The organism is Rheinheimera sp. EpRS3 (assembly GCF_001513785.1).
GTDB lineage: Bacteria > Pseudomonadota > Gammaproteobacteria > Enterobacterales > Alteromonadaceae > Alishewanella.
The window spans coordinates 57,672-173,014 of sequence record NZ_LNQS01000008.1; the positions used below are offsets into that span (position 1 = coordinate 57,672).

Annotated in this window: 113 protein-coding genes, 1 tRNA gene, 1 other RNA gene and 1 pseudogene (2 of these 116 cut by a window edge); 37 read left to right on the top strand and 79 right to left on the bottom strand. The window is 48.5% G+C overall.

Annotated elements, in window-relative coordinates; all coding sequences use genetic code 11:
• On the bottom strand, positions 1-996 hold the 5' portion of the coding sequence (gene fabB / locus AR688_RS08920) for a beta-ketoacyl-ACP synthase I (RefSeq protein ID WP_068234056.1). The gene continues 219 nt to the left of window position 1, outside the view; only the first 996 of its 1,215 coding nucleotides appear in the window; the start codon lies at positions 994-996; its stop codon lies beyond the left edge, outside the window.
• A gap of 226 nt (positions 997-1,222) precedes the next feature.
• On the opposite strand from fabB, the gene mnmC reads away from it, so the two are divergent.
• Positions 1,223-3,058, top strand: coding sequence for a bifunctional tRNA (5-methylaminomethyl-2-thiouridine)(34)-methyltransferase MnmD/FAD-dependent 5-carboxymethylaminomethyl-2-thiouridine(34) oxidoreductase MnmC (gene mnmC / locus AR688_RS08925; RefSeq protein ID WP_231732024.1), 1,836 nt, complete (start codon positions 1,223-1,225; stop codon positions 3,056-3,058).
• 48 nt (positions 3,059-3,106) lie between these two features.
• A complete protein-coding gene (locus tag AR688_RS08930) occupies positions 3,107-3,433 on the top strand; it encodes a hypothetical protein (RefSeq protein ID WP_068232252.1) in 327 nt (108 codons plus the stop codon).
• A gap of 19 nt (positions 3,434-3,452) precedes the next feature.
• Here the strand turns inward: AR688_RS08930 and AR688_RS08935 are convergent, their stop codons facing one another.
• Complete coding sequence (locus tag AR688_RS08935) at positions 3,453-4,322, bottom strand: flagellar protein MotY (RefSeq protein ID WP_068232254.1); 870 nt, start codon at positions 4,320-4,322, stop codon at positions 3,453-3,455.
• Between the two features lie 133 nt (positions 4,323-4,455).
• Here AR688_RS08935 and rnt point away from each other — a divergent pair, with 133 nt between their 5' ends.
• Positions 4,456-5,124, top strand: a complete 669-nt coding sequence (rnt, locus tag AR688_RS08940; RefSeq protein ID WP_068234058.1) for a ribonuclease T — start codon at positions 4,456-4,458, stop codon at positions 5,122-5,124.
• An 85-nt stretch (positions 5,125-5,209) separates the two neighbouring features.
• Here rnt and AR688_RS08945 read toward each other — a convergent pair whose 3' ends face one another.
• The gene (locus AR688_RS08945; protein ID WP_068232257.1) at positions 5,210-5,551 is read right to left on the bottom strand and encodes a Grx4 family monothiol glutaredoxin; all 342 of its coding nucleotides are present in this window, start codon (positions 5,549-5,551) and stop codon (positions 5,210-5,212) included.
• 239 nt (positions 5,552-5,790) lie between these two features.
• On the opposite strand from AR688_RS08945, the gene sodB reads away from it, so the two are divergent.
• From sodB to AR688_RS08965, 4 genes are all read left to right on the top strand, one after another.
• Complete coding sequence (gene sodB / locus AR688_RS08950; RefSeq protein ID WP_068232260.1) at positions 5,791-6,375, top strand: superoxide dismutase [Fe]; 585 nt, start codon at positions 5,791-5,793, stop codon at positions 6,373-6,375.
• Between the two features lie 228 nt (positions 6,376-6,603).
• On the top strand, positions 6,604-8,526 hold the full coding sequence (locus AR688_RS08955; protein WP_068232262.1) for a PrkA family serine protein kinase: 1,923 nt from the start codon (positions 6,604-6,606) through the stop codon (positions 8,524-8,526).
• Positions 8,527-8,543: 17 nt separating this feature from the next.
• Entirely contained in the window at positions 8,544-9,812 is a 1,269-nt protein-coding gene (locus tag AR688_RS08960; protein WP_068232265.1) for a YeaH/YhbH family protein, read from the top strand.
• Positions 9,813-9,841: 29 nt separating this feature from the next.
• Entirely contained in the window at positions 9,842-11,368 is a 1,527-nt protein-coding gene (locus AR688_RS08965) for a SpoVR family protein (RefSeq protein ID WP_068232268.1), read from the top strand.
• A 3-nt stretch (positions 11,369-11,371) separates the two neighbouring features.
• Here the strand turns inward: AR688_RS08965 and AR688_RS08970 are convergent, their stop codons facing one another.
• Both AR688_RS08970 and AR688_RS08975 read right to left on the bottom strand, forming a co-directional pair.
• Positions 11,372-12,337: a sensor domain-containing diguanylate cyclase gene (locus tag AR688_RS08970; RefSeq protein WP_068232271.1), complete on the bottom strand. Its 966-nt coding sequence runs from the start codon at positions 12,335-12,337 to the stop codon at positions 11,372-11,374.
• A 2-nt stretch (positions 12,338-12,339) separates the two neighbouring features.
• Positions 12,340-13,356, bottom strand: a complete 1,017-nt coding sequence (locus AR688_RS08975) for a response regulator (RefSeq protein WP_068232274.1) — start codon at positions 13,354-13,356, stop codon at positions 12,340-12,342.
• A gap of 129 nt (positions 13,357-13,485) precedes the next feature.
• Between AR688_RS08975 and tpx the strand changes: the two genes are divergently transcribed.
• A complete protein-coding gene (gene tpx, locus AR688_RS08980; protein WP_068232277.1) occupies positions 13,486-14,106 on the top strand; it encodes a thiol peroxidase in 621 nt (206 codons plus the stop codon).
• 185 nt (positions 14,107-14,291) lie between these two features.
• On the top strand, positions 14,292-14,759 hold the full coding sequence (locus tag AR688_RS08985) for an Hsp20 family protein (protein ID WP_068232280.1): 468 nt from the start codon (positions 14,292-14,294) through the stop codon (positions 14,757-14,759).
• Positions 14,760-14,822: 63 nt separating this feature from the next.
• Here the strand turns inward: AR688_RS08985 and adk are convergent, their stop codons facing one another.
• From adk to AR688_RS09045, 12 genes are all read right to left on the bottom strand, one after another.
• Positions 14,823-15,467 (bottom strand): adenylate kinase, encoded by a 645-nt coding sequence (gene adk, locus AR688_RS08990; protein ID WP_068232283.1) that lies wholly within the window; start codon positions 15,465-15,467, stop codon positions 14,823-14,825.
• Between the two features lie 239 nt (positions 15,468-15,706).
• Complete coding sequence (locus AR688_RS08995; RefSeq protein ID WP_068232286.1) at positions 15,707-17,638, bottom strand: methyl-accepting chemotaxis protein; 1,932 nt, start codon at positions 17,636-17,638, stop codon at positions 15,707-15,709.
• A 141-nt stretch (positions 17,639-17,779) separates the two neighbouring features.
• Positions 17,780-19,714: a molecular chaperone HtpG gene (gene htpG / locus AR688_RS09000; RefSeq protein ID WP_068232289.1), complete on the bottom strand. Its 1,935-nt coding sequence runs from the start codon at positions 19,712-19,714 to the stop codon at positions 17,780-17,782.
• A 116-nt stretch (positions 19,715-19,830) separates the two neighbouring features.
• A complete protein-coding gene (recR, locus tag AR688_RS09005) occupies positions 19,831-20,433 on the bottom strand; it encodes a recombination mediator RecR (RefSeq protein ID WP_068232293.1) in 603 nt (200 codons plus the stop codon).
• Positions 20,433-20,759 carry a YbaB/EbfC family nucleoid-associated protein gene (locus AR688_RS09010; RefSeq protein ID WP_068232296.1) on the bottom strand — a complete coding sequence of 109 codons (327 nt, stop codon included), beginning with the start codon at positions 20,757-20,759 and terminating at the stop codon, positions 20,433-20,435. The genes recR and AR688_RS09010 overlap by 1 nt, the downstream gene beginning before the upstream one ends.
• A 127-nt stretch (positions 20,760-20,886) precedes the next feature.
• Positions 20,887-22,998 (bottom strand): DNA polymerase III subunit gamma/tau, encoded by a 2,112-nt coding sequence (gene dnaX, locus AR688_RS09015; protein WP_068232299.1) that lies wholly within the window; start codon positions 22,996-22,998, stop codon positions 20,887-20,889.
• Positions 22,999-23,046: 48 nt separating this feature from the next.
• Entirely contained in the window at positions 23,047-23,595 is a 549-nt protein-coding gene (gene apt / locus AR688_RS09020; protein ID WP_068232301.1) for an adenine phosphoribosyltransferase, read from the bottom strand.
• Positions 23,596-23,829: 234 nt separating this feature from the next.
• The gene (locus tag AR688_RS09025) at positions 23,830-24,594 is read right to left on the bottom strand and encodes an HvfC family RiPP maturation protein (RefSeq protein ID WP_068232303.1); all 765 of its coding nucleotides are present in this window, start codon (positions 24,592-24,594) and stop codon (positions 23,830-23,832) included.
• A 3-nt stretch (positions 24,595-24,597) separates the two neighbouring features.
• Positions 24,598-25,443 carry an HvfB family MNIO-type RiPP peptide maturase gene (locus AR688_RS09030; RefSeq protein ID WP_156420294.1) on the bottom strand — a complete coding sequence of 282 codons (846 nt, stop codon included), beginning with the start codon at positions 25,441-25,443 and terminating at the stop codon, positions 24,598-24,600.
• Positions 25,444-25,531: 88 nt separating this feature from the next.
• A complete protein-coding gene (locus AR688_RS09035; protein WP_068232309.1) occupies positions 25,532-25,936 on the bottom strand; it encodes an HvfA family oxazolone/thioamide-modified RiPP metallophore in 405 nt (134 codons plus the stop codon).
• 436 nt (positions 25,937-26,372) lie between these two features.
• Positions 26,373-29,312: a TonB-dependent receptor domain-containing protein gene (locus AR688_RS09040; protein ID WP_068232313.1), complete on the bottom strand. Its 2,940-nt coding sequence runs from the start codon at positions 29,310-29,312 to the stop codon at positions 26,373-26,375.
• 374 nt (positions 29,313-29,686) lie between these two features.
• Positions 29,687-32,671, bottom strand: a complete 2,985-nt coding sequence (locus tag AR688_RS09045; protein WP_068232316.1) for a TonB-dependent receptor domain-containing protein — start codon at positions 32,669-32,671, stop codon at positions 29,687-29,689.
• Between the two features lie 497 nt (positions 32,672-33,168).
• Here AR688_RS09045 and dinG point away from each other — a divergent pair, with 497 nt between their 5' ends.
• Genes dinG through AR688_RS09065 form a run of 4 tightly spaced genes read left to right on the top strand, consistent with a single transcriptional unit; the run spans position 33,169 to position 37,501 of the window.
• Positions 33,169-35,208, top strand: coding sequence for an ATP-dependent DNA helicase DinG (gene dinG / locus AR688_RS09050; RefSeq protein WP_068232319.1), 2,040 nt, complete (start codon positions 33,169-33,171; stop codon positions 35,206-35,208).
• A gap of 12 nt (positions 35,209-35,220) precedes the next feature.
• A complete protein-coding gene (locus tag AR688_RS09055) occupies positions 35,221-36,003 on the top strand; it encodes a sulfite exporter TauE/SafE family protein (protein WP_068232322.1) in 783 nt (260 codons plus the stop codon).
• Positions 36,004-36,540: a primosomal replication protein PriC gene (priC, locus tag AR688_RS09060; RefSeq protein ID WP_068232325.1), complete on the top strand. Its 537-nt coding sequence runs from the start codon at positions 36,004-36,006 to the stop codon at positions 36,538-36,540.
• A 4-nt stretch (positions 36,541-36,544) separates the two neighbouring features.
• On the top strand, positions 36,545-37,501 hold the full coding sequence (locus AR688_RS09065) for a histone deacetylase family protein (protein ID WP_231732026.1): 957 nt from the start codon (positions 36,545-36,547) through the stop codon (positions 37,499-37,501).
• Here the strand turns inward: AR688_RS09065 and AR688_RS09070 are convergent.
• Entirely contained in the window at positions 37,472-38,569 is a 1,098-nt protein-coding gene (locus AR688_RS09070) for a tryptophan 2,3-dioxygenase family protein (protein WP_068232328.1), read from the bottom strand. The two genes, AR688_RS09065 and AR688_RS09070, sit on opposite strands and share 30 nt — an antisense overlap.
• A 127-nt stretch (positions 38,570-38,696) precedes the next feature.
• On the opposite strand from AR688_RS09070, the gene AR688_RS09075 reads away from it, so the two are divergent.
• Entirely contained in the window at positions 38,697-38,957 is a 261-nt protein-coding gene (locus tag AR688_RS09075) for a late competence development ComFB family protein (protein WP_068232331.1), read from the top strand.
• Positions 38,954-39,079 (top strand): annotated as a pseudogene (locus AR688_RS20605) (DUF2496 domain-containing protein); the annotation flags it as partial. The gene AR688_RS09075 and the pseudogene AR688_RS20605, both read left to right, overlap by 4 nt.
• A 29-nt stretch (positions 39,080-39,108) precedes the next feature.
• Here AR688_RS20605 and ffs read toward each other — a convergent pair.
• Together ffs and AR688_RS09085 are read right to left on the bottom strand one after the other, a co-directional pair.
• Positions 39,109-39,205: signal recognition particle sRNA small type (gene ffs / locus AR688_RS09080), an RNA gene on the bottom strand.
• A gap of 88 nt (positions 39,206-39,293) precedes the next feature.
• Positions 39,294-40,196: a DUF3014 domain-containing protein gene (locus tag AR688_RS09085; RefSeq protein WP_197412186.1), complete on the bottom strand. Its 903-nt coding sequence runs from the start codon at positions 40,194-40,196 to the stop codon at positions 39,294-39,296.
• 66 nt (positions 40,197-40,262) lie between these two features.
• Between AR688_RS09085 and AR688_RS09090 the strand changes: the two genes are divergently transcribed.
• The gene (locus AR688_RS09090) at positions 40,263-41,411 is read left to right on the top strand and encodes a patatin-like phospholipase family protein (protein WP_068234068.1); all 1,149 of its coding nucleotides are present in this window, start codon (positions 40,263-40,265) and stop codon (positions 41,409-41,411) included.
• Between the two features lie 131 nt (positions 41,412-41,542).
• The gene (locus tag AR688_RS09095; protein WP_068232335.1) at positions 41,543-42,445 is read left to right on the top strand and encodes a GGDEF domain-containing protein; all 903 of its coding nucleotides are present in this window, start codon (positions 41,543-41,545) and stop codon (positions 42,443-42,445) included.
• A 16-nt stretch (positions 42,446-42,461) separates the two neighbouring features.
• Here AR688_RS09095 and tilS read toward each other — a convergent pair whose 3' ends face one another.
• The 18 genes from tilS to rpsB all read right to left on the bottom strand — a co-directional run bounded on the left by tilS (position 42,462) and on the right by rpsB (position 62,911).
• Positions 42,462-43,778, bottom strand: a complete 1,317-nt coding sequence (gene tilS / locus AR688_RS09100; protein ID WP_068232338.1) for a tRNA lysidine(34) synthetase TilS — start codon at positions 43,776-43,778, stop codon at positions 42,462-42,464.
• Positions 43,779-43,868: 90 nt separating this feature from the next.
• A complete protein-coding gene (accA, locus tag AR688_RS09105; protein ID WP_068232341.1) occupies positions 43,869-44,825 on the bottom strand; it encodes an acetyl-CoA carboxylase carboxyl transferase subunit alpha in 957 nt (318 codons plus the stop codon).
• A gap of 17 nt (positions 44,826-44,842) precedes the next feature.
• On the bottom strand, positions 44,843-48,313 hold the full coding sequence (gene dnaE / locus AR688_RS09110) for a DNA polymerase III subunit alpha (protein ID WP_068232344.1): 3,471 nt from the start codon (positions 48,311-48,313) through the stop codon (positions 44,843-44,845).
• Complete coding sequence (rnhB, locus tag AR688_RS09115; protein WP_068232347.1) at positions 48,310-48,906, bottom strand: ribonuclease HII; 597 nt, start codon at positions 48,904-48,906, stop codon at positions 48,310-48,312. Before rnhB ends, dnaE begins: the two co-directional genes overlap by 4 nt.
• On the bottom strand, positions 48,906-50,051 hold the full coding sequence (gene lpxB / locus AR688_RS09120) for a lipid-A-disaccharide synthase (protein ID WP_068232350.1): 1,146 nt from the start codon (positions 50,049-50,051) through the stop codon (positions 48,906-48,908). The genes rnhB and lpxB overlap by 1 nt, the downstream gene beginning before the upstream one ends.
• On the bottom strand, positions 50,051-50,842 hold the full coding sequence (gene lpxA / locus AR688_RS09125; protein WP_197412188.1) for an acyl-ACP--UDP-N-acetylglucosamine O-acyltransferase: 792 nt from the start codon (positions 50,840-50,842) through the stop codon (positions 50,051-50,053). The genes lpxB and lpxA overlap by 1 nt, the downstream gene beginning before the upstream one ends.
• Complete coding sequence (fabZ, locus tag AR688_RS09130) at positions 50,823-51,275, bottom strand: 3-hydroxyacyl-ACP dehydratase FabZ (protein ID WP_068232357.1); 453 nt, start codon at positions 51,273-51,275, stop codon at positions 50,823-50,825. Before fabZ ends, lpxA begins: the two co-directional genes overlap by 20 nt.
• 14 nt (positions 51,276-51,289) lie before the next feature.
• Entirely contained in the window at positions 51,290-52,342 is a 1,053-nt protein-coding gene (lpxD, locus tag AR688_RS09135; RefSeq protein WP_068232360.1) for a UDP-3-O-(3-hydroxymyristoyl)glucosamine N-acyltransferase, read from the bottom strand.
• On the bottom strand, positions 52,342-52,860 hold the full coding sequence (locus AR688_RS09140) for an OmpH family outer membrane protein (RefSeq protein ID WP_068232364.1): 519 nt from the start codon (positions 52,858-52,860) through the stop codon (positions 52,342-52,344). Before AR688_RS09140 ends, lpxD begins: the two co-directional genes overlap by 1 nt.
• A gap of 23 nt (positions 52,861-52,883) precedes the next feature.
• The gene (bamA, locus tag AR688_RS09145) at positions 52,884-55,373 is read right to left on the bottom strand and encodes an outer membrane protein assembly factor BamA (protein WP_068232366.1); all 2,490 of its coding nucleotides are present in this window, start codon (positions 55,371-55,373) and stop codon (positions 52,884-52,886) included.
• Positions 55,374-55,399: 26 nt separating this feature from the next.
• On the bottom strand, positions 55,400-56,755 hold the full coding sequence (rseP, locus tag AR688_RS09150) for a sigma E protease regulator RseP (RefSeq protein WP_068232369.1): 1,356 nt from the start codon (positions 56,753-56,755) through the stop codon (positions 55,400-55,402).
• A complete protein-coding gene (gene ispC / locus AR688_RS09155; protein ID WP_068232372.1) occupies positions 56,755-57,948 on the bottom strand; it encodes a 1-deoxy-D-xylulose-5-phosphate reductoisomerase in 1,194 nt (397 codons plus the stop codon). Before ispC ends, rseP begins: the two co-directional genes overlap by 1 nt.
• Positions 57,948-58,811 carry a phosphatidate cytidylyltransferase gene (locus AR688_RS09160; RefSeq protein ID WP_068232375.1) on the bottom strand — a complete coding sequence of 288 codons (864 nt, stop codon included), beginning with the start codon at positions 58,809-58,811 and terminating at the stop codon, positions 57,948-57,950. Before AR688_RS09160 ends, ispC begins: the two co-directional genes overlap by 1 nt.
• Before the next feature lie 5 nt (positions 58,812-58,816).
• A complete protein-coding gene (gene uppS / locus AR688_RS09165) occupies positions 58,817-59,629 on the bottom strand; it encodes a polyprenyl diphosphate synthase (RefSeq protein ID WP_442966001.1) in 813 nt (270 codons plus the stop codon).
• A 94-nt stretch (positions 59,630-59,723) separates the two neighbouring features.
• Positions 59,724-60,281, bottom strand: coding sequence for a ribosome recycling factor (frr, locus tag AR688_RS09170; protein WP_068232381.1), 558 nt, complete (start codon positions 60,279-60,281; stop codon positions 59,724-59,726).
• A gap of 59 nt (positions 60,282-60,340) precedes the next feature.
• On the bottom strand, positions 60,341-61,081 hold the full coding sequence (gene pyrH / locus AR688_RS09175) for a UMP kinase (protein WP_068232385.1): 741 nt from the start codon (positions 61,079-61,081) through the stop codon (positions 60,341-60,343).
• 119 nt (positions 61,082-61,200) lie between these two features.
• Positions 61,201-62,073, bottom strand: coding sequence for a translation elongation factor Ts (gene tsf / locus AR688_RS09180; RefSeq protein WP_068232388.1), 873 nt, complete (start codon positions 62,071-62,073; stop codon positions 61,201-61,203).
• A gap of 106 nt (positions 62,074-62,179) precedes the next feature.
• Positions 62,180-62,911, bottom strand: a complete 732-nt coding sequence (gene rpsB / locus AR688_RS09185) for a 30S ribosomal protein S2 (RefSeq protein ID WP_068232391.1) — start codon at positions 62,909-62,911, stop codon at positions 62,180-62,182.
• 309 nt (positions 62,912-63,220) lie between these two features.
• On the opposite strand from rpsB, the gene map reads away from it, so the two are divergent.
• The 3 genes from map to dapD are packed head-to-tail and all read left to right on the top strand — an operon-like array spanning position 63,221 to position 67,493.
• Entirely contained in the window at positions 63,221-64,009 is a 789-nt protein-coding gene (gene map / locus AR688_RS09190; protein WP_068232394.1) for a type I methionyl aminopeptidase, read from the top strand.
• A gap of 26 nt (positions 64,010-64,035) precedes the next feature.
• A complete protein-coding gene (glnD, locus tag AR688_RS09195) occupies positions 64,036-66,660 on the top strand; it encodes a bifunctional uridylyltransferase/uridylyl-removing protein GlnD (RefSeq protein WP_068232396.1) in 2,625 nt (874 codons plus the stop codon).
• Positions 66,661-66,668: 8 nt separating this feature from the next.
• Positions 66,669-67,493 carry a 2,3,4,5-tetrahydropyridine-2,6-dicarboxylate N-succinyltransferase gene (dapD, locus tag AR688_RS09200; protein WP_068232399.1) on the top strand — a complete coding sequence of 275 codons (825 nt, stop codon included), beginning with the start codon at positions 66,669-66,671 and terminating at the stop codon, positions 67,491-67,493.
• A gap of 63 nt (positions 67,494-67,556) precedes the next feature.
• Here dapD and AR688_RS09205 read toward each other — a convergent pair whose 3' ends face one another.
• Positions 67,557-67,751 carry a hypothetical protein gene (locus AR688_RS09205; protein ID WP_068232402.1) on the bottom strand — a complete coding sequence of 65 codons (195 nt, stop codon included), beginning with the start codon at positions 67,749-67,751 and terminating at the stop codon, positions 67,557-67,559.
• 210 nt (positions 67,752-67,961) lie between these two features.
• On the opposite strand from AR688_RS09205, the gene cysZ reads away from it, so the two are divergent.
• Complete coding sequence (gene cysZ, locus AR688_RS09210) at positions 67,962-68,723, top strand: sulfate transporter CysZ (protein WP_068232405.1); 762 nt, start codon at positions 67,962-67,964, stop codon at positions 68,721-68,723.
• A gap of 10 nt (positions 68,724-68,733) precedes the next feature.
• On the opposite strand, the gene AR688_RS09215 is transcribed toward cysZ, so the two are convergent.
• From AR688_RS09215 to AR688_RS09225, 3 genes are read right to left on the bottom strand one after another with little or no spacing between them, the layout of a single operon-like run.
• A complete protein-coding gene (locus AR688_RS09215; protein ID WP_068232408.1) occupies positions 68,734-69,183 on the bottom strand; it encodes a flavodoxin in 450 nt (149 codons plus the stop codon).
• Complete coding sequence (gene truC / locus AR688_RS09220; RefSeq protein ID WP_068232411.1) at positions 69,171-69,977, bottom strand: tRNA pseudouridine(65) synthase TruC; 807 nt, start codon at positions 69,975-69,977, stop codon at positions 69,171-69,173. Before truC ends, AR688_RS09215 begins: the two co-directional genes overlap by 13 nt.
• The gene (locus AR688_RS09225; protein WP_231732027.1) at positions 69,974-70,327 is read right to left on the bottom strand and encodes a YqcC family protein; all 354 of its coding nucleotides are present in this window, start codon (positions 70,325-70,327) and stop codon (positions 69,974-69,976) included. Before AR688_RS09225 ends, truC begins: the two co-directional genes overlap by 4 nt.
• A 76-nt stretch (positions 70,328-70,403) precedes the next feature.
• On the opposite strand from AR688_RS09225, the gene AR688_RS09230 reads away from it, so the two are divergent.
• Positions 70,404-70,703: a DUF3301 domain-containing protein gene (locus AR688_RS09230; protein ID WP_068232414.1), complete on the top strand. Its 300-nt coding sequence runs from the start codon at positions 70,404-70,406 to the stop codon at positions 70,701-70,703.
• Here AR688_RS09230 and AR688_RS09235 read toward each other — a convergent pair.
• Both AR688_RS09235 and AR688_RS09240 read right to left on the bottom strand, forming a co-directional pair.
• The gene (locus tag AR688_RS09235) at positions 70,700-71,023 is read right to left on the bottom strand and encodes a DUF962 domain-containing protein (RefSeq protein ID WP_068232416.1); all 324 of its coding nucleotides are present in this window, start codon (positions 71,021-71,023) and stop codon (positions 70,700-70,702) included. The two genes, AR688_RS09230 and AR688_RS09235, sit on opposite strands and share 4 nt — an antisense overlap.
• 20 nt (positions 71,024-71,043) lie before the next feature.
• Positions 71,044-71,694: a GCN5 family acetyltransferase gene (locus tag AR688_RS09240; protein WP_068232420.1), complete on the bottom strand. Its 651-nt coding sequence runs from the start codon at positions 71,692-71,694 to the stop codon at positions 71,044-71,046.
• Between the two features lie 167 nt (positions 71,695-71,861).
• Between AR688_RS09240 and AR688_RS09245 the strand changes: the two genes are divergently transcribed.
• Complete coding sequence (locus tag AR688_RS09245) at positions 71,862-72,089, top strand: DUF2789 domain-containing protein (RefSeq protein WP_068232423.1); 228 nt, start codon at positions 71,862-71,864, stop codon at positions 72,087-72,089.
• 99 nt (positions 72,090-72,188) lie between these two features.
• Here the strand turns inward: AR688_RS09245 and eno are convergent, their stop codons facing one another.
• Positions 72,189-73,481, bottom strand: a complete 1,293-nt coding sequence (gene eno, locus AR688_RS09250; RefSeq protein WP_068232426.1) for a phosphopyruvate hydratase — start codon at positions 73,479-73,481, stop codon at positions 72,189-72,191.
• Positions 73,482-73,541: 60 nt separating this feature from the next.
• The gene (locus tag AR688_RS09255) at positions 73,542-75,179 is read right to left on the bottom strand and encodes a CTP synthase (RefSeq protein ID WP_068232429.1); all 1,638 of its coding nucleotides are present in this window, start codon (positions 75,177-75,179) and stop codon (positions 73,542-73,544) included.
• Between the two features lie 177 nt (positions 75,180-75,356).
• Between AR688_RS09255 and AR688_RS20175 the strand changes: the two genes are divergently transcribed.
• Both AR688_RS20175 and AR688_RS09260 read left to right on the top strand, forming a co-directional pair.
• The gene (locus AR688_RS20175; RefSeq protein WP_156420264.1) at positions 75,357-75,530 is read left to right on the top strand and encodes a hypothetical protein; all 174 of its coding nucleotides are present in this window, start codon (positions 75,357-75,359) and stop codon (positions 75,528-75,530) included.
• 109 nt (positions 75,531-75,639) lie between these two features.
• Positions 75,640-76,011, top strand: a complete 372-nt coding sequence (locus tag AR688_RS09260; protein WP_068232433.1) for an HPF/RaiA family ribosome-associated protein — start codon at positions 75,640-75,642, stop codon at positions 76,009-76,011.
• A gap of 40 nt (positions 76,012-76,051) precedes the next feature.
• On the opposite strand, the gene mazG is transcribed toward AR688_RS09260, so the two are convergent.
• From mazG to rlmD, 3 genes are read right to left on the bottom strand one after another with little or no spacing between them, the layout of a single operon-like run.
• Complete coding sequence (gene mazG, locus AR688_RS09265) at positions 76,052-76,837, bottom strand: nucleoside triphosphate pyrophosphohydrolase (RefSeq protein WP_082694727.1); 786 nt, start codon at positions 76,835-76,837, stop codon at positions 76,052-76,054.
• A 30-nt stretch (positions 76,838-76,867) separates the two neighbouring features.
• On the bottom strand, positions 76,868-79,060 hold the full coding sequence (gene relA, locus AR688_RS09270) for a GTP diphosphokinase (RefSeq protein ID WP_068232437.1): 2,193 nt from the start codon (positions 79,058-79,060) through the stop codon (positions 76,868-76,870).
• A gap of 20 nt (positions 79,061-79,080) precedes the next feature.
• Positions 79,081-80,403, bottom strand: a complete 1,323-nt coding sequence (gene rlmD / locus AR688_RS09275; RefSeq protein WP_068232440.1) for a 23S rRNA (uracil(1939)-C(5))-methyltransferase RlmD — start codon at positions 80,401-80,403, stop codon at positions 79,081-79,083.
• An 81-nt stretch (positions 80,404-80,484) separates the two neighbouring features.
• Between rlmD and barA the strand changes: the two genes are divergently transcribed.
• Positions 80,485-83,196, top strand: a complete 2,712-nt coding sequence (gene barA, locus AR688_RS09280; protein WP_068232443.1) for a two-component sensor histidine kinase BarA — start codon at positions 80,485-80,487, stop codon at positions 83,194-83,196.
• A 4-nt stretch (positions 83,197-83,200) separates the two neighbouring features.
• On the opposite strand, the gene acpS is transcribed toward barA, so the two are convergent.
• From acpS to rpoE, 11 genes are all read right to left on the bottom strand, one after another.
• Complete coding sequence (acpS, locus tag AR688_RS09285) at positions 83,201-83,596, bottom strand: holo-ACP synthase (protein WP_068232448.1); 396 nt, start codon at positions 83,594-83,596, stop codon at positions 83,201-83,203.
• Positions 83,597-84,331 carry a pyridoxine 5'-phosphate synthase gene (gene pdxJ / locus AR688_RS09290; protein WP_068232450.1) on the bottom strand — a complete coding sequence of 245 codons (735 nt, stop codon included), beginning with the start codon at positions 84,329-84,331 and terminating at the stop codon, positions 83,597-83,599. It lies immediately after the preceding gene.
• A 28-nt stretch (positions 84,332-84,359) separates the two neighbouring features.
• A complete protein-coding gene (gene recO / locus AR688_RS09295; protein ID WP_068232453.1) occupies positions 84,360-85,043 on the bottom strand; it encodes a DNA repair protein RecO in 684 nt (227 codons plus the stop codon).
• 6 nt (positions 85,044-85,049) lie between these two features.
• A complete protein-coding gene (gene era / locus AR688_RS09300; protein WP_068232456.1) occupies positions 85,050-85,958 on the bottom strand; it encodes a GTPase Era in 909 nt (302 codons plus the stop codon).
• Positions 85,948-86,622, bottom strand: a complete 675-nt coding sequence (gene rnc / locus AR688_RS09305; RefSeq protein ID WP_068232459.1) for a ribonuclease III — start codon at positions 86,620-86,622, stop codon at positions 85,948-85,950. Before rnc ends, era begins: the two co-directional genes overlap by 11 nt.
• 28 nt (positions 86,623-86,650) lie before the next feature.
• Positions 86,651-87,574 carry a signal peptidase I gene (lepB, locus tag AR688_RS09310; RefSeq protein WP_068232462.1) on the bottom strand — a complete coding sequence of 308 codons (924 nt, stop codon included), beginning with the start codon at positions 87,572-87,574 and terminating at the stop codon, positions 86,651-86,653.
• A gap of 13 nt (positions 87,575-87,587) precedes the next feature.
• On the bottom strand, positions 87,588-89,387 hold the full coding sequence (gene lepA / locus AR688_RS09315) for a translation elongation factor 4 (RefSeq protein WP_068234076.1): 1,800 nt from the start codon (positions 89,385-89,387) through the stop codon (positions 87,588-87,590).
• Positions 89,388-89,587: 200 nt separating this feature from the next.
• A complete protein-coding gene (locus AR688_RS09320; RefSeq protein WP_197412189.1) occupies positions 89,588-90,043 on the bottom strand; it encodes a SoxR reducing system RseC family protein in 456 nt (151 codons plus the stop codon).
• A complete protein-coding gene (locus tag AR688_RS09325; RefSeq protein ID WP_082694728.1) occupies positions 90,043-90,972 on the bottom strand; it encodes a MucB/RseB C-terminal domain-containing protein in 930 nt (309 codons plus the stop codon). The genes AR688_RS09320 and AR688_RS09325 overlap by 1 nt, the downstream gene beginning before the upstream one ends.
• The gene (locus AR688_RS09330) at positions 90,969-91,598 is read right to left on the bottom strand and encodes a sigma-E factor negative regulatory protein (protein ID WP_068232471.1); all 630 of its coding nucleotides are present in this window, start codon (positions 91,596-91,598) and stop codon (positions 90,969-90,971) included. Before AR688_RS09330 ends, AR688_RS09325 begins: the two co-directional genes overlap by 4 nt.
• Positions 91,599-91,639: 41 nt before the next feature.
• Positions 91,640-92,215, bottom strand: coding sequence for an RNA polymerase sigma factor RpoE (rpoE, locus tag AR688_RS09335; protein WP_068232476.1), 576 nt, complete (start codon positions 92,213-92,215; stop codon positions 91,640-91,642).
• 148 nt (positions 92,216-92,363) lie between these two features.
• On the opposite strand from rpoE, the gene nadB reads away from it, so the two are divergent.
• Positions 92,364-93,974, top strand: coding sequence for an L-aspartate oxidase (nadB, locus tag AR688_RS09340; protein WP_068232479.1), 1,611 nt, complete (start codon positions 92,364-92,366; stop codon positions 93,972-93,974).
• Between the two features lie 6 nt (positions 93,975-93,980).
• On the opposite strand, the gene AR688_RS09345 is transcribed toward nadB, so the two are convergent.
• Complete coding sequence (locus AR688_RS09345; protein ID WP_156420265.1) at positions 93,981-94,409, bottom strand: protein YgfX; 429 nt, start codon at positions 94,407-94,409, stop codon at positions 93,981-93,983.
• Positions 94,396-94,647, bottom strand: coding sequence for an FAD assembly factor SdhE (locus AR688_RS09350; protein ID WP_068232485.1), 252 nt, complete (start codon positions 94,645-94,647; stop codon positions 94,396-94,398). The genes AR688_RS09345 and AR688_RS09350 overlap by 14 nt, the downstream gene beginning before the upstream one ends.
• 151 nt (positions 94,648-94,798) lie before the next feature.
• On the opposite strand from AR688_RS09350, the gene ygfZ reads away from it, so the two are divergent.
• The 6 genes from ygfZ (at position 94,799) to dbpA (ending at position 100,867) form a co-directional block, all read left to right on the top strand.
• A complete protein-coding gene (ygfZ, locus tag AR688_RS09355) occupies positions 94,799-95,767 on the top strand; it encodes a tRNA-modifying protein YgfZ (RefSeq protein ID WP_068232489.1) in 969 nt (322 codons plus the stop codon).
• A gap of 10 nt (positions 95,768-95,777) precedes the next feature.
• Positions 95,778-96,263 carry an FKBP-type peptidyl-prolyl cis-trans isomerase gene (locus AR688_RS09360; RefSeq protein ID WP_068232493.1) on the top strand — a complete coding sequence of 162 codons (486 nt, stop codon included), beginning with the start codon at positions 95,778-95,780 and terminating at the stop codon, positions 96,261-96,263.
• Between the two features lie 248 nt (positions 96,264-96,511).
• On the top strand, positions 96,512-97,462 hold the full coding sequence (locus tag AR688_RS09365) for a M23 family metallopeptidase (protein ID WP_068232496.1): 951 nt from the start codon (positions 96,512-96,514) through the stop codon (positions 97,460-97,462).
• A gap of 8 nt (positions 97,463-97,470) precedes the next feature.
• Positions 97,471-97,800 (top strand): bactofilin family protein, encoded by a 330-nt coding sequence (locus tag AR688_RS09370; protein ID WP_068232499.1) that lies wholly within the window; start codon positions 97,471-97,473, stop codon positions 97,798-97,800.
• Positions 97,801-97,895: 95 nt separating this feature from the next.
• Positions 97,896-99,215 carry an amidohydrolase gene (locus tag AR688_RS09375; protein WP_068232502.1) on the top strand — a complete coding sequence of 440 codons (1,320 nt, stop codon included), beginning with the start codon at positions 97,896-97,898 and terminating at the stop codon, positions 99,213-99,215.
• Between the two features lie 269 nt (positions 99,216-99,484).
• Positions 99,485-100,867, top strand: a complete 1,383-nt coding sequence (gene dbpA / locus AR688_RS09380) for an ATP-dependent RNA helicase DbpA (protein ID WP_068232505.1) — start codon at positions 99,485-99,487, stop codon at positions 100,865-100,867.
• 106 nt (positions 100,868-100,973) lie between these two features.
• On the opposite strand, the gene arfB is transcribed toward dbpA, so the two are convergent.
• Positions 100,974-101,393: an alternative ribosome rescue aminoacyl-tRNA hydrolase ArfB gene (arfB, locus tag AR688_RS09385; RefSeq protein ID WP_068232508.1), complete on the bottom strand. Its 420-nt coding sequence runs from the start codon at positions 101,391-101,393 to the stop codon at positions 100,974-100,976.
• 197 nt (positions 101,394-101,590) lie between these two features.
• Here arfB and AR688_RS09390 point away from each other — a divergent pair, with 197 nt between their 5' ends.
• Together AR688_RS09390 and AR688_RS09395 are read left to right on the top strand one after the other, a co-directional pair.
• Positions 101,591-103,501, top strand: a complete 1,911-nt coding sequence (locus AR688_RS09390; RefSeq protein ID WP_068232511.1) for a propionyl-CoA synthetase — start codon at positions 101,591-101,593, stop codon at positions 103,499-103,501.
• A 136-nt stretch (positions 103,502-103,637) separates the two neighbouring features.
• Entirely contained in the window at positions 103,638-104,684 is a 1,047-nt protein-coding gene (locus AR688_RS09395; protein WP_068232514.1) for a DUF5924 family protein, read from the top strand.
• Here AR688_RS09395 and AR688_RS09400 read toward each other — a convergent pair.
• Positions 104,635-104,898, bottom strand: a complete 264-nt coding sequence (locus AR688_RS09400) for a hypothetical protein (protein ID WP_156420266.1) — start codon at positions 104,896-104,898, stop codon at positions 104,635-104,637. The genes AR688_RS09395 and AR688_RS09400 overlap by 50 nt on opposite strands.
• A gap of 257 nt (positions 104,899-105,155) precedes the next feature.
• Here AR688_RS09400 and AR688_RS09405 point away from each other — a divergent pair.
• Positions 105,156-105,229, top strand: a tRNA-Gly gene (locus tag AR688_RS09405).
• A 30-nt stretch (positions 105,230-105,259) separates the two neighbouring features.
• Here the strand turns inward: AR688_RS09405 and AR688_RS09410 are convergent.
• The 14 genes from AR688_RS09410 to AR688_RS09470 form a co-directional block, all read right to left on the bottom strand.
• Positions 105,260-106,204 (bottom strand): hypothetical protein, encoded by a 945-nt coding sequence (locus AR688_RS09410; RefSeq protein ID WP_068232520.1) that lies wholly within the window; start codon positions 106,202-106,204, stop codon positions 105,260-105,262.
• Positions 106,204-106,551, bottom strand: coding sequence for a PadR family transcriptional regulator (locus AR688_RS09415; protein ID WP_068232523.1), 348 nt, complete (start codon positions 106,549-106,551; stop codon positions 106,204-106,206). Before AR688_RS09415 ends, AR688_RS09410 begins: the two co-directional genes overlap by 1 nt.
• Before the next feature lie 191 nt (positions 106,552-106,742).
• On the bottom strand, positions 106,743-107,819 hold the full coding sequence (locus AR688_RS09420) for an AI-2E family transporter (protein WP_068232525.1): 1,077 nt from the start codon (positions 107,817-107,819) through the stop codon (positions 106,743-106,745).
• 9 nt (positions 107,820-107,828) lie between these two features.
• A complete protein-coding gene (locus AR688_RS09425; RefSeq protein ID WP_068232529.1) occupies positions 107,829-108,080 on the bottom strand; it encodes a hypothetical protein in 252 nt (83 codons plus the stop codon).
• Positions 108,070-108,588: a hypothetical protein gene (locus tag AR688_RS09430; RefSeq protein ID WP_068232532.1), complete on the bottom strand. Its 519-nt coding sequence runs from the start codon at positions 108,586-108,588 to the stop codon at positions 108,070-108,072. Before AR688_RS09430 ends, AR688_RS09425 begins: the two co-directional genes overlap by 11 nt.
• Positions 108,589-108,597: 9 nt before the next feature.
• A complete protein-coding gene (locus AR688_RS09435; protein WP_068232534.1) occupies positions 108,598-108,921 on the bottom strand; it encodes a hypothetical protein in 324 nt (107 codons plus the stop codon).
• Positions 108,922-109,227: 306 nt separating this feature from the next.
• Entirely contained in the window at positions 109,228-109,953 is a 726-nt protein-coding gene (locus AR688_RS09440; protein ID WP_068232537.1) for a hypothetical protein, read from the bottom strand.
• 150 nt (positions 109,954-110,103) lie between these two features.
• Positions 110,104-110,388 (bottom strand): hypothetical protein, encoded by a 285-nt coding sequence (locus AR688_RS09445; RefSeq protein WP_068232540.1) that lies wholly within the window; start codon positions 110,386-110,388, stop codon positions 110,104-110,106.
• A gap of 86 nt (positions 110,389-110,474) precedes the next feature.
• Positions 110,475-110,831 (bottom strand): hypothetical protein, encoded by a 357-nt coding sequence (locus tag AR688_RS09450; protein WP_156420267.1) that lies wholly within the window; start codon positions 110,829-110,831, stop codon positions 110,475-110,477.
• Positions 110,832-111,011: 180 nt separating this feature from the next.
• Positions 111,012-111,566 carry a CbrC family protein gene (locus tag AR688_RS09455; protein ID WP_068232543.1) on the bottom strand — a complete coding sequence of 185 codons (555 nt, stop codon included), beginning with the start codon at positions 111,564-111,566 and terminating at the stop codon, positions 111,012-111,014.
• A 114-nt stretch (positions 111,567-111,680) separates the two neighbouring features.
• Positions 111,681-111,851, bottom strand: a complete 171-nt coding sequence (locus AR688_RS20335) for a hypothetical protein (protein WP_197412190.1) — start codon at positions 111,849-111,851, stop codon at positions 111,681-111,683.
• A 112-nt stretch (positions 111,852-111,963) separates the two neighbouring features.
• On the bottom strand, positions 111,964-112,209 hold the full coding sequence (locus AR688_RS09460) for a hypothetical protein (protein WP_068232544.1): 246 nt from the start codon (positions 112,207-112,209) through the stop codon (positions 111,964-111,966).
• Between the two features lie 126 nt (positions 112,210-112,335).
• Entirely contained in the window at positions 112,336-112,680 is a 345-nt protein-coding gene (locus tag AR688_RS09465) for a hypothetical protein (RefSeq protein WP_156420268.1), read from the bottom strand.
• 90 nt (positions 112,681-112,770) lie between these two features.
• Entirely contained in the window at positions 112,771-113,073 is a 303-nt protein-coding gene (locus AR688_RS09470) for a hypothetical protein (RefSeq protein WP_156420269.1), read from the bottom strand.
• A 138-nt stretch (positions 113,074-113,211) separates the two neighbouring features.
• Here AR688_RS09470 and AR688_RS09475 point away from each other — a divergent pair, with 138 nt between their 5' ends.
• Entirely contained in the window at positions 113,212-114,366 is a 1,155-nt protein-coding gene (locus AR688_RS09475) for an IS110 family transposase (protein WP_068232552.1), read from the top strand.
• A 740-nt stretch (positions 114,367-115,106) separates the two neighbouring features.
• Here AR688_RS09475 and AR688_RS09485 read toward each other — a convergent pair.
• On the bottom strand, positions 115,107-115,343 hold the 3' portion of the coding sequence (locus tag AR688_RS09485; protein ID WP_197412191.1) for a DUF4279 domain-containing protein. It continues 204 nt past the right edge of the window; the window shows 237 of its 441 coding nt (coding positions 205-441); its start codon lies beyond the right edge, outside the window; its stop codon occupies positions 115,107-115,109.

The following is a 115,343-nucleotide window of genomic DNA, read 5'->3' on the forward strand; positions in this document are numbered from 1 at the left end:
CGCATGGCCAGTCATGGCTTTGGTTGCACTGATAGCCGGTGATTTACCGGCAAAGACTTCCTGAATAGCGCCCAGCTCTTTTACATCACCTACCGGTGTGCTGGTACCATGAGTATTAACGTAATCTACCTGGGCGGTAACATTTTGCATTGCCATTTGCATACAACGCACAGCACCTTCACCACTTGGCGCTACCATGTCATAGCCATCAGACGTTGCGCCATAACCTGTTACTTCAGCATAAATAGTGGCACCACGGGCTAAGGCATGCTCCAGCTCTTCAACCACAACCATACCGCCGCCGCCGCTGATAACAAAACCATCGCGGTTTGCATCATAAGTACGTGATGCCAGCTCGGGAGATTCGTTGTATTTGGTAGATAATGCGCCCATCGCATCAAATTCCATTGCCAGCGTCCAATGCACTTCCTCACCACCACCGGCAAATACCACGTCCTGCTTACCCAGCTGGATCAGCTCTACTGCATGGCCGATACAGTGCGCACTGGTAGCACATGCCGAACTAATAGAGTAGTTCACACCTTTAATTTTAAACGGCGTGGCTAAACAAGCTGAACAAGTACTGGACATGGTTTTTGGCACCGCATAAGGGCCAACCCGCTTTACACCTTTTTCACGCAGAATATCAGCCGCTTCTACCTGCACTTTAGATGACGCACCACCAGAGCCTGCTACTAAACCAATACGCGGGCTGGAAATTTGCTCTTCGGTAAAACCGGCATCTGCAATGGCTTCTTGCATAGCAATATAAGCATAGGCTGCTGCATCACCCATAAAGCGCATGGCTTTACGGTCAATCAGCTCGCTGGGTTCCAGTTTGATATTACCCCATACCTGTGAGCGCAGGCCCAGCTCAGCAAATTCTTCTGATCGGGTAATGCCTGAACGCCCGGCCTGTAACGAGGCCAATACTTCGTCTTTGTTATTACCAATACTGGACACAATACCAATACCTGTGATTACCGCTCTTTTCATGCTTTCTCCATCGACCAGCCAGTTGCCGGCAAGGTTAAAATAATACTGTTCGCTATTGTACGGACTTTGTTCTGCAAAGTGGTCAGCTTTCAGCGCACACTTGTACTCTGTTTTCAATTTTGCGATAGCTTAGGGTAAACTACAAGCCGAATATTGTGGTGGACCTGCCTTACTTATGTCTCAGCTTACGCATGCAAAAATACATTTTAATGAACAAGGTACGCCCGTGGCGTCAGATTTTGATGACGTCTATTTTTCCAATGACGGTGGCATGGCCGAAACCGATTATGTATTTTTGCAGCAAAATGGTTTACCCCAGCGCTGGCATACGCATCCAGCACCCGCTTTTCATATTATTGAAACCGGTTTTGGCACCGGCGCTAACTTTCTGCTGAGCTGGTTACGCTTTAGGCAATACCGCCAGCAGTTTCCAGACGCAGCCTGCCAGCGCCTGTATTTCAGTAGTTTTGAAAAATTCCCGTTAAGCCATGCCGATCTCACTCAGGCGCTAGCGGTACATACCGAGCTTCAACAGCAGTGCCAGCAATTGCTGCAAGCTTATCCGTTGTGTGTTGGCGGTTGTCACCGGCTTAGCTTTGATAACGGTAGCGTAATACTGGATTTATGGTTTGGTGACGTAAATGCCCTGCTGCCAGAGCTTAATGCCACAACAGATGCCATTTACCTTGATGGTTTTGCCCCCAGCAAAAACCCGGATATGTGGCAGGATCAGCTGTTTACCGGCCTGGCCCGGCTAAGTGGCAATGGCAGCACCGTATCGACCTTTACCTCTGCTGGTCTGGTAAAGCGTGGTTTGCAGCAGGCTGGTTTTACGGTGAGTAAAATTAAAGGCTTTGGCCGCAAGCGTGAAATGCTCACGGCCATAATGGCAACGGATACCGCGATACCTACCCCGTTAGCAACACCTACACCGTTAAATGATGAAGTCACCATTATAGGCGGCGGTATAGCATCGCTTTGCACAGCTTTGGCACTGGCTCAGCGCGGTGTGGCCGTGCACCTTATTTGCGAAGATGACATGGTGGCACGCCAGGCATCACAAAACCGCCAGGGCGCTGTATATCCCAACCTGCATGCCAACCTCACCGATGACAGCCAGTTGCACGCTCAGGCCTTTTTATTTGCCCGGCGCTTTTATCAGCACTGGCAACAACAAGGGTTAGATTTTGCCATGGACTGGTGTGGCTTACTGCATCTGGCCAGCAATACGCTGCTACAACAGCGCCAGCAAAAGCTGATGGATAAAGCGCTGTGGCCAACTGAGCTGGTGCAGGCGGTCAATGCCAGCGAAGCCTCTGCCATTGCCGGGCTTAAGCTGCCCCACAGCGGCATTTATATACCACTGGCTGGCTGGTTAAGCCCGCAACAGTTCTGCCTGCAGGCACTGCAATATTTACAGCAGCAAAAGTTATTCCGCTTTAGCCCTGATTGTAAAGTACGGGCAATAAGGCAAAACAATAACGGATGGCACTTAGATACCGCAACCGGAGAATGTCAGGCCGCAATTTTAGTGCTGGCCTGTGGCAGCAAATTGGCAGAATTTGCTCCAACGGCGCAACTGCCGCTGAATAAAATCCGCGGCCAGGTCAGTTATGTGCAAGCCAGCGCTATGGCGCCACTTAAAACGGTACTGTGCCATAAAGGCTATATCACGCCACAATGGCAAAACCTGCACAGCGTTGGTGCTACTTTTGATCGTAACGCAACAGAAGCCTTTATCAGCGAGCAGGATAACAGCGAGAACGTAGAATTGGTGCGCCAGCAACTGCAGAAACCAGCCTGGTTTGCTGAAGCTGAAGTAACAGACGCAACAGCAGCATTTCGGGCCACTTTGCCAGATCACTTACCCCTGGTTGGCCCGCAGGCTAATCAGCAAAACCTGTACCTGATAGGAGCCATGGGCGCCAGAGGTATTATGCTGTCGCCATTGCTGGCCGAACTATTGGCCTGCCAGATTTGTGCTGAGCCGCTGCCGTTAACGCAACAGCTGTGTAAACGGCTGGCAGCTAGCCGTTTTCAAGTTGCTGGGCAAAGGCAATAAAAGTTTGCTAAGGTAGCGCAGAATAATAAATAAAAGTAAGGACAAAACATGCGTCTAGCCGTTTTATTATGTCTGGCGTTATTAAGTTACGGGCAAAGTGTTGCCGCTAAAGATTTTTACCAGATCCCGCTGCCAGAAGATGCCCGTGAATTTGCCCGGCTGGATAATAAATTGCCAGCGGTGCTCAGTTACTTTAGCCAGCAAAGCGAAACCACACTGCGCGATTTTTATATCCAGCAACTGGGGCAGCCTAATTCAACTCAAACCCTGTATGGCCGCGAACATTTATATTTTACCCTCAATGGTAACCAGGTACGTATTCTGATCTCAAGCCGTGACAACTGGCGTCAGGTTGATGTCATGGTGCAAAACTAAGCCGGTTAAGGCTTATTGGTTAGGGCTTAGTTAACTGCAACACTACCCTGCGGTTTTGTTTACGCTCCAGCGCAGTATCGTTTGGCGCTACGTGGCGCCGTTCACCAAAACCTTCTACCTGAACTTTATCCTCACTTAGCCCGGCTGCAACAAAAAAGCTTTTTACTTTTTCCGCCCGCTTTACCGACAATTGCTCGTTCATCCAGCGCCCGCCATAACTGTCGGTGTAACCCTGAATTTCAACATAGTCGATATCCTGATCATATTTCAGGTATTCAGCTATCTGCGCCAGCCTGCGCTCAGACTCACGGGTTAACTGGTCGCCACCGCTTTCATAGCTCAGCACAGTAAAGGCAATATCATCAAAGCCATACGGCAATAACCGCGACACACACTGATTAAACTGATGATAATTTACCGGAAACTGCACCGGGTTCATCGCCGCCACCACTTTGTCGTAAGGGCTGTACCAGTCGCTGAAGTAAAACGTCGGGCTAAAGCCCTGTTCCAGCTCAGTCAGTAAGGTCCAGGCCGTTTTTTTCGGCAGATCGCCATTATATTGCTTTAATAACTTCATGCTGGCCACCGCTTTAGCAGGGGTGCCCGGACGCCAGGCTGGCGGTACTGACAGCACTTCAGCTAAGCCATAGTTATCGGGCAGCCGTAGCATTTGTAATTCAAAATCTAAGTTCAGCCCTTTACTGGCCACACTGCGAAATACCGCCTGGCCAAACTGCGGAATTTCATGCTGCAGCTGACACTCCAACGGGGTGTTTTTACTTAATTGCCAGACTGATTGCTCAATACTGGCAGAATATTGACGCAACTGTGGCTGTGCCAACACACTGGCACTGCACAACAAGCTGCTGATCACTAATAAAGTTCGCATTTTCTGGCTTTCCACCACTGTCGGTAAGCAATTTATGGCAATTCTGTTTTATGTTAAGCAAACACTATGCCGCAACAAGACGCTGGAGCAATTCTTTGGCATAATAGCCGCTGATTGGCAAACTGGCGATGTTATGACACAACCAAGATCACAGCTGGCACAGCGCTTCCGCGGTTACTACCCTGTAGTTATCGACGTAGAAACCGCTGGCTTTAATGCAAAAACAGATGCTTTACTGGAAATAGCCGCCACCTTGCTGGATATGGATGACGACGGCAATTTAGTGCCGCTGCAAACACTGCACTTTCATGTTGAGCCATTTGAAGGCGCAAATCTGGATGCCAGCTCACTGGCATTTAACGGTATCGATCCATTTAACCCACTACGCGGCGCAGTGCCAGAGCGCGAAGCCATTACGGAAATATGTAAAGCGGTGCGCAAAGCGCAAAAAGACGCTGACTGTCAGCGCAGCGTTATCGTGGCGCACAATGCCGCTTTTGATCAGGGCTTTTTTAACGCCGCAGTGGAACGGCTTAACTTTAAACGTTCGCCCTTTCATGCCTTTGTATCATTCGACACCACCAGTTTGTCAGCATTAGCGCTGGGGCAAACTGTCCTTGCCAAAGCCTGCCAGGCTGCAGGTATTGAATTTGATAATAAAGAAGCGCACAGCGCCTTGTACGACACTGAACGCACTGCTGAGCTGTTTTGTTATATTGTTAATAGCTGGAAACAACTGGGCGGCTGGCCACTGGCACAGGCTGCAGAAGCAGCCAGTGAAGATGCCACTGAACAAGTGTGAAACTCAGGCAGCATAGACTCGCAGTCTTAGCCGTCAAAATATAAAGGCCGCAACAAGCGGCCTTTATATTTACCACAGCAAGAGTTTACTCTGCGGCGGTATCGGTTTTGTATTTAGCGGCAGTTTCTTTGATCAACGGCTGCAGTTCACCACGCTGAAACATTTCCAGCACGATATCACAACCACCAACCAGTTCACCGTCTACCCACAACTGCGGAAAAGTAGGCCAGTTGGCATATTTGGGCAATTCAGCACGGATATCCGGGTTTTGCAAAATATCTACAAAAGCAAACTGCTCACCACAGGCAATCAGCGCCTGTGAAGCCTGAGCCGAAAAACCACAGCTTGGGAATTTAGGCGAGCCTTTCATAAATAACAGGATCGGATTCTCAGCAATTTGCTGCTTAATTTTATCTAACGTTTCCATTAACACCTCACACCATAAGCATTTTCAGATTGGCAGACATTTTACGCTGTTCTGTTGTAACTGGCACTTGAGATCTGAGAAAAAATCCCCACCTCTGTTGCTACAACCTTAAGCGCTGATTATCACAGCCGACTACACTGGATCAGCCAATAATCAATACTGTAAAACTTGAGTATTTTAGTCAGGTTTTGTAGTCTACGCCATGCAGACATCATAAACAACGCCAACGGAGAACGACAATGGCCTTTGAATTACCAGCATTACCTTATGCAAAAGACGCTTTAGCGCCACACATTTCCGCAGAAACTCTGGAATACCATTACGGCAAACACCACAATACTTATGTGGTAAAACTGAATGGTTTGATTGAAGGCACGCCTTTTGCCGGTAAATCTCTGGAAGATATCGTTCGTACCTCTGAAGGTGGCATTTTCAATAACGCTGCTCAGGTATGGAACCACACTTTCTACTGGCACTGTTTATCACCAAACGGTGGTGGCGAGCCAACAGGTGCGTTAGCCGACGCTATCAATGCTAAATGGGGCTCTTTTGCTGCATTTAAAACCGCCTTTAACGACAAAGCCGTGAACAACTTTGGTTCAAGCTGGACCTGGTTAGTGAAAAAAGCTGACGGCAGCCTGGATATCGTTAACACCAGCAACGCCGCTACGCCATTAACAGATACCAGCGTAACGCCGGTAATGACTGTAGATTTATGGGAACACGCCTACTACATAGACTACCGTAATGCCCGCCCAACTTATCTGGATGCATTCTGGGCACTGGTTAACTGGAAATTTGCCAGCGAAAACTTTGCCAAGTAATACTTAGCTGTATTAAACGAACCCGGCTTATGCCGGGTTTTTTGTCCGCCCAGCTTTACACTTTCATGTAATAAACCAACTAAACCAGTTTGCGCTCAGCAACTATAGCCTGAAGAAATTTATAGATTTTTCTGTCAATTAGTCAGGCGGGAATCCGCTTTACTGTCTAACCTTAAGATAACAGCTTGGCTGCCACCCTTTTCCGATGTTTAAAAGCTGGAGGTGCATATGAGTATTTTCGAGCACTATAAATCACGCTACGAAGCTGCGAAAGAAGAAGAATATAGCATCCAGGAATTCCTGGCATTATGCAAAAACGACAAAAGCTGTTACGCCAGTGCAGCAGAGCGTTTATTGCTGGCTATAGGTAAACCCGAATTAACCGATACCGCGCAAGACCCACAGTTAAGCAGGCTGTTCTCCAACCGGGTAATAGCACGCTATCCGGCATTTTCTGAGTTTTACGGTATGGAAGATGCTATCGAACAAATTGTGTCTTACCTGAAGCACTCGGCGCAGGGGCTGGAAGAGCGCAAACAAATTCTGTATTTACTTGGCCCGGTGGGCGGCGGTAAATCGTCACTGGCTGAAAAGCTGAAACATTTAATGCAGCAAATTCCGATTTATTACTTAAAAGGCTCACCGGTGTATGACCATCCGTTGTGTCTGTTCGACGTTAACGAAGATGGCAATATTTTGCAGCAGGAATACGGTATCCCGAAACGCTACCTGCGCAATATTATGTCGCCCTGGGCCAGCAAACGGCTGCATGAGTATAACGGCGATATCAGCCAGTTTAAGGTAGTGAAAAAATACCCATCTATATTGGATCAGCTCGCTATTGCCAAAACCGAGCCCGGCGATGAAAACAATCAGGATATTGCCTCGCTGGTAGGTAAAGTGGATATCCGCCAGTTGGAACACTTCGCCCAAAATGACCCCGATGCTTACAGTTACTCCGGCGCGCTTTGCCGCGCTAATCAGGGCCTGATGGAATTTGTTGAGATGTTCAAAGCACCAATTAAGGTACTACACCCTTTACTGACGGCAACGCAGGAAGGTAACTATAATGGCACCGAGGGTTTAGCGGCTTTGCCATTTGACGGTATTATACTGGCGCACAGCAATGAATCTGAGTGGCAAACCTTTCGCAATAACAAGAACAATGAAGCCTTTCTTGATCGGGTTTATATTGTAAAAGTACCTTATTGCCTGCGGGTTAGCGAAGAGAAGCGGATCTACCAGAAGCTACTGGAACACAGCGAGCTGAATACGGCACCTTGTGCACCGGGCACCTTAAGCTCACTGGCACAGTTTGCCGTATTATCCCGCTTGAAAACTCCCGATAACTCCAGCATTTATTCCAAAATGCGCGTTTACGACGGTGAAAGCTTAAAAGACACCGATCCTAAGGCAAAATCGTATCAGGAGTACCGCGACTACGCCGGCGTCGATGAAGGCATGACAGGCTTATCAACCCGTTTTGCTTTTAAAATTTTATCGCGGGTATTTAACTTCGACAGCACAGAAGTAGCCGCCAACCCGGTACACCTGTTCTATGTGCTGGAACAGCAGATAGAACGTGAGCAATTCCCTGCCGATGTAGCAGAGCGGTATCTGGAGCATTTAAAAGGTTATTTGATCCCCAAATATATTGAGTTTATCGGTAAAGAAATTCAAACCGCATATTTAGAATCCTATTCCGAATACGGGCAGAATATCTTTGATCGCTACGTGATTTATGCTGATTTCTGGATCCAGGATCAGGAATACCGTGATCCGGAAACCGGCCAGTTATTCGACCGCTCAGCCCTGAACGCCGAGCTGGAAAAGATTGAGAAGCCTGCCGGCATCAGTAACCCGAAAGATTTCCGCAATGAAATAGTTAACTTTGTGCTTAGAGCCAAAGCGAAAAACAATGGCAAAAACCCAACCTGGACCAGCTACGAGAAGCTGCGCACTGTGATAGAGAAGAAAATGTTCTCCAGCACAGAAGAGTTGTTGCCGGTTATTTCGTTTAACGCCAAAACCTCAACCGATGATCAGAAAAAACACGACGATTTTGTCAACCGGATGATGGAAAAAGGCTATACCCGTAAGCAGGTAAGGTTGCTGTCAGAGTGGTATCTGCGCGTACGTAAATCGCAGTAACGTAAGCCGGAGGTAGTATGGCGCACTTTATAGACAGGCGGCTCAATGGTAAGAATAAAAGCGCGGTAAACCGCCAGCGCTTTATTCGCCGCTACAAGCAACAAATTAAAAAAGCCGTGTCGGATGCTATCAGCAAGCGCAGCGTTACTGATATTAGCAGCGGTGAAAGTGTCACTATACCCAGCAAAGACATTACTGAGCCGTTTTTTCATCAGGGTAAAGGCGGCCGCAGGCAAATAGTGCATCCGGGCAATGATCAATTCAGCCCGGGCGATCGCATTAAGCGGCCACAAGGCGGTGCAGGCTCTGGCAGTGGTACCGGCGATCCGGCCAATGACGGTGAAGGCACTGATGATTTTGTATTTTCTATCTCCAAAGATGAATATCTGGATCTGCTGTTTGAAGATTTAGAGCTGCCCAATCTGAGAAAAAACCAGTTAGATAAACTGGTGCAGTATAAAAATGTCCGGGCCGGTTACCGCTCTGAAGGTGTGCCAAGCAACATTGATATAGTACGCTCGTTACGCGGTTCTCTGGCACGGCGTGTTGCCATGACAGCCGATAAAAAAGCCCGGCTGCGTGAACTGGAGCAGCAACTTAGCGCCCTGGAGCGCGAACCGGTGCCGGATCAGCAGTTACTGCGCAGCATTATTGACGACATTGACACACTAAAGCAGCGTATTGCTGCCGTGCCTTTTATCGACAGCTTTGATTTACGCTTTCGTAATTTTCAAAAACGGCCAGAGCCAACCAGCAAAGCAGTAATGTTTTGCCTGATGGATGTGTCAGGCTCTATGGACCAGGCCACCAAAGATATGGCGAAGCGGTTTTATATTCTGCTGTATTTGTTTTTAAGCCGCAGCTACAAAAATGTCGAGGTGGTTTATATCCGCCACCATACACAAGCCAAAGAAGTGGACGAACAGGAATTCTTTTATTCACAGGAAACCGGCGGCACTATCGTATCCAGCGCAGTAAAGCTGATGCACGACATAGTGCAGGAGCGTTACAACCCGGTGGAATGGAATATATATGCCGCTCAGGCATCCGATGGCGACAACTGGACTGACGACAGCGCTCCCTGCGCAGAGCTGCTGGCTAACAAGCTACTGCCACTGCTGCGCTACTATGCGTATATTGAAATTACGCCCAGAGCTCACCAGAGCCTGTGGCAGGAATATGAAAAGCTGCTGCCGGTGCATGACAACTTCGCCATTCAGCATATTAAAGAAGTCAGTGATATTTACCCGGTGTTTCGCGAGCTGTTTAAAAAGCAAGCCGCCTAAGCGCAATTGACTTTGCAGTGAGGTTTTTTATGGCCAAAGCAAAAACGAAAATAAACCCTTGTTTACCAGATGGCCCGGACTGGACCTTCGATCTGCTGGACGCCTATCATCAGGAAATTGCCCGCGTTGCAGCGCACTATAAGCTGGATACCTACCCCAATCAGATTGAAGTGATTACTGCAGAACAAATGATGGATGCATACTCCAGTGTTGGTATGCCGCTGGGTTACCATCACTGGTCTTATGGCAAGAAATTTATCCAGACAGAGCAAAACTATAAGCGCGGCTACATGGGCCTTGCCTATGAAATTGTTATCAACTCCAACCCCTGTATTGCCTATCTGATGGAAGAAAACACTATTACCATGCAGGCACTGGTCATGGCGCATGCCAGTTACGGCCATAATTCTTTTTTTAAAAATAATTACCTGTTTAAAACCTGGACCGACGCCGGCTCTATTATCGATTACCTGGTGTTTGCCAAAAACTATATCAGCCAGTGTGAGGAAAAGTACGGCATCAGCGATGTAGAAGATATGCTCGACTCCTGCCATGCGTTAATGAACTATGGTGTAGACCGTTATAAAAGGCCGCAACAAATCTCCCTGGATGAAGAACAAAAACGCCAGCATGAGCGCGAAACCTATCTGCAGTCTCAGGTAAATGATTTATGGCGCACTATACCGGTAAAAGCTGCCAGTACAACGCAGCACAAAAGCCGCTTTCCGTCAGAGCCGCAGGAGAATATCCTGTATTTTATTGAGAAAAACGCTCCCTTACTAAAACCCTGGCAGCGGGAGATTGTGCGGATAGTACGTAAAATTTCGCAGTATTTTTATCCGCAAAAACAAACGCAAGTAATGAATGAAGGCTGGGCTACATTCTGGCATTACACTATTTTGCAGCACCTGTATGATGAAGGTAAAGTCAGTGATCGCTTTATGCTGGAGGTTTTGCACAGCCACACCAATGTGGTGGCGCAGCCGGAATACAACAGCAAATATTACTCCGGCATTAACCCTTATGCGCTGGGTTTTGCCATGTTTACTGATATCCGCCGCATTTGTGAGGCGCCCACAGCCGAAGATAAAGAATGGTTTCCGGATATTGCTGGCAGTAACTGGCTGGAAACACTGCACTTTGCTATGCAGAACTTTAAAGATGAGAGCTTTATCAGCCAATATCTGTCACCTAAGGTGATCCGCGATTTTCACTTGTTTGCGATTGTCGATGATGACGAAGAAGGCAGTTTAGAGGTGGCTGCTATTCATAATGCGGAGGGCTATCAGCGTATACGGCAAATGTTGTCGCAACAATATAACCTGAGCCAGATAGAACCGAACATCCAGGTACATAATGTAGATTTAAACGGCGATCGCTCACTGACGTTACATTACGTACCGCAAAGCCGCATTCCGTTGGCGGGCACTATGCCGCATGTGTTAAAACACTTGCACCGGTTATGGGGTTTTACCGTTTATCTGGAACAACAAAACGTTGATGGCAGCACAGAGCTACTGCACAGTTGCCCTGAACCTGCGCTGCTTGGCGGTTAAGTGTTAGTCTAACGGGCTATAGCAGGTAACCCTGTTGCGCCCGCCCGCCTTAGACCGGTACAGTGCTTTATCTGCCGCTTCCAGCCATTGCCGGTAATTTGTCATGTCTTTGTTGTGCTCAGCCAAACCGATGCTAAGCGTTACTTTTAATATCTGGCTGTTGTATTTAATTGATAACTGCTCAACTGATTTACGCAATCTTTCGGCCAGATGAGCCGCCTGTTCCAGATTGGTCTCTACTAACAAAATGGCATATTCTTCGCCGCCATAGCGGCCGGCTATATCAGTAGCCCTGAGATTTTTGCGCACTGCATCAGCAATGTGCTGGATCACTAAGTCACCGGCAGAGTGGCCGTAGGTATCATTAACCCGTTTAAAATGATCAATGTCGCACATCAGCAAAGTGCTTTGATGCGGATAACGTTGCAACCGTTTGTATTCCTGGTTCAGGCTTTCTTCCCAGTGACCACGGTTAAACAGCTGGGTAAGGTAATCGGTTTTTGACAGTTGCTGTAAACGGCCATTCATCGACTCTAACTCGATGCGGCTTACAGCCACATCGGTAACATCATAAATGATAAAACACAGGTGGGTTACCTGGCCGCGGGTGTCTGACAGCGGAAAAATAGTACAGTTCTGATACATATATTCAGCACTACCGGTAATGGGCCGGTAATTACGGAATTTAAAAATATAGGGCCGCTGCTCCCAAATCGTAAAAGCACGGTTTTTCAACAAGATCACCGGATCACATTTACGCCGTAGCCAGTCTTCGTCAATTTCAGAGAATAAGTCAAACAAGTAACTGTCACGCACCTGGCGTGGCGTTAAACCACTATGGTTTTCCATAAAACCATTCCACACCTGAATACGATAGTCGCAATTTAGCACGACAAGCCCGACATCAACTGTCTGGAACATATCCATCAGCCAATGGATCTCAGATACCTCAATCGATGTTTCTGACATCACTACTCCTCCAGCAAGAAAGCAACTTTATAATTCAGGGTTTTCAGGCTGTCCTCCGTAAAAAGTAATAATAAATCGCAACTGATATTATAGTTTTCAATACCATAACTTACTTCTATTGCCAGAGTTTTACGCCAGCGCTTGGCATTAGCTCTGATTAATTCGCTAACCGGTGCATGCTGCCCCAGCACTACCGGATGGCCCTGGCTGAAACTCATATCAATTTGTTCTGCCAATCCTTTGAGCACAGCGCCAATTAAAATATTGGCAATATCCATCAACAGTTCCAGCTCAACTTTTACCGTCAGCGCGCCGTGGTAATTCATTAACCGGGCAATATCTTTGAAGCTGGAGTCATTCAGTATCAGCAGTGCCTCTCCCGACACACCGCCGCCGATAAACCCCTGACATACAGCAGAAGTTGAAGACTCCTGCTCTACCGACGCCAGAGCCATATGCAGTTCACTGACTTCAATTAAATTTACATTCGGGATCGGTAATTTCACAAACACATTTAACAGTCGCGCCAGCAAATTACCTGCTTGCCCAATTGCCACGTTAGTTAATTCCTGCAATACGTCGCGCATCTCTGCGCCAAGCTCTGCAGTAACCGGGCCCGCCTTTTTGCTAATGGTGCTTGCAGCTGTTGCGGTATGAGCAATAGCATGTTGCTGCATAAGCTGCTGTATTTTTGCAGCATCTACCGGTTTGCGGATAAAGTCGAGCGCACCCAGGCTTTTTACCCGTTCAAATGCTTCAGGCTGCACATCACCGGATACCACTACGACTTTGACAGCTAACTGGCGCTTTTTCAGCTCGGCCAACACTTCGTAGCCATCCATTACCGGCATGTTTAAATCAAGGAAAAACCAGTCAATATTGTGCTGCTGTAAAGTATCCAGGGCTTCAGCGCCATGGCCGGCAAAAAATAAGTTCGCTTGCCACTCTTGTGGTAGTATTCTGGCTAATTGTTTACGAGCCAGATTAGAGTCGTCACAAATTAATACCGCAGTGGTCATCGGCTTCTCACTTCGTACAGGCTTCATTTCAGTCTAGACTGAAATACTCGGTTCGTGCATCAGGCACGGAAAATATGTTGTGTTCCAGCTGATTACTATTACGCCAACTATCTTAACAGGAGCTATATCATGTCTGCATTATCTTTTACCAGCCGAAAATTTGTTATGGCAGGCTGTTTACTCAGTTTAAGCACTCTGGCTGGTGCGGTAGATCTGCAGGAAAGACTGCCAGAACGCCTGAGTAAAGTTAAAGCCGGTGAACAACAGATTGTCTTGCTGGGCAAGAAAGTGGAAGTAGGAAAAAAAGCTCCCGCATTTAAAGTGGTGGACGCCGGTTTTAAACAAACAGAATTAAAAGACTTTAAAGGCAAAACTGTGCTGATAAGCGTAGTGCCCAGTGTAGATACCGGCATCTGCTCACTGCAAACTAAACGCTTTAATACAGAAGTGGCCAAATTGCCTGAGGATGTTGTGCTGTTAACTATCAGTACCGACCTGCCCTTTGCGCAAAAACGTTATTGCCAACAAGAGCAAATTGACAAACTGGTAGTACTGTCTGATGCGGTATGGCGGGATTTTGGCAGCAATTATGGTTTGCTGATTAAAGACATGGGTTTGCTAACACGCACCGTGCTGATTATCGACAATGAAGGCAAGCTGGTATACCTGCAAATGGTTGATGAACTGGCAAAAGAACCAGACTATGACGCGGCATTAAATGCCCTGCAACAAGTATTAAGCCAAAGCTGACAACCACCTTTGGGCCGGGATTAAAAAATGTCCGGCCCAAAACTTGAAATTTTACTGACCGACCTTATTTACAGGTCAGGTGGCCGGATACGGCACCTGAGAACAACCAGCCGCTGTGCTGGTTAAGTTAACGCCCGTTCAACCGAAGGGCAATACAACACCTGTTTGCTAATGAGGAATTGGTTATGACAAATATTGATTTAACTCCGTTTTACCGCTCATTTATTGGTTTTGATCACCTGGCTAATTTGATGGATGCCGCTGCCCGCAATGAAAAGCAGCCCGCTTATCCGCCTTACAATATCGAAGTGACCGGCGAAGATCAGTACCGTATTACCATGGCAGTTGCCGGCTTTGATGAGCAGGAACTGAGCATAGAAACTGAACACAATACCTTGCTGGTAAAAGGCCAAAAAGCCGGTAAGGACGATGGTCGCCGTTTTGTGCATCAGGGCATAGCAGAGCGTAACTTTGAGCGCAAATTTCAGTTATCTGACTATATCAAAGTTACTGGCGCGCATATGGCCAATGGCCTGCTGCATATAGAGCTTGTGCGTGAAGTACCTGAAGCCTTAAAACCACGCAAAATCAGCATTGGTGGCAGCACTGCTCAAACGCCGACGCAATTACTCAATGCCGAAAAAGTTGCTTAACTGCAGCCTTGCTACTGGCACAAAAAAGCCCTGATTAATCAGGGCTTTTTGCTATCAACTGTACTAACTTAGCAAGCTGGCCAGTTCACTGGTAACGGCCTCAACGGCTTTAGTACCATCAATATGATGATAACGGGTGTTACCCGCATCAGCCTCAGCGCGGTAATAACCAACCAAAGGTTCTGTTTGCTCATGGTAAATAGCCAGGCGCTTACGCACAGTTTCTTCTATGTCATCCGCCCGGATCACCAGCTCTTCACCGGTAGCATCGTCTTTACCTTCTACTTTCGGCGGGTTGTAGCGAATATGGTAAACACGCCCTGATGCCGGATGCACACGACGGCCACTCATACGTTCAACAATGACTTCGTCCGGAACATCAAATTCAATTACATGATCAATCACAATGCCTTTTTCTTTCATGGCATCAGCTTGCGGAATAGTACGCGGGAAGCCATCCAGCAGAAAACCTTTGCTGCAATCCGGCTCGGCGATACGCTCTTTAACTAAACCGATGATGATATCGTCTGATACCAGTTGGCCCGCGTCCATCACCTGCTTGGCGGCTAAACCCAGTTCAGTACCAGCCTTAATAGCAGAGCGCAGCATATCACCGGTAGAAATTTGCGGAATGCCATATTTACTCATTAAAAACTGAGCCTGAGTTCCTTTTCCGGCACCAGGGGCACCCAACAAAATTATGCGCATAGCAACACCCTCATGTTTTGGGATTGATCCATTAATAATAAAGGCTGGATCTTTACATAATGTGCAGCCTGAAACAAGAAATTTGTCTTGCCATGCCAACTGGTCTGGCTATTTCATTGGCTTTTAGTCGTACAGCTGTGTAAAGACAGCTTTATCTGCATTTTTTCTGCTCAAACTACAGAAAACAGCAGTTTTTCCGACAGATAAACCCCGGTTATATCGACTAAAGTTGTAATGCGTTATACCCGGAACTGCGCAACTAAGCCTTTTAGTTGCTCGGCCAAACCGGCCAGTGACTCGCTGGCCTGCGTTGATTGCGTAACATTATCCGCCGTTTGGTAGGCTACATCGCTTATCCGGTGCAAATTCTTATTCAGATCGCGTGACACTGTAGTTTGCTGCTCGGTTGCACTGGCAATTTGTTGCGCAGTGTCATTAATCAGTGATACCGCGCTACTGATGCAGGTTAACGCCTCGCCAGCCTTACCTGCCTGCTCGGCAGTTTTGCGGGTTGCCTGCTCGCTTTTGTTAGTGGCCTGAACAGCATTATCAGTACCGCGCTGCAGTTTCTCAATCATTTGCTGTATTTCAGTGGTTGAATCTTTGGTGCGGCTGGCCAGCGTGCGTACTTCATCTGCGACTACAGCAAACCCGCGGCCTGTTTCACCTGCCCGCGCCGCTTCGATGGCAGCATTTAGCGCTAGCAGGTTTGTTTGCTCGGCTATGCTTTCAATCACCTGTAAAATACTGCCTATACGATCGCTGTCTTGTTTCAGATGGTTAATAATATCTGCCGCCCGGCTTACCTCTTGTGATAACAAAGACAAATCCTGCACAGTTTGGCTAACTACCTGCTGCCCCTGCTGCGTTTCTTTTTCTGCCGCATCAGCGGCGCCGGCGGCTTGTTGCGTATTGCGCGAGACTTCCTCCAATGAGGCGGTCATCTGATTCATTGCCACTGCAGAGCTGCTAATTTCGGTATTTTGCAACTCTATGCCACGCTGAGTTTGTTCATTAATTTGCGATAACTCAGTGGCCGCAGCCGCAACCTGATCTGAGTAATCACGAATTTGTAGCAACATAGTGCGCAAATTCTGCTGCATCAGGTTTATCGATGCCAGTAAGCTTGAGCTGTCACCGGCTTTTAATTGTACATCTGCGGTAAGGTCGCCATTGGCAACCTTATGCACAATATTGGCGGTGTAATCGGGCTCACCGCCAAGGGTACGGGTAATACTACGCACCAGGCTGATGCATACCACTACAGCAATAATCAGTACCACTGACGAAATAAGCACCAGCGTCCAGAGCATTTCCTGTACTTCGCTCAGAGCTTCCTGCTCACGGCTTTCCAGTACCAGGCCCCAGCCCAGCATCGGAATATAGCTGTAACTGCCGATCACAGCGACTCCTGCCGCATTGCTATATTGGCCAACATTGCTTTGTTTTTGCCGTATAGCATCAGCAGCTACAGTTTGCAGGGCCTGCTCAGTATCACGGATTGAGGCTGCAGGTGTAATAGCCTTGCCCTCAGCGTCCAGCAGATAAATCTCGGTATAATCGTTACGGCTCAATTCATTCACTTTGCTAAACACCGTGCTTAGCTGCACCGCGCCACGCATTACCGCGACAATCTGATTATTATGCCGCACAGGAATAGCAATGGTGCTAATACGGTTACCCGTGGCCCGCGATACTATCGGTTGCGAGAAAGCATCGTCTCCACTAACTGCTTGTTTAAACCAGTCACGGTCTGCCACATTAAAATCATTTGCTTCAGTGCTGTTAAGCAGCCGGGCCTGGCCGTTGGCAAAGCTTACGCCAGCCATACCTCTGCCGGCGGGCGATACCAGAAAGATAGTATCGTAATAACCTTGTGCCTGCGCCAACTGCAGCATTAGTGCACTGATCTCATCCAGTTGTAACTCTTTGCTCTGTGGCAGGTTGGCCAGATAACGCATTTCGTCCTGGCGCACTAATAGCCAGTCTGTAAAAGCCTCAGCGTTAAGCTCGCTGGTGGTCTGTAAGGTATTCACCACGGCACGGGTTTGCGAGTTACGGTATTCAACAAATACCAGGCTGGTTAACACCAGAATAGACACTAACAGTAAGCTGACCATAATTGTGGTAAGCCGACTACCAAAACCCATATTACGCCAGAAATTAAACATTCTCTGCTCCTTGCCGGTAACGGTAAGCTATTGAAAGTATAGAAGCAGATTAAAATATAGATAGGATAAAAGCGGAAGAAACTATGTTTGTTGATAAGCACCTTTGCCGCAGCCCTGTGGCCGCAGCAAAGGTATTGGCTGTTACTTCGCTAAAGACAATAACAGGGTGTTGAGCCGGGCAACAAAAGTTGCAGGATCTTTTAAATTACCGCGTTCGGCCAGCAGCGCCTGATCCAGCAACACTTCAGCCCACTGTTTAAAACGGTCTTCATCTTGCTCATCAGCAATACGCTTAACCAGTTGGTGCTCAGGGTTAAGCTCAAAAATCGGCTTAACTTCCGGCACTTTCTGCCCCACTGACTCCATTAACTTGATCATCTGCGTGCTCATGTCAAACTCGTCAGTTACCACGCAGGCCGGGCTTTGGGTTAAACGATGGCTAACTTTGACATCTTTAACCTGCTCACCCAGTGCTGTTTTAAAGCGGCCAATCACATCCGCAAAAGCTTTTTCGGTTTCTTGCTGTGCCTGTTTGGTTTCGTCATCATCCAGTTTAGATAAATCCAGACCGCCTTTAGCAACTGAACGCAGCTTTTTACCGCCAAACTCTGTCAGGTGCTGCACCAACCACTCGTCGATACGATCAGATAGCAGTAACACTTCCAGGCCTTTTTTACGCAATACTTCTAAGTGCGGGCTGTGCTTAGCGGCAGCAAAGCTGTCAGCGACGATATAATAAATCTCATCCTGGCCTTCTTTCATCCGGCTAACATAATCCGCCAGCGCCACATTTTGTTCGCTGCCTTCATTATGAGTAGATGCAAAACGCAACAGGGCCGCAATTTGCTCTTTGTTCGCCATATCCTCAGCCGGGCCTTCTTTTAGCACCTGACCGAACTCAGCCCAGAATGCCTGATATTGCTCAGTATCTTTACTCAGCTTTTCCAGCATTTTCAGTGCACGGCTGCTACAGCCTTTACGTAATGCCTGTGTCACTTTGGTATCTTGCAGAATTTCACGCGATACGTTCAGCGGTAAATCACTGGAATCCAGCACACCTTTGATAAAACGCAGGTAGCTTGGCATAAACTGTTCGGCGTCATCCATAATAAATACGCGCTGTACATACAGTTTCAGGCCATGGCGCGCGTCGCGGTTCCACATGTCAAAAGGTGCTTTCTTCGGCAGGTACAATAAACTGGTGTAGTTATTGTTACCTTCTACCTTGTTGTGGCTCCAGCTTAACGGCTCGCTCCAGTCATGCGAAATATGCTTGTAAAACTCCTGATACTCTTCATCTTTAATATCTGATTTGTCGCGTGTCCACAACGCTGTAGCTTTGTTTACAGCCTGCCAGTGGCCCGGCACAGCAGCAATTTTCTCGCCCTCTGCACCATCACGCTCTGGCTGTTCTTCCTGCCATAATTCAACCGGAATACTAATATGATCAGAATATTTGGTAACGATACTCTCAACTTTCCAGCGAGTTAAAAACTCATCTTCACCTTCACGCAGGTGCAACACAATATCAGTACCGCGTGTTTCTTTGCTGATGGGCGTAATGCTGTAATCGCCCTCGCCGGCCGATTCCCATTCAATAGCATCGTTAGCTGCTGCACCGGCCTTACGGGTGCGCACGGTAACTTTATCCGCCACAATAAAAGCAGAATAAAAACCTACACCAAACTGGCCGATTAACTTGGAATCTTTGCCCTGATCGCCGGACAACTGTGAGAAAAACTCTTTCGTACCCGATTTAGCAATAGTGCCCAGATGGCTTATCACTTCTTCCTCGGTCATACCAATGCCATTATCGCTGACAGTTAAGGTACGGGCTTTTTCGTCCAGGCTGATGCGTACACGCAATTCACCGTCATCGCCGTACAGGCTGCCATCTGACAGGGCCAGAAAACGCAGTTTATCCGCTGCGTCAGAGGCGTTTGACACCAGCTCACGCAGGAAAATTTCCTTATTGGAATACAGTGAATGGATCATCAGCTGCAATAGCTGTTTCACTTCTGCCTGAAAGCCGTGGGTTTGCTTTTGGCCGGTTGAAGTGGCTGTGGTATCACTCATTGTGGTTATCCTCGAACATCAAATTTTGACAGTTATAACGCAGGCTGCACCGGCAGCCAGACACTGACAACTAATATGGGGAGAATTAACCGGATTTCAAGCAGGGTTATAGCAGATTAAAATACTTTACGGCCACTAAAAGCATGTGACAGCGTAGTACCGTCAACAAATTCCAGCTCACCGCCAACCGGAATACCCTGAGCAATGCGTGATACATTTACCTGATGTTTGTGGCAAAGCTCAGCAATATAAAACGCTGTAGCGTCGCCTTCAACCGTAGGGTTGGTAGCCAGAATAAGTTCGGTAACGCCGCCGCTGGCTAACAGTGTACTCAGTTTATCCAGGCCCAGATCCTGCGGCCCGATACCATCCAAAGGTGATAAATAGCCCTGTAACACAAAATAGCGGCCTTTAAACTGGCCGGTTTGTTCTATTGCCAGTTGGTCAGCCGCAGAGCCAACCACACAAATAATACCATCGAGCGCCCGGGCCGGATCGGTACAGATGTGACATAACGCGGTTTCACAAAAAGTGCGGCATTGCTGACAATGCCCGACCTTCATCATGGCAGCACCCAGCGCCGCACCCAGCTGTAAACCGCCTTCACGGTTACGTTCCAGCAAGGAAAATGCCATGCGCTGCGCCGATTTTGGCCCAACTCCGGGCAAAATGCGCAGTGCATCAATCAGTTGCTGTACCAGCGGGGTATAACGGCTCATCAGAATGGCATTTTCATACCAGGTGGCAACTGTAAGCCGCCGGTTACTGAAGCCATTTTTTCTTTGCTGGTTTCATCAACGCGGCGCACGGCATCGTTAATTGCAGCGGCAATTAAGTCTTCCAGCATATCTTTGTCATCCTGCATCAGGCTGTCGTCAATACTGACACGGCGCACATTGTGATTGCCCAGCATGGTTACTTTAACCAGACCGGCACCGGCTTCACCGGTTACTTCCATTGCCGCAACTTCAGCCTGCATTTTCTGCATTTTTTCCTGCATGGCTTGCGCCTGCTTCATGATGTTGCCCATACCGCCTTTAAACATAATGTTGTACCTGCTGTAAAATTAAGTTGAGTTAGCAGTGTAACGGACACTGACCTTTACCGGCGACAAGATAATAACTTCGCCGTCGAATTACAAGTTGTGCGCGGTTGGCGCACCGGTAAAACCGCTAATTGACCAATATAGTATCGGGTAGCAACTGGGCGTCAAACAGCTGTTGCAGTTGTTGTACCTTGTCATCTTCATGCAGCAGGCGGCTAACGTAACCAAAGCGCTCCTGCACAATTTTTTGCTGTATGGCTAACGGACTGGCTGCCACTTCTGCCTGGTAGCTGATGTCAATTTCCAGCGGCTGATTAAAACTGTGCTGCAGCACCTGTTGTAGCTTGATACGAAACCCCGGACTATCCAAATGCTGCTGGCTTTGCGCCACTGTTAAAGTAAGCTTTTCGCCATCTAACTGCATGGCAGCATTAAGCAAAAACAGCCGGCTTAAGCCACCAGTATCCAGCGTTTCAACCCGCGCGGCCCAGGCATCTACCTGAGCAGCAAAACGAACCGAGAAATTCTGCTCGTTGATACTACCATCAAAGCTTTCCAGTGTTGGCAAAGCTGTTGTTACGTCCGGCAGTTGGCTGCCTTGTGGCGCATCCTGTTCATACTGTTGCCATAACGCATCTGTCGCGGCTGCATCATACTGTGGCATATCAGCATCGTCGGGCTCGTCATAGCGGTTGTTATCAGCCGGTGGAAAAACGGCCTGGGTTATAGCTGCAGAGGGCTGCTCAGGCACCAATGTTATTACCGGGGGGCGGGCTTTTGCAGGCTCAGGCTGCTGAGCAGTTGCGGTTTTACCCTCTGCATCAGCCGTTTTTTGCAATGGCGCCTGCTGGCGCTCAGACTTTTTTGCTTCAGGCGCTGCGGTTACTGTCACCCCACGGCGTGCCATAATGCGTGCCGTAACCGGATCAATACCCGGCGTAGCAGCAACTGCAGTTTGCGGTGCCGGTACAGTTTGCGGTGTAGGCGCAGCTGCTTGCGTTTGTGCTACTGGCGCTGCAGACGACGTTGCAGAGTAGCTGTCAGTGTCTTCTACTGTTTCAACCCTGGGCTGCGACTGAACCTTTGGCGTAGGTTCTGCCGGTGTTACAACCGGCATTACAGCAGCAGCTTTGACCGGCGCGGTGCTTTTGCTTTGTGTCTCTGGTACAAATGCCATAGCCCGCAGCAGCGCCATTTCCAATCCGGTTAACGCATCAGGCGCATAGGGCAGCTCTTTTTTACCGCTGATCAGCAGTTGATAATATAGCTGCACCTGTGCAGGAGCCAGCGTGTCTGCTAACTGCTGGACAAAAGGTTGCTGTGACGAAAAACTGGCCGCGCTCTGGCTGAATTGAGTCAGTGCCGTAAGATGCAGTATGGACAACATATCGTCCAATACCTGACTGAAATTGCTCTGCTGCTGCACCAACGCTGCCAATTGTATTTGCAACTGCGCGGCGTCCTGCGCCAGAATTGCCTGTAATAACTGTTGCGCCCAGCTTTGATCCAGAAAGCCCAGCATAGTACGTACAGTATCAAGGGTTATATTGGCGTTACTTTGCGCAATTGCCTGATCCGTAAGACTTAACGAGTCACGCAAACTGCCTTTGGCGGCACGGGCAAGCAGTGTTAATGCGGTTTGCTCAAAAGGGATTTGTTCTTCACCCAGCACAAACGCCAGATGCTGCTCAATTTGCAGTGGGCTTAATGCCAGTAAATTAAACTGCAGACAACGCGATAAGACAGTAACCGGCAATTTTTGCGGATCAGTGGTGGCCAGTAAGAATTTAACATGTGGTGGCGGCTCTTCCAGCGTTTTTAGCAGTGCATTAAAGCTGTGTTTTGACAGCATATGCACTTCATCTATCAGATAGACTTTAAAACGGCCACGGCTGGGTGCATATTGCACGTTGTCGAGTAAATCGCGGGTATCTTCTACTTTGGTACGTGATGCGGCATCTATTTCCAGCAAATCAACAAAGTTGCCGGCATCGATTTCCAGACATGCAGAGCACTGGCCACAGGGCGTAGCAGTAATACCCTGTTCACAGTTCAAACTTTTAGCAAAAATACGCGCTATGGTGGTTTTACCGACACCGCGGGTGCCGGTAAACAAATAAGCATGATGCAGCCGGTTGTTGTTCAGGGCATTACCCAGTGCGCTTTTAACATGCTCCTGCCCGACTAGCTGGGCAAAATGTTGTGGGCGCCACTTGCGTGCTAATACCTGATAACTCATAACGGCTGCTGATGTCTTGTGATAATTGGGATCTTTGACAGACTAAACTTATTCGCCACTATACTCAACCAGACTAAGGATATTTAATCCGGCTTGCTGCAGGCGTTTAACACCGCCAAGTTCGGGCAGTGCAATAACAAAAGCCGCATCATCGACAATACCACCAAGCTGGCGTACCAACTTAGCGGTGGCATCAATAGTACCGCCGGTAGCCAGCAAATCGTCAACCAGTAGTACTTTATCACCCGCAGCTATAGCATCCGCGTGCAGTTCTAAGGCATCTTCACCGTATTCCAGCTGATAACTTTGCGAAATGCGCTGACGTGGCAGTTTGCCTGGTTTACGTACCGGCACAAAAGAAATACCCATGGCATAAGCCAGCGGCGCACCGAAAATAAAACCACGAGATTCAGTACCAACAATTTTGGTAATGCCTTTATCAGCATAAAAATAACAAAAAGCGTCGATGACTTTTTTGAAACTCGGGCCATCCTGCATCAGGCTGGTTACATCGCGAAATACTATGCCCGGCTTTGGATAATCAACAACTGTTTTAATAACCTGTTTTAATTCAAGCTCTAATGCCTGTTTGTCCATCTCAGAAAACCTTTTATTAAGCGCCCCTGCCGGGACAAAAAAGCCGCCCTCAGGCGGCCTTCAACTATGCTGGTGCATTATGCCAGAATCTGAAACCAACGCACTATTGGTGCCAAACACAGTAAGGACACAAACACTGCAACCAGAGCAAGAAACTGCCACAGGTTAAACGACTCTTTAAACTTTTCGTCTGCCATTGCACTACTCTTCTGTAATCAGCGAATTTAAGGGCGGTTATGGTAATGAATTTTGCTCTGCTTGAAAAGACACCAGCACACCTTTTGCGGCAAAGTCCTGTAATAAAGCTGTGGCTCCCTGCATTAACTGCTGCGCACTGAGCTGTGGCAGGAGCGGCAGTAGTTGCTGCACTACAGCTGCCAAAGTACTACCGGCAGATTGCTGCAACATTTGCAGTAAAGCCGCAGTAAGCTGATTAATAAGCACAAACTTCACGTCATCTGCAGCATTACGGTACAACAAATAATACTGTACTTCGCTTGGCGCCTCGGGCTGATAAGCAGTACTGATTTCATGTACCTTGTAAGGGTAAGCCAACACCATTGCAAGTGATGACAAATACAGCGGCGCGTGTGTGATTTGTTCAGTGCGCAGCGGCGTTTCCGCCTGTGATAACTGCTTTGTTGCCAGATAAAGTTCGGCCCACTCATAGTGCGCCAGTTCCAGCATAAACACCGGATCGTACTCAGTAGTAACGTAATCTTGTTGCAAGTAATGCAGAAAATGTTCAGCAATATGCAGAAAATAAGGGCTGGAGCACTGATACTGAACAAAAAATTGCCTTACCAGCACCTGCCAGTCAGCATCTTTATATAGCGATTTCAGTACAGGAAATGCACTGGCGATAAAACCTTCCACATTATTAAAAAACAGCTCGCGGTATATCGCCATGCGTCTGTCTTCAATATCCGCCGGAGCACTCTGATGCTCAGGATCTTTAATATGGGCGATAAAAGCCTGCTGAATTTGCTGGAATTGCATCTATCAGGCCCTTAACTGCAGAGTATCTGCCAAGGCGAGCTGTTGTAACGCTTTAATTTTTTGCAGTTCTTCACTTAACACACTAAGCTGCGGAATATTAAAATCACGCTCCAGCAATGTAGGTTTAACACCATGACACTGATATGCCTGTTGCAGCAATTGCCAAACGGGGTCTATCACTGCAGCGCCATGAGTATCTACCAGCAAATCTTCCGCCTCTTTAAAATGGCCGGCTATATGGTAATAAGCTATACGCTCAGACGGCATAGCGCGTAAAAAATCACTGGCGCTATAGCCATGATTAACCGAATTAACATAAATGTTGTTTACATCCAGCAGTAACTGGCAATCAGCTTCCTGTAACACTGCCCGGGTAAAATCTGCCTCCGACATCTGCTGGCCGGGTGCAGCATAATAAGATACGTTTTCCAGAATTAGCGGCTGCTCCAGAATATCCTGCACCTGCCGCACTCGCCGCGCCACATAACTCACAGCTTCATCAGTAAAGGGAATAGGCATCAAATCGTACAAGTGGCCATTACCTGAGCAATAACTCAGGTGCTCACTGTACAGGTTGATATTGTGTTGGCGTAAAAACTGCTTTACCTGCTTCACAAATAGCACGTCAAGAGGTTCAGGGCTGCCAATAGACAATGATAAGCCATGACAGATAAAACGATGCTGCTCAGTTAACTGCTGAAACTTCTTCTGCAGCTTGCCACCAAACGGGATCCAGTTTTCTGGTGCTACCTCAAAAAAATCTATCTCTGGTGGCTTGGCTGTTATCAGCTCATCCAGCATCTCACGCCGAAGGCCAAGCCCTGTCCCCGATACGGGCTGCTGTGTCATTGTGTGCATATACCAGGCTCCTGAAAACAAAGGCCTGCACTATCAATACAACGAAGTAGTACAACTATGCAGGCCTTAACGGGCGTAATTAAACACTACCGCCGCATTTACCTTCGCCACATTTCCCCTCACCACACTTGCCTTCTTTGGCCTTGTCTTTTGCCTCTTTAGCTTTATCAGCACCATATTTTCCTTCACCGCACTTGCCTTCGCCACATTTTCCCTCTTTGGCTTTATCGGCTTTGTCCTTCATTTTATCTTCGCCGCATTTCCCTTCGCCACACTTGCCCTCTTTGTCTTTGGCTTTTTCAGCTTTATCTTCACCACACTTGCCTTCGCCGCATTTACCCTCTGCAGCAACCATTTCATAGCCAGACGCCAGCTCCATAGCCGTAAACGGGTTAGCATTTGCAGTAGTAGCTACCGTAGCCAGTGAGCCAAAAACTAAAGCACCTACAGCCATAGCGACGTTCGATTGTTTCATTGTTTTCATATTTGCACCTGTTGTGGTTGAGAGTTACTAAAGTGTAGACCTTTGCTAGCGTAAAATTATTTCATTGCCGGGCAAAATACAGTCATTAATAATTTACTGATAATCTGATTGTAGCCTGAAAGGCTAGATAGCCGAGTACCAACCTACTGAACTGATAAATACTTTTCTTTTTTACCGGAACTTAAGTTTGCTCCTTCGATAATAAGGACAACTAAACTGCCGCCATCCCCCCTCAATCAATACAGGGTCTAATTAATAAATGCTAAAGACATTTAGAATTATACAGCCAAGGTTGGAAGTGTAGCTAATGTGCATAAAAAAGGCCTACAGGGTTTATTCTGTAGGCCTTTAAACTTTGGCTTTTTATCGGTTAACTGATCCGAAAACCCTTACCTCACCGACATTAGACTTATGCCACTTTTTGCACGAAGCATGATTAGAACTTCATTCGAATACCTGCGTACATGCGACGACCAATTGGGTCATACACACTGGCGTTAGTTTCAGTACCTGTGCTATTACCAGGTAAACCGGTAATGATTGGAGCGGGTTCTTTATCAAATGCGTTTTGCATGCCAACGTACAGCTCATAGTTATCTGCAGGCTTATAAGATACGTTGATATCATGGTAAGTTGTAGCACCAACACCAACAGATTCAGGTGCTAGATCATAACCAGATAAAAACTGATCATCCAAGTATGAATGACCGATAAATGTCGTGTTCCAGGCAATGCTGAAATCACCAATATCATAGCCTAATGTCAAGTAAAACTTATCTTCAGCTGCACCTACTTCACCAGCAAACACATCTTTATCAGAACCAGGCAACGGGATGGTATAACCGTCTAGCAGGCGTGTATATGCTAAGCGTGCATTGAAACGACCAACTAAATCTAAGTCTTCCAGATTTTTACCATAGGTTACTACGAAATCCACACCTTCAGTAGCAAAACCACCGCTGTTACTTACACCAGAGTCGATGAACTCAAGTGAGCCGGCACTATTAGCACCCTGAGCTGTTGGGCGGCGAGTGATAAAATCACATAGTGAAGCGTCACCGCCACCGTAGCACTGATCCAAAATAAACTGACGTGGTGTAGCTACAATGGCATCTTCAATTTCAATATCGAAGTAATCAACATTAAAATCAAAATCACTTAAAAAACCTTCAGGTGAGAAGGTAAAACCGAAAGTCCAAGATTTACCCTTTTCAGCATCCAAGTTAGGGTTACCGCGGTTAAAGCCACTAATTCCCTGTAAATCCGGTTGAGTCTGTGTAAATGATCCATTGGCATCTATGTTTGCCTGTACTCCTGGTGCAGCACGACAAGCATCAGCCACTGCTCCAGTAGAGGCATTGGTTACACCTAAACAAGGATCAGTCAGCCCTGTAGGGAAATCCTGTGTTGGTGGCGAGAACAACTCATCTACATTAGGCGCACGCACTGATTGCGCACGTATAGCACGGAAACGTAATTCAGGAATCGGCGCCCAGTCCAGCGCGACATTCCAGCTGGTCGTGTTGCCAACTGTAGAGTAGTCGGAAAAGCGCACAGCACCGCGAAGGTTTAACTGGTCAGCCATAAACATATCAGCTAACAGCGGCACATTTACTTCGGTATAAAATTCAGTAACGTCAAATTCACCTTCAGTACGTGGAATCGCATTACCCGCATTTAAACCTGCCTGCTGTAATGGGTCAAACTCGCTGCGAGAAAACTCTTCACGATATTCACCACCAAAACCAAGCCCCACCATACCGGCTGGCAATTCAAATACCTCGCCAGAAATATTAAAGCCAGCATATTTTTGAGAAGCAAAAGTAGCCAGTAACCCTGGAGCAGCAATATAGGTTACCGCTTCATCTGACAGGGTACCTGCGCCATAAACATTAGCTGGTACGCAGCCTTGTGCACGAGCTGTTGCATCACGACACATCAAGCCGCCCTGTCCATCAGGAATAACCTCTAAAGCACTACGAAAGTTAAGCACGTTTACTTGACCACTGGAAACCTGAGCTTCCTTTGTCTGGCCGTATCCGACATAAGCATCGGTATACCAACCATCAGCAATCTCCCCCTCAACACCCGCAACGATACGGAAAGTATCGCGGTCTGCGACGTTTCCACGGTTAGCAACATCAGACAATCGGCGAGAGAAGAAGATATCACGTAAGCCATCACCGTCTTCATCAGCAGCTGCATCAACAATTGCTTGAGGGATGAGAGGATTCACTACCACATTACGAATATACGAGCCAGGATTATTTGGATCGGCAGTAAACGATTCAAATTCAATTGGCATCTGGCCGCCACTATTCTGATATAGAGCCTCAGTATCAAATGGAAATGGCTCTAATTCTGTGATAGTTTGGCTTGATGCATAAGTACCCTCCATAAAAGAAGTCCACCCATCAGTAAACTCATAACTAGCACGACCACTTAAGAGATACCGCTCTGTTGGCACAGCGATAGTACGTACGCCGTTACGGTTGAAGCCATCGGTTGAAGCCCAAGGCCGAATAGTACCGTCTTCGTCGAACGTAAATTGACTGTCCCCAGCAAAGAAACGGCCGGCTGGTGCATAACTTGACAGCAGCGGTACTGCGTTAAACATATCTTCCGGCGCCCCAGTGAAGAAAGCCCCCTCTGAAGCTATATCATTTGCTGAACGTTCACGATCTTTGGAAAAAACGGCTCCCTGATCGGTGTAAGCTGCATGCAACATAACATTGCCTTTACCGTTGGCAGAAGTCACGCCAGTGGTAAACTGAATTTGAGTCTCTTCAGAATCACCTTCACCACTTTCGCCGTACTGCATGTCGAATTCGATACCTTCAAATTCTTTTTTCAGGATAATGTTCACAACACCAGCAACAGCATCTGAACCGTAAACAGCTGATGCACCACCAGTCATGATTTCAATACGTTCAATAAACTGTGCCGGAATAGTGTTTAAGTCAACAGCCATTGAGCCAGGAACACCTGTTACATAACGCCGACCATTTACCAGCACTAAAGTACGCGCCGTACCTAAGTTACGTAAATCTACTGTTGAAACACCTGCGCCTGCTGTCGAAAAGTTAGAGTTCGTACGGCTGATAGCTGGAGCACCAAAAGCGGGGTTCTTTAATAATAAATCTTGAATGTTAGCAACACTTGATGTATCGATATCACTCGCATCAATTACCTGAACCGGTGAAAACCCTTGTAAGTCAGTTGAGCGTAAACGCGAACCTGTAACCTCAATACGCTCAACCTTTGCTACTTCTTCTTCTTCCGCAGCGGTTACCGATGCAGTGAAAGCAGAAGCTGAAGCAGCACCAAATGCGATAGCTAAGCGTACAGCTTTGCTTATTTTATTATTTGTATACATGTATTTCTCCCTGGATCACTATTTAGTGATTCTATTTTTTAACAGTTTCCAACCTTCTGCGGCGCTTTACACTCCGCTTATCTCGGATAACCTCCGATCTGACGCGACTCGATAATAAACGTAGTTTTTTACCTGGGTCAACACATTTACGGAACTTTTCTGGAAACTTATGAGTGAATTTACATAACCGTGCGATTGTGGTTGCATAAAACTGCAGTTGGTAGATAGGTTAATCCGTTCTTTTACTGAGCAGGAACAAATAATTTGTGCCATATTTGAATTTATTTCTTATTATTTGTATATAGATAATTTAAGCGTTGCAATAAAAAAACGGCTGGATAAACCAGCCGTTTTAGGATTTGTATGTCAGACTTTTAGAACTTTAAGCTAACACTCGCTCTGTATGTACGACCTAACATATCGTAGTATCCTGGAAAGGTATTACCACTGTTAACCGACGTTGACGCTGCTTCACCACCAACAACAGGTGCATCTCGATCTAGCAGGTTATCAACACCCAAACTAACAGTTAAACTGTCTGTTACATGATAGTTGGTAAACAGATCGAAATAGCTGTACGAGCCAATCTGACGGAACGGTGCGAACGTAGCCGATTGGAATGCCGTTTCACGCTCGATTGAGCCTAAGTAACGCCATAGCAGGGATACAGATAAATCTTCGTAGTTCCAAGTAGTACGTTGTGTAGCACGTAGTTCATGCTGTGGATCACAGTTCGGGCCATAGAAACCATTACAATCAATAACTTCTGACACAGGCGTACTTAACTGGTCGGCTTTCAGATATTTGTTTACGTTACCGCTAAAATCTAACGAGCCAAAGCTGTCTAAATCAAAACCGAAGTTAAACGCGACTTCCACACCACTGGTACGCAGATAAGACAGGTTAGTGGTGTACGCTTGAACACCAGAGCCAGAGATAGTTAAACCACCACCGATACGGTTTATTTGCGCGCACTGAGCCGTGTTACCCAGCACATAACAGCCATCCAGAATTTCCTGTGGTGTGTTTTCACCGATATAACCACTGACGTCGATATCATAGTAATCTACAGAAAACTGTACACGTTTTACGGTATCAAACTGTGGCGTCCAAACAAAACCAGCAGTTAACGTTTCCGCAGTTTCAGCATCTGGCAACGCATTCGGGTTAGAGCCCGACAATACGTTAATCTGGCCCGCAGCGATATCATCTACCGCACCTACCTGTGCATCAGTCATACCTGTTGCAACACAACGGGCACGTAAAGTTGCATCAATATTAGCGGCATTTGCCACAGAACATGGGTCCAGATTAGCATTCTCCAGAGCTGAAGTCAGAGGTGCATACAGTTCACCTACGTTTGGCGCACGTGTGGCTTTTTGTTTCATTACCCGGACCAGCAATTCGTCGACTGGGCGCCAGGCCAGACCTAACTTCCAGCTACCGTTTTCGCCAACAGTATCATAATTTGCATGACGGTAACCAAACTCCAACTCTACAATATCAGCAAAAGCTACATTCTCGATCAGAGGTAGCTTACCTTCACCGAATACCTCATTAACTTTGAACGAACCGCCTACAGGTAAAGAGTTCCCCCCCGCGCCACCTAAACAGCTTGCAGGAGCCAGTTTTAAGCATTCGTCGGGGTTAAAGAATGCAATTTCTTCCCGGTATTCATAACCAAAGCTCATCGCCAGTGATGACTCAGCAAATGGCGACACCACTGAATCAAACGGGCCATCAATAATGGCAGAGAATACGCGCTGCTGGTATTCAGTGGTAGCAAACGCTGTCGCTGAAGCATAAGCAGCCATCTCTGGAGTAATGGTACCAAAACCACCAAACACATTTAGTGGCACACACCCCGCACCACCGGTTAAACATTCAGTTTCAGACACGGCGTTTAGTGCATTGGCGATGTTAGCGATATTAGTATAACCGGCATTGGTATTGACCCGGTTAGTTTCGCCATGTTGAACCGACACATCATACGCCCAGCTGTCATTAAGAAAGCCCTCAACACCAGCGACTAACTGGAACTGATCGGTATTAAAAGACGTTGAACGCGGGCCTAACTCAGGTGTACGACGGGAAACAGCCAATAATAATGAGTCAGCCGCATCAACAACACCATTGCTGTTAACATCGCGCCATGTTTCCAGACCTGGACCATTCAATGCGCCAATATTGGCATTAGAACTAGTAAGAAGTGCATTCTGAGCCTGAGCAGATAAAAACGGGTTAGCCATTGGCACCCAGAAGGTAGAACCGAAAATGCCTGAGGGGGCGACCTGCTGGCTCACAGAAGTATTGGTAAAGTTAAAGGTACCGTATACAGAATGCTCGTCATTAAGATCATAGTGCGCCATAGCGGTTGCACTATAACGCTTAGCGGGAGTCTGGTAGTAGTTAAATGGGTTAAAGTTATAATCACTACAACGATCACCTAAAACCAGGGTACCATCATCACGGAACTGACCAGCGGCAGCAGGAACACCTACCACACCTACGCGTGTTGGAATACCGGTAGGGCTGCCACCACCTGGTGCTACAACGTTAGGTGTACTGCCACCACATAATGGGTCTGCTGGCGGAACCGGAGCAACACCGTCTACAAAGTTTTGATAGTTAGCGCCGCTCGCCGTGGCAATGCCATAGTTACCCAATGAACGCTGACCGAGTAATAATGGATCACGATCTAACCAGCTAAATGAAACAACGGCGTTACCGCGATCATTGTCAAAATTGCCACCCAGAGTTAACGCCATGTTCTTCGTCTGAGCATCTGCATCCGCGGTGCGCGAATGTGACATATCTAACTCAACGCCTTCAAAATTCCTTTTTAAAATAACGTTGATAGCGCCAGAAATTGCGTCTGAACCATAAACCGCGGAAGCACCGCCGGTTACGATATCGATACGATCGATTAGTGCTGTCGGTATTGTTGAAGTATCAACACTACCCGCAGTGTTAAAAGGCACCATCCGTTTGCCGTTCATCAGAACTAAGTTACGGTTAGAGCCTAATCCACGTAAGTTAACCGTAGCAGCACCACCCGTACCGTTGTTTACGTTGCTGTTATCACCTGGCAAAGAGGCTGGCATATTACGGAAAATACGCTCTATCTCAGGCTGTTGTTGCTGTTCAATTTCAAGCTCGCCAACCGTTGCTATCGGGCTTGTTGAAACAGCGTTAGCACTTCTGATACGACTACCAGTAATTTGAATCTTTTCCACTTGTTGTTCTGCTGCAACGTCCTCTTGTGCATTTACAGCAGCAGAGTGCATGGCAAGCGAGGACGCAGCACCAAAAGCGATGGCCAAGCGCACGGCTTTAGCTATTTTATTATTTGTATACATGTTTTCTCCCTGGATCACTGTTTTCATTTCAGCAATTTTATTTAAACCAACAACCACTTATCGCCAAAAGCCCCCCACTAAACACACCCAGAGGGCCTTTCGTCGCACATTGATAATAGGCTGAGAATTTCAGCAGGGTCAACAGCTTTTACGGAACAATTTGTAATTTAAATTGTCATCCTCTGCCGTAAAAATGGCCAGGTGGCATTTTTCTTCGAAGTTTGCCGTTGTCAACCCTTCAAGCATCGAAATTCAAATTAATATAGTCAATAGCTTAGGTAAAATATGCTTTGTCAGGCGATAGCAATGGGTTATCAAAAACCGGGGTTAATAAAATAGCGCATGTAAACTTTTAAATACAGTTACCAATAATATTTACCGAGCTTTCCTCACAAGTGCCTGAACTAATTTCTTTAGGTTTCGTGAGACGCGAATGCTTTGCCTGTAAAGCGCATTACGTATACAATCAAACAACTGTATATAAATACACATCGAACATGTTAAGTGACCAGCTAAAAAGCCAAATCCGCGCTATACATACGCGCATTAAAACCACCCTGCCTAATTACCAACCCAGGCAGGGACAAAACCAGTTGGTAGCAGAAATGGCAAAAATTGTCTCTGGCACTTACCATCGCCGGGAGCGTATTGGTTTAATTGAGGCTGGCACCGGTACCGGTAAATCGCTGGCTTATATGCTGGCGGTTATTCCTTATGCGTTGGCGCAAAAGAAAAAAGTGGTTATTGCCACGGCAACAGTGGCGCTGCAGGAGCAATTGGTAAATAAAGACCTGCCGTTTTTTCAACAACACAGCAAGCTGTTATTTGAATTTAGTCTGGTAAAAGGCCGCCAGCGTTATGCTTGTATTGAGCGGGTGCGCCAGCAGCAAAAGCATCCTGAGTTATTTGCCACCGTTAACGATGCAACTTTTGACTGGCAAAAATTGCTGGATAACTGGCAGCAGCGTAAATGGCTGGGTGACAGGGATACGCTGACGACACCGTTAACTGAAGACCTGTGGCAGCGTATTGTTGCTGATCCGCTGCATTGCAGTAAAACAGACCGCCGCCATATGAACTGCCCGTTTCACCTTGCCCGAGCCGAGGTAAGTAATGCCGATGTGCTGGTGGTAAACCATGCCTTACTTCTGGCAGATTTATCCAGTGGTAACAGTATATTACCGCCGCCGGAAGAAACGCTTTATGTGATAGACGAGGCGCATCACTTGCCCGACAGCGCGCGGGAATTTTTTGCCGCTCAGGCCCAGCTTACTCACAATAGCGTTTGGCTGGAAAAGGCGGCTAAAACTATTCAACAGCTGATTACCCTACTACCCGCTACCTTGATGAAAGAGTTATTACGCTTCGATGATAGCTGCAATGAACTCAACAGCTTACTAAAACCGATAGAGCGCTGTGTGGCAGAATTTAAGCCACGTTGGTTTGGCGAGAAAACGGAGTTTCGTTTTACCGATGCCGCACTGCCTAAGCTGTTTCAGCAGCAAGCCGAGCAACTGTCACAGGTTAGCCAGAAGGCACTGACGCAACTGGAAAAAATTCAGCAGCATTTGCAGGAAAACGTCTCTGAACAGCAGTTACCGCTTAAGCAAAGCATGGGTCTGCTGCAAGAGTTAGGCTATTTGCGCCAGAAAATTGAGCAACAACAAGCACTGTGGCAATTGTATGCTTCAGAGCAGGAAAAAAACGTTTACCAGGCGCGCTGGGTTGAGCTACAAAATCAGAGCCAATATGTTGTTGGCCATGCCTGTCCACTTGGCGTTGCAAATAAGCTGGAGCAGCTGCTATTTACCGATGCCTTTGCGGTGATCCTCTGCTCTGCAACGCTTACTGCGTTAAATTCATTCCAGTACATCAAGTATGATTTAGGCCTGACACAATTTGAAGGTGTGCAAACATTGCAGGTAGCATCGCCTTTTGCCTACGCGGAAAAAGGCCGGATTGTTATTCCGAAAATGCAAACAGAGCCCACAGAGCAGGCTTATACCGATGAGCTGGCAACACTGCTGCCTGCTTACTTGCCAGATGGTCAGGCCAGCCTGGTGCTGTTTGCTTCATACTGGCAAATGCAGCAAGTCGCTGAGGCTCTGCGTAAAAAGAAATTTTCACTATTAGTGCAAGGTGAAGCTTCACGCCAGGCGTTACTGCAGTTGCATGGTGAAAACTGCAAACATAACCGCACCAGTATTTTATTTGGCACCCAGAGCTTTTCTGAAGGGCTGGATTTACCCGGTAAATTGCTTACCAATCTGGTGATTACCAAACTGCCCTTTGCTGTGCCTACCTCACCTCTGGAAGAAGCCTTAGCTGAGGCGATTACAAAAAAAGGCGGAAATGCATTTTTGCAACTGACTATTCCGGCTACCTCAAAGAAACTGGTGCAAGCCTGTGGTAGACTGCTGCGCCAGGAACAAGACGAAGGCCGGATAGTGATCCTTGACCGGCGTCTGGTAACTAAAGCCTACGGCAGCGCAATGTTAAATGCCTTGCCGCCGTTTCGTCGTCAAATTGAGTATTAACAGGAACCTGCCTTGTTCGCTGAATTAGCTTTAGAACCTTCTGTATTGTTGATTCTCTGCGCTGTTGCATTCAGTGCCGGTTTTATTGACGCTATTGCCGGCGGTGGCGGCTTACTGACTGTACCGGCACTGCTTACCGCAGGCCTGCCGCCACATGTGGTACTGGGTACCAATAAGCTGGCTTCAACATTTGGCTCTTTTACTGCATCACTTACCTATTACCGTAAAAAGCTGTTTAATCCGTTGTATTGGCAGCGCAGTTTACTCTACACCGCTATTGGTGCGGTATTGGGCACGCTGGTTGTAGACATGATTAGCAAAGAAGCGCTGGAAAAAATACTGCCACTGCTTATTTTGCTGGCGGCTATTTATACCCTGTTTAACCGTATGCAACCTGATGATGCTTTAAAGCTGCCGCCGCAAAACGCTAAGTTATTCTGGCAACAACGGGCTCAGGGCATGACTCTGGGTTTTTATGACGGTATTGCCGGCCCTGGCGCAGGGGCATTCTGGATGGTGTCTACTATGGCGCTGTACAAAATCAACCTGCTGCTGACTTGCGGCGTAGCACGCACGATGAATTTTGTCAGCAATGGTTTTTCTCTGGTGGCTTTTATTGCTTTGGGCCATGTCAATTTTACCCTTGGCATCGCTATGGGTCTGTGTTTAATGCTTGGCGCCTGGCTGGGTGCGCATTCAGCCATTAAATTTGGCAGCCGCTTTATCCGCCCGGTATTTATTTGCGTGGTTATTACTATTGCTTTGCGCCTGGCCTGGCAGGCCTGGGGTAATTAAATGGACTTACTGGCCACCTTAAGCCACCAGTTGCAACAACTGTGGCAACAGGCAGAGCAGATTGATCTGCAACAGGTGGCAGGCAAGCCACAAAACTGGTTTGACAGTGCCCTGTTCAGTTGCCGCTCGCCGCACCTGACAGACTACGTTGGCGAAGCACAGCGTAACTTGCGTCATTTACAGGACAGCAACCTTAGCAGCATGGCGAAGCAACGCCTGGTACAACGGTTAAGCGAGCAAACCTCAGCGCTAACCAGAGCTTTTCGCAATGTTGATACCCGGCGCAAGCCCACCAGTAAAGGCAAATTAAAAGCGGTGGTGCAACAAATAAGCGCCAGCAGCCAGCAGTTATACCAGCAACTTAGCGATACCCAGGAGTTTGAGCGCCGCTTGCAGGATATGATTAGCCTGGCCAACCGGGAAAACTCAGCCGAAGCCATACAGCGTACACTGGCTTTACATGCCCGTTTAGGCCGCTGTCGCAAAGCGTTATCCGATATTGAACGGCAAATTCAGGACTTGGAACGGCGGAACTGAACTGATGGTAATCGCTAAACCAATGCTAAGTGCGCTACCTGCCATGCTGTATCACCCTTGTTACAGTGAACTTAACCTGCCTGACAGGCACCGTTATCCCATTACAAAATACCGCACCTTGTATCAGCGCCTGTTGGATATAGGGCTGCGCGAGAGCGCCTTTACCCGATCAGTCCCTGTCACTGTAGAACAACTGGCCGAGGTACATTGTCGCACCTATATTCAAAGTCTGGCTGATGGCACTATTGATGCCAAAGCCATGCGCCGTATTGGTTTCCCATGGTCAGAACAGCTTTTTCAGCGTTCGTTATATTCATTAGGCGGCACGTTGCAAACGGCTCAGGCAGCCCTTAACAGTGGTATAGCGCTGCATTTAAGCGGTGGCTATCACCATGCTTTTTATGCCGAAGGCTCAGGATTTTGTTTATTTAACGATCTGGTGGTCGCCGCTAAGGCCATGCTAACACAGGGGCTGGATAAAATTCTGCTGCTGGATCTGGATGTGCATCAGGGTGACGGCAGTGCCCTGATGCTAGCCGACGAGCCGCGTATTATCAGTTGCTCTGTGCATTGTGAAAAAAACTTCCCTGCCCGTAAACAGCATTCCGATTGGGATATAGGGCTGGCTAAAGATTGCTCTGACACCGACTATTTAGAAGCCGTGCAGCAAAGCCTGCAAACCTTGCTTAACTGGCACCGGCCAGATTTGGTGATTTTTGACGCCGGTGTGGATATTCATCAACAGGATGAGCTGGGGCTATTAAATATTTCTACCAGGGCTTTATATCAACGTGATTTATTGGTGCTGCAAAGCTGTGTGGACCAGGGTATACCTGTTGCCGCCGTTATCGGCGGTGGTTACCAGCGCAATATAGATACGCTGGTACAGCTACACCTGCAGCTGTTTAAAGCCGCTTTTACGCTACATGGCTCAGACTTCGCCGGCAAAATAAAAACCTAAACGCCGTTTTACCTGAGGTGGTAACACTGGCAGGTCGGTTTTAGGCAGCAGGAAAGTTGCCATATTAAACAAGTCAGTAAAGATTCGGTTTTTCTCTGTTGTACGCTTCAAATAATCATGCCCGGACGAGCCGCCGGTGCCAATTTTGGTACCTAACATGCGCTGTACCATCATGGCATGTTTGTAGCGCCATATTGTCAGCAGTTCATCTATTTCGGTTAAGCAGGTCAGCAACTGAAATGGCAGGTTAAAAACCGGCTCTTCCTGATACAGGCTGATAAATAATGCCGATAACATAGCGCGTTGACTTAAACGGAAGGTACCGGATTGCTGTAATTGCAGATACTTGTCTTTATCCAGCAAGGCGGCAAATTTTTCCGCAGTGCGGGCAATTTCAGCCAGTTGCAATTCGCGCTCGTGTTCGGCAATTTGTGCAATTGACTGCACAGTTGCTTTATCTTCTGCCAGCATCGTGTCTGTTGCCTGCTGATACATTTGCCAGAAACTGAAGTTTTCCAGCTCAAGAAACGGCATACGCTCCAGCCACTTTTCTATGCGCTCAAACAGGCTGGGATCGTGTTCAAGCTGCTGCAGGAAAGTACGATCTTTTTCATTTAACCGGCTGTAAAACGAGTTTTTATCAAAATCGATACGAAAATCGCTTTTCAGGCCCAGGCCAATTTCCAGCATTTTAAACTGGATACTCTGGAAACCGGATGCCGGTACCAGGTAATCACGAAACGACATAAAATCCTGCGGCGTCATAGTTTCAATGACACCAATCTGCTGGTTAAGCAACTGCTGAATGGTGATTACCCGCTTTAACTTATGCACTATGCCGGTAAGCTGCTCATCTTTAACTTCTTCACCGGCAAACACATCCATTACAGCTTTAAGCTCATGTAAAATTTGCTTAAACCACAGCTCATATACCTGATGCACAATAATAAACAGCGTTTCATCATGGGCTTCATTGGCGTATTTGGCACTTTCCGGTGCCTGTGCTGTCAGTATTTTGTCCAGTTGCAGGTAGTCGCCGTAGTAGCAGGGAGTGGTATTTTTTTGCATTGCAGTTCTTCTGTCATGATTCTACCGCGCATTGTAGCAGCGAAGTGAGCTAACTCAATCTTTCAGTGGTCTTTTACCGTAAAGCTGATTATGCTTTGAGCTGACTGTAAACAAGATTGAGGCAAGTATGAAACTGGACGACGATATCCATAATTATTATGAAAAACTGACACTGGATCATATTGTTGAGTTAGGGCTCGACCAGCAGAAAGATGCTGAGTATCTGGCCGATTTATGCTGTATTTCGTTAAACCTGCTGCCGCCCCGCTATATTAGATACGAAGTCGACATGGCGTTTTATCTGCCACAAAGCGAGCGTTTTGAAATGCGGATGAAAGTAAAAGAGGCCGTTGCCAGGGCCCGGCAGTTTCTGGACAATAATGCGTGAGTACTGAGCTGGCTCAGGCACCGGTGCATGTGCAACTGGCGGTAGATTTAATTCTGCTGCTGGAGCAACATCAGATAGATGCCAATACTGCACTTCTGGCATTAGAGATAGTGAAAAAAGATTTTGAACAGAAGCGGGATTTGGGTGGCAACCCCACCAGCCACATCCCGGCACATACGTCATAAACTGTGGCTGCTTCCTTCCGGACCTGACCAGGTTCGCTTACTAGTATTGCGAGAGGACCAATGGGGCTACCATTGAACTGCTGAATCCTCAACAGGCGCGCATTATGCGCAAAAGCAGGCGTTGTTGCAAGCCTGCTTTTGGCAAAATTGGCTACTGCAGCAATTGTTTGTAGCGCTGCAATACCGCTTTAAAGCGTTGCTGGTTGTCCGGCCCCAAACGGATCATTTGCTTTTGCGCTGCAGGCAGTTGCTCTATCGCCGGATCGGCAAACACATACACCACAGAAGGCCGCTCCAGGGCCAACGGGTAACTTACCTCCGGTGTCGCCAGCATCACATCAATAGCCGCTATCAGTTTATTTTTAAATAACTCATCCGGGTAACCCAGCTCAGCATAGGCTTGCTGCAATAACGGCTCGTACCGGTTAAATAAGGCCAGTATCTGCTCGGCAGGCACGCTTTCAATCAATTCAATGTATGGCCGGTAACGGGCAAAACTGCTTTCATCCAGTTGCATGGCGTCACCTTCAGCCAAAGCAAATTTTTGCTCTAGCGGTTGTAACAGCGAATGGCCGGCTGCTAACTGCCCTTGCGCAGTATTGTCGGTTTGCACAACAAAATTACGCAGCATCTCTTCGGTAACGAAAAGGCCCGCCAGGCCGGAGCGCCAGTTTAATGCCAGTAAGCGCTGCTTTACCTCAACATCTGATTCATCCAGGGTAGGCAACACAGGTTCAGGCTCTGACACAGGCGCACTAACTTCGGGTTCAGTTAGCTGCTCTTGCAATGGCGTGGTAGTGTCAGGTTCTGCTGTATCCTGCTCTGGTTCTGCTTCAGACTGCGGTGCGACAGGTTCAGTGGTAACAGGCGGTAATAAATTAATAGCCGGTTCCTGCTCTTCATCTTTAGCCAGCAACAACCATAAGGCCAGCAGTACCACTATGACGATAGCGGCGATGCCTGCGTAATATAACTGCTGATTATTGTTCGGTTTTTGTTCTGCCATAACAACCTCGGTAGCATTCTGATGGTGTAACGCGATTAAGCGTTGCATTCTTTAACGATTCCAGCAATATACTAAGCAATGAGCCTGTTGTCTGGAAAAAGTTCAACTTCTGTTATGTCTGAACACGATGTAAAAGCCGAAAAAAAGACGGCATTGTTATTAACCGGCGGCGGCGCCCGTGCGGCTTATCAGGTCGGGGTGCTAAAAGCGATAGCACAACAATTCCCCCGTAGCAGTAAATTGCCTTTTCAGATTATCAGTGGCACATCAGCCGGGGCAATTAATGGTGCCGCCATGGCTTGCTATGCATCCTGTTTTCATCTTGGCGTGAAAAAGCTGGAGTGGATTTGGCGTAACTTTCATACCGATCAGGTGTATTACTCTGACTATCCACGCGTATTCCGGCAGATACTACGCGGTATTTTCAGCGCATTTCAGGCCGACTATGCCAATAAAACCGCGGTCAGCTTGTTTGACAATAAACCACTGCGGCAAATGCTGCTCAAAGTGCTGGATCTAAAACGGATTGACCGCAATATTATGGGCGGTTATCTGTCCAGTGTGTCAGTTACGGCTTCATGCTACAACAACGGCGACTCAATCACGTTTTTCCAATCTGATCAGGCACAGGAATGGCGCCGGGCTAAGCGTTGTGGCCAGCGCACCTTGCTTGGTGTGCATCATCTGATGGCATCTGCGGCTATTCCGCTGGTATTTCCTTCGGTGCGTATTCATCAGCAGTATTTTGGCGATGGTTCGGTAAATCAGCTCGCGCCGCTTAGTGCCCCTATTCATCTGGGCGCAGATAAAATACTGATTATCGGCGTGGCCGATCCGCGTAAAAATGAACACAACCAGCGGATGATGCATCATCCGGGGCTGGCTACCATTGCCGGGCATTTGCTTGATACTGTGTTTACTGACAGTTTAAACTCGGATCTTGAACGTATGCAGCGGGTTAATAACACTATTCAGACCATGCAGCAGCACGGTATAAAAACGGATCTTAAGCCGGTGCAAAGCCTGTTTATCAACCCGAGCCAGAACTTTGGCCAGATTGCCAGTGAACATTTTTTATCTCTGCCTATGGCAGTCCGTACCATCCTGAGAATGACCGGTATTCGCCAGCACTCAGATTCCAGCCTGGCCAGCTATTTACTGTTTGAACAGCGTTATACCCGCCGGTTAATTGAGTTGGGCTATGAAGATGCAACAGCCCAAATGGACACTATTTTGCAGTTTCTGGCCGATGATAAGCGCTAACTAGCTGTCAAAGCCTTGGCATTCAAACTGTGGCCCGGCTTACCAACTTTGCTATCATACTGATAATTATTACTATAATATTTCTGGCCTGTTATTTGCTTTATTAGAAAAAAGCAATAACGGATACGCCAATGGAATACCTGTTAGTACACGAGGTCGCGCTAAGTAACGCCCCCAGCTATACAGCTATGACCAAACTGCAGCACTGGCCAGAGCTGGCGGAATGCGCTGAACAAAGCCTGATCAGCCAGTTGCAAACCACACTGGATATTCAGCAGCAGCTGAATATTATTTCTATGGCAGTAGGCAAAGTTTTGCCGGTGGCGGCCCTGAAATTAAAAACTGCAGTGGGTGAGTTTGAAGCCATCGGTTCAAGACCGGCTGATACTGAGCATCGCAGTGTGTTGGTGCTAAACCAACAATGCCTGGCCGAGCTGATTTACCAGAGCGAGCATGCTTTTACCCCGATGATTCAACGCGAACTGTTACTGCTCGAAAGTGAATGGCTGTTTGCTCTGCGCAATGCACTGGTTGTCTGCCGGTTGCAGCAAATGGCACTGAAAGACACCTTAACGGGTCTTGGCAACCGCCGTTTTTTTGACGATAGTTTTGATAAAGCCATACAACTGGCGAAACGCCATGACGAACGCTGCGCCTTACTGTTACTGGATTTAGACAACTTTAAACAGGTTAATGATATTGCAGGCCACAGCGCTGGAGATGACGTATTGCTGGCGGTTGCCGATTGTCTGCGGGATACATTGCGCGTAACGGATAGTTTATTCCGCTTTGGTGGAGATGAGTTTGCCGTAATTTTATCTGCTCAGGACGCAGACTGCGCTGAGCTAGTTGCCCGAAGGTTACTGCGGGCAATCAATCAGCATCATTTGTGTAAGCAATATGAGGTAAGTGCCAGCGCTGGTTTAGCCTTGCTAAAAGCTCCGGAGCAAAGCAGTAAACAATTATTTGCTGCTGCCGACGCTGCACTCTATTCTGCCAAAGAGGCCGGTAAAAGCACGGTAAGGGTAGCCTGAATAAGCCTGGCTTAAATTAACTATGTTGCTGCCAGCTTAACCAGCACTTTGCCTGCTCAGGCAAAGTGCTGCTAGCAAAACCCGCCACGGCAACCAACTCACCATCAACCAACAGTAGCGGTACCTGCAATCGCTGCCACGGCGGCACCTGCCACAACTTAAACCACTGTTTTAATGGCTTACTCATTGCACTGCCTGCTGGTTTAAACCGCAAGCTTAACTGGCCAAATACAATTTGTGCTGACGTCGCTGCCAGCGGCAAAGCATCAGCCTGTGGCTGTGACTGGGCAGAGAAATACAAACTGTTGCCACAAGGCAGTTGCAGTTTTGTTTCGCCTTGCCAGCTGAAGCTTTGCACTGGTACCGTTACCTGTGCATCAGTCAACAAGTACAGCCTGTTTGCATAGCGGCGCAGCTGATAGTCAGCACACACCAACACCGGCGTTGCATCATTACGGGCAGCAATAACCTGCTGCTTTAACGTAGTAAGCCACTGAGTTGACGGATTTAAGCCATAACTACTTAGCCAGCGGCGGATCACTAAATCCTGTTGTAGCGGTAGCAGTTTTGTCAGCTCTGCCAGCAGCAAGGTATTATTACGCACACAACTTTCTTGCGCCTGTTCGGTGTAATAATCAGCCAGTTGTTGTAAATCGGCCAGATGTTGCATACTGCGCCGCGTGGTAGCAATAAACTGTGGCCAGCGCTCTAGCAGTGCAGGTGTAATATGCTGGCGGATAAAGTTACGTTCAAACCGGGTATCGTCGTTACTGTCATCATTTACCCAGTTCAACTGCTGCTGTGCAGCATAAGCAGCAAGTTCGACACGGCTGAAAGGCAATAAAGGCCGACGTAGCATCCCAGGGGCAAAACTGCGCTGCGCGGCAATACCACTTAGCCCTGCGGCACCCGAGCCACGCTTTAAGGCTAACAGCAAGCTTTCCAATTGATCATCACCATGATGTGCCGTCAGCAGCAGATGCTTATCTGAGCGGATAAATTCTGCCAGTGCCTGATAGCGGGCCTTGCGGGCTTTTAATTCAAGGTTGTCATGGCCGCTTAGCGCCACGCTACGCTGCGTAAATGCTATACCCCGCTCACTGCACTGCCCGGCACAGAAGTCGCCCCACTGCGCTGCATAAGCACTAATGCCATGATTAACATACACAGCCTGTAATAAAAATGGTTGTAACAACTGAGCCTTAGCCAATAAGTCGAGCAACACCATCGAATCCAGCCCGCCACTTAACGCCAGCACAACATGGCTGTCAGCTTGCAGCGCTAACGTCTGCAATAAATAGCGAGGGCTCAGCTCAGGGGTTAGTTCGGGCATCGGGTGTTTTACCGGGTTATCAAGGCGCTAAGGCTAACACAAAATAAAAAGCCAGTGCAGAGGCACTGGCTTATCGGTAGCAATTACTGTTTAGCAGTAACCATAAGACATCAGACGCTTGTAGCGTACGTCCAGTAGCTCTTTGCTGCTCATTTTCTGCAATTTTTGTAAATCACGCAGTAAAGCCTGTTTTAACGTTTGCGCCATCTGCTCCGGTGCTCGATGTGCGCCACCCAGGGGTTCAGGCAATACTTCGTCAATCAGTTTCAGCTCTTTAATCCGCTCAGCGGTAATGCCCATGGCTTCAGCAGCCAGTGGCGCCTTTTCCGCACTTTTCCACAAAATTGAGGCACAGCCTTCCGGCGAAATAACCGAGTAAGTGCTGTACTGCAGCATATTCACTTTATCGCCCACACCAATCGCCAAAGCGCCACCGGAGCCGCCTTCACCGATCACGGTGCAGATCACCGGTACTTTCAGGCCCGCCATTACTTTTAAGTTGCGGGCGATAGCTTCAGATTGGCCACGCTCTTCGGCACCAATACCCGGGTAAGCACCCGGTGTATCGATAAAAGTAACAATAGGCAGGTTAAAACGCTCAGCCATTTCCATTAAACGCAGCGCTTTACGATAACCCTCCGGGCGTGGCATACCAAAGTTACGCTTAATTTTCTCGCGTGTATCACGGCCTTTTTGATGGCCTATAATCATCACCGGTATATCGCCCAGGCGCGCAGTACCGCCAATAATAGCCTGATCGTTGGCAAAGGTACGATCACCGGCTAAATCATCAAAGTCGGTAAACACATGCTGAATATAATCCAGCGTGTAAGGCCTAAGCGGATGACGCGCCAGCTGCGCGACCTGCCATGCACCCAACTCAGAAAAGATCTTTTTCGTCAGCCCCTGGCTTTTTTCTTTTAGTTTGTTGATCTCTTCTTCTAAACCCAAATCGTAGTCGCCACTGCGGCTGACGTTACGTAATTCGTCTATTTTTGCTTCAAGTTCAGCAATAGGTTGCTCAAACTCTAAATAATTCAGCATCATCGACTGTCACTACCTAATTAATTAAATTCCAGTTCTATTGTTGCCAATTGCTTTAACTGGTGCAACAAAGCATCGGCTGGCGTTACCCACCATTGTGTCCCTAGCTGTAACATCACCTCGCCTTCCTGGCGCTGATAGCGGAGTTTAACCGGCACCGTACCTGCTTTAAATTCACCCAGTACCTGCTGCAATCTTTGCAGGTAATTGTGGTCTATTTGTGCCGATTGTACAGTGATATTCAACGATCTCAGAGATTTTTCCCTTACCTGAGTAATCTCGCTGACATCGCGGCCGGTCATTGTAAGGCCACCGTTAAAATCATCAAAGCTGACCTGTCCCGTTATTACCAGGATCCGGTCTTTTTGTAGCTGTTGTTCGAAGTTTTCCAGTAAATCCGGGAAAAATCGTACATCAAGCCGCGCAGACTTATCATCCAGTGTGACAATAGCCCAGCGCCGGCCTTTTTTATTAATCATCACCCGCACTGATACCACCAGGCCGGCAACAGTGGTACTTTGATCTTTCTTCGTTGGCTGCAGTTCCACTAACCGGCAATTAATATAACGCGGAATTTCTTCCAGATAACGGTTTATCGGGTGGCCGGTTAAATATAAGCCTAAAGTTTCACGCTCGCCTTCCAACCAGACTTCATCTGCCCAGGGCTCTACCTGTTTAAATGCTGCCGCAGCGTGCTCTGGTTCAGGGCTTAACAAACCGAATAAATCATCCTGCCCTACAGCCTGCGCTTTAGCGTGCTGCTCGGCAGCTTTCATGGCTTCTTCCAGCGTGGCCGACAGCGCAGCGCGGTGCGGGCCTAAACGGTCCATAGCGCCGGATAAAATCAGTTTCTCTATCACGCGCCGGTTTAGCTTTTTTAAATCGACTTTGGCGCAAAAATCAAATAAGTCGCTAAAGCTACCGTGTTTATTCCGCGCTTCAAGAATAGCTTCTATCGGTCCTTCGCCTACACCTTTAATAGCACCAATACCGTAAACAATATGTCCTTGCTCATTAACAGTAAACTTATACACCCCGGCGTTAACATCGGGCGGAATAAGCTTCAGCTTCATGCGCTCGCATTCATCCACCAGCGTCACAATTTTGTCGGTGTTGTCCATATCGGCCGACATTACCGCAGCCATAAACTCGGCCGGATAATGCGCCTTCATCCATAGCGTTTGGTATGACACCAGTGCATAGGCGGCTGAGTGTGATTTATTAAAGCCATAGCCGGCAAATTTTTCTACCAGATCGAAAATCTTAATCGCCAGGTCCGGGTCAATGCCATTTTTTGCCGCGCCTTCCTGGAAAGTATCGCGTTGTTTGGCCATCTCTTCGGGCTTTTTCTTACCCATAGCCCGGCGTAATAAGTCGGCACCGCCAAGCGAGTATCCCGACAGCACCTGGGCTATCTGCATTACCTGTTCCTGATAGAGGATAATGCCGTATGTCGGCTCAAGAATTGGTTTTAATGAATCATGCTGCCAGGTCGCATCCGGATAAGAGATAGCTTCACGGCCACGCTTACGGTCGATAAAGTTATCTACCATGCCCGACTGCAACGGCCCGGGCCGGAACAATGCTACCAGAGCTATCATATCTTCAAAGCAGTCTGGTTGCAGGCGGCGGATCAAGTCTTTCATGCCGCGCGATTCGAGCTGGAATACTGCCGTGGTATCGGCTTTTTGCAGTAAGTCGAAGCTTCTTTTGTCTACCAGCGGAATGCTGTTGATATCGATGCTGTCGCGGCCTTCTTTTTTCAGCCGCGTGTTGGCCATATTCACTGCCCACTGCAAAATGGTCAGGGTGCGCAGGCCTAAGAAGTCGAATTTTACCAAACCGGCATATTCAACGTCGTTTTTATCAAACTGGGTAACCGGGTTGTTACCTTCATCGTCGCAGTACAGCGGGGAGAAATCGGTAATTTTGGTTGGTGCTATTACCACACCGCCAGCGTGTTTACCGGCGTTACGGGTTACACCTTCAAGCTGGCGCGCCATATCAATCAGATCTTTTACTTCCTGATCCTGAGCGTACAGCTCTGGCAGACGCGGCTCTTCTTTAAACGCCTGTTCCAGCGTCATGCCAGGCGTGGGCGGAATAAGCTTGGATATGCGGTCAACAAAGCCGTACGGGTGGCCCAGCACCCGGCCAACGTCGCGTATTACTGCTTTGGCTGCCATGGTACCGAAGGTAATAATTTGCGATACCGCTTCACGGCCATACATATCGGCTACGTGGTCGATAACTTCGTCGCGCCTGTCCATGCAGAAATCGACGTCAAAATCTGGCATCGAGACCCGCTCGGGATTTAAAAAACGCTCGAACAGCAGATCAAATTCCAGCGGATCTAAATCAGTAATTTTAAGCGCATAAGCCACTAATGAACCAGCACCAGAGCCCCGCCCCGGTCCTACCGGAATATCATTATCTTTACTCCACTGGATAAACTCCATTACCACCAGGAAGTAACCGGGAAAACCCATCTGGTTAATAACGTCCAGCTCTATTTGCAACCGCTCATCATACTCGACACGTTTTTGTGCCCGCTCACTGGTATCGGGAAACAGTTGCAGTAAACGCTCTTCCAGGCCTTCGCGCGATTTCATTACCAGAAAATCAGCATCTGTCATGCCCCCGGTAGGGAACGCCGGCAGAAAATATTCCCCCAGCCGGATAGTGACATTACAACGTTTGGCTATCTCAACGGAGTTTTGCAGTGCTTCTGGCAAATCGGCAAACAGCTGTTGCATTTCCTGTTCAGATTTAAGGTATTGCTGTTCAGAATACAATTTAGGCCGGCGCTTGTCGTCCAGCGTAAAGCCATCGTGAATAGCAACCCGGATCTCGTGGGCCGGAAAGTCTTCCGGTTGTAAAAACACCACTTCATTGGTAGCAACCAGCGGTAAATCGTGTTGCTCAGCCAGGGTTACTGCTTTTTGAATATACAGCTCTTCATCCGGCCGCCCGGTACGGGTGATTTCCAGATAAAAGCGCTGCGGAAAATATTGCTGATAAAACTGCAGTAACTGGGTCAGGCTTTGGCCGTTTTCTTTTAACAGCGCTTTACCAACCAGGCCATCTTTAGCGCCGGATAAAATAATCACGCCTTGGGCAAATTCGCCCAGCCAGTCATGTTCTATTTGCGGTTTGCCATCAACATGGCCACGCAGGTAGGCTTTGGAAATAAGCTGGCTAAGGTTCTGATAACCGGTATTATCTGCCGCCAGCAGTAGCATACGGCTGCTCTCGCCACCAAATAAAGGATGCTGAACCCAGCAATCAACGCCGATGATAGGTTTAATACCGGCTTCATGGGCTGTACTGTAAAACCGCACCAGGCCGCAAAAATTCATTTGATCAGTTAATGCCAGCGCAGGCATTGCCAGTTTTTGTGCCGCTTTAACGATAGGCTTAACTTTGGCGACACCGTCGATCATTGAAAAATCGCTGTGCACGCGCAGATGGATAAAAGCAGGAGAACTCATACCCCCTGTTGCTCCAGCATCTGCCGCACCGGCTTAAAGCTGCGACGGTGCTCACTTAACACACCATGCACGCCTATTGCGGCCAGATGAGCTGCTGTGGGATAGCCTTTGTGGGCAGCAAAGCCATAATCCGGGTAAGCCTGATGTAAAGCATGCATTTCGGTATCACGTGCCACTTTGGCCAAAATAGAAGCTGCACTGATTTCCGGCACCAGCAAATCGCCTTTAACGATAGCCGTAGCGGGCAAGCCAAAATCTGTGGTGCGGTTGCCATCTACCAGCACCCATTCTGGTTTAATACTCAGCGCAGCCACCGCACGGCGCATTGCCAGCATAGTAGCGTGCAGAATATTCAGCTGATCAATTTCAGCAGGCTCTGCCCGGCCAAGCGCCCAGCACAGAGCATTTTGCTTGATGAGCTCAGCCAGTTCCCTGCGACGCTTTTCAGACAATTTTTTTGAATCAGTAAGCCCGGCAATGGGTTTATTCGGGTCTAGGATAACTGCTGCCGTTACCACAGCGCCAATTAGCGGGCCGCGGCCAACTTCATCCACACCGCAAATCAGCTGTACGTCAGGTCGTTGGTACAACATTATTTGCTTACCTGTAAAATTGCTTCTGCCGCTTTGGTACTGGCATTACATTTAATGCTTTGATGAATAACCCGGTACTGCTGCAATAAGGTAGCCCGCTCTGAACTTAGCAAAGGTACCATCGCATTTACCAGAGCTTGCGGCGTCACCTGATGCTGCAATAATTCCGTAACCATGCCATGCCCAGCCAGCAAATTTGGCAAACTAAAATGCGCCAGTTTTACCAGCCGTTTGCCAATTTGATAAGTAAGCCAGTTAGCCCGGTACGACACCACCATCAGGCACTTGGCTAACATGGCTTCAAGTGTGGCGGTACCTGAGGTAATAAAAGTTGCATCAGACGCTAACAATACCTGACGAGCCTGGCCGGTAAATTCGGTGATTTCCAGCTCTGGCGCTATCTGCTGTTTAATCGCATTAAACTGTGCGGCCTTTGCCGACGTCACCATATTGGTAACGAACTGTATATCGGGGAACTGTTGTTGTAGCAGTACTGCGGCCTGCAGAAAATCACCCGCCAGCAGTTTAATTTCGTTGGTACGGCTGCCAGGCATAATCGCCAGTACCAGCTTATCCGGCTGTAGGCCCAATTCGGCTTTTGCTGCGGCCTTATCCACGTCCAACGGCATCGTATCGGCCATAGTGTGGCCAACAAAAGTACAGGGCACCTGATATTTATCGTAAAAAGCTTTTTCAAATGGCAGCAGCGATAACACCATATTGGTGGCGGCAGCAATTTTAAAAATTCGTTTATGCCGCCAGGCCCAAACCGACGGGCTAACGTAATGCACAGTTTTAATACCAGCCTGTTTCAGCTTTAGCTCTACCGGCAAATTAAAATCCGGCGCATCGATACCAACAAACACATCGGGTTTATCAGCCAGCAAAGCAGTAAGAATTTCGCGTTTAACCTGCAGTAAACGTGGTAAACGTCCGAGCACCTCAACAATGCCCATTACCGCCAGTTCTTCCATATCAAACAGGGCGTTAAAACCCAGCGCCTGCATACGCGGCCCGCCAATGCCGTAAAACACCGCATTCGGGTGCATAGCTTTAAGTGCAACGATCAGATCAGCACCTAAAATATCGCCGGAGTGTTCTCCGGCGATAATGGCTATTTTTAATGCTCTGTCAGCAATCGCCATCAGCGCACTATGCCTCTGCTGGCGTTAGCGATAAAGTCGGTAAAGAGTTTCAACTCCGGCACTTCTGCGGCTTTATCCTGCAGTGCTGCCAGAGCCTCTGCTACTGTCTGGCCTTTGCGGTACACTTCTTTGTATGCCCGGCGTATTTCCAGCAATGCTTCGCTGCTGTAGCCACGCCGCTTTAAACCTTCAGTATTAATACCGCCAGGCACGCAAGGTGCGCCATGCACCATTAGGTATGGCGGTACATCTTTTAATACAATCGAGCCACCGCCGCAGAAACTGTGCGCACCAATGTGCACAAACTGATGCACGCCGGTCATACCGCCTAAAATAGCCCAGTCGCCTACATGCACATGGCCGGCGGCCTGAGCACCGCTGGCAAAAATAGTATGGTTACCAATGACGCAGTCGTGGGCAATATGCGTGGTATTCATAAACAGGTTATGGTTACCAATAATGGTTTTCCCCTGGTCCTGCACCGTACCGCGGTGTACAGAGCAACCTTCGCGAAATACGTTATAATCGCCAACAATCAGCTCTGTGGCTTCACCTTTATATTTTTTGTCCTGACAAGCTTCACCAATACTGGCAAACTGAAAAAAGTGATTACCTTTACCAATAGTACTGGTGCCTTTAATCGCCACATGCGATTCGAGTACACAGTCATCTCCCAGCACAACGTTATGGCCAACATAACAAAACGGGCCCACTTTAACGTTATTACCAAGCTTAGCGCTGGCTTCAATTACAGCAGTTGGATGGATCACGTTATAACTCTCTTCTGGCACACATCAGCTCAGCCGAGCAGACAATCTGGCCTTCAACTTTAGCTTCGCCGTAAAACTTCCACATGTTGCGGCGTTCTTTTAAAAACTTTACTTCCAGTATCATGGTATCACCCGGCAGTACCGGCTTTTTAAAACGCGCGTCGTCAATTGCAGCAAACAGATAAAGTTCATTCTCTGAGCGCTCGGTAACGGTTTTAAAACCCAGAATACCGGTGGCCTGAGCCAGCGCCTCGAGGATCAACACACCAGGAAAAATAGGCATTCCCGGAAAATGCCCGGTAAAAATAGGTTCATTAATAGTGACGTTTTTAAGCGCCGTCAGGCTTTCGCCCGGCGTAAAATCCAGTACACGATCAATAAGTAAAAACGGGTAACGATGTGGCAGTAATGCCATAATTTCCTGAATTTGCAGGCAATTAAGTTGGTTAGCCAAAGCTATTCCTCTGTCTAGTGGTCAGCATCCTGTGCTTTTTGCACATTCGCAAGCTGGTGTTCCAGTTGCTTTACCCGCTGATAAAGTTGATCTATTTGCCGCAGCTTGACGGTGTTTTTCCGCCATTCAGCATTCGTTGTTGCCGGAATACCTGAAGTATATACGCCTTTCTCAATGATAGGCTTCATTACCATTGCCATACCGGAAATATGGGCACCGTCACATATCTCAATATGCCCGTTAAGCACTGCCGCCCCACCAATAATGCAATAGCGGCCAATTTTGGTGCTACCGGCAACTACGGTACAACCGGCGATTGCCGTATGATCGCCAATGCGGACATTGTGTGCAATCTGGCACTGGTTATCTATAATTACGTTGTTGCCGATAACGGTATCTTCAATCGCACCGCGGTCGATAGTGGTATTTGCGCCTATTTCACAATCGTCGCCAATGGTAACCGTACCAGTTTGCGGTATCTTAACCCAATTACCACGTTCGTTAGCAAAACCAAAACCATCTGCGCCAATTACAGCACCACTATGCACTATACAACGTTTGCCGATATTGACCCGATGATAAACAGTAACGTTAGCCCAAAGCCGGCTACCTTCACCAATAACTGCTTGTTCACCGATAAAACAGCCTGCACCAATTTGTGCACCATTACCAACAACAGCTCCGGCGGTAATAATGGCATTAGCACCAACAGATACCCCGGCCCCTAAAGTCACACTGGCATCGATTACTGCTGTCGGGTGAACACCCTTTGCAGCGGCGGGTGTTGAATCCAGTAATTGGGCAACACGGGCAAAAGCAACATAAGGGTCTTTTACTACCAGAGCATTTACGCCTGGTGCAAGAAAAGGAGCATCATCTGCAGTGATAAGCACAGCAGAGGCAGACGTTTCGGTTAAGAATTTGCGGTATTTGCTGTTAGACAGGAAGCTAATCTGGCCGCTGCCAGCATTTTCCAGCGTTGCAATTGAAACGATGCTGCAAGCAGCATCGCCAATTAGCTGAGCATCTACCTGCTCAGCCAGTTCAGTTAAGGTATAACCTGCCATTATTTTGCTTTACTTGCCTGAGCAATAACAGCTTCAGAGATGTCGTATTCTGGCTTGGCATACACTGCTGCGCCGGAATTCAGCACCATATCAAACTTTTCGCGCTCTGCTACCACATCTATAGCCGCTTTAATCAGCGCCAGTACTTTATTGCGCTCTTCAGCCTGACGGTTGCGGATTTCTTCATCCAGTGGGCGGGCTAATTGCTCGTACTGTTGACGCTGGCTGGTTAACGCAGTTTTCAACTCGTCTTGCTGCTTTTCGCTCATGGTTGGACCATCGCGGCGCAGCTTTTCAATATTGAAGTTAATGTCTTTTTCCAGCTTCCCTACCGTTTCAATACGCTGGGAAAACTCATTTTTAATCGTTTCCTGCATAGCAGCTGACTGAGGAATTTGTGCAGCTACAGCCTGTACATCAACAAAAGCAATTTTCATTTCTTTTGCTGCAACATTACCTGCCAGTACCAAACCAGCAAGCAGTAACACGGCAGATTTTACAATTTTACGGTTAAACATCTTATATTCCCTATTATTCTAATCTAGAAAGTTGTACCAATATTGAAACTAAAGTTTTCTTGTAAGTCACCATCATATTTCTTGATGATTTTTGCCAAACTGAACGTTAACGGTCCCATTGGCGAAATCCACTGTAAAGATACACCAGCTGTCGCCCGAATCAAACTGGCATCTGAGTAATCTATCAGTTCTGGTTGTTCTTGGCTGGTAACTAACCTTGTCAAACCAACATAGCGATTAATATCAAACTCCGTATCCCAGACATTACCGGCATCAACAAATATACTGGTACGCACTGAATTACGATAGTCATCACTTAAAAACGGCGTCGGGGTAATCAGTTCCAACGTCGCTACTGCCATAGCGTTACCACCAATGGAGCGCTGTGACACCTGATAACGGTCACTCTCTGGGCCGCTTGGGAACCCACCTGAGCCAGCATTAGGGTCTGGTAATCCCGGTACACTTTGGGCGTAACGGAAGATAGCGTGCGGACCTATGATACGGCTTTCGAAACCGCGCATATTATCACCGCCAGCATAGAAATTCTCAGTAAAGGGTAAGGTATAGTCATAACCGTTTTTCGAGCCATAACCATTGCCATAGCCTGTTTCCAGCTTGCTGAGGAATGACCAGGCATGATCGTTACTCAGCGGAATATAATTACGCGCTTCGAACATCACTTTGTAGTACGTCAGATCTGAATTAGGCGTGGTCACCCTTAGCGTTGCGCCCAAATAGTGGCCCGCTGTAGGGAATAAACCGCGGTTAAGCGTACTTCTTACCCAACCGGCCGATAACTCATAGTTGGTAAACTGGTAACCACCATCCGGATTCTGCGCATCTAACAATACACCGCGGAAATGGCGCAGCTGATCATACTCATTAATAGAGTTAATCTTGTTTACCACATAGTTAGCGCCAAAGTTTAACCGGTTATACTCGTTTAACGGGTAACCGATATTAGCGCCAAACCCATAACGCTGCTGGTTATACGCTTCAAGGTTAGACGAGGCACTGCTGTAATCGGTATCAGAGTAAAACACCTGCCCACCCAGGCTAACACCATCCAGTGTGAAATAAGGGTTGGTATAGGTTGTGCTAATTGATTTCTGGTATTTATTGGTGCTTAAGCTGATACCGGCACTGTTACCACTGCCGAAGAAGTTTTCTTGCTGCACGCCAATCTGAAATGACATGCCCATATAGTTGCCATAAGAGATACCGGCATTAAAGCTACCTGATGGCTGCTCTTTAATGGTAAAACCTACATCAACCTGATCATCAATACCCGCTACCGGTGCAGTAGCAAACTCAACAGATTCGATGTATGGCAAACGCTGAATGCGTTGTTTGGACAGTTCCAGTGAGTCATTGGATAGCCAGGCTCCTTCCATCTGCCGCAGTTCACGGCGTAATACTTCATCTTTGGTATTACTGTTGCCTGACATATTAATACGGCGCACATAAACACGCTTGCCAGGGTCGACACTAATAGTTAATTCAACTTCTTTGGTGTCTTCATTGATATCCGGAATAGTGCGGACTTTTGAATTAGCATAACCAAAACGCGCCAGTAGTTTGGCAATACTCTCTTCGGTGTAAGTGACCAGTGCACCGTTATACAACTGGCCATCTTTTAACGGCAGGATCTGACGGATAAATTCATCCTGACCAATTAAATCGCCGACAAACTTCACACCACTGATAGTATATTTTTCACCTTCGGTGATATTCAGTGTCACGTAAACAGATTCTTTATCCGGGCTAACGGAAACCTGCGAAGAGTCAATGTTAAAGCGCAGATAACCGCGGTCAAGATAGTAGCTGTTAATCTTTTCTATATCGCCTTGCAGAGTTTGTTTCTGGTAACGATCTGAAGACAAAAAGCGCCACCAGGGTAAATCCTGCTTCGATTCGATATTGCTCAGTAATTCTTCATCAGAGAACAGTTTATTACCCACCACGTTGATCTGGCGGACAGAGGCCGGGTCACCTTCATCAAACTTAATCTTCAGATTGACCCGGTTACGTGGCAAATAAGTCACTTCAATTTCAACGCTGGCCTGATATTTACCTACACCGTGATAAAACTCAGTAAGACCATTCTCGATATTTTTCAGAATAGTTTTATCCAGCGGCTCACCAACTTCAATACGGTTACCTGCAAGGCTCTCATTCAGTTGGTCTTCTTTGATGTCTTTATTGCCATCAAACTCTATCGCGTTAATGGTTGGGCGTTCGCGCAAACGATAAATTACCGTATTACCATCACGCAGCACCTGAATATCATCGAAATGTCCTGCGCTGTAAAGCGTGCGGATACTGCGTGACAAATTATACTCTGTCACGGTATCACCAACGTTAAAAGGCAGATTATTCAACGCAGCGCCCAGCGCAACGCGCTGCAAACCTTCTACCTGAATATCCTGAACCGTAAATGATTCTTCAGCGAGCACCGAGTTGCTTGCCGAAGCAAGAAACATCGCAGCTACTAATCGTTTAATTGTCATTATTTGAACTACTTATGATTAGTTATTTACAAACGAGAAATATCGTTGAGCAGCGCAATTCCCATCAACATTAGCAGGATCAGCGCTCCGAACCGGAAACCTGTTTCCTGCGTCTTTTCAGAGACAGGTTTGCCTCGTATTAGTTCCACCAGCATATACATTAAGTGCCCACCATCCAGCACCGGCAATGGCAGCAAATTGATAACGCCTAAGTTAACACTTATCAGGGCTAAAAACGATAGAAATGCTACCAAACCAAGGCTTGCAGTTGTACCAGCACCTTGTGCAATTGAGATAGGGCCGCTTAAATGCTTCACAGAAACATCGCCTGTCAGCAGCTTGCCAATCATCGATACACTCAGGCGGATAAATTGCCAGGTATGGGCCGCACCGGCACCAAAAGCATCAATTACTCCATACTGGCGGGTGTAAAGCACACCTTCTGGCCAGTCACTGACTTTAGGTGTAATGCCGAGCACACCTTGGGAAAAACCATCAGCAGTAACCAGCAGTGTTGGCGTAACATTAATACTCAGCACTGTACCGCTGCGCTCTACTTCAACAGACAGCTGTTGCTCTGCCGCATTGCTGATTAACGCTTGTAACTGCGTCCACTGCGTAATGTCAGTATCATCAATACGTATAATTTTATCATTTACCTGAAGCCCGGCGCGCTCTGCTGCTGAGTCTGGCGCTACCTGTGCAATTTCTGTCAGGGCCTGGGGCCGGGCTAAATTAAGCCCAAGGCTGTCAAATACGCTTTGTTTTTCCGGGTCAAACTGCCAGTCAGTTGTATTCAGTGTGACAGAGCGCTGCTGCTGCGTAACAACATCCTGCAACCCAAGCGTGATACTACTGCTGCCAATCTGCTCTACCAACAGCAAATTCACGCTGCTGGCATCGGTGGCATTATGCTGATTTACTGAAACAATTTGTTGTTGTGGCGTAATGCCAGCCTGAGCTGCAATAGACTGCGGCGCAACACTGGCTACCACCGGGCGCATCGTTTGCACGCCAAGCATATACATCAGCCAAAGAGCAAATACGGCGAAGATAAAGTTGGCGGCGGGGCCGGCGGCAATAATGGCCATGCGCTGCCAGACAGTTTTATGGTTAAACGCCAAATCTTTAAACTGCGGTAGCACTGGGTCAACCCGTTCATCCAGCATCCGCACATAGCCACCCAGCGGAATAGCCGCAATAACAAATTCTGTGCCTTGCTTATCACGCCAGCTTAGCAATGCTTTACCAAATCCTATGGAGAAACGCTTAACCAGCACACCATTTTTTCGCGCGACCCAAAAATGGCCAAACTCATGCACAGTAATTAATACACCCAGCGCGACGATAAACGACAGTAAATTCCAGATCGCACCCGACATTAAGTTAGTTTCCTCAGTAGTGTCTGCGCATAATGGCGCGCTTCATTGTCCAGCGCCAATATATCATCCAGCGTACTGACACGAAAGTCAGCAAAATGTTCAAGGCCTTGCTCATTAACCCGGGCTATATCGGTAAAACGAATTTTCTGCGCTAAAAAAGCCGCTACAGCCAGCTCGTTTGTCGCATTAAGTGCTGTAGTTGCACCCTGACCAAAGCCACAGGCCGCCATAGCCAGATACAAATTCGGGTAGCGCGCTTTATCAGGTTCGGTAAAAGTAAAATCGCGCATTTGCTTAAAACTAAGTGGTGCCACCGGGCTGGCGATACGCTTTGGAAACGCCAGTGCATGGGCAATGGGTGTGCGCATATCCGGCTGGCCTAATTGTGCCAGCACAGAGCCATCTGTGTATTGCACCATCGAATGAATAATACTTTGCGGATGAATAACCACGTCGATATCTGCCGCCTGGCAATTAAATAACCAGCGCGCTTCAATAAACTCCAAGCCTTTGTTCATCATGGTAGCACTGTCAACGGAGATCTTGTGCCCCATACTCCAGTTGGGATGCGCCACAGCCTGTGCCGGCGTAATACTGTCAAACTCAGTTAAGGGTGTGGTCAGAAAAGGGCCACCACTGCCGGTTAGTAATAACTTACTGATACCAAAATCAGCGATTTGCTGATCATGGGTATGTTGCTGTAACGGCGCCGGTAAGCATTGGAATATCGCGTTATGTTCGCTGTCTATCGGCAATAAAGTCGCGCCATGGCGCTTTACTTTGCTGATAAACAACTCGCCGCTCATCACCAGAGCTTCTTTATTGGCAAGTAGTACCGTTTTACCCTGCTCTACTGCGGCCAGTGTTGGCAACAGCCCGGCAGAGCCCACAATAGCCGCCATCACGATATCGGCATCCGGGTGTGCCGCTAACTGGCATAAAGCGTCAATACCATCCAGCACCTCAGTGCAGCTGCCTGCCAGTTTTAATTCTGTTGCCAGCTCACTGGCAGCGTTACTGTCGAGCATAGCGGCATAGCGCGGCTTTACTGCCAGACATTGCTCTAACAACTTATCGGTTTGCGTTGCAGCTGTCAGCGCCAGCACCTGATAATCCTCTGGATGAGCCGCTAGCACAGACAAGGTGCTGATACCGATAGAGCCGGTGGAACCCAGGATCACCACATTACGCATTAATAAAAACCGCCATAAATGGCAACAATAATGGCAAATAACGGTGCTGTTGCGGTTAAGCTGTCAATACGATCTAAAATACCACCGTGGCCGGGCAAAAAGGCACCGCTGTCTTTCTTACCGGCAACACGCTTAAACATACTTTCGGTTAAATCACCAAATACGGATAAAATCGTCAGTAATAACGCAGCGATATACCATATGCCAACCTGGGGCGGCCAGTCCTGTAAATAAGCTACCACGGTAACTACTATGGCCACTAACGCCAGACCGCCCAGCATGCCTTCAATGGTTTTACCCGGGCTGACTTTAGGCAGCAACTTATGCTTACCAAAAGGTTTGCCAACGATATAGCCGCCAATATCTGCAGCCCATACCAGCAATAACAAACAACAGATCAGCCAAGCGCCGGTAAAGGTTGAGGCGGCATAATCGGTAGAGCGGATAAACATTACTGCAGCCCAGGCCGGGATCAGTGTCAGCCAGCCCATTAATGCCTTGCCCCAGTCACTTTTTGCCCATAACTTTTGGCTGCGCGGATAGCTAAGCACTAATATAATCGCCAGCAACCACCAGGCATTACCCGCTAACAGTAAACTGGTTAACAGTACATTTGTTTCCACCGGCCAACTGACTTGTACCGGCAATTGCCAATACAACAGCGCCAGAATCATTGCTGTTAAGCCCACGTACACCCAACGCATTGCCTTGGATGGCAAACCACAAAAGCCGCTCCACTCCCAGGCACCCAGTAAAAATGCCGCAGAAATAAACAGCGCAAAACCAGCCAGCGGTAAATAAAATACCGCCATTAACGCCAGTGGCGCCAGAATTAGCGCAGTAATAACCCGTTGTTTAAACAATCTCGCTATCCTTTACCCAACATCGCAAGCTGCCGGATCTGCTCTCCGGTACAGCCAAAACGACGCTCTCGGTTGACGAAGGCGGCTATCGCTTCTGAGAAAACCTGCTGATCAAAATCTGGCCAGAGCGTTTCAGTAAACCAGAATTCAGCGTAAGCGGCCTGCCACAATAAAAAATTGCTGATGCGTAAATCACCACCAGTGCGAATAAGTAAATCCAGCTCTGGCTGTTCGTGCATCTGCACCTGCTGAGCAAATGTCTGCTCGTTAATCTGATCCACAGCAAGTGTACCTTGCTGTACTTGTGTTGCCAGCGCCCGGGCGGCATTTACCATATCCCAGCGCCCGCCATAGTTGGCGGCGATATTCAGTGTTAAAGCCGTGTTTGCTGCCGTTAACTGTTCAGCTTTATCAATGCTGGCTCTTAGCTTGTCACTAAAAGCAGATAAATCCCCTACTATCTTCAGCCTGACATTATGCTTGTGCAAGGTCTTTACCTCGCTTTGCAGCACCATTAAAAACAGCTGCATCAGCGTTGATACTTCATCTTCCGGCCGGCGCCAGTTTTCACTGCTAAAAGCGAACAAGGTTAACGATTTGATACCCAGCTCGCGACAAAAACTCACACTGCGCCGTACCGCTTCCACGCCTTTTTTATGTCCCCACACCCGTGGCTTGCCCTGGCGCTGTGCCCAGCGGCCATTGCCATCCATAATGATTGCCACATGCTGCGGTAAGCTTTGCGGTTTGAGCTGCGACTCTGCAGTCATACGGTGCGACCTGTCCTTAAATTTTATGATAACCAGTCTGCTGCTGATTTACTGAATTAAGTTACAACGAAAATACGCCAAATAGAAAAAAGCGCCGTAATGCCCAAGCGTCACGACGCTGATACGTTAACAGAAGTTGTAATTAAACTTCCATTAATTCCTTTTCTTTGTCGGCCAGTACTTCGTCAATTTTCTTGACGAAAAGATCAGTAATTTTCTGAATTTCCTCAGCTGCACGACGCTCATCATCTTCACTGATTTCTTTATCTTTTTGCAGAGTTTTTAAATCAGCGTTGGCATCACGGCGAATATTACGCACGGCAACACGGCCGTTTTCGGCTTCGCCACGTACCAGTTTAACCAGGCTTTTACGGCGCTCTTCAGTTAAAGCCGGTAACGGCACACGAATAATAGTACCGGCAGACATCGGGTTTAACCCCAAATCTGACGCCATAATGGCTTTTTCTACTGCAGCAGTCATGCTCTTGTCAAACACGGTAATAGCCAGTGTGCGGGCATCATCGATAGAGACGTTGGCTACCTGACGCAGTGGTGTATCGGTGCCATAGTAAGATACGGAAATACCATCTAATAAGCTTGGGTGAGCGCGACCAGTGCGCACTTTGGTTAATTGCACTTTAAGCGCATCAACGCTTTTTTCCATCCGTACTTTGCTGTCTGTAATAATGTCGTTAATCACGATCGGTATCCTTTTTTATTCATGGCGCCTATTCAGCACGCCTTACTCAGCACTCTAGTTTACTGTAAATTTTCGGCGTGGTCGATGACTGTGCCTTCCGGCTCGCCCATAATTACCCGCTTTAATGCGCCTGCAGTGTTCATATTAAACACGCGGATTTGCAGATTATGATCCCGAGCCAGCGTAAAGGCAGCTAAATCCATCACTTTAAGCTCTTTATCCAGCACTTCGTTATAAGTCAGCTGGCTGTACAGCGTGGCAGTAGGGTCTTTTACCGGATCGGCCGAAAATACGCCATCAACTTTGGTGGCTTTTAATACGGCATCAGCTTCAATTTCAATACCGCGTAAACAGGCTGCTGAATCGGTGGTAAAAAACGGGTTACCGGTACCGGCAGAAAAAATTACTACCCGGCCTGATTTTAATAAACTGATGGCCTCAGCCCAGCTGTAATTGTCACAGACACCATTTAACGGAATAGCACTCATCATCCGCGCGTTCACGTAGGCGCGGTGCAACGCATCACGCATCGCCAGGCCATTCATTACCGTCGCCAGCATGCCCATATGGTCACCCACTACGCGGTTCATTCCGGCTTTGGCCAGGCCTTCACCACGGAAAATATTACCACCACCTATTACTATGCCCACCTGCACGCCCAGTTCAACCAGTTCTTTAATTTCCTGCGCCATCCGGTCCAGCACTTTGGGGTCAATACCAAAGCCCTCATCGCCCATCAGGGCTTCGCCACTGAGTTTTAATAAGATCCTGCGGTAAGTTGGTTTTGGATTCGTGCTCATGAGATCCCCATAATGCGTGGTTAATTAGGATTATTGCGGGTAAAAAAAACCGCGGCCAGGTTGTTAGACCTGAAGCCGCGGTTATTCTAGCGGGTTTTGCCAGTTTGCAGAAGAATAAATTACTTCTTGGCCGCCGCGATTTGGGCTGCAACTTCAGCTGCGAAGTCTTCTTCTTTCTTCTCGATACCTTCGCCTACTTCTAAGCGAATGAAAGAAACAGCTTTGGCACTGTTTTGCTTCAGGAAGTCGCCAACAGAAACTGATGGGTCTTTCACGAATGGCTGACCGGTTAAGCTTACTTCACCAGTGAACTTGCTCATACGGCCTGCAACCATCTTCTCAGCGATTTCCTGTGGCTTGCCAGAGTTAACCGCGATGTCGATTTGAATAACACGCTCACGCTCAACAACATCAGCCGGCACGTCGTCTGGTGTTAAGAAGCCTGGGTTGTTAGCAGCAATGTGCATAGCAACATCTTTAGCAATATCTTCGTTACCGCCTTCCAGCACAGCTAATACACCGATACGGCCAGAGTGGACGTAAGAGCCAATCACAGCGCCTTCAACTACCGCAGCACGGCGTACGTTGATGTTTTCACCAATTTTAGCAACCAAAGTTGCACGGGTGTCTTCAACTGAAGTGCCGTTTAAATCAGCAGCTAAAATGGCTTCAGCAGTGAACAGCTTGTTAGCGTGGGCTAAATCAGCAACAGCATTAGCAAACGCCAGGAAGCTGGCATCACGCGCTACGAAGTCAGTTTCACAGTTAAACTCAATAGCTAAACCGTAACCGTTCGCTACGCGGGTTAAAATAGTACCTTCAGCGGCAATACGGCCTGCTTTCTTGGCAGCTTTGGCCAGACCACTTTTACGCATCGCATCGATTGCTGCTTCGATATCGCCTGCAGTTTCTTCCAATGCTTTTTTACAATCCATCATGCCAGCGCCAGTGCGCTCGCGAAGTTCTTTTACTAAAGCGGCAGTTACAGCCATGGGAGCTTCCTCGTAATAATTCGGGTTGGACAAACAGGGGCCGGGGCCCCTGTCGCAATTTTGCACTGTGTTAGCGCAAGCTTAGCCTGCGCTAATGACAGAGAAATTACTCTGCTTCAACAACGAAGGCTTCGGCTTCAGCCTGTACTTCGATGTTTTTGTCACGACCTTCCAGGATAGCCTGACCTACAGCAGCCAGATATAACTGGATAGCGCGGATCGCGTCATCGTTACCTGGTACTACAAAGTCAACGCCTTTTGGATCAGAGTTGGTATCAACGATAGATACAACCGGAATACCCAGGTTGTTAGCTTCTTTGATCGCGATGTGTTCATGGTCAGCGTCGATCACGAACAGCACGTCTGGCAAGCCGCCCATGTCTTTAATACCGCCTAAGCTCTTTTCCAGCTTTTCCATTTCACGGGTACGGTCTAAAGCTTCTTTCTTGGTCAGCTTGTCGAAAGTACCGTCCTGGCTTTGCGCTTCCAGATCTTTTAAACGCTTGATTGACTGACGAACAGTTTTCCAGTTAGTCAGCATGCCACCTAACCAGCGGTGGTTTACATAGAACTGATCAACTTTGCTTGCCGCTTCTTTGATTGCTTCAGAAGCCGCACGCTTAGTACCAACGAACAGGATTTTGCCCTTTTTCGCTGCTACTTGCTGAATGAATGCCAGTGCATCGTTCATCATAGGAACAGTTTGTTCCAGGTTGATGATATGTACTTTGTTACGCGCACCGAAAATGAATGGCTTCATTTTTGGATTCCAGTAACGGGTTTGGTGACCGAAGTGCACGCCCGCCTGGAGCATGTCGCGCATAGAAACTTTTGCCATGATTTATTTTCCTGTATAAGGGGTTAAGCCTCCATGTATCCCATATGCCGACTCTGGTCTGGCTGTTGTTCAGCGCAAAGCAAAGCACCCCGGAATATGTGTCGATACATGTGTGTTTTGTTTAAATTCCGCTTATCAGCCCGCATTTATCTCTATCTAAGAACAAAAGGTTCTGCAATAAAAGACAAAGCGATTTGCTAATTTGCGGCGCGCTTTATACCATAGGCACCTTACAAACACAATCAAATGTGTATTTTTGCAGCAGTACAACGGGCCACACCGCCCCTTGGTACCAAAGAGAGAACAGGCATGACAGCAACCATCAAAACCCCGGCCGAAATTGAAAAAATGCGTGTCGCTGGCCGCCTCGCCGCCGACGTGCTGGAAATGATTGAGCCTTATGTAAAAGCCGGTGTCACTACCGATGAGCTGAACACCATCTGCCACAACTATATCGTTAACGAGCAGCAGGCAATACCGGCGCCGCTGAACTACCACGGTTTTCCCAAATCTATCTGTACCTCAGTCAATCAGGTAATTTGCCACGGTATTCCAGCCGATAAAAAACTTAAAGAAGGCGATATTGTTAATATCGACATCACGGTCATTAAAGATGGCTACCACGGCGATACGTCAAAAATGTTTGTCGTTGGCAAAGCCAGCATTATGGCTGAGCGGCTGATCCGGGTTACGCAGGAATGTATGTACCTTGGCTTAAAGAAAGTAAAAGACGGTGTGCGTTTGGGCGATATCGGCCATGTTATTCAGCAACATGCTGAAAAACACAGTTACTCAGTGGTGCGCGAATACTGCGGCCACGGCATAGGTGCGGTATTTCATGAAGACCCGCAGGTGTTACATTACGGCAAGCCGGGCACCGGTGAAGTATTGAAAAGCGGTATGTGTTTAACCATAGAGCCGATGATTAACGCCGGCGCCCGCCACAGTAAATTATTAGCCGACGGTTGGACAGTAGTCACTAAAGATCGTAGTTTATCAGCCCAGTTTGAACACACTATTTTAGTCACCGATACCGGCTGTGAAATTTTAACGCTGCGCAGTGATGATACGATAGAGCGCATTCTGACCGCCGAATAAGACCCGCTATAAATGGAGTAAGCGACATGACCCAGACCGTAACCTTTAGCAAAGCGCTGCCTGACAGTTACAGTCTGGAGAGCTACAAAAAACATTTCGCTGACTTTCATGACTGGCTTGGCCGCAGTTTTTCACAGCATCCGGTTAATGCGCTGGTAAAAGCGCGCGCCCGCTTTATCGACGATGTACTGGTACAGCTGTGGCATAAAACTGAGCTGCATAAAAGCAAAGACTTAAGCCTGATTGCTGTTGGCGGCTATGGCCGCGGCGAACTGCACCCCAGCTCTGATATCGACTTACTGATCCTGGCTGACGGCCGTTTATCCACCGCGCAACAAGATGCTATCGCTCAGTTTATTACCATGCTGTGGGATTTACGCCTTGAAGTTGGCCACAGTGTACGCACGGTAAAAGAGTCGATAAAACTGGGTAAAGACGACATTACCATTGCCACTAACCTGCTGGAAATGCGCCTGCTTACCGGCAACAAGCTGTTGTTTGAACAGCTACAGTTTGAAGTCAGTAAAGACAGTTTCTGGACCAGCCAGGCATTTTTTCAGGCCAAACGCCACGAGCAGCAACAGCGCCATGCGCAGTATCACGGCACCGCTTACAACCTTGAGCCGAACTTAAAAGCTAACCCGGGCGGCCTGCGCGATATTCAAACTATCGGCTGGGTAGCCAAACGCCATTTTCAAACCCGCACCATGCGCGAACTGGTGGCCTATCAGTACCTGACCGAAGATGAATATCAGGAATTGATGGAGTGTGAAGCCTATTTATGGCAAATGCGCTTTGCGCTGCATATGGAAGCCGGCCGTAACGAAAACCGTATTTTATTTGATTACCAACCCGCAGTGGCTGAACGGCTGGGCTTTGGCGCCGATGGTAAAGCCTCGGTGGAACGGATGATGAAGCGGTTTTTCCGCACCGTGCAACGCGTAAGCGAGCTGAACGAAATGCTGCTGCAGCACTTTGACGGCAGCATTTTAAACCACAAAGAAAAAGTTAAAACCCTGGTGCTGGATGACTACTTCGAGCTGCAGGGCCATTTGATCGTGGCCCGCGACAATGCGGTATTCGCCCGGCGCGATAACCTGCTGCGGCTGTTCTGGCATATTGCCAATAACTCCAACATTACCGGTGTGCATTCCTCTACCATGCGCTTGGTACGCCAGGTACGGCGGCGTTTAATGGGCGATTTACAGGACTATGAAGCCTGCCGCCAGCTGTTTTTAGCTATTATCCGCCACCCACGCGGCATGGACAAAGCCATTACCTTGATGCACCGTTACGGCGTGCTGGCGGCCTATTTGCCGCAATGGCGCAATATTGTTGGCCAAATGCAGTTTGATTTGTTCCACGCCTACACCGTGGATGAGCATACTCACCGCCTGCTGAAAAACCTGTATAAATACACGCTAAGCGAACATGAAAGCGAGTTTCCGCTGTGCAGTGATATCGTCAAAAAAATGGAAAAGCCGGAATTGCTGTATTTAGCCGGTATTTTTCATGATATTGCCAAAGGCCGCGGCGGCGATCATTCTGAGCTTGGTGCCATGGACGTGCGTGAATTTGCCAAGCTGCATAAGCTTAGCGAGTTTGACAGCAAACTGATTGCCTGGCTGGTAGAGCATCATTTACTGATGTCAGTTACCGCGCAACGCCGTGATATTCATGATCCGGCAGTAGTGGCCGAATTTGCCGAAAAAGTACGCGACGAAACCCGGCTGAATTATCTGTACTGCCTGACTCTGGCCGATATCCGCGCCACTAACGATAATTTATGGAATGACTGGAAAGGCTCCTTGCTGCGTGAGTTGTTTTTGGCCACGCAAAAAGCCTTTCGCCGCGGGCTGGAAAAACCGATGGACCTGCGCGATTTAATCCGCGAAAACCAAAGCGAAGCCATGCCGCTGCTACTAAAGCAAACCTTTAGCGAAAGCGAAATTCTGCAGTTATGGAGCCGGATTAAGGCCGATTACTTTGCCCGCTACAGCGCACGGCAAATTGCCTGGCACTGCGAGCATATTTTACGGCATAAAAATCCGGATGAACCACTGGTGCTGATCAGCAAGGCCCCCATCCGCGGCGGTACTCAGGTGTTTATTTACACTAAAGATCAGCCCAAGTTATTCGCCCGTTTAGTGGCAGCACTGGACAGCAAAAAAGTGAATATTTTTGATGCCCAGATCATGACCAATAAAGACGGTTATGCCATGGACACCTTTGTAGTACTGGAGCAAAACGGCGAGCCGGTAAATTCACCGTCACGCCAGCAAAGTATTAAACGGGCGTTAGAGCTGTATATTCTCGACAAACCAGACTTATCGCGGCAAAAAACCAGGTTATCGCGCCAGATGCGCCAGTTTAATGTGCCGCCCAAAGTGGTATTTTTACCCGGTAATACCAGTAAACGCACGATGATTGAATTGGCAGCACTGGACACCCCTGGCTTGCTGGCTAATATTGGTGAAGTTTTTCAGCGCTGCGATGTCAATATTCATGCGGCTAAAATCACCACTATCGGCGAGCGGGCAGAAGACTTTTTTATGATTTCAAATAGCGACGATCAAGCCCTGAGCAGCGAGCAACAAAGCGCGCTGAAACGGGCCCTGATCGAGCAACTATCACAGCAAACAGAAGGCTAACAAAGACAATGTCAGAGTTAAAAAGCATTATCGAACAAGCATTTGAACAACGCGCCGATATTACCCCGGCCAACGTCAGCACTGATTTGAAACACGCCGTTGACAGCGTGATCAGCATGCTGGACAACGGTAGTGCACGGGTGGCAGAAAAAATTGCCGGTGAATGGGTGGTACATCAGTGGCTGAAAAAAGCCGTATTGCTGTCGTTTCGTATCAACGATAACCAGGTAATGGACGGCGCCGAAAACCGCTTTTTTGATAAAGTAGCAATGAAATACGCCAGCTACACTGATGAGCAATTCCGTGCTGATGGTGTACGCGTAGTACCGCCAGCCGCGGTACGCCGCGGCAGCTATGTGGCCAAAAATGTAGTACTGATGCCCTCTTATGTGAATATCGGCGCCTATGTCGGCGAAGGTACTATGGTAGATACCTGGGCGACCGTAGGCAGCTGTGCGCAAATTGGTAAAAACGTGCATTTATCCGGCGGCGTCGGCATTGGTGGCGTGTTAGAGCCGTTGCAGGCTAACCCGACCATTATTGAAGATAACTGCTTTATCGGCGCCCGCTCTGAAGTGGTAGAAGGCGTGATTGTTGAAGAAGGTGCAGTACTGTCAATGGGTGTGTATATCAGCCAGAGCACGCGTATTTATGACAGGGAAACCGGCGAAATCAGCTATGGCCGCGTGCCTGCCGGTGCCGTAGTCGTACCAGGCTCAATTCCGTCGAAAGATGGCAGCCACAGCTTATATGCCGCTATTATTGTGAAAAAAGTCGATGCACAAACCCGCGCCAAAGTAGGTATTAACGCCCTGCTGCGCAGCATAGAATAACTTACAGTTACAAAAGCAAAACGGCAGGTTATTCCTGCCGTTTTCTATTACGCTACAACCGCTTTAGCCGATATACAGCAACACCGCGAAACTGACTAAACCCACAGCAGCAAACATGCTGTACTCAAGGCGTTTTTCAAATTGCTTCTCTGAGCCCTCTGCAGCAGGTACCAACAAGGCCGAAATAAGACAGGTTAACCCTGCCAGTAAACACAGTGTGGTTACTCCAAATACCAATGCAGAACCTAACATCGCCATATATCACCCTTAGTTGCTGTTAAAACCGGTTAAACCGCGCCGCGGCAAAAAACTGCGCGCATTCTAGCATAAAAACCCCGCTGATATGCCAGCACTCTGTTAACAGCGTTATATTCTGTTACCAAAAAACCTGAGCTAATACAGCGGAATTTAAGCCTGACACCTTATACTGCCAGCATAGCTGTTGCTGGTATTCTAGCTGAGGTTTTAATGTACTACTTTTTTCGTGGTTTAACTTTGATCCATACCAAAGGTTTGAAGCGTTTTGTCCTGATCCCACTGCTGATTAATCTGGTGCTGTTTTCTTTAGCATTCTACATTTTATTGCAGCAGGTCAGTGCTATGGTTGCAGCTGTGCAACAGTACCTGCCTGATTGGCTGCACTGGCTGGAATATCTGCTGATCCCGCTTGGAGTGATGTCGCTGGTAATAGGCCTGGCCTACAGCTTTACCATGGTGGCCAACTTTATCGCCGCGCCTTTTAATGGCTTGTTAAGCGAAAAAGTGGAAGCGCATTTATCTGGCCGGATAATACCTGACACTGGCCTGGCAGGTTTTGTTAAAGATATACCGCGGATGCTGGCACGCGAATGGCAAAAATTTATTTACGCCCTGCCACGTGCAATAGTGTTGTTTGTGCTGTTTTTATTTTTACCCCTGATTGGCCCGATCTTATGGTTTTTATTTACCAGTTGGTTATTGGCGATACAGTATGCCGATTACCCGTACGACAACCATAAAATAGACTTTCGCACTATGCGCTCACAATTGCGGGCCCAGCCCGGCAACAGCTTTGCCTTTGGTATCACGGTAAATATCGCCTGCATGATCCCGCTGTTTAACCTGTTTGTGATGCCCATTGCAGTATGCGGTGCCACGGCAATGTGGGTAGATAAACTGGCAGCACAAAACGACCCGGCACTAAAAGCACCGGGCGCTAAGGCTTATAATAAGCTGGATAAATACTGCTGATAATTACTGCTTAGTTTTGGGCACTAAGATGTTGTTTAAGCCACGGCAGGGCAATGCTTTCCGGCTCCAGCGTTTCGCCGGCGTCGATGCGTAACATCGGCGCCAGTTCTGTGCCCTGAATTTCCAGCAACAGCTCGCGGAACTTCTCGCCGGCAGCACAGAAGGTGTCGTAGCTACTGTCTCCCAGCGCTATGACCGCAAACTTTTTGCCGGTTAACAGCGGGAAACGGTTTTGTACATCAAGGAAAAACGGAAATACATTATCAGGTAGATCACCCTGCCCGGTGGTGGAGCTTACCACCAGCCAGATATCGGCATTAAAGCTCAGCACGTCATCCAGTTTAGCTTCATCATACAGCGCTACCTCATGCCCCAGGCTGGTTAATAACGGTAGAGCTTCTTCAGCAACATATTGGGCGGCGCCATATACGGTACCAACTATCAGGGCTATTTTTGCCATTTTTCCTCCATAAAAAGCTCAGCAAATTGTTGCTGATAATAAACTTCATCGACCGGCCAGCCAAATTGGCTGAACAACGGTTCAAGCTCGTTAAGACCAGCGCTAAACTGCAAAGTTTCCCCCGTGACCGGATGCGACAACTGCAACTGCTTGGCAATTAACAGCAAGCGGCGGCAATTGAAGTGCTGTTTAAACAGCGCATTATGCTTACCATCACCATGGCTGGTATCACCGACTATCGGATAACGTAAATGTGCCAGATGGCGGCGTAGCTGGTGTTTACGCCCGGTTAAGGGTTGCAGTGCCACTAACGAGTATCGCGCCGCCGGGTATTTACTTACCGGTATTGGCAGCTCTACCTGTTGTAATGGCTGATAACGGCTGATGGCTTGCTGCGGCGCCTTATCATCGCGGCTAAATTTGTCGGCAATTTTATCCAGTTCTTCTTTGAGCGGATAATCCAGCTCACCACCCTGCGGTAAAAAACCGCGCACTACTGCCAGATAATGCTTACGCCACAGCTGTTTTTCCTGCTGCGCGCCCAACAGGCGCGCCACCTCGCTGGATAAGGCAAACACTAACACGCCAGACGTTGGCCGGTCTAACCGGTGCACCGGAAACACATGTTGGCCAATCTGATCGCGCAGTGTTTGCATAACAAATACTGTTTCGTGTTTATCAAGAAATGAGCGGTGCACCAACATGCCACTGGGTTTATCTATCGCTACCAGGTGCTCGTCCTGATATAAAATGCGCAGGGGTGCATTCAGCACAAAGGGTTCTGCAGCACTCATGCCTCACCCGACAAGGTGCTATCTATACGTGCAATAATACTAAGTAATGGCACCACACGTACGCCATGTGTTTTAAACGCCTCGGTTGCAACTGGCAGCACACTGATTTTGTTGGGTAAGGCTAACCTGGCATCCAGCAATGCCTGCATCCGTGGCAGAAAGATAAATTGTAACCACTGCTCAAGCGCCATAGTGTCATAGCAAAATGGCACTGTGCTGGCCATGGCAGCAGGTTGCGGCGGTACTGTACTCCAAAGCTGTTGCTGTTTCAGCTCAGTTTCCAGCTCAATAAGCAGGGTTTTAACCACGTCTGACATAACTACCTCGTAATAAGCGGCACAGTTTAACATAAGCTAAAGCTGCAACCAGCCCTTGTAAAAAGCGTGGTGAATCAGCATTATCTGCCAATAGTTTTGGGAGTTATCTATGGGTCCAGTATTATTACTGTTGATAATCAGCAGTATTTGTTATGCCTTCTGGCTGCAACGCAAACAAGATGAACGCGCCGTGGTAGTGGCGCGCCAGCTTTGTCAGCAGCAGCAACTGCAAATGCTTGATTGTGGCCGAAATGGCCATAGTTTTCGTAAGATAAATGGCCGCTTACGCTTTATTACCTCGTATCAGGTGGATTTCAGCGGTGACGGCGAAAGCCGTTATCAGGCAGAATTGTTACTTAGCGGCATGCGGCTGGCCGAGTTTAACCTGCCAGCTTACCGTATTAACTAGCCAGACTTAACCGCCAGCTTCTGCTTGAGCTGGCCGGTTAAAAAATCTTTAAACATAACCCAGTCGGCTGCCAGGCTGTAAAACGGGTATTGGAAGGTGGCGGGTTTATTGTGCTCAAACAAAAAATGCCCCAGCCAGGCAAAGCCATAGCCAATAACCGGCAACAGCCATAGCCAAATCCACTGCTGCGTAAACAGCACATACAACAGCACTATAATCACTAAAGTACTGCCTATGTAGTGCAGTGCACGGCACACCGGATTTTGGTGTTCACTTAAATAATACGGGTAAAACTCTGCGAAACTGCTGAATTTATTCATCGGCGTTCTCCCCTAATAAACTACCCGGCCAGCTGTTGTCGCGGCCGGAACATTAAGGTGCCACTAACGGTGTTGAATGCCAGATCACAAACCGGTTGATACTTATCATCAGCAAAAAACGCTTTATATTTATCCAGCGTAACAAAGACACCAATGCCGGCAGATTGTTGATCTTTATCCACTATCGAATCCACCGCATGAATAAGGTAGTGGCCCAACCCCAGATGTTGCTGCTTGGGAGCAACGGCAATAAACGCCAGCATATGGTAGCGCTCTGCCGGCATGGCCGCATGAATTTTTTGCTCTTTCTCCAGCAACTGTTTGGTGGAAACGTAGCCGGCTGTCAGCAACATTTTAAGCCGCCAGTGCCACAACCGGCTGGCGCCGATGCCCGAGTCAGGCGTGATAACACAGGCCACCCCCAGCAACTGCTCAGCAGAAAACAAACCAATTATTGGCTGCTTTGCCTGCCAAAAGGTATTTAACTCTTCGCGGATAGCTGCGCGCAGCCGTTGTTCATAATCTGTTTTATCGACACGAAAAATTTCCATAAACAGCGGATCATCATGGTAAGACTGATACAGCAACGATGCTGCCAGTTTTAATTCATCTGCACTAAGTAAAATTGCTTTTAGCCGGTCCAGCTCTACCGTATTCAGTTCAGCCAACATACATACCCCGTCTGTTATTGTTGTTTTTTTATCCACAATAGCAGCAAGGCTTTGTATTGCCAAGCAGCGGTTCTAGAGCATAACCGCTTTGCAGCAAAACCACTGTATAGCAAAAGAGTATGCAGCTGGCTATGCTGTATTAACCGCAGAATACCCAAGGATAAGTTATGGATATGTCACAACATGATTTGCACACCTTATTTGCCCAACTAGGATTAGACAATGACGAACAGGCTATACGTCAGTTTGTCAGCCAGCATAAACTACCTGCTAATACGGCAATACAAGATGCGCCGTTCTGGAATCAGGCCCAGGCCAGTTTTTTGCGCGAGTCACTCAAACAAGATGCTGAGTGGTGCGAAGTTATTGACGAGCTAAACACCTTGCTACATTAACGCCGCATGATAACTGCAGCTTGGCTGTGTAACAGACAAAACAAAGCCACCTAGCGGTGGCTTTGATTCTTTACCTGATAACAAGGTAACAGTCAGTAATTACTGGCCTTTAATTTCGCTGCGGCCTTTGTACGGCGCTTTGCTGCCCAGTTCTTGCTCAATACGCAGTAACTGGTTGTACTTGGACACACGATCAGAGCGGCACAGTGAGCCGGTTTTAATTTGACCAGCGGCAGTGCCTACGGCTAAATCAGCAATAAAGGCATCTTCAGTTTCGCCACTGCGATGTGAAATAACGGCAGTGAAACCGGCGTCTTTGGCCATTTTAATCGCGGCCAGAGTTTCGGTTAACGAACCAATCTGGTTAAACTTGATCAGGATAGAGTTACCAATGCCCTGCTCAATACCGCGGGTTAAAATTTTGGTGTTGGTAACGAATAAATCATCACCGACCAGCTGCACTTTGCTGCCGATTTTGTTGGTTAAGTCTTTCCAGCCATCCCAGTCGCTTTCGTCTAAACCATCTTCGATAGACACGATAGGATAACGCTGGCTTAAGCCGGCCAGGTAGTCGTTAAAGCCGTAAGAGTCAAAGCTCTTGTTCTCGCCGCTTAGTACATATTTACCATCTTTATAAAACTCAGAGGCGGCACAGTCCAGCGCTAACGTAATGTCTTTATTCATCTCGTAGCCGGCAGCTTTTACTGCTTCAACGATAACTGACAGCGCTTCTTCGTTTGATTTTAAATCCGGTGCAAAACCGCCCTCATCACCCACTGCAGTGTTTAAGCCGCGCTTTTGCAGCTCTTTTTTCAGGCTGTGGAAAATCTCAGCCCCCATCCGCAGCGCTTCAGCGAAGGTTTTGGCGCCTACCGGCTGCACCATAAACTCCTGAATATCCACGTTGTTATCGGCATGCTCGCCACCGTTGATAATATTCATCATCGGTACCGGCATGCTGTATACACCGGAAGTACCGTTTAAATCAGCAATGTGCTGGTATAACGGGATTTTTTTATCCGCAGCAGCAGCGCGTGCTACCGCCAATGACACCGCCAGAATAGCATTGGCGCCCAGCTTACTTTTGGTTTCAGTACCGTCTAAATCGATCATGATCTGGTCGATTTGCGCCTGGTTATACGCGTTTTTGCCTTTTAACGCCGCCTGAATCGCGCCGTCGATATTGGCTACCGCTTTAGTCACGCCTTTACCTAAGTAACGGCTTTTGTCGCCGTCACGCAGTTCTAACGCTTCGCGTGAACCGGTAGAGGCACCAGACGGGGCACAACCACGGCCCATAGCGCCGCTGGCTAAGTACACATCAGCTTCTACTGTTGGGTTGCCGCGTGAATCCATAATTTCGCGGGCGATAATTTTTACGATCTCAGACATGCTTTAAGTCCCCTGTTCTAAAACGAAAAAGCCGTGTTTATTGACACGGCTTAGCACAAGTTATACGCGCTGTTGCTTCTGCGCTTTGTACGCTGCGGCGACAAAGGCCTGAAACAACGGATGACCATCTCGTGGTGTCGAATTAAATTCCGGGTGAAATTGCCCGGCCACAAAGAACGGGTGCGACGGTATTTCTATCATCTCCACCAGTTGGTTGTCGGCCGATAAACCCGATACCACTAATCCTGCCTCTTCTAATTGCGGCCGTAAGTTGTTATTCACTTCATAGCGGTGACGATGCCGCTCCTGAATAACCGCTTTGCCGTAAATTTCGCGGGCTTTGGTATTATCAACGAGGTTACAGTTCTGGCTGCCAAGACGCATGGTGCCACCCAAGTCAGACTTGTCTGAACGGGTTTCCACTAAGCCGTCGGCATCGCGCCATTCGGTAATTAAACCCACTACCGGGTAAGGTGTATCTTTGTTAAATTCGGTGGAATGTGCATGGCTCATGCCGACTACATTGCGGGCAAACTCAATCAGCGCCACCTGCATACCTAAACAGATGCCCAGGTACGGCACTTTATGTTCGCGGGCGTGCTGCGCCGCCAGAATTTTACCTTCAACGCCGCGCTCGCCAAAACCGCCCGGCACTAAAATGCCGTCCAGCCCGGCTAAAATACCAACGCCTTTACTCTCAACATCTTGTGAGTCGATATATTTAATATGCACGCTAACACGGTTTTTTAAGCCGGCGTGACCCAGTGCTTCGTTTACTGATTTATACGCATCCGGCAATTCAACATACTTGCCCACCATACCAATGGTAATCTCACCCGTTGGGTTCGACTCCTGGTACAGCACTTGTTCCCACTCAACCAGGTCTGCTTCCGGCGCTTCAATATAAAAACGGCGGCAAACTAAATCGTCCAGCCCTTGTGATTTTAACAGCGCCGGAATTTGGTAAATACTGGAGACGTCTTTTAACGAAATAACCGCTTTTTCTTCCACATTAGTAAACAGCGCTATTTTGGCGCGCTCGTTGGATGGAATAGCACGGTCTGAACGGCACACCAGAATATCCGGCTGAATACCGATAGAACGCAGCTCTTTTACCGAATGCTGGGTTGGCTTGGTTTTAATTTCACCGGCAGTGCCCAGGTAAGGCACCAGCGTCAGGTGCATATACAGCGTGCGCTCGCGGCCCACTTCGGTGCCTAATTGGCGAATGGCTTCCAAAAACGGCAGCGATTCAATATCGCCTACAGTGCCGCCAATTTCAACGATAGCAATATCGTAGCCTTCAGCACCGGCTACTACGCGGCTTTTGATTTCGTTGGTAATGTGCGGAATAACCTGAATAGTGGCGCCCAGGTAATCGCCACGGCGCTCACGGCGCAATACATCGGCGTAAATACGGCCCTGAGTAAAGTTGTTGCGCTTGGTCATCTTGGTGCGGATAAAGCGCTCGTAGTGGCCAAGGTCAAGATCAGTTTCAGCACCGTCTTCGGTTACAAACACTTCACCGTGCTGAATCGGGCTCATAGTGCCCGGATCAACGTTAATGTAGGGGTCAAGTTTAAGGATGGTGACCTTAAGGCCACGCGCTTCCAGAATAGCTGCCAGTGATGCTGCAGCAATGCCTTTACCTAAGGAGGAAACCACGCCACCCGTCACAAAGATATATCTTGTAGTCATGAGACCCCTGAGACAATGTTAATCAATAGATGAATACCAAAACAGAAAAACACCAAGCGCCCGGTGTGGTAACACTGGGGTACAACGGTTGTTCAAGAATTGGTATCAGGACGGGAGGAAAGTATAGCAAAGCGCGCATCGGCACTCAACGTAAAGCTGCTGGCTAAGGTGATTTATATGCAATTATCAGCTGAGCAGCAACCGGAACACTCTAAACCAACCGTTGCAGGCCAGGATGGCCGAATCGAGCCTACAGGGAAGTATTTACGGCGTGTTGGTGTGAGTGTTCCGGTGGATGCGATTCTCAACACCGCTTTCATTTACCGCCATTTTTTGCCGTTCCTGCCTTGACTATGCCGCTTGCAGCCTCCAGATAAGTAGTAGCAGATGGAAACCATTCGACACCGGCGGGGTCTGTAAATTGTGTATCCCGCCACTTAGTCAACCACAGGAGTAGCCTATGCAAATTCAAGTTCACACAGACCGTCATATCCCGTCAGACGAGCGCTTAGCTGAATTTATCCGCGACACACTGCAAACTAAACTTAGCCGTTTTGCTGATCATCTAACCCGGGTTGAAGTGCATTTAAGTGACGAAAATGGCCAGCAGAAAAACGATGGCAACGACAAACGCTGCCTGTTAGAGGCCCGCTTTGAAGGCTTAGATCCGGTTGCCATAACTGAGCATGCCGCCACTGTTAGCCAGGCAATCACCGGCGCCGCTGACAAAATGCAGCGCAAACTAAGCTCTGTAGTAGGTAAGCTACGCGATAAGCATGTGCGGGCGCCTAACGCCGACTATGCTGAACCAGACGAAGTAGTAAATTCTTAACCAAAATCAGGCGCCGCGCTAAGCTAATCGCGGCGCCTTTTTATTGTGCGTGTTTCTTTACCTTATGCCACAGCGCTCCCATTTCATCCAGGCTAGATTGCTGCGGTGTTTTACCTTCTGCAGCTAATGCCTGTTCTACTGCGCGAAAACGCTTTTCAAATTTACTGTTGGCGGCGCGCAGCACCGCTTCCGGGTCCAGCTTATGTTTACGCACCACGTTAACCAGCGCGAACATTAAATCGCCCAGCTCTTCGCTCAGTTCGGCGCTGCTGGCTTGGGTTTGCTCTACTTCAAGAATTTCTTCTTTTACTTTATCCCAGCAGCCTTCCACATTGGGCCAGTCAAAACCGACATTAGCACAGCGTTTTTGCAGCTTGTAAGCGCGGCTTAACGCCGGCATTGCCTGCGGAATATTGTCCAGTACGCTATACAGGCCGCTATCTTTACGCTCGTTACTTTTTAGTGCTTCCCAGTTTTGCAGCACCGTATCGGCATTAAGGGCATCCGCTACGCTAACACTACCAAATACATGCGGATGGCGCCGTTCTAACTTGTCGCAAATCGCCGCTACGCAATCATCAAATTCAAAGCGGCCTTCCTCTTTGGCGATTTGAGCGTAAAACACCACCTGAAACAGTAAATCGCCCAGTTCATCTTTTAACTCGTCAAAGCTCTCACGCGCGATGGCATCGGCCACTTCATAGGCCTCTTCCAGGGTGTAAGGCACTATAGTGGCATAGCTTTGTTTTAAATCCCACGGGCAACCGCTTTGCGGATCGCGCAAACGGCTCATAATGCCCAGCAGGCGGGTTATATTATCTGACACGCTAATCCTTTATATTTTTACTGTTACGAATTAATGATGAAAGCGTTTGGCCTCTACTACATCATCTATCTGGCTGATTTTACTTAATAACTTATTCAGCGAATCGAGATTATACAGCTCCATCGTCATATTAATTACCGCGGTTTGCGCTTTAATATCCGAGCTGCTGCTCATCTTGGTAACATTGGCTTTTTCATTGGCCAAAATGCTGGTGATATCGCGCAATAAGCCGTTACGGTCGTGCGCCACGATACGGATATCCACCTCATAGCCAGAGGCGTATTTATCGCCCCAGGTGGCGTCTACCACCCGTTCGGGGTGGCTGTCCTGCAGGGTTTTAAACTGGTCGCAGTCGTCGCGGTGAATAGCGATACCGCGGCCCTGAGTAATGTAGCCGATAATGGCATCGCCCGGCAGCGGATGGCAGCAACCCGCCATATGCGTCAACAGGTTACCCACCCCCTGCACCACTACATCGCTTTTCGCTTTGGTAGAGGGCAACGGTTTGGTAATTAAACGCGGATCAATTTCCGGCTCTTCTTTTACATACTGGCTTTGAATAAAGTGCACTACCTGGGTCACTTTAATTTCGCCACCGCCAATGCCTACCAGCAGCTCGTCCATACTGTTGACGTTAAACCGGGTCAGTACTTTGGCCGGATACTCCATCACCAGATTCAGCCGCGTCAGTTCAGTATCAAGCAGCTCTTTACCGGCAGCCAGGTTTTTATCGCGGTCTTGCAGGCGAAACCAGTACTGCACTTTAGAGCGGGCGCGGCTGGATTTTAAATAGCCTAAATGCGGGTTTAGCCAGTCACGGCTGGGGTTAGGCTCGCGGCCGGTCAGAATTTCTACCTGATCGCCGGTTTTCATCTGATAGGTAAAAGGCACGATCCGGCCGGATACCTTGGCGCCAATACAGCGATGACCGACGTTAGAATGCACATAATAAGCAAAATCCAGCGGTGTTGAGCCCATAGGTAAATCGACGATATCGCCTTTGGGGGTAAAGACATAAACACGATCTTCAATCACCTGGTTACGCAGTTCTTCGGCTAAATCGCTGCTGTCGACCACATCTTCTTGCCATTGCAGTAATTTACGCAGCCAGCCTATTTTCTCATCATTGGCACCGTCTTTACCGGCCACTGCACCCTCTTTATAACGCCAGTGTGCCGCTACGCCCAGTTCTGAGTCTTCGTGCATCTGCCGCGTGCGGATCTGAATCTCTACTGCCCGGCCTTGCGGCCCCAGAACCACGGTATGAATCGACTGATAGCCGTTTTGTTTTGGTGTGGCGATATAATCATCAAACTCTTTTGGCAAATGCCGCCAACTGGTATGCACTATACCCAAAGCACCGTAGCAGTCCTGCACTCTGTCAGTAACAATGCGCACCGCACGGATATCATACAGCTGGTCAAAGGCCAGCTGTTTTTTCTGCATTTTTTTCCAGATACTGAAGATATGTTTGGGCCGGCCATACACTTCTACTGCCAGATTGGCATCAGCCATTTTTTGTCGCACTGAGGCGACAAAATCCTGCATATACTGTTCGCGGTCAAGGCGTTTTTCTTCCAGTAAACTGGCAATTTGTTTGTACAGTTGCGGATGTAAATACCGAAACGCGAAGTCTTCCAGCTCCCATTTGATCTGGCCTATACCTAAGCGGTTGGCCAGCGGGGCAAAAATCGCGTTGGTTTCTTTGGCAGCCAGTACCCGCGTTTCTTCGTCGGCGTTCTTCACCTCACGCAGGTAACAAATTTGCGCCGCCAGTTTAATGACCACGGCACGCACATCTTCTACCATTGCCAACAACATACGGCGCAGGTTATCAGCCTGCTGCGGGTTAACACTCTGATTAGGCCCGGTAGGAATACTACGGATAGCTTCCATCTGCTGTACTGCGCGCAGCATGATTAATACATTGGACGGAAACGCCGGTTCCAGCTGTTCAAGGCTGACCAGCCCGGCTTCCAGTAACGGGAATAATAAAGCAGCCAGCAAAGAGTCGCTGTCCATACGCAACTCAGCCAGAATTTCGACCATCTCCCAGCCGGTGCGCACAGCAAGTATCGGCTCTACCAGTTGATGCTGCTTCAGCCACTCGGCCGCGGCCATTAAACTGCTGATCTTTTTCTCAGTCAGCCCCAGTGAGCATAACCATTCCAGCGTTTCACCACTGTTATAATCAGTGCTGTGCGACTGGCGAACCCTAACCATGTGCTGTTCCCTCTTTTTTACTACCGGCTGAACAACGCCATTAATTCAAGATGGCTGGTATGCGCAAACATATCAACACCACATATTTTATCCAGCTTGTAGCCGTTTTGCAGCAATACTCTGGCATCACGGGCGAAGGTGGCGGCATTGCACGACACGTACAATATCTGTGCCGGTTTTAGCTTTGCTATTTGCTCTGTGGCCCCCTGCGCGCCAGCGCGGGCAGGATCCAGCAGCACTTTGGTATAAACCGGCTTATTCCACTGCGCTTTTGGCCAGCTCAGGTGTAAATCGGCCTGATACGCTTCTACGTTGCTAAGACCGTTTAACTTAGCATTGGTTGCCAGTTGTTGCACCATTTTGGCAACACCTTCTACTGCGCGCACTGTTTTGGCACGCTGCGCCAGTGCCAGAGTAAAATTACCAATGCCGGAATATAAATCCAGCACGGTATCATTTGCAGAGATATTCAGCCAGTTAACCGCCTGTGTCACCATTTGTTGGTTGAGTGCGGCATTAACCTGAATAAAGTCATCTGGTGCAAACTGCAGGCTAAGCTGTTGCTCGGCCAATTGGTACTGTGGCACAACAGGCTGCTGCCAATAGTTGAATATACCCGGCTCAGACTCCCCCAGCCAAACGGCCTCTGGCCAGGCATTGATAAACAGCTGTTGCTCAGCACCGGTAAGTGCTTTGATATGCCGCAATATCACAAAAGCGTTGCCGTCAGCTTCAAGCACCTCGGCGTGAGTTACCGCGGTGGGGTCTTTAAGCTGGCTTAACACCTGATTTAATACTTTAAATACCGGTGCCAGCATTGGTGATAACACCATACAGTGGTCTACCACTACAATCTGCTTATCGGCACTTTGGCGAAAGCCTACACTCAGACGGCGCTGCTTTTTGTCATACCAGATGCCAATGCGGGCACGACGGCGATAACCGCTGTCGTCAGCCGTTAACATCGGCTGCCAAGGCAAAGACGTTAAACCGGTTTGATGGCGAATCAGGTTATCAATGCCCTGCTGCTTTAATTCACGCTGGTTGGCAGCACTGATATGCTGCAACTGGCAACCACCACAACTTGTCGCATAAACACAAGGCGGTGTAATACGCAGCGCTGAGGCCTGCAGCACTTTTACCGTACTGGCTTTAAGAAAACCGGCTTTATCTTCCAATACCTTAGCCTGCACTTTCTCACCCGGCAGTGCGGCACTGACAAAAGCAATTTTTTGCTCATGCTTGCTAATGCCATGCACCTCATAGTCACTGTCATCTATGTGAAAGGTAAAAGTTTTGCCCAGTAAACTGGCTTTAGGTTTGGCTTTATATAGGTTAAGCATGGGTTCTCTATCGGGTTATAGGCAAGCGCGACGTCTTATGTCATTATCGCGGCAAGAGTATTTACTAAACAGCCTGCATCAATGACGAAAATGGGTTTACGTTCCTGGTTACTGCTTTGCAGTTTGCTGCCAGCTGTACTGGTAAGTGTATTCTGCGTCGGCTATTTTAGCTATGTTCGCTATCATGAGTTAGCACTTTCTTTAACAGATCGCGCCAGGCATATCGCTCTGCCACTGGCTATCAGCAGCCAGGACTTACTCAGCCGGGGCAACACTGTCGCACTACAGCAATTACTGGACAACAGCCACCGGCTAAACTCGCCGCTGATTAGCAATATCAGCCTAATCAACAGCGATAACCAGCTGATATTCAGCACCAACCCGCAGCATTTTAGCAACAGCCAGCTGCTTGCAGCACCAACATTGCTCAACAACACTGACATGGTGATATCTGATGGCAGCAGTTTATTGCTATATCAGCCTTTAGCTACCGGCATTCTGCCGGGGCAACCGCGTGATACCGCTTATCTGCTGGTGCAGTTGCAGCAATCTCAGTTGCAGTTGCAACAACAGGCTGTGCGCTTTAATGCTCTACTGATACTGCTGGCATGTCTGCTGCTGGCGGCTATCCCAGTATGGTATTTACTGCGCCGCATTCACCGGCCTGTTAACCAGTTACAGGCTCATTTGCAACAGCTGCTCAGCGGCAACACTGCGCCACGCAGCCTGGCTATGGTACAGGAGCTAGCCCAGCTGCAACAGGGTTTAAACCAGTTAGGTAATTTTCTGGCCAGCCAGGAACAGGACATGCAGCAGCAAATTGAGCAGGTTACCAGCGATCTGCAACAAAGCATGGAGCAACTGGAAGTACAGAATATTCAGCTTGATTTTGCCAAACGCAAAGCGCAGGAAGAAAACCGGCAAAAATCTGAGTTCTTAGCCAAAATGAGCCATGAACTGCGTACCCCTCTAAACGGGGTTATTGGTTTTACCCGTCAGTTACTGAAAACCCAATTGTCCAGCAGCCAGCACGATTACCTGACCACTATTCAGAAATCAGCCAATAGCTTATTGCATCTGGTTAATGATGTGCTGGATTTTTCCAAGCTGGAAGAAGGCCGTTTATCTGTTAACCCTGAGCCGTTTTCACTGCGCGATGTACTGAACGACGCCACTGAGTTACTGGCAGCCAATGCCTTTGATAAGCATCTGGAACTGGTGCTTATGATTGAACCGGACTGCCCGGACGATTTAATTGCTGATCCTGGGCGTTTTGTGCAGGTACTGATGAACATCGCCGGTAACGCCATTAAATTTACCGATCATGGCAGTATTGTGATTCGTGTGTCGGGTACCTTGCTCAATGAAGATCAGCTTATTCTGCACTGCTCAGTGCAGGACACCGGCCGCGGTATCAGCACCGAGCAACAGCAATTATTGTTTCAGGGGTTTACCAGCAAAGATCCACGCAGCCACCAAAGCGGCTCGGGCCTTGGCCTGATGATCTCGCAGCGCTTAGTACAGGCTATGGGCGGGAACCTGGGCTTTGAAAGCAAACAGGCCGAAGGCTCAACCTTCTGGTTTACCCTTAAATGCCAGCGCCATCATCTATCGGTTGCCGACAGCCTGCCGCTGGATGTACTGGACAACAAAAACCTGCTGTATTTTGAACCACAACAACATTCACGTGAAGCCACGTTAAGCCTGCTACATCATTGGGGGCTGCAGGTTACAGCCTGCGCTACCAAAGGCCAGCTACAACAAGCGCTGGCGCATCAGCAACATTATGATATCGGCCTGATTGGCCGTACTATTGCCATTAATCAGGTGAATCAGGTGCTGGATTTAATCCAGCAGGTAAAACCACAGTGCAATAATACCTACTTACTGGTCAACACCTTGTCACCGCACCTGCGCGAAACACTGCTTAGCTCAGGTGCGAATGCCTGTTTGTCTAAACCACCACATATCCGCAAACTGGCACTGACTCTGGCACAGCCTTATTTGCAACAGTACAGTGCGATATTACCGCAAGCGAGGCAGAAAAAAGTCAGCCTTAAAGTGCTGACCGTTGACGATAACGACGCCAACCTGAAGTTAATTAATACCCTGCTGGCTGAGCACGTTGACCATATTGATTCTGCCCGCGACGGTGCTGAAGCCTGGCACAAAGCCACCCAGCATGCTTACGATATTATTTTTATGGATATTAATATGCCGGTAATGGATGGCGTAACCGCCTGCCAGCGCATCCGGCAAAGCTCGCTGAACGAACACACCCCGATAATTGCAGTAACGGCCCAGGCCATTGACGGTGAACGGGACCGCTTACTAACACTGGGCTTTGATGAATTTTTAAGTAAGCCACTGGATGAAACTATGCTGCATTGTAGCTTACAGGAGTTTTGCCCTGCCAGCCGTTTGCAACACATCACCCCGGTATGGCCTAACAGCAAACTGATACACTGGTCCACTGCCATAGAGCGGGCCGGAGGCAAGCACGATTTAATGAAAGAGATGCTGCAAATGCTGATCGCCAGCATTACGCCAACCCGCAATGCGTTGCAACAGGCACTGGCATTACATGATGAAAACCAGGTATTGCAGCAAGTGCATAAATTGCATGGCGCCTGCTGTTATACCGGCGTGCCACGGCTGAAAAATCTGGCAGAACTGCTGGAAACCCAGCTAAAGCAAGGCAAAAGCCTGGCTGAACTGGAGCCCGAGTTGCTTGAAATGGATGATGTGCTACAGGCGCTGTGGCAGGAAAGTCAGCAATGGTCTGACTGGTAAAACGTTACTGCCGCTCCAGAATGACGGTTGCGGCGGCATAAGCCTGCTCATCCGTAATAGATAGCCAAATATGGCTGACACCCATAGTGGCGGCCAGTTCGCTGGCATAATCAGTTAAGGCCAGCTTTGGTGCACCATCGGCGTTATTACTGATACTGATATGCTGAAACGACACCCCTCTGCCAATGCCGGTACCCAGCGCTTTGGCAGCGGCTTCTTTGGCGGCAAAACGCTTGGCAAAATAACGCGCAGCATTGGCCGGGTGGTTATCAGCCAAACCGGCATAAATAGCCTGCTCGTCGGTTGTCAGCACCCGCTTTACCAGCGCCGGGCTGCGGGCCAGGCTCTGCTCAATACGGGCAATTTCAACAATATCAGTGCCAAGGCCAACAATTGCCATTTAGCGGCGCGCCTCAACCATTAAACGTTTCATTTCGCGTACCGCGGCATCCAGGCCACTAAACACAGCACGGGCCACAATGGCATGGCCAATATTCAGCTCATGCATTTGCGGTATAGCCGCAATAGGCTGTACGTTATGGTAATGCAAACCATGGCCGGCATTAACAATTAAACCTAAAGACGAAGCAAACTCAGCGGCCTCACGAATGCGCGCAAGCTCTGCAGCCTGCACTGCGGCATCTTTAGTCTCGGCATATTTCCCGGTATGAATTTCAATATAAGGCGCGCCGGCTTTGGCTGCAGCTTCAATCTGGCGATGATCAGCATCAATAAACAGCGACACCAGAATGTCCTGCTGATGCATCTGGCTCACCGCTTCGGTAATACGGCTTAACTGGCCTGCAACTTCTAACCCGCCTTCAGTGGTCAGCTCCTGGCGTTTTTCCGGCACAAAACAGGCAAAATGCGGTTTAAGCTCAGTGGCTATTGCCAGCATTTCATCGGTCACCGCCATTTCAAAATTCAGCCGGGTGGCAATGGTCTGGCGCAATACAAACACATCGCGATCAACAATATGCCGGCGGTCTTCGCGCAAGTGCACGGTAATGCCATCGGCACCTGCCTGCTCTGCCATTAAGGCTGCATGCACCGGCTCAGGATAATAGGTGCCGCGGGCCTGACGCAACGTAGCAACGTGGTCAATATTAACACCAAGAAAAATAGGGTTGTGCATACCAGACTCCGGAGGATAAAAATGTAAATCAGCCGCCTTCAAACAGCGCCCTGCTGGCCAATGGTTTGCTGCCAAGCAGAGGTGCCAGAATTTGCCGGCTTAACTGTTTGGCACAGCGCCGGGTATCAGCGCTTTGCCACTGGCCATTGCCAATATTTAATAAATGCTGTGCTTTAACGCCATTTGCCGCCACAACAAAACCTTGCTCATGTTGCCACTGATAACACAAAGCTGCTTCCAGTGGATTGCCATCCGCATCTTGCTGCCAGTCTATCGGCTGGCCAAGCTCAGTTAGCAGCGCAAATTCAAATTCACGTAAACAGGGTTCAAGCTCGGCGCTGCCCTGCTGCACCAGCATAAGCTGTTGCAGGCTGTGCTGATAAACATTAAACAGTTGCTCAGCCGCCAGGTTATCCGGCCACAAACGGCATACCAGTTCATTGAGGTAAATGCCGCTATACAGCACCTTGCCGCTAAATAAAAAAGCCGCTGCGGCTTCATCAATGCTTTTTACCGTTTTTAGCTCATTACGGCCGCTAAGCTGCAGCATAAACTGCTGAAACGGCTGCAATGCCAGCCGCTGTTTACCCTGGCGTTTACGTACTACCGCAGAAATACGCCCCTGCTCTGGCAGCAATAATTGCAAAATCAGCTTGTCTTCACCAAGCTGGCGGCTATGCAAAATAAAAGCAGGCCAAAGCTCAGCGTGCATAACGCCTTAATCTTCGCCGTAGCCCAGGCTGCGTAAGGCTCGCTCGTCATCAGCCCAGCCAGATTTCACCTTAACCCATACCTGCAAAAAGACCGGTTGCTCCAGCATTGCGGCCATATCTATACGGGCTTCAGTGGCAATGGTTTTTATCCGCTCACCTTTATTACCAATTACCATGCGTTTTTGGCTGTCGCGCTCAACCAGCACCAGCGCGGCGATATGGTAGTGCTTTTCTTCCCATTTAAAACGTTCAATCTCAACCGTAACCGAGTACGGCAGCTCGTCGCCTAAAAAGCGCATCAGCTTTTCGCGCACAATTTCTGCTGCCATAAAACGCATGGAGCGGTCGGTGATATAGTCGTCCGGGAAGAAAAACTCGCATACAGGTAAATGCTGTTTTACCACAGCCCGTAACGCCTCGACGTTGTCGCCGGTTTCCGCCGACAGTGGCACTACGTCAACAAAGTTCAGCTGCGCGCCCAACCATTGTAAATGCGGCAACAGGGTGTCTTTATCGCGGTACAGATCCACTTTGTTTACCACCAGGATCACCGGTTTTTTCGATGCAATCAGCCGGTTCAGCACCATCTGATCATCGTCGGTCCAGCGCGTGCCTTCCACGACAAACAGCACAAACTCGACATCTAAAATAGAGCTGGCAGCGGCTTTGTTCATCAGCCGGTTAATGGCGCGTTTTTCTTCGCTGTGCAGGCCCGGGGTGTCTACATACACCGTCTGGTAATTGTCACGGGTATCTATACCAACAATACGATGGCGGGTAGTTTGTGGTTTTTTTGAAGTAATACTGACTTTTTGCCCTACCAGCTTGTTCAGTAATGTTGATTTACCCACATTAGGCCGGCCCACTATCGCCACCAAAGCAGCATAGGTTGGCGCCTGAGTATTATCTGTCATGCTTAATTTTTTCCAGCGCCATATGAGCGGCGTCTTGCTCTGCCTTACGGCGTGAACTGCCGGTAGCGGTAAAAGGTGCCATGCCGGCTATGGTGCAGCGCACGGTAAAGGTTTGCTGATGCGCTTCGCCAGCAGTGGCTATCACATCGTATAACGGCAGAGCTAAGCGTAGCCCTTGCAGGTATTCCTGCAACAGGGTTTTAGAGTCTTTCTGCTCGCCAGGTGTAATAGTGTCAAGCCGCGTACCGAACCACAGCAGAATGCGCTCTTTACAGGCGGCCATACCGGTATCAAGGTATATAGCACCCAAAATGGCTTCAACAGTGTCAGCTAAAATAGATTCCCGGCGAAAACCACCGCTTTTAAGCTCACCCGGCCCCAGCCGCAAATAGTCTGACAACCGCAGCTCCTGCGCAATTTCGGCCAGAGTGACGCCTTTAACCAGCGCTGCGCGCATGCGGGTTAAATCGCCTTCGCGTGCTTTGGGGAAGTTGTCATATAAGGTTTCAGCAATCACTAAGCTTAGTATTGCGTCACCAAGAAACTCCAGCCGTTCATTGTGCTGGCCTTTACAGCTGCGGTGGGTTAGCGCTTGTTCCAGCAGCGCCGGTTGTTGAAACTGATAGCCCAAACGGGCCATCAGTGGAGTTAACGATTTTTGCATGCTTGTCTCTTAGTGGTACGTGTACAGCTTAGTGAATAGGGCCCAGCCGGTCAAAACGTACGCCTGTTGGCACCCAACCCGGCACCCAGCTGTTAGGGTCCTCATTAAATTCAAAACTCATCCAGATAAACACCGCTTTGCCTACCATATTGTGCTCTGGTACAAACCCCCAGAAACGGCCATCACGGCTGTTATCGCGGTTATCTCCGAGCACAAAATAATGGCCTTCCGGTACAACGAATTCGTCAATTGCCGTGCCGCGCTGTTTAAAGAAAAATTCGGTATGCTCGCGCCGCGCCGGGGTTTGCAGAATATCGTGCGTAACCTGGCCAAGCTGTTCGGTGTAACGGCGTTGCGGGCTTTGATCATGGTAAAACTCGCCCTCGTTTTTCAGGCTCAGTTCTACCATTTCCAGCTTGTCGCAGTCGGCCTGCTCTGCACCGGTGCAGGCTTTTTCAATAAATAGTTGTTTATTGCGGTAAATAACTCTGTCGCCCGGCACACCTATAACCCGCTTAATATAGTCGATGGTGGGTTGCTCGGGGTATTTAAACACCGCCACATCGCCCCGCTGCGGTTTGTTATTGCTGTATAAGGTTTTACGCCATACCGGGTCTTTTACATCGTAAGAGAATTTCTCTACCAGAATAAAATCGCCGACCAGCAGGGTTGGCATCATCGAACCTGATGGGATCTGAAACGGCTCATAAATAAAAGAGCGGAAAATAGTGATCAGAGCAATAACAGGAAAAATAGATTTTGCTGTTTCAACCAGTTGCGGCTCTTTGAGCAGCTCTTCACCGGCTTCAAGCGGTAGCTGACCACCGGCAGCGCTTTGTGCGCCCGCCAGTTTTTGCTGCCGCTTTGGTGCCAGCACCAAAGCATCTAATAACCAGATTAAACCGCTGGCCAGTGTCAATAACACCAGGAAGATTGCAAAATAACCTGCCATGTAAATCCCTTATTTATTTACCTACTTTCAGAATGGCGAGGAAGGCCTCTTGTGGAACTTCCACATTACCTACCTGCTTCATGCGTTTTTTACCGTCTTTTTGCTTTTGCAGCAGCTTTTTCTTCCGGCTGATATCACCGCCATAACATTTCGCCAATACGTTTTTACGCATCTGCTTAATGGTGGTGCGGGCAATAACGTGGTTACCGATAGCTGCCTGAATAGCGATATCGAACATCTGCCGTGGGATCAGCTCTTTTAATTTTTCTGCCAGTTGCCGACCGCGGCCCTGAGCAAAATCGATATGGCTGATAATGGCCAGCGCATCTACACGCTCGCCGTTAATCAAAATATCTACCCGCTGCATATTCGAGGTTTGGAAGCGCTTAAAGCTGTAATCCAGTGAGGCATAGCCACGGCTGGTCGACTTTAAGCGGTCAAAGAAGTCCATTACCACTTCGGCCATCGGTAGCTCATACACCACCGCAACCTGACGGCCGTGATAGCTCATATTCTTCTGCACACCGCGCTTTTCAATACACAGAGTAATCACGTTACCCAAATATTCTTGTGGCACCAGGATATGTGCTTCAACAATTGGCTCGCGAATTTCATCAATATCATTTACGGCAGGCAAAGCGCTGGGGTTGTCTACCATTACGGTTTCGCCGTTCTTTTTCAGCACTTCGTATACTACTGTTGGTGCCGTGGTAATTAAATCCAGATCGTACTCACGCTCTAAGCGCTCCTGAATAATTTCCATGTGCAGCATGCCAAGGAAACCAATACGGAAACCAAAGCCCAGTGCGCCAGAGTTTTCCGGCTCATAAAACAATGATGAGTCATTCAGACTTAGTTTGGCCAGCGCATCACGGAAATCTTCATAATCGTCACTGGATACCGGGAATACACCGGCATACACCTGCGGTTTAATACGCTTAAAGCCCGGCAGCGGTTTTTCGGCGCTGTTTTTTGCCAGCGTTAAAGTATCGCCTACCGGCGCACCTTTAATCTCTTTAATACCGGCGATAACAAAACCTACTTCACCGGTTTTCAACTCACCGGTGTTAGTGGCTTTGGGGCTAAATACGCCTACTTTGTCTACTTCGTAGCTCTGGCCGGTAGACATTACTTTAATTTTGTCTTTGGCTTTAATGCTGCCGTGTTTTACCCGCACCAGTGATACTACGCCCTGATAGGCATCAAACCACGAATCGATAATCAGTGCCTGGGTTGGCTGTTCCGGCTCACCTTCCGGTGGCGGAATTTTCTTAACAATGGTTTCCAGCACATCTTTTATGCCTAGCCCGGTTTTGGCTGAACACTGCACAGCACCTATGGCTTCAATGCCGATAATATCTTCTATTTCTTCTGCTACGCGGTCTGGTTCTGCCTGTGGCAAATCAATTTTATTCAGTACCGGTAATACTTCTAAATTCATTTCCAGCGCGGTATAGCAGTTTGCCACCGTTTGCGCTTCAACGCCCTGGCCAGCGTCTACCACCAGCAGTGCACCTTCGCAGGCCGCCAGCGACCGGCTAACTTCATAAGTAAAGTCAACATGGCCAGGTGTATCGATAAAATTCAGCTGATAAGTATTACCATCATCAGCCGGGTAATACAGCGTAACACTCTGAGCTTTAATGGTAATACCGCGCTCACGCTCGAGATCCATTGAGTCCAGCACCTGCTGCTGCATTTCACGATCAGATAAACCACCACAATACTGAATTAAACGATCAGACAGCGTCGATTTACCATGGTCGATATGGGCAATAATAGAAAAGTTTCTGATGTGATTTAGTTTAGGCATGTTGTCCGCAAAACTGAGGGCGTAACGCAAAGCAGCAAACTCGATAACGACAAGTCGCAACCTCCTGCGCTGACGCGGGTTATTCCGAAAATTAGCGCGAATTGTACTCTATCCGGCGGCAGCTTGCTATGTGTTATTCAAAGCGCTGCGCTATCATGCAGGCAAAAGTATTGGCGATCAAAGTAGTGCAGATAAAAGTGTTAGGACAGCGCGTGTTGTTGTACACCAAGTGAAGGCAGAACTTCGAGGATAACAATCTGGGTATGTTTTTCCTGCTGCTGGCCATAACGCCTGGCCAGCATAAAACCGCTTGCGGTGCCAACCAGAGCCAACAGCATAACCCAGCCTTCGGCTAAACCCACTGCGTTACCAAGCAGCGCCAGCAGCAACAGCAACACTAAAGGCAACAAATATACCATCAGTGCAGCCATGATCAGGCTTTGCTCATTCAGGCCAATTTTAACCTGCTCTCCGGGTAGTAACGTCAAGGCGGTGGGAACAAAAAAACGTTGCTGTCTGGGTGTCAGGGTTTTCGCTACTATGCCGGTGCCGCAATCATCGCTGACGTTGCAAGCATTGCAACTGGCAACAGGTGTGCTGGTTAACCAAACCCCGTTGCCCTCGCACGCTGCCACAGTCGCAATTTCTTCTACCATCAGTGCACTGCTGCTGCCAACTGACGGGCAGTTTCAATACTCACCGGGCCGATAACAGTGACTTCCAGCTGATTACTGGTTTGCACATAAATCGTCGTGGCACCGTCACGGTAAGCCTGGGTAGGCAATTGTTGTGAATTTTGCACAAAAACCGACACCTGATGCAAACCATCACTTAGCAGCCAATAGCTTAACAAACTGCTTTCAAGCTGTGGAATACCTGCCGGGTCAACAACAGGCTGGTATCCTTGCGGCAACCAGTTCAGTTTATGTCGGGCTTGCGGCGCAGCCTTAGTTGCAGTATCTGCCGGTTGCGGCAACTCAGCTGCTATCAGCGCATTTAAGTTCTCCGGCAGTTCAGGGCTAATTTGCATATGAGTAACCAACCAGCGCTCCAGCGCGGTTTGCTGTTCAGATAAGGTGTCGATACGTAGCGGAAAACCAGTTTCGTCGTCTAACCATAACCAGTAACTGTAACGGCCAGCGTCTTTGGCAGTCAGGCGCAGTAATTGTGCACTGCGGCCAGACATCACCAAACTGCTGCCCGCAACAGCATTATACAGCCGGGTGATATTGTCTTTTGCTTCAAACAGCAATGCCGGTAATTCAGGAATACTGGCGCCTTGAGTAACAAAGGCAGGCCGGTCGGTCAGCAAATAATAAATCTGGCTATCGCGGCGCAGAATATCTACGCCGTTGGTATCCAGTGGAATAAGGTGTTCAATTTCCTGCTCAGCGGTGCGGCCATGTATCCAGCGGTAAGTGTCTACTTTACTGCCTTTTAATACCACAAAAGAGGTGTCGAAATTATACTGTTTTACCGCATTTTGTACTTTATCAAACAAGGCCCAGGCAGATTGCTCGGCTTGAGCAACCCCGGAGATTACAACCAACACTATGGCACTACAAAAGCCAGCAAATCGCATCATTGTTGCTCGTTTTGATCTTTTCCATCAGCCTTATTGCTATTGTGATTAGCCTGCTGAGAGTGTTCCATCACCCGTACCTGTTGGCGATGCGCATTTAACAGCGCCTGCAGGCGTTTTTGTTGCTCCAGCATTGCCTGCTGTTCCTGCTCGGCAAAACGGTCGTTAACGGTGGTCTGGCTTAAACTTACCGGCGTGGCAAAACCTGCTATCGGCTGGGTTTGTAACACAGGTAAAGGTGCAAAGGCGTCCTGCTGTGGTGACTGCTGATATTGCTGCACACCAAACACGGCCATTAATGCGACACCGGCAGCTACTGCACCCTGGGCGACAGGCTGTAACCAGCGGCCATTAGCAGCAACTGACACAGTATTACGTAAACGTTTTAGCAGGTTACGATCAGATTGCAACTGATACACCGGCTCATCAGCCAACTGGGCAGCAAAGTTGTCTGCAAAATCAGCCGTTATCGGGCTTTGCGGTTCACGACGTAACACAGCGCCGATCAAGTGATAGCGTTCAAACTGGTGTTGCAACTGAGCATCATTAAGCAAGCTGTCCAGCTGTGCTTTACTCAGTGGCTGGTTATCACTGGCAGCAGAGAGCCAATCCTGATTTTCTGACGACATAATGTTTCCTGTCTTAAAATTACTGGTTTTTGCCCTGACTGCTAGCTTATTAACGGCTTAAGCTGCAAATCAATTGCCTCACGTGCCCGGAAGATACGGCTTCTGACGGTGCCTATCGGGCACCCCATTACTTCCGCAATTTCTTCATAGCTTAACCCTTCAAGTTCACGCAGCGTAATAGCAGTGCGAAGTTCGTCGGGCAATTTTTCAATGGTGCTGAACACCACATTACGAATTTCATCGGACAATAACAACTTTTCCGGTGAATCTTGTTCCTTTAATGCATCGCTGCCTTCAAAATATTCAGCATCTTCCGCATCAACGTCTGTTGCCGGTGGCTTACGGCCATTAGCAACCAGATAATTCTTAGCACTGTTTACCGCAATACGGTAAAGCCAGGTATAAAACGCGCTTTCGCCACGAAACCCCGGGATAGCCCTATAGGCTTTAATAAAGGCTTCCTGCGCGACATCTGCTACGTCTCCGTGGTTAGAGACATAACGGGAAATTAAGTTCGCAATCCGGTGCTGATATTTTCGCACCAATACATTAAACGCCGCTTTATCGCCTTGTTGTACACGCTGGACAATCTGCCAGTCCAATTCTTGCTCGCTCATATCCGAGCTGATCCCCTGTAATACTAATCGTTCTATTAACTGGCGCTGGTCTAGCGTGTTGCTATGACTCTGCTGCACAGAAATAGTTCTGCTAAGTTTGGCAAAAAAGCTACAATAGCCCGACATTGACTGATGGCAAGTGTATCGCATGACGCAAGCAAAAGAATATCTCTGTGATGTATTAATTATCGGCAGCGGTGCTGCCGGATTGTCGCTGGCGCTGCAACTGGCAGACAAAGCCCGTGTGCTGGTACTCAGTAAAGGCCCGCTACGTGAAGGCTCTACGCTATATGCTCAGGGTGGCATAGCTGCTGTGTTTGATGAAAACGACAGTATTGCATCGCATGTTGATGACACCCTGATAGCCGGTGCCGGTTTGTGTGACGAAGCGGCAGTGCAGTTTACCGCCGGCAATGCCAAAGCTGCGATGGAATGGCTGATTGCCCAGGGCGTGCCGTTTGATCAGTACAAAGATGAAGACGGCAGCCTGAAGTATCACCTAACCCGTGAAGGTGGCCACAGCCACCGGCGCATTTTGCATGCTGCCGATGCCACTGGCCAGGCCGTACAGATCACCTTAGTAGATCAGGTTAAAACCCATCCTAATATTCAACTGCTGGAAAACTACAACGCCATCGACTTAATTAACGGCCGTAAAATTGGCCGCGATGCAAAGCGCTGCTATGGCGCCTATGTCTGGAACAAAGAAGATGCAAAAGTTGAGCTGGTGCGTGCCCGCTTTATTGCCTTGGCTACCGGTGGTGCCAGCAAGGTGTATCTGTATACCAGCAACCCCGATGTGGCCAGCGGCGATGGCATAGCCATGGCCTGGCGCGCCGGCTGCCGGGTAGCTAACATGGAATTCAACCAGTTTCACCCCACCAGTTTGTACCACCCGGATGCGCCTAATTTTTTAATTACCGAAGCCATGCGCGGTGAAGGCGCTTATTTAAAACGGCCGGATGGCAGCCGCTTTATGCCGGATTTTGACGAGCGCGCTGAACTCGCGCCGCGCGATATCGTTGCCCGCGCTATCGACTATGAAATGAAACGCCTTGGCGCTAACTGTGTTTATCTGGATATCAGCCATAAACCGAAAGACTTCGTTATTGAGCACTTCCCTACCATTTACGCCAAATGCTTAAGCGTCGGTATTGATATCACCCGTCAACCGATTCCGGTGGTACCGGCCGCGCATTACACCTGTGGTGGCGTAATGACTAACTTAAATGGCCAGACTGATATTGATAACCTGTATGCCATTGGCGAAGTGGCCTACACCGGCTTGCACGGCGCTAACCGTATGGCCAGCAATTCGCTACTTGAATGTGTGGTGTTTGCGCAGGCTGCGGCCAGCCATATACTGGCAGAATTAGATAGCAGCAGCGAGCTGCCAGTATTGCCGCCGTGGGATGACAGCCGTGTCAGCGATTCAGACGAAGAAGTGGTGATTACCCACAACTGGCATGAGCTGCGGTTATTTATGTGGGATTACGTTGGCATAGTGCGCACCAACAAACGGCTGGAACGCGCACTGCACCGGGTTGAGTTACTGCAGCGGGAAATTCACGAGTATTACAGCCATTTCCGTGTCAGCCATAATTTACTGGAGCTGCGTAATCTGGTGCAGGTAGCCGAGCTGATCATCCACTGCGCGCTGCAGCGTAAAGAAAGCCGGGGCCTGCATTACAACCTGGACTACCCGGACACCCAGCCCGACAGCAAGCCAACTGTACTTACGCCCAAAACCAGCGTTTAAAGTTAGCTACACGCCAGAGCCTGACTGCCAGTTTTGCTGGCTGATGGCTCTGGCCAACGCCCGAAACTGCGCCTCAGAGCATTGATCGGCGAAAATCCACTTACGGTAGCAGCGCTGATCGGTATCGGCCTGCCACTGCAACCGCAGCATATGCTGGCTAACCAGGCCACCGGACAACAACCGGCCAGGTGGTAGGGCGCTGTTAAACCAGTGCAGTTGGCTGTTATCGGTTATGGTTAGCGTGGCACTATGCTGCAGTTGTTGCAAAACACCGTACCAGTGCCAGTAAAATAGCGGTAGTACCACAGCAACCAGGATAACTCCGGTTACCCCCAGCGGCGTAACTGCCAATACCAGCACCGGCAGTGCCGCCAGCAGCAACATGCCACGCTGACACAACCGGCTGGCTGACAAACAGAGGTTATACGCGGACACGATCCAGAATAACCTGGATCAACGCCTGAATAGCAGCATCAGACGATTTGGCATGGCCCATAAACCAGGAAAATAAGTCTGGATCATCACACGCCAGCAAACGCTCAAAATCCTGTTTTTGCTGTAGTGTCAGCGCATCGTAACCGTCTTCCACAAAAGGTGCCAGCAATACATCAAGCTCCAGCATGCCGCGACGACACGCCCAGCGTAACCTTGGTTTAATCATTAACTCTGCCATATGTTTCCTTTGCAAATAGCGCTTTGATATATCGATCCCGACAGCATAGCCGCTGATTCTAACAAAAATTAGCAAACGGGGTTGAGCTTTTCCGGCTTTCCCCCAATGATAGCAATATTCGTTTTAATACTGAGCTTCGCTACGGCACATTATGCATACATCCTGGTTAACAGCAGAACAATACGCCGCATTGTCCACTCAGGTTCAGGGCGCTTTTATTTCACCGCTACCTGCATTTGAAAGCCTGATGATCAGCGGGCCAGACAACCGCAAATATTTGCAGGGCCAAACCACCTGCGATTTAGATCAGCTAAACGACGATAATTTTCTGCACGGTGCCCACTGCGACGCCAAGGGTAAAATGTGGTCACAGTTTTATCTGGTCAGCCATGCTGAGCAGCTTATCAGCATTGCCTTTCGGGACGAACTTAACGCCTCTGGCGCGCAGTGGAAAAAATTTGGCGTGTTTTCTAAAGTCAGTTTCGAAGCTGGCCAGCAACACTTTGCCATATTTGGTCTGGGTGGAGAAAATGCAGCAACACTGATTTCGCAGCTGGGCTTTACCCTGCCACAGCGCGGCGAACTGGCCCGGTACAACAATGCCTTATTGCTGGCACTGGCTGCCGACCATTTTATACTGTTGCTGCCTGTAGCAGAAGCCCAGCAGCTAATGCAGCAAAAACTGCCCTTTGCTGCGCCTAACGTCTGGCTGGCACAGCATATTCAGCATGGTTTTAGTTATCTGGAACAGGGTTTAATTGGCGAATTTGTGCCGCAAATGCTTAACTTACAAGCATTAGATGCCATTAGTTTTACCAAAGGCTGCTATATCGGCCAGGAAACAGTGGCCCGGCTGAAATACCGTGGCGGTAATAAAAGAGCCGCGTACATTTTAACAGCCGACACAGACGAAGTGCCAAAAGCTGGCACTGATATAGAAATTCAACTAGGTGAGAACTGGCGCCGGAGCGGCCAGGTTGTCAATGCAGCAAACATTCATAACCAATTATGGTTAATTGCGGTATTACCTTACGACATAACACCGGCAGACTCATTACGGCTTAGCAGCGACAGTGCCCCGGCACTGCGCATAGTGCCGTTACCTTACTCGTTAAATTAAAGAGGTTTTCATGACCATATCTCAGGACAAAGTTGTCGCCATGCACTACACCGTTACCGATCCACAAGGTAACGAACTGGATTCTTCCGTTGGCGGCGAGCCTTTAGTCTTCTTATTTGGCCACGGTTCACTTATTCCGGGTTTAGAGCAGGCGTTAACCGGCAAAGCCGCCGGTGACAAATTTAAAGCCGATATTGCAGCTGCAGAGGCTTATGGCGAGCGCCATGATGCACTCACGCAGGCCGTACCAAAAACCATGTTTGAAGGTATGGACGTTGCCGTGGGTATGCGTTTTCGTGCCGCCGGCCCGGATGGCCGTGAGCAATCGGTTATCGTGCTGGAAGTAACCGAAGATGAAGTCGTGGTTGATGGTAACCACCCGTTATCTGGTATCGATTTAAGCTTTGACGTTGAAGTACTGCTGGTACGTGATGCCACCGAAGAAGAACTCAGCCATGGCCATGTGCATGGCATTGATGGTCACGCCGGTCACTAATAAGCTACACCAAAAAGCCGGCCGGCAAAGGCCGGCAACTCCTGCCAACAGCGGTTACTTTTTCCTTCAGCATTTACCCTGCTTAACGGCAAAAAACTTAATTCAGATCAAGCCCCCACTTTGGCGAATTGCATTGTGCCGGTTAGTAACAGCCCATTAGCACCTGCAGTAAATTCTTGACACTGAGCGCAAAGCCACATATTTTTACCGACTGTCAGAATTTTTTCCATTGAGAGCGACCGGCCTGAATGAAAGATCGTATTATCATTTCTGTCTCAACCATCAATGGGACCCGCCATTTTAACGTCAGCAAACTGTTTAAACGCAACGCCGTTATTGCTATGTGGGCCATGCTGTTTGGCCTGATAATTACCGCTGCCGTTATAGATTACCTGCTGCGCACTGTGGATAAAAGCCAGCACCAGCGTACCGCGCTTACCGAACAAGCCGCCAGCCTGCGGGCAGAAATTGATATGCTGAACAACAGCAAACAGCAGTTGGAGCTTGAGCTAAACACCAAACAAGACGAAATGCTGCAGGTAGTAAACCGCGTTGGTGAAATAGAACTGGCACTGGGATTAGAGCAGCAATATCCGCAAAATTTAGAAAACCGGCTTGATACTGCCAGCGTTAACTCGGCAGCACGCCTGGCGATGCTACAACTGGTACCTAACGGTTCACCGCTGGAGTTCAGGCGCCGCTCGTCACGCTTTGGTGTACGCGAACACCCTATTATTGGCAAACAGCAGCACCACAAAGGGGTAGATTTATCCGCCAGCCGCGGCACGCCTATTTATGCACCGGCTGATGGCGTGGTTGAAGTTGTCCGGCCGAATAAACAAGGCTACGGTAACCTGTTAAAAATCCGCCATGCGTTTGGTTTTTCAACACTCTATGCACATCTGGATTCTTTTAAAGTGAAAAGTGGCCACTTTGTGCATAAAGGCGAGCTAATCGCCACCTCCGGCAATACCGGTTTATCTACCGCACCACATTTACATTACGAAGTACATTTCCTTGATCGGGCACTTAATCCACAAAGCTTTATGGACTGGGATGCCACTAATTTCGATCTGGTGTTTGAGAAGGAAAGGAGCATTAAATGGGATTCTTTAGTCAGCATGCTGGAAACCAAGGCAAGCACGCAGTTACAACTGTCGTTGCACAAGGATGCACAGTTAACGGCAGTCTCCGACTAAGCTGCGATATGCAGGTAGACGGTTATGTCGAAGGTAAAATTGTCAGCGAAAAAACCTTAGTGATCAGTGGCACTGGCCGCATAAAAGGCGAGCTTACTGCCGACAAAGTGATTATTAACGGTTTATTTGAAGGCGATTGCTTTGCCAATAGCGTTGAAATATTGCCGCAGGGCAAAGCGCACGGCGTGATCCATTGCGACGATTTGAGCATTGAGCGCGGTGGCAGCTTTATTGGTAAAACCATGCCAACCTCTACGGAACAGGTCATTAGCCTGCCTAAAACAGAATCCACCGAGCGTAATACCCCATCGCTGGAGAGCAAAACCGAAACCGGTTAATACCGCTCAGCCTTTACCGTTGGTCGCAAAGGCTGGTTTTTTTTTCGTTGCGCCGTTAAGTTGATAACGTCTTTAAACTTAACGGCGGTATAACAATGAAAAAAACGCTTCTGGCCAGTTTACTTTGCTTTAGCAGCCTCAGTGCTGTTGCCGCAAACTCCTTACCTGAACAAATTCAGCAAGATTACCAGCAACATCTGGGCGCGCTGTTTACTCATTTTCACCAACATCCTGAACTGTCACATATGGAAACCCAAACCGCTAAACGCCTGGCAAAAGAGCTGCGTGACGCCGGGTTTGACGTTACCGAAGGCGTGGGTAAAACCGGCGTGGTGGCCATGCTGAAAAACGGCCCCGGCCCGCTGGTAATGATGCGTGCCGATATGGATGGCTTGCCGGTAGAGGAGAAATCCGGCCTGGTTTATGCCTCTAAAGCGAAACAAACCGACTGGGACGGCAATGAAGTATCCGTTATGCATGCCTGTGGCCACGACGTACACATTACCAGCCTGGTAGGCACGGCAAGGCGCATGGCGGCGATGAAAGACCAATGGTCCGGCACCCTGATGCTGGTGGGCCAACCGGCAGAAGAACGGGTTGGCGGCGCCAAAGGCATGATGCAGGACAATATCTGGGGGCGCTTTGGCCAGCCCGATTATGCGCTGGCGTTTCATGTTTCATCTGAAATTGAAACCGGCAAAATTGTCGCAGTAGAAGGCTCGCCCTATTCTGGCGTAGACAGCGTGGATATTATTGTGCACGGCGTGGGGGCACATGGCGCCAGCCCACACCGTGGTAAAGACCCTATAGTGCTGGGCGCACAAATTGTACTGGCACTGCAAACCATCGTCAGCCGTGAAATAGCCCCGAAAGAGCCAGCATTAATTACCGTAGGCGCCTTTCACAGCGGCACCAAGCACAATATTATTTCCGATAAAGCCCACTTACAGCTAACTGTGCGTAACGACAACTGGGAGACGCGGGAATATTTAATCGCTGCCATCAAACGGGTAGCCGAAAACCTGGGCCGGGCTGCCGGTTTACCGGAAGATAAACTGCCAGAAGTACGCATTACCGACGAGCCCACCCCACCTACCGTGAACGATATTCCGTTAACACAACGGCTGAAAAAAGCCTGGGCGGCCAAAATGGGCGAACCGGTGTTTGATGAGAGCTACAAACGCTTAGGTATGGGTGCAGAAGACTTCCCGTTTTTTACCACTAAGCCCTATATCCCCAGCACTTACTTTGCCGTAGGTGGCACACCGGCAGAGGCATTTGCTGCCGAGAAAGCCGGTGGCCCGGCAGTGCCCAGCCACCACAGCCCGCTGTTTAAAATCAGCCCTGAGCCCGCGGTAACCAAAGGGGTAGAAGCCACTGTGATCGCCTTGCTGGATTTAATGCCAAAGCAATGATGTCATTAAAGGACACATCGCAGGTTATATCCGAACAGAGCAGAATCGGTTTGCTCTAAGCTAACCGTTGAAGGCATGGATGCCTGAGTCGAGCCCCCATGGATGGGTTCACGGCGTGTTAGCGTGACCAAACCGATGGCAGCGAGTTACATCATCAGGCTTAGCTGCTTTTTTCACCATCAAACTAATGCAAAGCCGCGCCATTCTGCTACAATGCCGCCCCTTTTGCAGGCCAAGGCCCGCAGTTTTTTATTTTGCGGAGCACCAGCATGAGCAATACCTCTTTTTCCAACCTGAATTTACCCGAAGCCTTAGTCAGTAATCTTAACGATTTAGGCTACAGTGCCATGACAGCCATCCAGGCGCAGGCACTGCCGGCAATTCTGGCCGGGCAGGATGTTATCGGCCAGGCCAAAACAGGCTCAGGCAAAACGGCCGCCTTTGGTTTAGGCCTGCTGGCCAAATTAGATGTTAAATATTTTCGCGTGCAAACGCTGGTACTTTGCCCCACGCGCGAGCTGGCCGATCAGGTGGCGGCAGAGCTGCGTAAACTTGCACGCAGTATCCACAATATTAAAATTCTTACCCTGTGTGGTGGCGTACCTATTGGCCCGCAAATCGGCTCACTGGAACATGGCGCCCATATTATTGTTGGCACGCCGGGCCGGGTGGTTGATCATTTAGACAAAGGCCGGCTAAACCTGGACGATTTAACCACGCTGGTGCTGGATGAAGCCGACCGCATGCTGGAAATGGGCTTTCAAGCCGATTTAGATAACGTTATCGCCAAAGCACCGGCTAAGCGCCAAACACTGTTGTTCAGTGCTACCTACCCTACCGCTATTGCCAAGCTAAGTGAGCGCCTGCTAACCAACCCGCTGCAGGTAACGGTAGCCGAGCAGCACACCACCAGCAGTATACAACAACAGTTTTTCCAGGTGGCAGACAACAACGCCCGCTTAATTGCGCTGCGTACCTTATTACTACAGTATCAGGGCCAAAGCAGCATGGTGTTTTGCAATACCAAGCGCGAAACCCAGGACGTTGCAGACGCGCTGTATCAGTTTGGTTTTAGCGTACTGGCACTGCATGGTGATATGGAACAAAAAGACCGTGACCAAACCCTGGTGCAGTTTGCCAATGGCAGCGCCTGTATTTTGGTAGCGACCGACGTAGCCGCCCGCGGTTTGGATATCAGCAGTGTCGATGCAGTATTTAACTACCAGCTGGCGCACGATGCCGACACACACACACACCGTATCGGCCGCACCGGCCGCGCCGGCCAAAGCGGTATTGCGCTAAGCTTATTTACCGCCAGTGATGCCGGTAAACTGCTCCCGCTGGAAGATGGCTTAGGTATCAAAATTGATGCCGCAGAACTGCCTGCAGTGGACATAGCCACGTTAAAACCGGCTAAGCCATTAATGGCTACACTGCAACTGGACGGCGGGAAAAAACATAAAATCCGTGCCGGTGATATTGTTGGCGCCCTCACAGCCAGCAAACAGCTGACTAATGACGACTTGGGTAAAATTCAGCTGCACGATATCTGGAGCTTTGTCGCAGTAAAACGTACAGCCGTAAAGCTGGCACTGCAGCTGATCCAACAGGGTAAGATTAAAGGTAAAAGTATCCGCGCGCGGGCACTGTAATAACGACGACAATTGCCGCGGAGCGAGAACCGGTTTGCCCTAAGCGAACCGTTGAAGGCATGGATGCTAACCGGTTCGCGCATAAACCCCATCACCGTTCTGCACACTAGATCTGCGGCTTCCCCTGGCGCAAAGCCTTGGTCGCACCACGCTGTTTTTTATGTTCCAGCCGCCGCTGCTGGCTGCCATAGGTAGCTTTGGTAGCAACCCGTTTTTTCGCCACCCTGGCGGCTGACTGCACCAGCTCAATAAACTGCGTCAAAGCCTGCTCGCGGTTCATCTCCTGGCTGCGGCTTTGCTGGCATTTAATAATAATTTTGCCGCTTTGTGTAATACGATGGTCTGATTTAGCCAGCAGCTTATCTTTATAAAACTGCGGCAAACTGGAGGCGTTAATATCAAAAATAAGCTGCGCCGCCGTCGATACCTTATTCACATGCTGGCCACCGGCGCCGCTGGAACGGATAAATTGCCATTCCAGTTCATTGTCATTAAGAAGCACACTACCTGAAATCTGAATTGCCATGCTATCGCTATAGGTTGCTGCGTTAATACCCCGATCAGACCACAAGCACCACTTTGACACAAGTTTAACGGCCAATATCGATACTACTTTGTGATATACGCCTAAAGTCTATGCACCTTAAGTCTAAGTTCGTTAACTGCAATTTTTAGCTACAGTAATGCCATTGTCGTTACCACTACCGACGTAAGGATACCAACATGGCCAGCGCACCCAACAGCCTCTATCACAATGAATATCAACGTGCCATTAACGCCCCCGAACCGTTCTGGCAGCAGCAGGCCGCTAAACTAAACTGGTATAAAACACCGCGCACTATTTTGCAGCAACAAGATGCACATCATTATCAGTGGTTTAGCGACGGCGTGCTAAATACTGCCTATCTGGCGCTGGATACCCATATTGAGCAAGGCCGTGGCGAACAAACTGCGCTGATTTACGACTCGCCGGTAACCAACAGTAAGCAGCAATTTAGTTACCGCCAACTGCGCGATGAAGTGGCGCAATTTGCCGGGGTGTTAAAAGCTTTGGGGGTGAGCAAAGGCGATCGCGTAGTCATTTATATGCCAATGATCCCACAAGCTGCCATTGCCATGCTGGCGGTGGCGCGTTTAGGCGCCGTGCATTCTGTGGTGTTTGGCGGTTTTTCAGCCCATGAACTGGCAATGCGGATAGACGACGCCAAACCCAAAGTGGTGGTCAGTGCGTCCTGCGGTATTGAGATCAGCAAACTCATCGCCTACAAACCGCTGCTGGATGACGCCATCAGCAAAGCAGAACATAAACCACAACACTGCGTTATTTATCAGCGGCCACAACTGCTGGCAACAATGCAAAGCGGCCGCGATCTGGACTGGCGCCAGGCCATGGCCGCAGCTGAAAGCGCGCCCTGTGTGCCGGTAAAATCTACTGATCCGTTGTATGTGCTGTATACGTCTGGTACCACCGGCAAGCCCAAAGGCGTAGTGCGCGACAACGGCGGCCACGCGGTAGCGCTTAATTACAGTATGCAGGCGGTGTATAACGCCAAACCGGGCGATGTGTTCTGGGCTGCATCTGATGTCGGCTGGGTAGTCGGCCACTCTTATATTGTTTATGCACCGCTTATCGCTGGCTGCACCAGCGTATTGTACGAAGGTAAACCGGTATTTACCCCCGATGCCGGCGCCTTTTGGCGCGTGTGTGCTGAGTATAAGGTCAATATTTTATTTGCCGCGCCCACTGCGTTTCGGGCTATTCGCAAAGAAGACCCCGACGCCGCACTGCAACACTATGATTTATCCGCCCTGCGGGCCGTGTTTGTTGCCGGTGAACGGCTGGACCCGGCCACTTACCAGTGGGTAGCCGAAAAACTGCAAAAACCGGTTATTGATCACTGGTGGCAAACTGAGACCGGCTGGCCCATAGCCGCCAACCCGGCCGGGCTGGAATTAATGAACGCCAAACCCGGTTCAGCTACTGTGCCGGTGCCGGGCTTTAATGTACAAATACTGGACGACAGCGGCAAAGTGCTGCGCGCTAATGAACAGGGTTTTATCGCCATAGCACTGCCACTGCCACCGGGCTGTTTAACCACTATCTGGGGTAACGACGAGCGCTTTGTCGCCGGCTACCTGGATAGCTTCCCCGGCTACTACGCCAGCGGTGATGGCGGCTATATTGACGAAGACGGTTATCTGTTTGTTATGGGCCGCACTGACGATGTGATCAACGTTGCCGGGCACCGCTTATCTACCGGCGAAATGGAGCAAATTGTCGCTAACCACCCGGCTATTGCCGAGTGCTGCGTTATTGGTATTCACGAGCCTATCAAAGGCCAACAACCACTGGCGCTGGTACTGCTGAAAAACGGCATCGACATTGACGAAACCATACTTGAAGCCGAACTGGTAGCCATGGTGCGGCAGGAAATAGGCGCCCTGGCCTGCTTTAAAAAAACCATAGTGGTAAAACGCCTGCCCAAAACCCGCAGCGGAAAAATTTTACGCAAACTGCTGCGGCAAATTGCAGATGGTAACGACTACAGCGTACCATCAACCATAGACGATCCGGCCAGCGTAGCTGAAATTGCCCAACTGATGGCCAGTAAGGGGCTGATTAGCCAAACCTGAGCCAGCCCCCCAGTGCAAGAGCCAATAACAGTTTAATCTGCGCTGGCAATCGGGGGGCTAAACAGCTTATGCTACTGCGCCTGAATTATGTTGTATTTGCGCCGCGCCCAGCGGGCAGTATGGAGCTGTTGCCCGAATGATATCGCCGATAAACCTGATGCACAAAACCATTGCCTTTATGCAGCGCTGGCCTGGTTTGATGGCCGTGCTGGCCTTTGCCGCTGGTGTAGCCAGTTATATTCTGGTTGAACGCAAACAATCGCTGGCACAGATTATTGCCGTACTTTTATTGCTTAGCTGGTTGTGGCTGTTGCTGGATAACTGGCTACGCGAGCGCATAGAGCAACGCTTTGGCATAGCGCTATCGCCCATTCTGGTGCGTTTTGCCCTGCAAACAGTACACCAGGAAAGTCTGTTTTTCGCCTTACCGTTTTTTCTTGCCGTTACCAGCTGGCACCACGGCCAGGCGGCCTTTACCATACTGATTATTTTTTGCGCGCTGGTTTCTGTAGTAGATCCGCTGTATTACAAAAAGCTGGCCCCCCATCGCACCCTGTTTGTGGTGTTCCATGCTTTTGCTTTGTTTGTTGTACTGTTAATTGTGCTGCCGGTATTAATGCAACTTACCACCAGCCAAAGCATGGCCGCCGCCCTGGGTATTGCCGTGCTGCTGAGCTTACCCAGCCTGGGTGCGATAATGCCGGGTGGCCGCTGGTGGCGGGTGCCGTTTTTACTCTGTTTACTCACTGTACTTAGCGCTGGTTTATGGCAACTACGCAGCTGGGTGCCCCCGGCAGCCCTGCGCCTTAATGCTATAAGCCTGTCGCACGAAATGGACTACGAGCAACGTAAGCCCGGCGACAGCATCAGCCAGATCAACAACCACGACCTACAACAGCAAGGCTTATACAGCTTTACAGCGGTAACGGTACCCCGCGGCCTTAAAGAGCAAATATTTCATGTTTGGCTGCACAATGGCAAAGAAGTGGATCGCATTCAGCTGAATATCACCGGCGGTAGCGCCACTGGTTATCGCGCCTGGAGCCATAAACTAAATTTCCCGGCCAACGCCGAAGGCAAATGGCGGGTAGAAGTAGTAACAGAATCAGAGCAGCTTATCGGCCTGGCCCGCTTTACAGTAACGGCCGCTGCACCGGCGCCACTACCACAGGCGGATTTTTAACCGGCTGGCGGCAATGTTGTTTTAGTAACTGCTCAAGCTCCTTTAGCCGCGCCTGCAACTGCTGGCCATGATCAGGGTTATAGGGTTGGCGCAACTGCCTGCGGATCTCAAGCCGCTGCTCATTTAACATCTGGCACTCCGCCTGGCTAAATTGTGGCGTGGCATGCGCCATGCAAGACGTCAGACCTATCAACATACTTAAAATGAAACGCATATAACGCCCTTAATGCTTTTTATATCTGATGTTTTCAGTGTGACAATAATGCAGCTAAAAGTATAGCAACCTACCATCAATACCTTTGGTTGCATATTGCTACATAGCCAAGCCGGAATTTAGAGGTGTGAATAGCCACAACTGAATTGCAACGCTAGCGCGCTATAACAGATAGAAATAGAAAAGTATTTTACGGCAGTTGACGGCTGCACCAGCAGTACAGTAACTTAGCGCTCTGCTTTACACACTAATGCACTGCGGGTGTAGTTCAATGGTAGAACGAAAGCTTCCCAAGCTTTAGACACGGGTTCGATTCCCGCCACCCGCTCCAAAGGCTGCCTGCAGGCGGCCATGGCATGGTTTAACCTAACTTTTTCAGCCTCAGTATATCCCGCACTATTTCCCACAGCGGGAACATGGCTGTAATCACCAGGCCGGTAACGGCGGCACGTTCCAGTTGCTCTAACTGCAATACACCTTGCCAAACTTCAGGCTCAAGTTTTAATAGCGGGCTGAAGGTAGCTAACAGCAGTATTACTGCGACAAAAGCGCCGTTCAGTACAATCTTGCCCAGCAACATGGTTTGGCTCCAAAATCGCTTACGCAACTGCCACAGGCTGCTTGCAATACCAAGCAGCGCCAGCGGGCTGGCCCATTTTAATAGTTGATGCGCATTGTCGGTAAACAAAAAGCGGCTGTTGGCCAATTGCTCCGGCGACAACCATAGCGGATACCAGATCACGATCAGTAAAAATACATAGGTTGCCAGGTCAGTAAAAATATCCTGCAGTGAAATATGCTGCCAGTGTGGGCCGGCTTTTGGTAATTGCTCCGGCTGCCAGCTTTGTTCGCACCGGCTGTGCTGTTTGGGTTCATGCCGTGACATCAACCAAAATGCCAGGGTAATGCTGGTAAAGCCCAGCAGTGAGTCCTGCATAAAACCGCTGGCTAAGCTTTTCATATAAAGCAAAAAGCTCATCTGGCTACTTAGCCAGGCTGAGGTGCTGTCGACCACCTGTAGCAAAAACAAAATACCCAGCACCATAAACAAGGTGTTTTTATACAGCGCCATATAGCCGGGGCTAATCAGCGGCTGCGGTGGTACAAACTGCTGCGCTACTGTGCGCGGGTGGCCCATTTGCTTTAATACTGCGGCAATATCGGTGTCGGTCAGCTCGCCTTGCTGTTCAGACAACATATCCAATTGATCCATAATATTGGCGTTTAACTCGCGGCCAATTTCGTCGCGCTTTGCTTGTGGTAATTCGCGCTGCACTGCAGCGATATAACGCTTAACCAGTTCCATTATTTAGTCTCCTGTGATGCTGTGCCCAGTAAGCCGCCAAGCGCACTGTTAAGATGTTGCCATTCGTCCGTTAGCTGGCTCAGCAGTTCTGCCCCCAGCTCTGATAACTGATAGTAGCGCCGCTCACGCCCTTCGCCTTGCTGCCATTCGCTATCGAGCAGGCCTTGCTCGGCTAAACGGCGGATCAGCGGGTATAAGGTACCTTCGTCAATATCAATGCCACCATCCTGCAGTTGCTTGCGTAGCGAATAGCCGTAATGCGGCTGCTTTAATGATGCCAGCACTGCCAACACCAGTACGCCACGGCGTAGCTCCAAACGCATTTTATCCAGTTGTGCAGTTGTCATAACCTTTGCTTCCTATACTGTGCAACACATACTGTGTGATGCACAGCAATATACTAGGCGACGCACAGTATAAAAGCAAGCTGTTGGCATAAAGAAAATTGCATAAAAAATAAGCTGATTATTTTCATATAGTTAGAAAATTGGATATGAGAAAGGCTGAGCTAATGTGGCGTATGGCTAGTGTAGAGGTATTAGCTAACTGTTTTATCGTCCAGCAATATTAACCAGTTTGGTGCTATGTTCAGGTGGCCGGCAATAATTTTCAGGCATACCAGTAGCGGAATGGCGATCAATACGCCTACTGCGCCCCAGATCCAGCCCCAGATAAACATCCAGATCACCACCAGCAGCGGGTTCATGTTAAAACGTTTACCCAGCACTAACGGAGTAATAAGCTGTGATTCAATGACATTCAGTAGCAGAAATACGCCTGGTAACAGCAAAATCTGGCTCCATTGCTGATACTCAATAAAACCAACACCGGTAAGCAGTATGGTTAATAAAAAAGGGCCAAGATAAGGTGCATAATTAAGAATAGTGGCCAGCGCGCCCCACAGCAGAGGGTCTGGTACGTCTAACAGGTAAAACACAACTGCAGTAGTTAAGCCCAGCAGGATATTAATAGCACTCACTACCAGCACATAACGCGAGATGTCATCGCGGATAGTGTGAAACATCGACAGCAGATTCTTCTTGGCGTTAAGTGAGGGCCGCGCCCGCACCATATTGCGCAGCAGGGTATCGCCAAATACCAGAAAAAAGTACGTCAGCATAATAATGGCAGCCAGCTGAAACAGCGCCATGGCGGTGGCTTCAGCCATTATTGACAATACCGGCAGCAAACCTGAACCCATAGCGTTTTTTAACGACTCTTTGGACGAGCCGCCAGGCAGTACATTCTCTTTTAATGCATCAAAAGAATCGGCCATACCGTCAACGTGTTCGGCAAGCTTGGTGCCAAGCAGTGGCAGGCGTTGCAGCCATTGTGCTGCAGGTTCGTACAATAAACTGATGCTGTAACCCACCAGCATGACTAATAAAACCAGCACCAGTGCAGCCGAAAGCGATCTGGGCACTTTAAATTTATTGCTTAGGGTTCGTACAACCGGGCTGGCAAATAATGCCACCAGGCCAGCCAGCAATAACGGCAGAATAAGGCTACGGCAAAAGTAAAATGTATAGGCAAGCGCTAAAGCAGCTAACAGCTTCATTGCATTAGTAGAGGCGTAATGTCGCAACCGGGTTGGGCTTAACGGAGCTTCAGCCATAAAATGCTGCTAAAACCACTGCGTTATCCAGCGAAAGCCAACAACACTGCGCAGCAGTTTTACTGAGCTGTTATGCCGCAGCTGAAATAAACAACCGGCGGTAAAGCTGAGCATTAAGCCCGGTGCGGAACCGATAAAAGATTTGGCGCGCTGGCCAAGCAGCCAGTTTTCAGCCTGCAACAGCTTTTGTTGCTGTCGTCCCTGCTCTGCCAAATCGGCTACTTTTAGCCGCTGTTCTACCAGTAACTGATCAATCAGCATCTTTATCTTCCTCTTCAGACGCAAAAAATAACCGGCGTATTTGCTGCCAGGTATGTGAAAACCCAACCTGCGACAATACATGGCCTAAGCTGCGCCAACACCAGAACAACAATCCAAACTGCAATAACAATAAAGCTGCTGCGGTGATTAAAATTGAGCTGGTAAGCTGAAATAATAAATACCCCAGTAACAGCAAAATGCTGCACCAAAGCAAGATCATACCAGCGCCAAAGCATACCACCAGTGCTGCAGCTATAGTGAGGCTGCGCGCGGTTAACTGCCATTCAGCTTTAGCCGTTTTACCGGCCAGTTTTACCTGGCCAGTATAACGCTGCTTCACCGACAAACTCAGGGCTGCCATTTCTGACAGCTGATCTAAAGTTTGTTCGACGAACGGCTTTTTTTGCTTAGCTTGCTCTGATGGGGCCTGCTGCTGAGTTGCTAGTGCTTCAGCAGTAGCTTGGTCTGGCGCCCCTGAGGGCGCCCCAGAAGCTTCGCGGCTTTGCATGCGGCAGCCTTAAGAGCGACGTAGCAAAACAGTTACCAGCATACCGGCAACAAAAGCAATACCGGCAGTTGCCAACGGGTTTTGAGCCGCTAACTCATGCGTTTTGCTGTAGCCGCTTTGTAATTGCTGCTTAATCTCTTCCTGCTTGTGCGCCAGAGTTTCCTGCGAGCTGGCAGCGGTTTTGCGTAGCGTATCTTCTGCTGATGCCGCTTTTACCGCCATGGCATCAACTGCATGATGCGCGGCTTCACTTGCTCTTTCTGTCATCGGTGAATTTAAACCACTATTGGTAGTACCTGTAGCCTGAGCTGTTGCGCTTTGTGAAGTAGCCATAATATGTCTCCTTGGTTAACACGAGGAAAGCAGCAAAATGCTGCAATATGCCAGTAAGGTAAATGCAATGGCCATACCAGTATAGAATAAAATAATAAAAACAGACACTTATTAAAGTTTTATTATTTTTCTAAGCAGAAAAACAGCAGTAAAAACTGTAGAAGTTACCCACTATCAGTAATCTTTACAGGGTATTAGAATGCAAAAAAGCGATAACATATCGCCTGCAGTTAAGAGCTGGCCAACTGCTATCTCATCCGGCTTGGTGTTGCGGGCAGGTTGTAACAGTCTGGCGGACTTAGGTTGTCAGGAGTCAACAGTGACAAGAAATACCTGCACCTTTTCATTGAGCTGACGCAATTCCCATGGCGGGTTTAACACGGTGATATTTTTTACCCCCAATTTCTCCAAGTCTGCCACCGTATAATACCAACCAATATACTGCTCTGCTTTATAACGCTCTGTGTAGGCTTGCGCCTGCCCTAAGGTTGTTATTTCTTGTTTAACGCCAATTTTGCTAAAAAAAGAACTCTCTCTCTGTTCAGAGTGCAGCAAATACGCCTGTAATTGTGCCGTCATCTGACGCCTGAGCTCAGCCTGCTGCTCCGGCGGAAAAGCCTGGATTTGTGCTTCTAGTTGAGTGTCATCAAAGCTTTGGCTGGAGGCACCACCATGAAATCCTATCAGCGCATGCTTGCCAATTTTTTTGCTGACGGCGGCGGTAAAAACATAATTAGCACAAGACGACAGGCAATATTCTGCAACGGATAAATTGAGCCCGTGGCTGTGAATTAAATCACCGAAATCCATACCCACATTAATCTCGCCGCCTTTACTCTTGATATCAACCCATTTAACGGACTGCTTATGGTCTGAAAAAATACGCTTAAACTCTGCAAAGCCATCTTCTGTAAGGTCACCATCGTAACTCAGGATTTGAGTCTGGGCGTCATAGCTGACTTTTACAGGTTCGCTGGCAAGAGAATTTCCAGACAGAAATAACGATAACAACAGAACCGTTCTTAACAACATAAAAATCTTTTCTTAATCAGTGTGTCTTGGGTAGATAGGGTCAGTGACGTTGATAATTCTGCTAGTAACTTTTACCTACACCAAATCAATGCCACTGGCCCTATTGATTGGGGCCTGTGCCCAGAATGACGCGGATTGTTATAAGACATGTTATTTACCCCCCCAGCAAATTACGAAACACCCCATCGCAACTGGCAAAATTAAAAAATTAAGCGCTGTTTCCAACTGTTTTTTTATTAACGCGCAGATACCGATAATCGTGTGCACAGCAAAAATCAATGCACAGATCACGGCTATTGTAATTCGCTGCGTTGTGTATTCGACATCTGGAGAAAACAACATGGCTATACCAATCGCCGGCGTAAGTAAAACGAGGAACGTAATATGATGCGAGGAATCATTTATAAGTTTTATGTATTTTTCTATGAGGCTCATTACTTGACCTTATAACGCCCCAATTTAGCGTGACGACTGTGCACGCGGTTGGCGTCGGAACCAGTGCTGTTTGCTGGCGATAAAATTTAATTGCTATATCGCTTTTTAAACGACTCATAATCCTTTCCGGGCAAAGATACGACATTTTTAACTATGTATCTCTCGCTTCCGTAAGTAATGCTGACGTCCACAGAAACGTCTTTATGCTTGTTGACTTCGATGTCTGAACGATTAAACCCTTTTATTTCAGAACTTTTCATTTCGACACATGACGAAGCTAACTTTTCAGAGCTCTCGTAAAAGTCCAGGCAAACTTCAGATGCTTTGTGTCCGTTTGCATCGACTTCTGGATAAATTATTATGATCCAGCTATCGTCCCAAGAGTCACTTTCGCCATCTATTAAACGATGAAATCCTAATTTTTCAGCATCCTCAGCTGTCATCGTCTTTTCAGATATGAATACTGAAGTGGCCGAAGAATAGAAAGCCCACAAGACGCAAACAAAAAGTAACAGTTGTCTGTACCAAATCAATGCAACCAATCCTATTGATTAAATTAGCAACGATGGAGCTAAAGCCTACTGTTTTGCGCCCCCTGTTTAATTAACTTGTTAGCCTTAATCTCAATCAAAGTCTATATAGCCACCGTGTTTGCCACAGTGAATGCATTTAAAAATGTAGGCCGTCGGCGACCCATCAGCATCAAGAGCCTTAAAGAAACTTTCCCACTGCCCATCTTTCAGGTTGTAAGTTTTCGTTGATTCTTGCTTCAAGTACATTTCTAGCTCTAAGCCGTACTCTTCAATTTCTTTAAAACCAGCACAGCCAAGATAATTTGCACCATCATTACAGTGTGTCCACCATTGATCTTGCTGCCAACCTGTAAACCCAGGCGTTCGAAATGTTATTTCTTCCTTAATTTCAGGAGCAATATCATCCCAATCACCGTACCCACCAATACCATCGTAGTCGGTAAAATCTGCGTCAAATTTTTTATGTGCTTCACCGTTAGCTATACACCAAGGACAAATTGAGTCTTCTAACTCTTCTTCAGAGTAAGGTAGCCCACCGTATATATAGCCTCTTGATTCTCCGCAGCATACACATACCTTATCAGACTCTATTATTGAGCCTGACTTAAGTGGATCTGAATGATATTTAAACTTTGGGAGTTCCATATTTCTCCTTGAGGCTAACGCCCGCCACACACGCGAGCAACTTGTTGCGAGTCGAGGAAACCTCCCAGTTGCCGCAGTCCTCGAGTGCTACGCCCTGTTAGTTGCTAATTTTAATTAAGAAGAGCTTTTTGGGCTTTTGCGAAATAAGCCAAACCAAAATAGTCCCTCAAAAACAAAGCCTAAAATTATAAATACAAATACACCTGTTGAGTTGCCAAAGCTGTAGGAGCTAAGAGCAGCAATAACGAGTACAGCAAGAATTAAAAACCTATAAATTTTATTCATAATTTGTCCTTCATGTTTGACGGCAACTAAAGCCCGCCACAAACGCGAGCAACGTGTTGCGAGTCGAGCACCCAAAGGGCGCGTTTGTGCTGGCGCTTGTTAAGTGCGCACACTATAGAGACCAGCCATGTTGTTTTGCAATAATAGCGACCAAACGCGGAATATCTTGTTTTGCTGCAGCAATAAAATCCTGATCTGCAACAGTAGCTCCAGCCAGTTCAATATCATCGCTGGCCGTTTGTATGAAATTTGAACCAGATGAATGATCTCGCCCCTCTACAAACGAGACCCAAGGGCCATCAGTTGCAGCACTGCAACGTTCGAGAATGTTTTTAAGCTCATCTTTGGTTATATCCACAGCGTGATTTCCTTGCACACTTAACTATTTGCTAATGGACAGCCGAAACGCAGTTTAGGCTGTCCCGTGGAGGCCACGTTGTTTGTGGCCGGAGCGAAATTAAGCAACTTGTTATACATATAGACGTCAATACAGCACTTGAAAATCATTGTAAAAGACCAAAAAACACTCACCGTCAGGACAGCTATATTTCGCATTAAAATACTTATACCCATATTCATGACGAGAGTGGTAAATAGTGAAAATGCCTTCATTTCCTTCAATTTTGTAAACTGTCGCTCCGGTTTTTTCAGGGTATACCTTTATTACATGGCCAAGATGAGTTATCGGAAGCCCACCTTTAAATGCACTAATTACTTCTTGCTTTACTGAACCACTAACATCACCAACTATTTCAATAGCATAGGAACGGTAGCAATATGTTAAAAGTATGGAAAATACAAAAATTTTTATTAAATGTGGCATATTCATAAGTACGTATAACGCCCCGCGCATACGCGCGGACTTGTGAGCGTCGCAGGGGCCGCAGGCCCCGAATGCCGCGGTTTGTTATGTGTTTTTTTAAGCACGTTTAATACCCCAAAAATACTTTGTTAAAGCACATGCCGGTATTAAAAATGCCGACCATAAGACTGAAAATACCAACACAAATATCGGGGCTGATAATGCGCCACTCTCAAGTTCTAAATTAAGCAGCGTAGCTGTTACCAGCGATAACACTATACTCGCAAATGCCATCCGGTTTGGAGGCATGACGAATTTTGACTGAAGCCACTTAGCAGCCAATAGCCACATTAACCATGCTGGTGAAGCTGCCACTATCAGTAGAAAAATAACCAAAACAATATAGATAGCTATTTCCAACCTGATGACTCCCTACAGGCAATGTGCAAACACATAGACATAATGACTCCCCACGAGGTGCTGACCTCCGGGAACGTGGGTTAGCTTTGCAGCCAGAGCCATACTGTATTTGATGAAGATACAATACTGGAGGTCAGCGTGGTTAACAATAGCATAACTTTTATTGGCTTAGATACGCACAAAGAATTCTTTGAAGTGGCGTATCTGGAAGATAGCCGTGATGCAAAACCGGTCAGTCTGGGCCGTATTAACGGCACCAAACCGGCATTACAAAAACTGGTACGGCAATTTGAATCGAAATACCCCGGTTCCACATTGCACTTTGTCTATGAAGCCGGCCCCTGTGGTTACTGGATTTACCGCTTTCTCACCAGCCTAGGCCATTGTTGCTATGTGGTCGCCCCCTCACTCATTCCGAAGAAAGCCGGTGAGCGGGTAAAAACTGATAAGCGCGATGCGTTAAAGTTGGCCTTACTGCTGCGCTCTGGCGACATTGAACCTATTTATGTACCCGAGCCGGAAGATGAAGCGATGCGGGATTTATCCCGCGCCCGTGAAACAGCCATGAAAGATTTAAAGGATGCCAAATACCAGCTCAAGGCCATGCTGCTGCGTAATAACATCCGCTGTGAGGTGCAGGACAACTGGTCGGCCAAACACCTGCGCTGGCTTACTGAATTGATATTGCCGCCCCCTTCGCAGCAAATTGTGTTGCAAGAAGCCATTCAAACTATTACCGAGCGTATCCGCCGTTTAGAGCGGCTGGACAACGAACTCAGTTACCATGTTAAAAACTGGCGTTACTACCCTGTCGTTAAAGCCATTCAGGCCATGCGTGGAGTGCGCTTACTCGTTGCTGTTGGCGTTATTGCCGAGCTTGGTGACTTATCCCGTTTCGACCATCCCAGAAAGCTGATGAGCTATCTTGGGTTGGTTCCCTCAGAACACTCCAGTGGCGGCAAACGCAAGCAAGGCGGTATTACCCGCACCGGCAATACCCGCGCCAGACGCTTACTGGTTGAAGGCGCACATACTTATCGCTATGCCGCCAGGATATCAACAGAGCTGCAAAAACGGCAGGAAAGCCTGAGCAAAGAAATCGTCGATATCGCCTGGCAGGCACAACTTAGATTGTGCAGGCGTTATCAGCGCTTAATGAAACGCGGCAAGCACTACAACCTGGTGGTTACAGCCATTGCCAGGGAGATGATTGCCTATATCTGGGCGATAGCGCGTGAAGTGGTGCTGGCACCGGTTAACCCGGCAAAACGGTTATCCAGGGTGCCGGCATGAGTAACAGGTTAGAGTTAATGCATTGGATCAAGCATCGGGTGTGGCACAACCACCGACGGCGTTAGGATGGCATCAGCCTCACGGCTGTTGAACCTCGAACCTAGACTGAAGACAGGTGCCACGGCGGAACAAGTAAGGTAGGCTCTGTTAGCGAAAGCTGATAATCCACGAATACCAGCATGACAACCGACGAACATTACCTGCTTCATCTGGTGCATTAACTCGCTTTAACGGCAAAAGATGGTTCTTAAATGAGCAGGCTTTTACTCAACCTGCTTGACGTGGGGAGTCATACCAACGCCGCCAGCAAGCGCGGCTTTGCTGTGAAGGCGAAGCAGCAGCGGAAAAGACGTCGCCTTGACTGGCCTTGTTAGTTGCCAATTTAAACCTTACTCAAACAGTAATTTAAAAAAATTAACAGCTGCCCATAAGAATAAACAAGCAAGAAATAATGACAGGGACATGCTTACCCAGTATGAGAACGAGCTGTCATTTATATTTACTGTATTACCATACTTTAAATGCGCCACTCCTGATACGTAACTTTTATAGAGAATTACAAACATAAAAAAAGACATAATGCTGCTGCCAATAGCTAGAACTAGTATCTTGATATTTAACACTGACCACCTCTAGCAACTAACGCCCAAATTTAGCGCGGAAAGCCGCGCAGCGGGTTGACGTCGCAGCCAGCGCTTTTTGCTGGCGATAAAATTTGCTTGTTAGGGCCGACAACCACCTCAATCGTCCGAACCACTATAAATATCTAAATCTAAAACAATTTTAAGCTGGCCAAGTGCCAGCATGATTTCAGGTGACAAGCTCAAGCCATCATTGCAGTTGCCCATAAACAAGCCGCAGAACATATCAACTTTGTAGTTCTGACAAAGCCTTTCCCATACCGCTAAGTCACTTGTTAGCTGGGATAAAATTTCCGCAATCGGGGCGTTTAGATCTTCAGGCTCTCTCTTTTCAGC

Bases quoted from the DNA above. Each gene is read 5' to 3' on its own strand.
- AR688_RS08930 (WP_068232252.1), top strand. From the start codon at position 3,107: ATGCGTCTAGCCGTTTTATTATGTCTGGCGTTATTAAGTTACGGGCAA.
- AR688_RS08935 (WP_068232254.1), bottom strand. From the start codon at position 4,322: ATGCGAACTTTATTAGTGATCAGCAGCTTGTTGTGCAGTGCCAGTGTG.
- rnt (WP_068234058.1), top strand. From the start codon at position 4,456: ATGACACAACCAAGATCACAGCTGGCACAGCGCTTCCGCGGTTACTAC.
- AR688_RS08945 (WP_068232257.1), bottom strand. From the start codon at position 5,551: ATGGAAACGTTAGATAAAATTAAGCAGCAAATTGCTGAGAATCCGATC.
- sodB (WP_068232260.1), top strand. From the start codon at position 5,791: ATGGCCTTTGAATTACCAGCATTACCTTATGCAAAAGACGCTTTAGCG.
- AR688_RS08955 (WP_068232262.1), top strand. From the start codon at position 6,604: ATGAGTATTTTCGAGCACTATAAATCACGCTACGAAGCTGCGAAAGAA.
- AR688_RS08960 (WP_068232265.1), top strand. From the start codon at position 8,544: ATGGCGCACTTTATAGACAGGCGGCTCAATGGTAAGAATAAAAGCGCG.
- AR688_RS08965 (WP_068232268.1), top strand. From the start codon at position 9,842: ATGGCCAAAGCAAAAACGAAAATAAACCCTTGTTTACCAGATGGCCCG.
- AR688_RS08970 (WP_068232271.1), bottom strand. From the start codon at position 12,337: ATGTCAGAAACATCGATTGAGGTATCTGAGATCCATTGGCTGATGGAT.
- AR688_RS08975 (WP_068232274.1), bottom strand. From the start codon at position 13,356: ATGACCACTGCGGTATTAATTTGTGACGACTCTAATCTGGCTCGTAAA.
- tpx (WP_068232277.1), top strand. From the start codon at position 13,486: ATGTCTGCATTATCTTTTACCAGCCGAAAATTTGTTATGGCAGGCTGT.
- AR688_RS08985 (WP_068232280.1), top strand. From the start codon at position 14,292: ATGACAAATATTGATTTAACTCCGTTTTACCGCTCATTTATTGGTTTT.
- adk (WP_068232283.1), bottom strand. From the start codon at position 15,467: ATGCGCATAATTTTGTTGGGTGCCCCTGGTGCCGGAAAAGGAACTCAG.
- AR688_RS08995 (WP_068232286.1), bottom strand. From the start codon at position 17,638: ATGTTTAATTTCTGGCGTAATATGGGTTTTGGTAGTCGGCTTACCACA.
- htpG (WP_068232289.1), bottom strand. From the start codon at position 19,714: ATGAGTGATACCACAGCCACTTCAACCGGCCAAAAGCAAACCCACGGC.
- recR (WP_068232293.1), bottom strand. From the start codon at position 20,433: ATGAGCCGTTATACCCCGCTGGTACAGCAACTGATTGATGCACTGCGC.
- AR688_RS09010 (WP_068232296.1), bottom strand. From the start codon at position 20,759: ATGTTTAAAGGCGGTATGGGCAACATCATGAAGCAGGCGCAAGCCATG.
- dnaX (WP_068232299.1), bottom strand. From the start codon at position 22,998: ATGAGTTATCAGGTATTAGCACGCAAGTGGCGCCCACAACATTTTGCC.
- apt (WP_068232301.1), bottom strand. From the start codon at position 23,595: ATGGACAAACAGGCATTAGAGCTTGAATTAAAACAGGTTATTAAAACA.
- AR688_RS09025 (WP_068232303.1), bottom strand. From the start codon at position 24,594: ATGCAATTCCAGCAAATTCAGCAGGCTTTTATCGCCCATATTAAAGAT.
- AR688_RS09030 (WP_156420294.1), bottom strand. From the start codon at position 25,443: ATGACACAGCAGCCCGTATCGGGGACAGGGCTTGGCCTTCGGCGTGAG.
- AR688_RS09035 (WP_068232309.1), bottom strand. From the start codon at position 25,936: ATGAAAACAATGAAACAATCGAACGTCGCTATGGCTGTAGGTGCTTTA.
- AR688_RS09040 (WP_068232313.1), bottom strand. From the start codon at position 29,312: ATGTATACAAATAATAAAATAAGCAAAGCTGTACGCTTAGCTATCGCA.
- AR688_RS09045 (WP_068232316.1), bottom strand. From the start codon at position 32,671: ATGTATACAAATAATAAAATAGCTAAAGCCGTGCGCTTGGCCATCGCT.
- dinG (WP_068232319.1), top strand. From the start codon at position 33,169: ATGTTAAGTGACCAGCTAAAAAGCCAAATCCGCGCTATACATACGCGC.
- priC (WP_068232325.1), top strand. From the start codon at position 36,004: ATGGACTTACTGGCCACCTTAAGCCACCAGTTGCAACAACTGTGGCAA.
- AR688_RS09065 (WP_231732026.1), top strand. From the start codon at position 36,545: ATGGTAATCGCTAAACCAATGCTAAGTGCGCTACCTGCCATGCTGTAT.
- AR688_RS09070 (WP_068232328.1), bottom strand. From the start codon at position 38,569: ATGCAAAAAAATACCACTCCCTGCTACTACGGCGACTACCTGCAACTG.
- AR688_RS09075 (WP_068232331.1), top strand. From the start codon at position 38,697: ATGAAACTGGACGACGATATCCATAATTATTATGAAAAACTGACACTG.
- AR688_RS09085 (WP_197412186.1), bottom strand. From the start codon at position 40,196: ATGCAACGCTTAATCGCGTTACACCATCAGAATGCTACCGAGGTTGTT.
- AR688_RS09090 (WP_068234068.1), top strand. From the start codon at position 40,263: ATGTCTGAACACGATGTAAAAGCCGAAAAAAAGACGGCATTGTTATTA.
- AR688_RS09095 (WP_068232335.1), top strand. From the start codon at position 41,543: ATGGAATACCTGTTAGTACACGAGGTCGCGCTAAGTAACGCCCCCAGC.
- tilS (WP_068232338.1), bottom strand. From the start codon at position 43,778: ATGCCCGAACTAACCCCTGAGCTGAGCCCTCGCTATTTATTGCAGACG.
- accA (WP_068232341.1), bottom strand. From the start codon at position 44,825: ATGATGCTGAATTATTTAGAGTTTGAGCAACCTATTGCTGAACTTGAA.
- dnaE (WP_068232344.1), bottom strand. From the start codon at position 48,313: ATGAGTTCTCCTGCTTTTATCCATCTGCGCGTGCACAGCGATTTTTCA.
- rnhB (WP_068232347.1), bottom strand. From the start codon at position 48,906: ATGTTGTACCAACGACCTGACGTACAGCTGATTTGCGGTGTGGATGAA.
- lpxB (WP_068232350.1), bottom strand. From the start codon at position 50,051: ATGGCGATTGCTGACAGAGCATTAAAAATAGCCATTATCGCCGGAGAA.
- lpxD (WP_068232360.1), bottom strand. From the start codon at position 52,342: ATGGCAGGTTATACCTTAACTGAACTGGCTGAGCAGGTAGATGCTCAG.
- AR688_RS09140 (WP_068232364.1), bottom strand. From the start codon at position 52,860: ATGTTTAACCGTAAAATTGTAAAATCTGCCGTGTTACTGCTTGCTGGT.
- bamA (WP_068232366.1), bottom strand. From the start codon at position 55,373: ATGACAATTAAACGATTAGTAGCTGCGATGTTTCTTGCTTCGGCAAGC.
- rseP (WP_068232369.1), bottom strand. From the start codon at position 56,755: ATGTCGGGTGCGATCTGGAATTTACTGTCGTTTATCGTCGCGCTGGGT.
- ispC (WP_068232372.1), bottom strand. From the start codon at position 57,948: ATGCGTAATGTGGTGATCCTGGGTTCCACCGGCTCTATCGGTATCAGC.
- pyrH (WP_068232385.1), bottom strand. From the start codon at position 61,081: ATGAGCACGAATCCAAAACCAACTTACCGCAGGATCTTATTAAAACTC.
- tsf (WP_068232388.1), bottom strand. From the start codon at position 62,073: ATGGCTGTAACTGCCGCTTTAGTAAAAGAACTTCGCGAGCGCACTGGC.
- rpsB (WP_068232391.1), bottom strand. From the start codon at position 62,911: ATGGCAAAAGTTTCTATGCGCGACATGCTCCAGGCGGGCGTGCACTTC.
- map (WP_068232394.1), top strand. From the start codon at position 63,221: ATGACAGCAACCATCAAAACCCCGGCCGAAATTGAAAAAATGCGTGTC.
- glnD (WP_068232396.1), top strand. From the start codon at position 64,036: ATGACCCAGACCGTAACCTTTAGCAAAGCGCTGCCTGACAGTTACAGT.
- dapD (WP_068232399.1), top strand. From the start codon at position 66,669: ATGTCAGAGTTAAAAAGCATTATCGAACAAGCATTTGAACAACGCGCC.
- AR688_RS09205 (WP_068232402.1), bottom strand. From the start codon at position 67,751: ATGGCGATGTTAGGTTCTGCATTGGTATTTGGAGTAACCACACTGTGT.
- cysZ (WP_068232405.1), top strand. From the start codon at position 67,962: ATGTACTACTTTTTTCGTGGTTTAACTTTGATCCATACCAAAGGTTTG.
- AR688_RS09215 (WP_068232408.1), bottom strand. From the start codon at position 69,183: ATGGCAAAAATAGCCCTGATAGTTGGTACCGTATATGGCGCCGCCCAA.
- truC (WP_068232411.1), bottom strand. From the start codon at position 69,977: ATGAGTGCTGCAGAACCCTTTGTGCTGAATGCACCCCTGCGCATTTTA.
- AR688_RS09225 (WP_231732027.1), bottom strand. From the start codon at position 70,327: ATGTTAAACTGTGCCGCTTATTACGAGGTAGTTATGTCAGACGTGGTT.
- AR688_RS09230 (WP_068232414.1), top strand. From the start codon at position 70,404: ATGGGTCCAGTATTATTACTGTTGATAATCAGCAGTATTTGTTATGCC.
- AR688_RS09235 (WP_068232416.1), bottom strand. From the start codon at position 71,023: ATGAATAAATTCAGCAGTTTCGCAGAGTTTTACCCGTATTATTTAAGT.
- AR688_RS09240 (WP_068232420.1), bottom strand. From the start codon at position 71,694: ATGTTGGCTGAACTGAATACGGTAGAGCTGGACCGGCTAAAAGCAATT.
- AR688_RS09245 (WP_068232423.1), top strand. From the start codon at position 71,862: ATGGATATGTCACAACATGATTTGCACACCTTATTTGCCCAACTAGGA.
- eno (WP_068232426.1), bottom strand. From the start codon at position 73,481: ATGTCTGAGATCGTAAAAATTATCGCCCGCGAAATTATGGATTCACGC.
- AR688_RS09255 (WP_068232429.1), bottom strand. From the start codon at position 75,179: ATGACTACAAGATATATCTTTGTGACGGGTGGCGTGGTTTCCTCCTTA.
- AR688_RS20175 (WP_156420264.1), top strand. From the start codon at position 75,357: ATGCAATTATCAGCTGAGCAGCAACCGGAACACTCTAAACCAACCGTT.
- AR688_RS09260 (WP_068232433.1), top strand. From the start codon at position 75,640: ATGCAAATTCAAGTTCACACAGACCGTCATATCCCGTCAGACGAGCGC.
- relA (WP_068232437.1), bottom strand. From the start codon at position 79,060: ATGGTTAGGGTTCGCCAGTCGCACAGCACTGATTATAACAGTGGTGAA.
- rlmD (WP_068232440.1), bottom strand. From the start codon at position 80,403: ATGCTTAACCTATATAAAGCCAAACCTAAAGCCAGTTTACTGGGCAAA.
- barA (WP_068232443.1), top strand. From the start codon at position 80,485: ATGACGAAAATGGGTTTACGTTCCTGGTTACTGCTTTGCAGTTTGCTG.
- acpS (WP_068232448.1), bottom strand. From the start codon at position 83,596: ATGGCAATTGTTGGCCTTGGCACTGATATTGTTGAAATTGCCCGTATT.
- pdxJ (WP_068232450.1), bottom strand. From the start codon at position 84,331: ATGCACAACCCTATTTTTCTTGGTGTTAATATTGACCACGTTGCTACG.
- recO (WP_068232453.1), bottom strand. From the start codon at position 85,043: ATGCACGCTGAGCTTTGGCCTGCTTTTATTTTGCATAGCCGCCAGCTT.
- era (WP_068232456.1), bottom strand. From the start codon at position 85,958: ATGACAGATAATACTCAGGCGCCAACCTATGCTGCTTTGGTGGCGATA.
- rnc (WP_068232459.1), bottom strand. From the start codon at position 86,622: ATGCAAAAATCGTTAACTCCACTGATGGCCCGTTTGGGCTATCAGTTT.
- lepB (WP_068232462.1), bottom strand. From the start codon at position 87,574: ATGGCAGGTTATTTTGCAATCTTCCTGGTGTTATTGACACTGGCCAGC.
- lepA (WP_068234076.1), bottom strand. From the start codon at position 89,387: ATGCCTAAACTAAATCACATCAGAAACTTTTCTATTATTGCCCATATC.
- AR688_RS09320 (WP_197412189.1), bottom strand. From the start codon at position 90,043: ATGGTAGAAGAAATTGCGACTGTGGCAGCGTGCGAGGGCAACGGGGTT.
- AR688_RS09325 (WP_082694728.1), bottom strand. From the start codon at position 90,972: ATGATGCGATTTGCTGGCTTTTGTAGTGCCATAGTGTTGGTTGTAATC.
- AR688_RS09330 (WP_068232471.1), bottom strand. From the start codon at position 91,598: ATGTCGTCAGAAAATCAGGATTGGCTCTCTGCTGCCAGTGATAACCAG.
- rpoE (WP_068232476.1), bottom strand. From the start codon at position 92,215: ATGAGCGAGCAAGAATTGGACTGGCAGATTGTCCAGCGTGTACAACAA.
- nadB (WP_068232479.1), top strand. From the start codon at position 92,364: ATGACGCAAGCAAAAGAATATCTCTGTGATGTATTAATTATCGGCAGC.
- AR688_RS09350 (WP_068232485.1), bottom strand. From the start codon at position 94,647: ATGGCAGAGTTAATGATTAAACCAAGGTTACGCTGGGCGTGTCGTCGC.
- ygfZ (WP_068232489.1), top strand. From the start codon at position 94,799: ATGCATACATCCTGGTTAACAGCAGAACAATACGCCGCATTGTCCACT.
- AR688_RS09360 (WP_068232493.1), top strand. From the start codon at position 95,778: ATGACCATATCTCAGGACAAAGTTGTCGCCATGCACTACACCGTTACC.
- AR688_RS09365 (WP_068232496.1), top strand. From the start codon at position 96,512: ATGAAAGATCGTATTATCATTTCTGTCTCAACCATCAATGGGACCCGC.
- AR688_RS09370 (WP_068232499.1), top strand. From the start codon at position 97,471: ATGCAGGTAGACGGTTATGTCGAAGGTAAAATTGTCAGCGAAAAAACC.
- AR688_RS09375 (WP_068232502.1), top strand. From the start codon at position 97,896: ATGAAAAAAACGCTTCTGGCCAGTTTACTTTGCTTTAGCAGCCTCAGT.
- dbpA (WP_068232505.1), top strand. From the start codon at position 99,485: ATGAGCAATACCTCTTTTTCCAACCTGAATTTACCCGAAGCCTTAGTC.
- arfB (WP_068232508.1), bottom strand. From the start codon at position 101,393: ATGGCAATTCAGATTTCAGGTAGTGTGCTTCTTAATGACAATGAACTG.
- AR688_RS09390 (WP_068232511.1), top strand. From the start codon at position 101,591: ATGGCCAGCGCACCCAACAGCCTCTATCACAATGAATATCAACGTGCC.
- AR688_RS09395 (WP_068232514.1), top strand. From the start codon at position 103,638: ATGATATCGCCGATAAACCTGATGCACAAAACCATTGCCTTTATGCAG.
- AR688_RS09400 (WP_156420266.1), bottom strand. From the start codon at position 104,898: ATGCGTTTCATTTTAAGTATGTTGATAGGTCTGACGTCTTGCATGGCG.
- AR688_RS09410 (WP_068232520.1), bottom strand. From the start codon at position 106,204: ATGGAACTGGTTAAGCGTTATATCGCTGCAGTGCAGCGCGAATTACCA.
- AR688_RS09415 (WP_068232523.1), bottom strand. From the start codon at position 106,551: ATGACAACTGCACAACTGGATAAAATGCGTTTGGAGCTACGCCGTGGC.
- AR688_RS09420 (WP_068232525.1), bottom strand. From the start codon at position 107,819: ATGGCTGAAGCTCCGTTAAGCCCAACCCGGTTGCGACATTACGCCTCT.
- AR688_RS09425 (WP_068232529.1), bottom strand. From the start codon at position 108,080: ATGCTGATTGATCAGTTACTGGTAGAACAGCGGCTAAAAGTAGCCGAT.
- AR688_RS09430 (WP_068232532.1), bottom strand. From the start codon at position 108,588: ATGCAAAGCCGCGAAGCTTCTGGGGCGCCCTCAGGGGCGCCAGACCAA.
- AR688_RS09435 (WP_068232534.1), bottom strand. From the start codon at position 108,921: ATGGCTACTTCACAAAGCGCAACAGCTCAGGCTACAGGTACTACCAAT.
- AR688_RS09440 (WP_068232537.1), bottom strand. From the start codon at position 109,953: ATGTTGTTAAGAACGGTTCTGTTGTTATCGTTATTTCTGTCTGGAAAT.
- AR688_RS09445 (WP_068232540.1), bottom strand. From the start codon at position 110,388: ATGAGCCTCATAGAAAAATACATAAAACTTATAAATGATTCCTCGCAT.
- AR688_RS09450 (WP_156420267.1), bottom strand. From the start codon at position 110,831: ATGACAGCTGAGGATGCTGAAAAATTAGGATTTCATCGTTTAATAGAT.
- AR688_RS09455 (WP_068232543.1), bottom strand. From the start codon at position 111,566: ATGGAACTCCCAAAGTTTAAATATCATTCAGATCCACTTAAGTCAGGC.
- AR688_RS20335 (WP_197412190.1), bottom strand. From the start codon at position 111,851: ATGAATAAAATTTATAGGTTTTTAATTCTTGCTGTACTCGTTATTGCT.
- AR688_RS09465 (WP_156420268.1), bottom strand. From the start codon at position 112,680: ATGAATATGCCACATTTAATAAAAATTTTTGTATTTTCCATACTTTTA.